Source organism: Dermacoccus barathri (genome assembly GCF_015070805.1).
GTDB classification, from domain to species: domain Bacteria; phylum Actinomycetota; class Actinomycetes; order Actinomycetales; family Dermatophilaceae; genus Dermacoccus; species Dermacoccus abyssi.
The window spans coordinates 1-115,343 of sequence record NZ_JADCTK010000005.1 but is presented as its reverse complement, the minus strand read 5'-3'; the positions used below and the strand labels follow the sequence as shown (position 1 = coordinate 115,343).

Sequence of the window (115,343 nt, the reverse complement as noted above, 5' to 3'; positions counted from 1 at the left end):
CTCCGTCAGCACGTCGCGAGCGCTGTCGCTGTTGGTCGCCTCGAGAGTTCGGTCGCCTGGAGTGGATGTCTGCACCCTCGTGGCGCCGGACGACACCGCATCCGCCGATCCCCCGGCTTCGGGCGCCACCTCCACCTTCTCGAGGTGCAGGGTCGGCAGGTTGCCGTCGGTCTGAACGGCGTCGCCGCCGCCGTTGCGCGAGTGGTACCCCGTGGAGAAGTTCTCGATGACGTGGACGTCGGCTTCCTCGACGGCGTGGAGCACCGTGCCGATGACGTAGTCGCGCTCGACGTCGATGTTGCGGTCGATCTTGTGCGTCACCTGAAGCGTGAACAGCGACAGGCCGACCGCGCGGTCGTACGTACCGGAGGCCAACCAGTCGACTCTCCTGCCACCGGGCAGCAGCCATCCCTCCGGCGTCGGCCAGAACCGCACGTGGTGGCGCTGCGACGGGTTGCCCTCGACCTCCTGCTGGTAGGCGAAAGCCTGCGTCTTGTTGAACAGAACGAGCGGGCTCACGGGCGCCGCGGCATAGCTGCGTCGGGCGAGCGAGGAGTACACGATCCGGGCGCTCGAGGCGAGCGTGACGGGGTCGGCGCGCGTCCAACCCGCACGCGTCATCGCCTCGTGGATCTGCTCCTCGCTGCCCATGACGGCGAGGTTGAGCGGATCGCCGAGCAGGCCGTCGCTCGTGCGGCTGCGGCCGATGAAGTAGTCGGGAACGTAGATCGACGTGAGCACGCGCTGCAGTCGCGGCAGCGCGAGGTAAGCCATGACGACCCAGAACAGGACGAGGAACAGCAGCAGCGACCACGACCAGCGCACCTCGAGCAGGAGCAGGACGGCGAAGCCGAACGACAGCAGCATGACGAGGACGAAGAAGACGTTCTCCACCCACGCACGCCCCAGATGGCGTCCGCTGCGCTCGATCTTGTCGGGGTGGCGGTAGACCGGCTTTCGCCGTCCCCGGCTGGCCCACGTCATGCGGTCGGTGCTCACACCTCGTCCCTTCGACTGCGCCCAGTCTGCCGGGTCGACGACGGGCGGCGTCGAGCCGTCCGGTGAGGGAACCGTTTCGTGGGGAGCGCGACGAAGACCACACGTCACGGCGCGAAAATCGTTCGCTGTGTCAGCGCGCTTCACCGTAGAGTATGAAGCCCGACTTTTCTCCGGACCTCGACGCTCGTCACCTTCGCCGGAATCCACCCTCCACGATGCCGGAGCACCCGCATGCCCGAAACCCCCTCGTCATCGGCAACCGCAGCCGACGAGATCCCCACCCCCGTGCCGCCGGCCGCCACCAGCGACGAGTTCTCCGAGCACGCGGCCGAGAGCGACGCGGTGAGCGCGCCCGGCGCCCCCGAGCCGGTGGGTGACTACAAGCTCGTGCTGCGCATCCTCACCGTGGCCACGTTCATCGTCATCCTCAACGAGACAATCATGGTCAACGCGATTCCGCAGCTCATGTCGTCGCTCCACGTCACGGCGCACGCCGCACAGTGGCTCTCGACGGCGTTCATGCTGACGATGGCCGTCGTCATCCCGACGACCGGCTGGATGCTGCAGCGCTTCGAACGCCGCGCCGTGTTCGCCGCGGCCATGATCTCGTTCGCGCTGGGCACGTTGCTCGCCGCGATTGCGCCGAACTTCGGGGTCATCCTCGTCGGGCGCATCGTGCAGGCGACGGGTACGGCCATCATGATGCCGCTGCTCATGACGACGGTCATGACGATCGTGCCGCTCGCCGAGCGCGGCCGCACGATGGGCAACGTCTCGCTCGCCATCTCGGTGGCACCGGCCCTGGGCCCGACGACGTCGGGGCTCATCCTCCAGTTCGCCTCGTGGCGTTGGCTGTTCCTCCTCGTGCTGCCGCTCGCCGTCGTGTGCGGCGTCATCGGTTTCCGCCTCATGCCGCGCAGTGGATCGCAGGCGGGCGGAACGCTCGACTTCATCTCGATCCCGTTCGCAGCGGTCGGCTTCGGCGGCCTCATCTACGGCATGAGCCAGTTCGGCGGGCACACGCCGGGCGCCGAGCCCGTCGTCGACCCCTGGGTGGCCGTCATCGTCGGCGCCGCATGCATCGCCGTGCTCGTGTGGCGTCAGCTGCGCCTGGCCCGTAACGGCGGCGCGCCCCTCATGGACCTGCGTGCCCTCGCCTCGCCCGGCTTCGGCATCGCGGTCGCCGTCATGTGCATCGCGATGCTCGCGATGATGGGCACGATGATCCTGCTGCCCCTGTGGCTGCAGGCCACCCGCGGCCTCAACGTGCTCGAGGCGGGCCTCGTCATGATGCCGGGTGGGCTCATGATGGGTCTGCTCGGCCCGCGTATCGGGCGCCTCTACGACAAGGTCGGGCCGAAGCCCCTCGTCACACCGGGCGCGATGATCGTCGTCGTCGCCACCGCGCTCGGCGGGCTCGTCGCCCCGCACGCCGAGTGGTGGGTCTACCTGTTCATCCACCCGCTGCTCAGCTTGGGCCTCGCGCTCATGTTCACGCCGCTGTTCACCGCGGGTCTCGGTTCGCTGCCGGGTCACCTTTACTCGCACGGCTCGTCGATCCTCGGCACCCTGCAGCAGGTGGCCGCCGGCGCCGGAACGGCCCTCGCCGTCACAGTGATGACCTCGCGCGCCGAGTCGCTCGCGAAGGCCGGCGAGAACCAGGCCGACGCAGTTTCCGGTGGCGTCTCGCTCGCGATGTGGGTGGCCGCGGGCATTTGCTGCCTCGCCGTCGCGCTCACCTTCTTCGTCAAGAAGCCGGCCGAACCTGCCATGGGGCACTGAGCCGAAGCGCTCGCACGAGCGGCGCGGAACGTCCGTCACGGACGCTCCGGGCCGCTTTCGCGTTCCAGGCCGCAAACGACTTATTGAGCATTGCTCAACAACGGTGTAGACATGTATGGGGAAGGCACGCCCTTCCTCACGAACACACCAGGGAGTCACCGTGGAGCGAAAACTGAGCGAGGAGGACGTCGCGCTGCAGAGCGAATTGCGCGCGTTCTTCGAGAACGAGGTGCCGGACCACCTCAAGAACAGCTACATGAAGGACGGAGAAGCCGTCCCCGAGATCCTGCGTGAATCGCAGAAGTTCCTCGACGAGCACAACCTCGCCGCCCCGCAGTGGCCCGAAGAGTGGGGTGGCCGCGGCTGGGACGAGCTGCAGCTGCACATCTACCGCTCCGAGCTGCAGCGCGCCGGGCTGCCGAGCCCGCTGCCGTTCAACATCAACATGGTCGGGCCGGTCATAGCGGCGTTCGGCTCCCAGGAGCTGAAGGAGCGCTTCCTCCCGAAGACGAAGAGCCTCGAGATCTGGTGGTCCCAGGGCTTCTCCGAGCCGGACTCGGGTTCCGACCTCGCGTCGCTGCGCACCACGGCGGTGCGTGAGGGTGACGAGTGGGTCGTCAACGGTCAGAAGACGTGGACGACGCTCGGGCAATACGGCGACTGGATCTTCACGCTCGTGCGCACCGACCCGAAGGCCGACAAGCCGCAGAAGGGCATCTCGTTCCTGCTTATCGACATGAAGAGCGAGGGCCTGACGGTCCGTCCGATCAAGCTGATCGACGGCGGCGTCGAGGTCAACGAGGTGTTCTTCGACAACGTGTGCGTGCCCGCCGACCAGCTCGTCGGCCAGGAGAACAAGGGCTGGGACTACGCGAAGTTCCTCCTCGGAAACGAGCGCACGTCCGCCGCGCCCGTCGGCTCGATCAAGGCCGTTCTCGCCCAGGCGAAGCAGCACGCCCGCGAGGCCCGCTCGCCGAACGGCACCGCCCTCGACGACCCGCTGCTCGCCGCACGCTTCGCCGAACTCGAGGCCGAGGTCATGGCCCTGGAGTTGACGGTGCTGCGCGTCGCAGGCGACTCGCGTGACGGCCGGCCCGACCCGGCGTCGTCCATCCTCAAGCTGCGCGGAAGCGAACTGCAGCAGGAGGTCTTCGAGCTCATGGTCGACGTCGCCGGCGTCGAAGCGCTCACCTGGCACACGGGTGATTGGGGTGGAGAGACGCTGCCGCGCTACCTCAACTTCCGCAAGGCCTCGATCTACTCGGGATCGAACGAGGTCCAGCGCAACATCATCTCCGGCGGCATTCTCGGACTGAGGGGCTGACTCATGGATTTCAAGCCGAACGAAGAACAGCGCGCGCTGGCCTCGGCCGTGCGCGACATGGCCTCGAGCCTCACGCCGAAGGACGAAGGCAACGGCGCCCCCACGGGCCCGCAGCCGTTCGACCCCACCGGGTGGTCGCGCATGGCGGAGATGGGCCTGCTCGGCCTGCCGTTCAGCGAAGACGCGGGCGGTTTCGGCGCCTCGTCGATCGAGGTCGCTCTCGCCGCGTCGGAGCTGGGCAAGGCCCGGGTCGCTCTGCCGTACGCCGACGCCATGGCTGCGGCTGCTGCGCTCGACGCCGCGGGGAGCGACCTGCTGGCCGATGTCGTCGGCGGCGAGAAGGTTGTTCTCACCGCCTTCGGTGAGAAGGGCGGCGTCTGGGCGCCCGATCAGCCGACGCGCACGGCGACGGGCTCGGGTGACGGCGTCACGCTGAGCGGCGTCGGCGTCGGCAACACCGATCTCAGCGAGGCACATGCGGTCGTCACGACCGCGCTGGCTGACGGCGAACTCGGCGTCTACCTCGTGGAGGCGCCTTCGGTCGACCGGGCCGTCGCGACGTTCGACGGCGCCTCAGCCGTTCGCCTCGGCGGTCGCGAGGTACTCGACGCCGCACTGGCGCTGGGGAACGTCGCTCAGTCGGGCGAGGCGATCGGCGCGATGGAAGCCGCCCTCGGTATGACGGTGGAGTACCTCAAGACGCGCAAGCAGTTCGGGGTGCCGCTCATGACGTTCCAGGCGCTGACGCAGCGCGCGGCCGACATGTACGTCGGCGTCGAGCTGACGCGCAGCGCCGTGCTGTTCGCCGCCATGGCGCTGGCCGAGGAGGTCGACGTCGACGCGGTCTCCCGCGCGAAGTACCTCGTGGGCACCTACGGGCGCCTCGTCGGGCAGGAGGCCATCCAGTTGCACGGCGGCATCGGCATGACGGCCGAGTACGCAGTCGGTCACTACACGTCACGCCTCGCGTCGATCGAGCGCACCTTCGGTGACACCCGCTACCACCTCGCACGTCTCGCGCAGGGCGTGGGCGACCACGAGTCGGTCGACGTCATCTGACGTTTCACGTGAAACGGTCCGCACCGGTTCGGTGCGGACCGTTTTTCGCGTTCGGCTGTCCGGAGTGGTCAGCGCAGCGGGTCGAGCGGACGCAGTTCGTCGGCAACGCGTCCGGTGACGATCTGTTCGGCGAGAAGTTCGCCTGAGAGCGGGCCGAGCGTGATACCCCACATGCCGTGCCCGCCGTTGACGTAGACGCCCGGCACCCGGGTCGCTCCGACAAGCGGCAGGCCGTCGAGCGGCACGGGCCGGTTGCCGCACCACAGGTCGTCGCGCGCCTCCCAGTCGACGCCGGTGAGCAGGTCGCGGCCACTGCGGGCTATGGCGTCGGCGCGGCCCACGTGGAGCGGGTCGTCCGTGTCGCAGAACTCCATCGTGCCGCCGACTCGCAGGCCGTCGTCGATCGGCGTGCACGCGATGCGCTCGTACGGGAAGTAGATGGGGTGAGCGACCGGGCGAGCTGCCGGGTCGGTGATGGGCAGCTTGAAGCTGTACCCGCGTCCGGCGCGCACCGGAACCTTCACACCGAAGCCCGCCGTCAGCTCGGGGAGCCACGCGCCCGTGGCGACCACAACGACGTCAGCAGTGAACGGCTCACCCGCGGTCAGGTCGACGCGCACGCCTTCGCGCACGTGCTGGAAAGCGCGCACGTTGGCGCCCGTGATGACACGCCCGCCACGGGCGGTGACGGCGTCCGCCACAGCTTGGGCGTACTCGCCGGGGTTGATGAAGCGCTGCCCGCGAATGCTCACCGCGCGCTGGACGTGCTCGCTGATGATCGGCACGGTGCGGCGCAGGACGTCAGGGCTCGTTTCTTCCGTCTCGAGGTCGAGCCCGGCGCCGCGGATCATGTCGAACTCGTGCTCGAGGCCCGCGGCGTCATCCGGGTTCTTGAAGGCGGCGACGATCGGCGCCTCGTGCGAGGTCGCCTGCACACCACCGCGTTCGAGGGTGTCGTAGGCGCCGATGGCGCGCTGGTTGAGTGGCACGAAGGTGGCCATCGTCCGCTTCCACTGACCCGGCGTGCATCGGCGCGCGAAGCCGAGGAGAAAGCGAGCGAGCGACGGATCCGGCTTGAACGGGACGTAGAGCGGCGAGTCTGGATCAAGCAGCGACTTGAGGCCGTAGTTGAGCACCGACGGGTCGGAAAGCGGCACACACAGGCCCGGGGAGATCCAGCCGGCGTTGCCCCACGAACTGCCGGCGGCCACCCCGGAGCGATCGAGGACGGTGACCTCGACACCGTGTTCCTGAAGGTGCCACGCCGTGGCCAGGCCCACCATGCCAGCGCCGACGACGACGGCGCTCTCGACTGGTCGGTGTGCGGATTCCGTTGCCAACTGAGCCAACTCTCCTTGTTGTCGAAGCTGTTGGTTGACGCCTCACGGGTATGTGTGCGTGACGTCCCGAGGTCACTCGCGTGCTCGAGCGACCTCTTCAGGCCATGGTGCCGCCCACGGAGCACCTACCGTTCAGTACGTAGGGATCGGGTGGCTTCCACCGCAGGATCGAACCCCGCAGGGTGGGGCGCTCGCCGGTGTTACGCCGCCATCGGCGTGCCACCATGACGAGCATGCGCAGACCGACCGGGCCGACCGGACGCAAGCCGGATTCCGTCTGGATCGTTCAGCACGACGAGTCCCCTCACAACACAGTGCTCGGGGTTTTCGCCACCGCGGACGAGGCGGACGCGTACTCCGACGAGGTCCTCGTGGACTACCCGAACGGGATCATCATCACCGAGTTCCCCATCGGGTATCGCTACACCGACGGCGCAGTCCGCTACTCACGGTGAGTCGGGGCTTCGCGCCACGCGCCACGCCGTCGCGAACCGGCCCAGGACGTGCGAGTTCACTCCGGCGAGGCGCGTCGCGAACATCCGCTGGTAAGCGAGTTCTTCGCGGGTACGCGGCGCAGGCAGTCCGGCGACGCGTTCGTCGGCCCAGTCGTCCTCGGGCACGAGGTGGGCCGCGCGTTCGGTCATGACGTCGGCGGTGCCACTGCCGTCTCCGAACTGCTCCTTGGGCCGCCACAGCAGATCCTCGGGGAGCCAGCCGGTGAACGCCTCGCGCAGGAGCGCCTTCTCCTGGCCGAGCTCTCCGGGCAGGCGCCACTCGATCGGAATGCGGCCCGCGAGGTTGACGAGGTCGCGGTCGAGGAAGGGCACGCGCGCTTCGAGGCCGTGCGCCATCGTCACGCGGTCGCAGCGCTGGAGGTTGAGGTTGTGCAGGCCGCTGATGCCGCGACGCAGTTCGTCGGCGAGGTCGTGGGCCTCGTCGATGTCGCGGTAGTGCGCGTAGCCGGCGAACAGTTCGTCGGCGCCCTCGCCGGTGAGCACGACCTTGACGGTCTCGGCGGTCGTCTCCGCGAGGAGGTAGTTGGGCACGGCGCTGCGCACGAGGGACGGCTCGTAGGACTCGATCGACGTGACGACCTCGGGCAGGACGGCCACCACTTCGTCGGCGTCGTAGATGCGCTCGTGGTGGGTGAGGCCGAGGTGCTCGGCGACGCGGCGTGCGGCCGCAAGGTCGGAGCTGCCCGCCGTGCCCGCGGCGAACGAGTGGATCGGGCCGGGCACGTCGTCGGCGTAGCGCGCCATGATGGCTGCGACGAGGCTCGAGTCGAGGCCGCCGGAGAGGAAGACGCCGACCGGGACGTCCGCCATCATGCGGCGGCGCACCGCGGTGACGAGGGTGTCGCGGATGGCGGTGCGGGCCTCGTCCTTCGACGCGACGAACTCGCCGCCGATGTGGAGTTCACGGAAGCGTACGAGGCCTTCGTCGGGCGTCCAGCGGAAGCCGGGCGGGAAGTCCTCGACGGCGCCGCGCATCGACTCGGGGAACGCCGCGAGTTCGGAGGCGAAGTAGACCGCGCCGCCGGAGTGCGCCCAGTAGAGCGGCTTAACGCCGAGCGGGTCGCGGACGGCGGTGACGCGCCCGTCGGGGTGCGCGACGACGAAGGCGTACATGCCGCGCAGGGCCGCGAGCGCCTCCAGGTCACCGTCGACGGCGGCCGCGAGGGCGGCCTCGGAGTCGGAGTCCGTGGCGTCGCGGCGGAAGTGCAGGCCCTCGACCTTGCGCAGTTCGCGGTGGTTGTAGATCTCGCCGTTCACGACGGCCCAGAAGCCGTCGGCTGGGCCGAGCGGCTGGTCTCCGTCCGCGAGGTCGACGATGGAGAGGCGCACGTGGCCCAGCCAGATGGGGCCGGCGAGGTGTTCGCCGACGCCGTCGGGGCCGCGGTGGCGGATGCGGGCCAGCATCTCGCGCCCGATCTGTTCGTTCGGACCGGTTGGGTCATGGATCGCCACGATGCCGCACATACTCCGTGAGTCTAGGCAGCCGCGGGCTGCCCGGCGCCGCGTTGCGGTGGGTCGCCCAAGGTGGCCGGGGCATCTGGTGCAGAAATAGCGATCTGGCCGCGATATCGCGGCCAGATCGTTAATCGACGCTGATGCTCTAGGCGGTCTCGCCGGGCAGCTTGTACGCGATCACGTCGACGTTCTGGATGCTCGGCTCGGTGCTGAACAGATCAGCTCCCTGCGCAGCGAGTGCCTGACCGACGCCACCCGAGAGGTGGGTCTGGCGGGCCTCGTCGTCGGGGAACACGTCGAAGATCCCGAAGGTCGATGCGTCGAACTGCAGGGCGAACCAGGCCTGCGTCCCCTCCTCCTGCTCGACGATGGGGCGGGCGCTGCGGAGGAAGTCCGCGACGTCCTGCTCCTTCCCCGGCTTGGCGTGAACGACGACCGACAATGCAACGTTGACCATGTTTTCCTCACTTCTCCTGGCTGAACAGCTCGACCATCGCGGCGTTGAAGGCCGGGAGATCCTCGGGCGAGCGGCTGGTGATCAGGTTCCCGTCGCGCGCCACCTCTTCGTCGACGACGTTCGCTCCGGCATTGCGCAGGTCGGTGCGGATGCTCGGGTACGAGGTCAGCGTCCGACCCTTCGCGACACCGGCCTCGACCAGCGTCCACGGTCCGTGGCAGATCGCGGCGACCGGCTTGTCGGCGACCATGATGTCGCGCACGAATCCGACGGCGTCGGCGTCCATGCGCAGCTGATCGGGGTTGACCGTGCCGCCGGGAAGCAGCAGGGCGTCGTACTCGTCGGCCGAGGCGGACTTCACCAGGGCGTCGACCGAGAACGTTCCGGCCTCGTCCAGGTCGTTCTCGCGGGCCTTGATCTCGCCATCGTGCAGCGAGAGCAGCACGGTCGTGGCCCCGGCGTCCTGAAGCGCCTGTCGCGGCTGCTCGAGCTCCACGCGCTCGACGCCGTCAGCGGCCAGGATCGCGATCCGCTCGCCATGCAATTCGTCTGCCATGTTCTGCTCCGTTCTGCGAGAGATGACGGCTCGCCCGTGGGGGCGAGCCGCACGCCGTCCGTACCGGGCGGCGTGGTTCGGGTGCAGGACGACTCGGGTGCAGTCGTCGTTGCGCTCATCGAGGTACCGGCAGGTGGTGGCTGCCGATTCTCGGGCCGGATGGTGGGGGACGGAGAAGAAGCTTCGGCCCGGAGGTCGTCGCTGACGTTCCGCCATCGACGGTGGGGCTTCTTCATCGGGGCCTGGCCGAATGTGAGCGTCTGGCCCGTCAGCCAGTGTAGACCTCGTACGTCAGCGACGGGGCGCCCGTGGCCATCTCATCCGGGACGCCGGGACGTCGTGGCACGAGGACGTCGACGACGCCGCAGGACGTCCGGTCAGCGTCGTTCGAGGGTCGCCGATCTGGCGACGCAGCCTGTTGGTCCGATGCGCTCCCTGCGACGAGGTCATCGACCCCGTCGCAGCCGTCCGACGCTCTCGTCCGGGAGGCGGCCTCCCGGAGCGCGGCCTCAAGGTACGGTGCCGACGCACCGGCTCCGGACGAGGCGACCTGCGCGGGCGTGCCTGAGGCGACCACCGTGCCGCCATCGTCCCCCGCCCCGGGCCCGAGGTCAATGACGTGGTCGGCTGCGGCGACCACGCGCATGTCGAGCTCGACCGCGACGACGGTGTTGCCTGCGTCCACGAGGGTCTGGAGATGCGTCACGAGCCGATCGGAGTCGGCGCAGTGCAGCCCGGAGGTCGGCTCGTCCAGGACGTAGAGGGTGTCCCCGCGCTGGGATCGCTGGAGCTCGGTGGCGAGCTTGACGCGCTGCGCCTCACCGCCGGACAGCTCAGTCGCGGGCTGCCCGAGCCGCAGATACCCGAGACCCACGTCGATCAGTGCCGCGAGCGAGCGCATGATGTCGAACTCGCCGTGGAAGAAGTCGTGGGCCTCCTCGACGCTCATGGCGAGGATCTCCGCGATGTTGCGGCCGCGCCAGACGATCTCCAACGTGCTGGACTGGTAGCGGGTGCCGTGGCAGTCGGGGCACTCGGTGTAGACCGAGGGGAGGAAGAGCAGCTCCACCATGACGGATCCCTCGCCCTTGCAGGTCGGGCAGCGACCGCCGGTGACGTTGAAGGAGAACGTGCCCGCTTTGTAGCCGCGAGCGCGAGCCTCGGGCGTCTCCGCGAACCTCCGCCGCACGTGGTCGAACAGGCCCGTATAGGTGGCGACGTTCGAGCGCGGGGTGCGCCCGATGGGCTTCTGGTCGATGCTCACGACGCGGCGCACCCCGTCGACGTCGCCGCGGATCTCTCCCTCGAGCTCGTCGGGCTCGTCCGACAGCAGGAGCTCGTCCCCTTCGGCCGCGTCAGCGTCCTCCGCCTGGTCAGCTCGTCCCTGCCGTTCGTCGAGCAGCGCGGGGAGGGCCTGGCTGACCAGGCTGGACTTGCCTGATCCCGACACTCCGGTGACGGCGGTGAACACCCCGAGCGGGAAGGAGATCGACACGTCGCGCAGGTTGTTGCGCGTGACGTGCTCGAGCTTCAGCCATCCCTGCGGCTCGCGAGGCGTCCGGTGGGGCAGGCCGCTGCCCCCGAAGACGTATCCGCGGGTGACGGACTCCTCCACCTCGGCGAGCCCTTCGTAGGGCCCGCTGTAGACGACGCGGCCGCCGCGCTCACCCGCGCCGGGCCCGATGTCGACCAGCCAGTCGGCGTGCCGCATCACGTCCACCGAATGCTCCACCACGAACAGGCTGTTGCCCCGGCGCTTGAGCCCGTCGAGGATGCCGAGCAACGCGCTGACGTCCTGCGGATGAAGCCCAGCGGACGGCTCATCGAGCACATAGACCACACCGAACAGCTCGGAGGTCAGCTGGGTCGCGAGTCGCAGTCGCTGCAGCTCCCCGCCGGAGAGCGTGGGTGTGGTGCGGTCCAAGGACAGGTACCCCAGACCGAGATCGATGATCGGCCGCAGTCTGTTGACGAGTTCCGCGCCCAATCGCGCTGTCGCGGCCAGCTTCTCGACCGAGGGGTCAGGCGCCGGGATCACGCCGTCGGCGGCCGCGGGCGCTGATCCCGCGGAGTCGGCCCGCTGCCCGGCGTCGCGTCGGGCAGCCCGGCCACCGGTGCTGTCCGGCGAATCGGCCCTGTCGAGAGCGCTGGTGGCCCGTTCGACCGCCCGGTCGATCAGCGTCGAGAGCTCCGCGAGGGGCAGAGCGGAGAGATCGGCGATGTCGAGGCCGTCGAACGTCACGGACAGGGCCTCCGGCTTCAGCCGCTTCCCGTGGCAGGCGGGGCAGGGAGCAACCGTGAGGAACTGCGCCACGCGCCGTTTCATCGATCCGCTCTTGGTGTTCGCGAACGTGTCCAGGACGTACCGACGAGCTCCGACGAAGGTGCCCGAGTAGCTCGGTTCCACGCCTGCCGCGGTCGCGGCCTGCGCCTCGGAGAGCGTGAGCCGCGAGTGGACCGGGACGTACGGCGTCTCGTCCGTGTAGAGGATCCAGTCCCGATCCTCCTTCGGCAGGTCCTTCCAGGGCACATCGACGTCGTAGCCGAGCGCGACGAGCACATCGCGCAGCTGATGACCGTGCCAGGCCGTCGGCCAGGAGGCGATGGCCCGCTCGCGGATCGTCAGTGAGGGGTCCGGCACCATCGTGTCCTCGGTGACCTCGTACACCCGGCCGATGCCGTGGCACTCCGGGCATGCGCCCTGCACGGTGTTGGCGGAGAAGTCCTCGGCGTAGAGCATCGGCTGATCATCGAGGTAGTGGCCGGCCCGGGAGTAGAGCATGCGCACCAGTGACGAGAGCGTGGTGATGCTGCCTACCGAGGACCGCGCGCTGCGGCCCCCGCGCTGCTGCTGAAGAGCGACGGCCGGCGGCATGCCCGTGATGGAATCGACGTCCGGGACGCCTGCCTGGTCGATGAGGCGACGGGCGTAGGGGGCGACGGACTCGAGATAACGGCGCTGGGACTCCGCGAACAGGGTTCCGAAGGCCAGAGACGACTTCCCCGAGCCGGAGACCCCGGTGAACACCACCAGTGCGTCGCGGGGCACCGTGAGGTCGATGTCCTGGAGGTTGTGCTCGCGTGCGCCGAGAACCTGCACGTCGGGCTGAACGGGTGTGGTTTCCGACGGTGCGGACCTGCGTGCTTCGACCATGCCGGCGACACTAGCAACGCGTTCCACCGGTCGGTCGGAGCACGGCCCCGTCCTCCACGGCCCACCTGCCCGTGGCGCCTGTCGCCGCAGCGGCGGCAGGCGCCAGGGTGGAGCACGGGGCTCCGTCTGTCCTATGCTCGAAACGAGCCGAGGTCGCGGACGACGGGCATCCAAGTAACCGTGGCACTTCCGCGACCGGGCCATCCCCAACTGGAGGAGAACGTCATGGCAAGCAGCAACCGCGCCGTCGTGTTCCAGAACGTCAAGGACATGCGCGTCGAGACCCTCGACTTCCCGAAGCTCGAGATGCCGAACGGGAGGAGCGCCCCGCACGGCGTCATCCTCAAGATCGTCGCCACCAACATCTGCGGCTCCGACCTGCACATCTACCGCGGTTCCTTCCCCGTGCCCCAGGGCATGGTGATGGGGCACGAGATGACCGGCGAGGTCGTTGAGATCGGCTCCGACGTCGAATTCCTCTCCGAAGGCGACCTGGTCTCGGTTCCCTTCAACGTCGCCTGCGGCCGATGCCGCAACTGTCGTGCGCGCCACACCGAGGTGTGCGAGACCGTGAACCCCGACGTGTCCTGCGGCGCCTACGGGTTCAACCTGGGCGACTTCCAGGGTGGGCAGGCGGAGTACCTGTTCGTCCCCTACGCCGACTTCCAGCTGCTCCGCTTCCCGGACAAGGACCAGGCCATGGAGAAGATCCGTGACCTCGCCCTGCTCTCGGACATCCTGCCCACCGCGTTCCACGGCCTCATGGAGGCCGGGGCGAAGCCCGGCTCGACCGTCTACATCGCCGGCGCCGGACCTGTGGGACGCTGTGGCGCCGCAGCAGCCCGGCTCCTGGGCGCTTCCTGCATCATCGTCGGTGACTACCACCAGGACCGGCTGGACCTGATGAAGAACAACGGCTGCGAGACCATCGACCTCAACCAGGACGTGCCGCTGACCGATCAGATCGAGGCCATCCTCGGCGAACCCATGGTGGACTGCGCCGTCGACTACGTCGGCAACGAAGCCCACGGGATCGGCAGTGAGGCCAAGGACATGAGCCCGGCCCACGCCATCAACCAGGTCATGGACGCCACCCGCGCAGGCGGCGCCACCGGCATCGTCGGCGTCTACGGCCCCGACCCGCTGGCCTCCTCCAAGGCCGAGCAGGAGGGCACCTACCCGCTCGACTTCGGCAAGGCGTGGATCAAGTCGCCTCGGATCTCCGGCGGCCAGGCCCCGATCATGCACTACAACCGTGAGCTGATGATGTCGATCCTGTGGGACCGCATGCCCTACCTCAGCGACATGCTCAACACCAAGGTCATCAGCCTCGACGAGGCCCCCGATGCCTACGCGAAGTTCGATACCGGTGTCTCGGAGAAGTTCATCATCGATCCCCACGGCATGATCCCCGCCTGATCCCGGGCCGTCATGCACCCGGCCCGCGATCGTCGCTCCATCGGCGGTCGCGGGCCGGCTCTGTGCACGGATCCTTCGCCGATCCCGTCCTGGACGATGCCGGGGGCGGGCCTGGCGCCGGTGGGGCCAGCATGCCGGAGCTTCAGCGGCGGTGACGAGTGCGTAGGGGGTGTGATCGGGGGAGACGGGGGCAGGTCGCTGCAACGCTTTTGACGCCCCACCCCCCGATTCGGATCGCATCGCGGGGCGAGCGGGACGATCACTGGTGCCAGGGCTGTCGGCTCGCGCACGTCGCGGAGGGACCGGTGTCACCGGCGCCGGTCCTGGCGGGCAGCTCCAGCGGGGGTGTCACGCGGACGAGCGCCAGTCCACCACGGGTCCGTCGCGGAGAAGGTCCGAGGGGACCGCAGCGACATCGCCCACGGCGGGGCCGACGCGATGCGCCGCCGCGCCGCCCGGCACGTCACGATCACGATGACGCGGATCGAGCGCTTCTGCGTCCACCGCACCCGGTGGGAGTGGAAAGGGTCCGGGCGTGCCGTCACCTGCCCCTCACCACGGGATACGGTGGGCGGTGGTCACCTGATGGCGGAGCGGATGGCGGCGGCCGCGCCGGCGACGTCCGATGCGCTGTAGATGGCGCTGCCCGCGACCGCCACGTCTGCTCCCGCCCGCTGGACGGCCTCGACGGAGTCCGCGCTGACGCCGCCGGCGACGGAGAACGAAACTCCGGCAGCCGCGCCGGCGGCGAGCAGGGCGTCGAGGCTGTAGCCGTCCTCCCCCTGCTCATCGAGGCCGGCGTGCATCTCGACGAAGACGGCGCCGAGGGCGACGACCTCTCGGGCCCGTGCGGCCTTGTCGGACACGCCCCAGCAGCAGTTCGTCCTCTCGAGCGGAGGCAAGGCGAAGCACTGACGTGCGGTGAGTGTCTACGTTTGCTGCGGTTGGTGACGGCGGAACGTCACCAACCGCAGCAAACGTAGACAGCTGGGATCAGTACTCGCCCTTGATGACGAAGTACGACCCGCGGATCTCGCCGGCCAGCTTCGACTTCTGGCGCGCGAACTTGAAGCTCGAGAGCTCCTCGGGCACCTCCATGCCCTGGCTGAGCTTGAACCCGACGGCGCGCTTTCCGCCGTCCTCACGCTTGTAGAGCACGTTGATCGACAGACCCGACTCGTAGAACACGTGCACCCACGTGATGCCGTCGACGTCGTTCTCACTCACCTCGAGCGCGGGCGACGCGATGACGATGTCGCGCTCCTCCTTGAGGATGCGCGACACCCATTCCAGCAGTTCTGTTGCGTCCGATGCCTTCTCGACGACGAACGTCGTCTTGTACTTCGTGTTGAAGTAGCGCGCCTCGTTGGCGCGCAGCCCCGCGAGTGCCTCGGCGACGGGCGACGACTCGAGCCCCTCGGTCGACACCTCGACGAAATCGACGACCTGACCCACACCCACTCCTCGCGTAGTTCCGATTGCGCCGAGGGTACCCACCCCGCCTTCCGCGCCACCGACGACGCGCAGCGCCGAGAACTCGAACGTTGGGCGCGCACTACGATTCACCTCAGGCCCACTTGGCGAGGAAAGCCGATCACCGCGGGGCCGCTCGCCGTCCTGCGCACGGAGCAGACCGGCACGCCCCTGCGCACCGAACGCGACGACACGCCCTACGAACCCGTGCGCGACGAAGACGAGCGTCCGCCCGAGTCGACGATCGTGCAGAGCACCATCTACGACGACGGCTACACGCTCGCGGAGCCGGCCTCGATCCGCGAGACCTTCGAGCATCTGCGCAAGCCCGACCGGCGCGGCAACCCCGTCGCCTGGATCGGCATGACGCACCCCACCGCACGCCAGGTCCAGACCGTCGCGGAGATCTTCGACCTGCACCCTCTCGCCGTCGAGGACGCGATCGTCGCGCACCAGCGGCCGAAGGCGGAACGCTACGGCGGCGCCCTCTTCGTCGTCCTGCGCCCCGCCACCTACGACGACACGTCGGAAACCGTGAAGTTCGGCGAGGTGCACGCCTTCATCGGGCCCGACTTCGTCATCACCGTCCGCCACACCGCGCAGCCCGAGCTCGGTGCCGTGCGTCACCGCTTCGAGAAGAACCGGCACCTTCTCGAGGCCGGCCCGCAGGCGATTCTCTACGGCCTGCTCGACTTCGTCGTCGACGGTTACGCGCCGGTGCTCTCCGGGCTCGAGAACGACATCGACGAGATCGAGACGCAGGTTTTCGAGTCCGATCCCAACGTGTCGCGCCGCATCTATGAACTCTCGCAGGAGGTGATGGAGCTGCAGCGCGCCGTGAAGCCGCTGCACCGCGTGCTTGCCGACCTTGAGCGCGGCGCAGAGCAGTACGGCACCGACCCCGAGATCATCGCGCTCATGCGTGACGTCTTCGACCACGTCACGAGCGTGATCGAACCTTCCGACGGCTTTCGCCAGTCGCTCTCGGAGATCCTGCAGCTCAACGCGATCCTCGTCGCGCAGGTGCAGAACGACGGCATGAAGCGACTCGCCGAGGTGGCCAACACGCAGGCGGACGAAGTGAAGAAGGCCTCGTCATGGGCCGCCATCCTCTTCGCGCCGACGATCGTGGCGGGCATCTACGGCATGAACTTCGACAAGATGCCAGAACTCCATTGGTTCTTCGGCTACCCGTTCGCGCTGCTGCTCATGGCGACCGTTTCGACCGTCATGCGGCTCATGTTCAATCTCAAGGACTGGCTGTGACGCCCGCGTCGCCGCGGCTCACCTGGCGGCAGGAGTAAACGTGCGCCTGTGGAGCCTGCACCCCTCCCAGCTCGATCGTCGCGCGCTCGTGGCCGGTTGGCGCGAGGCGCTGCTCGCGCAGAAGGTGCTCGCCGGTGGCCGCGCGGATACACGCATCACCCGCAGCTGCAACGGTTTCGGGCGACCGACGACCCTCTCGTCGCCATCGCGACCTACCTGCACGCCCTAGCCGACGACGCCGACGCCCGCGGCTATTCGTTCGACCGTTCCCGCGTGTCACGCCCCGCCGATGAGGGCCTCCGCCTGACGGTCACCGCCGGCCAATTCGACGACGAGTGGCAGCACCTGCGTGCGAAGGTCGAGACTCGCGACCCGGAGTGGTTCGAGGGGGTCGTCGTCACCGCGCGCCCAAAACCGCACCCGTTGTTCGACGTCGTGCCCGGCGACGTCGAGCCCTGGGAAGTTCGCTGACGCCGAACGAGAACGAGCACCGCACCCGCGCGGCTGCACGGCGGTGAGGTGCTCGTCTCGTCAGCGAACGCCGAAGTGCGGCGTCTGCTTGCTCCGATCAGTAGGAGCTGAACCCGTCAGGGCTGAGCGTGTGCTTCTCGTTGCCGGTGATCGGCGGGTTGAAGATGCTGAGCAGTTCCATGTCCTCGTGCTCGGAGGCCCGCAGGTAGTGGGGGTCGTGGTTGTCGAGGACGTAGACCGTGCCCGGCGTGATCTCGTAGACGTTGCCGTTCGTGTCCTCCACGTTGCCCGAACCCGAGATGCAGTAACAGGATTCGAGGTGGTTGCGGTACTCGAGCTTCGACTCGGTGCCAGCCCGCACCAGGGTGCGGGCGATCGCGTAGCCCATCTTGTCGCCCTCGGTGACGAGGCGGTGGCTCGTGCCACTTCCCCACTCGACGGCTTCAACTTCTTCCATGGAGCGCGTGAACATTCTTTCCTCCTCGGGTCGTCAGCCCCGCAGGAAATCAAGCTCTCGCGCAAGCCGCTTCGGCGCGCTGGCAGGGCCGGTGAAAGTTCGTGCTCACGTTCCACCATGCCAAGCTCGGCGGCAGAACCCCAGCCGATTGGCAATATTGGTTGACGTTTGGCAGGATGCCCCTCCGCGATCGTCAGCCCGTCGCGCGGCCCAACTCCACGAGCCGCGCAACACCCACGCCGCTCAACCCCTCCGCGCGGGGAACCCGGCCTGTCGCCACCATGAGCAGGTCGAGTGCCGGGCCTTCGACGACCGACCCGTCGCCAGCGGAGAAGTCCGCGTCCGTGGCGGCCAACCGAACATCACCCAACAACTCCTTGGCCCCGTCGAAGCGCTGCGGGGTACGCAGTTGATAGTCCAGCGCGTCGAGAACGGACGCGACGGGATAGTCACGCTCGATGCCCAAAGGGCGCCGGATGTCCTCTCCGTGCGCGATCTCCTCGACGAGGCGGCTCGCCTTCGGCGCGGGCGGTCCGGAACGCCGGGAGGCGACGTCACGCAACCTCTGGAGCGTCTCCTCCGGCGACGAACCCTTCGCAGCAGCGACGCCGTTCGCGTTCTGCCGGTCGAAGTCGAACCGCGCCTTGGCCATGGCGACGACCAGCCGCAGCGGGGTCGTCCTCGCATTGTCGACGAGGTGAGCCGCCACGTCGTGGATCGTCCACCCGGCCGCGAGCGACGGCTGCTCCCAGGCCTGCGCGGGCAGACCTGCGAGGTCGGCGATGAGCGCCCGACGCTCGTCATGGACACGGCTCCAGATGTCACTCATGCGAGCAACCTACCGGCTGACTCCGACATCCCCGTTGACGCCGATCGGCGCGCAACCCGATGCAGGTTGCGCGCCGATCGATTCGCAAGGGACCGGGTCAGGCCTTGGCGGCCAGTTCCTCGTCCGTACGCGGCGAGCGGTGCAGACGCAGCATCTCGTCGTAGGTGTCGGTGACCTCCTTGGACGGCGCCGGCGTCACGAGCGAGACGACGATGGCCGCGAGCAGGCCGAGGAGGAAGCCCGGCACCATCTCGTAGAGGTGCTGGTCGCCGAACAGGCCCCACTTGGTGTCGAGCTCGAACTTGCCCCAGACGAAGGAGACGACCGCACCCGTCACGAGGCCCGCGAGGGCGCCCTGACGGTTGAGGCGGCGCCAGAACAGCGACAGGAGAACGAGCGGACCGAACGCCGAACCGAAGCCGGCCCACGCGAACGCGACGAGCTCGAGGATCGAGTCGTTGCGCTGCATCGCGAGCAGCATCGCGACGACGGCAACGATGCCGACGCCGGCGCGACCGGCCCACAGCTGCTGGTTCGCCGTCATCGGACGGCTCTGACGGATGCCGGCAAGGTCCTCGACGAGCGCGGAACTCGTGACGACGAGCTGGCTCGAGATCGTCGACATGATGGCGGCGAGCACGGCGGCGAGCAGGAAGCCCGCGACGGCCGGGTGGAACACCTGCTGGGCGAGGTCGAGGAAGACGGTCTCACCCTTCTTCGTGTCGGTGAGGTGCGCGTCCTTGTGCTTCTGGAAGTATGCGAGGCCCGCGAGCGCCGTGAAGATCGCGCCGAGGACGCACAGGAGCATCCAGCCGATACCGATGACGGTGCCGACCTTGGCGTCCTTCGATCTGCGCAGCGCCATGAAGCGCACGATGATGTGCGGCTGACCGAAGTAGCCGAGGCCCCACGCGAGCGACGAGACGACACCGATGACGGTGGCGGACGCCGTCAGGGAGGTGAACTCGGGCTTGATCTGGCTGACGGTGTCGAACATCTCGCCCGGGCCCCCGACAGCGAACATCGCGATGAGCGGAACGAGGATGAGCGACGCGAGCATGATGAGGCCCTGCACCATGTCGGTGTAGGTGGCGCCGAGGAAGCCGCCGAACAGGGTGTACGCGAGCGTCACGCCGGCGACGAGGAACATGCCGAGCATGTAGTTTCCACCGAACGTCGACTCGAAGTACGTGCCGCCGGCGACCATGCCGGAAGCCACGTAGAACGTGAAGAAAACGAGCGTGACGAGGCCCGCGGCGACGCGCAGGGCGCGGCTACGGTCGTCCACACGATTCTCGAAGAAGCTCGGGATGGTGATGGAGTTCTTCGCCAGAGCCGTGTACTCACGAAGGCGCGGGGCGATGAACAGCCAGTTGACGGCCGCACCGATGAGCAGGCCGATGGCGATCCACGACTCGACGAGGCCGCTCATGTAGAGCGCGCCCGGCAGGCCCATGAGGAGCCAGCCGGACATGTCCGAGGCTCCGGCGGACATGGCCGCGGTGAACGGCCCGAGGCGACGGCCGCCGAGCATGTAGTCGTCACCGTCGTTGGTGCGGCGGAAGGCGAACAGGCCGATGGCCAGCATCGCGCCGAAATAGATCGTCAGCGCGATGATTTTGTACGTGGTGTCCATGGGGATCTCTCATGAGGCAGAAACGAACTCCCACCAGAGAACCAGGCGTCATGGCGCAGATCACACTTCACACGCCCGAAAGGGCGGATCGTTATAAGCCCGTTGGGTGAGCGTGTGCGCCTCGAGGGGTGAGTCAGCCCGTCGCGCCGCCCGTGGCGATGATGCGTTTGGCCTCCTTGCGGCCCCGGCGAAGGTGAGGTCGGGGCGCGTGCGCATCAGTTCCGTGGCGCGGGCGTGCTCCGCGACGGCGGACTCAGGGCTTTTCATGGCGGCTTGAACGGGCGTGACGGCAGGCTCGCCGAGGCCGAGCAACGCGACGCTCAGGGCCATGCGGACGCCGTCGTCACCGCGGCCGAGTTCCGTGACGAGCTCGCCGGCGAGGGCGCTCACCTCGTCGTCGGGGACGAGGGCAGCCGCGGCGCGCCAGGCGGTGCGGGCGAGGTCGTCGTCGGGGTCGTGGAGGAGGTCGGCGGTGATCCACGGCCAGGCACGGCGGTCGCCGATCTTCGACAGGGTGTGGACGGCCTGGGTGCGCGCGAAGAAGTTCTTCGACGTGAGTTCACGCTGCAGGCGCGGCAGGACGTCGTCGGCCGGCAGGCGCGTGAGCGCCCAGGAGAGGTTCTCGCGGACGAAGAAGTCGGGTTCGACTCCGCACCGGCGCACGAGGGGCTCGACGAGGCTCGGATGCGGGTGGGTGCCCGCCGCGAGGGCTGCGTGCAGTCGCAGCGACTCGTCCTGCGACTCGAGCGCCCCGGCGATGCTGGCGGAGTAATCATGCTCTTCGGCTGAACTCACGCGACCCAGTAGACACGAACGCGGCCAACGATCCCACCGGCGAGTGACGCAGAAACGTCAGGTTGTGCACGAAATATCACGCACAACCTGACACTTTCGCGATCAATCAGCCGCACCCGAGCCGCGCCGCGACGCCTGGGCCGCCGATCTCGGCGATGACGTCCGGGTCGCCGACGACGATAAGCTGCTCGGTTGCACGTGACATGCCGACGTAAAGGCGTTCGCGGGCGCGTTCCTGGCCGACCTTCTCGTTGACGCACAGGATGACGACGCGACGCTCGAGCCCCTTGCAGCCGAGCACGTGGCCGTAGAAGACGTCGTCGCCGTCCCAGAACGAACGCCAATACCCTTCCTGGCCGAGCGATTCCTGCTGTTCGACCTGGACGGGGTGGCGCCGACCGGTGGTGAGCAACGCGATGTCGGTCGCCTCCCAACCGTCCTCGAACAGGCTGTCGACGACGTCGTCCGCGGCGTTGATCGCCTCGTCCGACGTGCACCGGACGAGTTCCACGTCGGGCCCGGAGTCGCCGCCGGCGTACATGCGCGCCGGCGCGAGGGGACGGAACGCCTCGGCGATCTGTTTGGTGTTGCGCAGGTTGCGGTCGAGAACGAGTGGAACGAGCGCCATCGGCGGGCGACCGAAGCGATCGAAGACTCGCTGGTTCTCGTCGGAGTAGACGTAGAGGCCGCCCTGGTCGGGGTCGCGTAGGAGCGCGACGACGGGCTGCCACCACAGGTCGGCGAAGTCCTGCGCCTCGTCGACGACGAAGGAGTCGAACCTCTTGCCGTCGGGCAGCTCTGCGGCTTTGGCGGCGATCTGCTCCGGCAGCTCGCGCTCCCAGAAGTCGGGGTTGTCGCGAGCGCCGAACTCGTCGATGCCGCAGTAGCGTCCGAGCTCTTCGAAGGTGCCGACGAACGCGGGACGCTGGCGTCGCGGCCAGGTCTCAGTGAGCCGCTTGAAGTGGGCGGCGAGGCCGATCGAGTAACAGACGAGGGCGACGCGCTGCGCGGGCGATTCCGCACTGCCGCGCGCGAGTTCGCGCGCCTGGGCGAGGGCGAGCACGGTCTTGCCACTACCGGCACCACCCCGAACTTCGACGCGGTTGAGCAGGCGCGTCACCTTGAGCAGAGTGGCCTGCTCGGCGGTGAGTCGTTCGGCGCGCGCTTCGTGTTCGGCGGCGAGGGCGACGACGTCACGCACGGGAAGGCTGCGTCCCGCGAGGATCTCGCGGAGGAGGTCACACTGCGCCGCGCTCGGCACGGCCAGGTCGCCCTTGCGCGCGGCTGCTTCGAGCCGAGCGGGGAGGTCGTCCATGTCTCGGCGGCCGTGGACGGCCCAGCGCGGGCTCTCAGGGGCGGCGAAGTCGTCGGCGAAGTCGGTGTACGGAGCGATGAGCGCCTTCGTCCAGCGCACGCGGCCGCCGGACCACCGCGGGTCCTCCTCGACATAGCGCCGCAGTTCGTAGAGGCCGTCGGAGACCTGGCCCATGGGATCGATGCTGCGTGTCTGCCCACCGGAGGTGAGCCACCAGCCACCGTCCTCGTAGTAGACGCTGCCGCCCTTGACTTCGGCAACGACGATGCCCGCGTCTGGGATGAGGACGACGAGATCGACCTCGTGGTCGCGCCGCTCCGTCATGAGGCGCACGTTGGCGACGACCTGCCAGTCGGGCGGCATCGCATCGGTCAACGTCTGCCAGACGTGGCGTTCGGATTCGGTGGTGAACGTCGGCTTCGTCATCGTCACCTCGGGCGTCGTCGGGGTGGACGCCCGGCACGGCGCGCCCTGACAACCAGTCTCACCGACGGGTTGACGCAGTGGGCGGAGTTCACGCCGAACCGGTCGATGGGTTGGCTGACGCAGAAAGGTCAGGTTGTGCACGAAATATCACGCACAACCTGACCTTTTCACGGTCATTCAGCCGACCCGATCAGAAGTTCTGGCCGCCCATGTCCTTGAAGCGCGACAGGTGGCCCTGGAAGGCGACGGTGATGTCCTTCGTTGCGCCGGCACGGTGCTTGGCGACGATGATGTCGGCCTCGCCGGGGCGCTGCGAGTCCTTGTCGAAGTAGTCGTCTCGGTGGAGCAGGATGACCATGTCGGCGTCCTGCTCGATCGAACCCGATTCACGCAGGTCCGACATCTGTGGACGCTTGTCGGTGCGCTGCTCCGGACCACGGTTCAGCTGCGAAATCGCGATGACCGGCACTTCGAGCTCCTTCGCGAGCAGCTTGAGCGCACGCGAGAACTCCGACACCTCCTGCTGACGCGACTCGACGCGCTTGCCCGAACTCATGAGCTGCAGGTAGTCGATAGCCAGGATCTTCAGGTTGTGCCGCTGCTTGAGGCGGCGCGCCTTCGCGCGAATCTCCATGAGCGACATGTTCGGCGAGTCGTCGATGAACAGCGGCGCCTCGTTGATGCGCCCCATCGTCGTGGCGATCTTCACCCACTCGTCGTCGGTCATCGTGCCCTTGCGCATGTTCTGCATCTGGATGCCCGCCTCGGCGGCCAGGATGCGCATGGTGATCTCCGTGCGCCCCATTTCCAGCGAGAAGAAGGCCGCGCAGTGCCCGTGCTGGATGGCCGCGTTGCGGATGAAGTCCATGCCCAGCGTGGACTTACCCATCGCCGGTCGCGCCGCGATGACGATCATCTGGCCCGCGTGCAGACCGTTCGTCAGTTCGTCGAAGTCGGCGAAGCCCGTGAGGATGCCGGCCGCCTGCCCGCCACCCTGGATCTGCTCGATCTCGTCGACCGTCAGCTCCAGCACGTCACCGAGCTGGACGTAGTCCTCGCCGCCACGCTTGTCGGCGACCGCATAAACCTCGGCCTGCGCCGCGTTGACGATGTCCTCGACATCCCCGCCGTCATCGCCATAGCCCATCTGCACGATGCGCGTACCCGCGTCGACGAGGCGACGCAGCACCGCTCGCTCCGCGACGATCTGCGCGTAGTACCCGGCGTTCGCCGCCGTCGGCACGCTCGAGATGAGCTGGTGCAGGTACGCCTGCCCACCGATGCGCCCGAGTTCGCCGCGCTTCGTCAGCTCGTCGGCGACGGTGATAGCGTCCACCGGCTCGCCGCGCCCGTACAGGTCGGTGATGGCGTCGAAGACGACCTCGTGCGCCGGACGGTAGAAGTCGACGCCCTTGACCTCTGCAATGACGTCGGCGATGGCGTCCTTGCTCAGCATCATGCCGCCGATGACGCTCTGCTCGGCCTGCAGATCCTGCGGCGGCAGCTTGCCGGGCGGCATCGCGTCGCCGGGTGCGTCGAACTCCGGCGGCGCCTCGTACGGCTCCAACTCGGCCATGCCGCCACTCCTCATCCCGGCGCGAACTCGCCGCGTCGCACTGCCCGTCGGTGCCACCTCGAGCAGCACAGAAGGCACCATCTCACTCAGCACCGACAACCGTACGGAGCAACCCCGTCCGTTCACCAACCGGCCTGTGGACAACGTTGTGCACAACGTGTTGGAAACGCCGTCCACCCCTGTGGGAAACACGGGGACAAGCCTGTGGACGAAACGAACCGACCCTCACGAAATCCCCGTCATGACGGCGCATTCTTCGTCCCCAGCCTGGGGACGAAAATTTCTTCCAACCTGTGCGACAAAAAATATTGCCGTCCACAGGCGTTGGAATCGTTCATCGTACGATCAACCGCCGTTCGGGCCCCGGTCCGCCCGACCTGGCTGGGCCAAATCACGACGTGAAATCGGCCTGCCGGACGCGAAGGCGACGTGGTGGCGTCCCGGCTCGCGATGGTGCTCGCCGTCGAATCCCGGACGCCGACCCGCGAGGCGAGCCTGCGCCCTTCGGCGACGAGCGGTTGGGGGCTGACGAACCGAGACGCCACCCTTACCAAATCAAGAAACCGACCGTGCAGCACGCTTCGACACGCAACCACCCGGCACAGACCGAAATCCGAGGCGACGCCGCTGCGCTCGGAGCACCGGGTCGGGGCCGGCCACCGGTAAAGCCCCGGCGGCCTTCGTCACCCCTTGAAGGACTCCACCGGTAGAACCGCCGGCAAACGGAACCAGCGCTGCGCGGCTTGCCGGGACGAGTCCGTCAACACCGTCCACCCACCTGCGTCCACGCCGCGGTGACGTGCCAGCGCGTCCAGCCCGTCCCGCACGAGCCACACGACGACAGGATCCGCACCCCGCACGGCAACGGTGTCCTCCACCGCCTGCGGTTCGAGGTCAAGCCAGGCTGCCAGCGCCTGCTCGCTCACCCCGAGCACCTCGACGTGACGACGCAACTGCTCACCGGTGACTTCACGTTCACGACTGTTCAACGACACGCCCCGACCCCTACGCTCGCGGACGCCGACGGGCGCCTCTCCCACTCGGAAGAGGCGCCCGTCGGTGCGCACACGGCGGGTCAGCCGTTGCGCGACATCGCGAGTGTGCCGGGCACGTACGACGTACCGAGCTCCTTCGACTCCGCGATCTTGATGCTCACGAAGTTGCGTCCGTCCACGATGCCCCAGTGCAGGTGCGGGCCGGTGGAGTTGCCCGTGTTGCCCGAGCGAGCGATCTGCTGACCCTGGACGACACGCTGACCGGGAACGACGTTCATGGACGACAGGTGCGCGTACTCCATCGCGTGACCGGAGGCGTCGCGGATAAGGATGGTGTTGCCGCCGCCGGTGTTGTACTCCGCCATGATGACGATGCCGGAGGCCGACGCGACGACGGGCGTCCCTGCGGGCACCGCGAAGTCGACGTGGTGCTTGTCGTTCCACTTGTAGTGGCTGGCCGAGCCGTACGGACCCTGCGAGATCGGCGCCGCGTAACCGCTCGGGAACGGCAGTTCGTAGCGGGCGTTCGGGCTCACGAGCGTCGGACGAGCAGCCTTGCGGGCCACCTTCTTCGACGAGCTCTTGGGCGTGCTCTTCTTGGCGGAAGCAGCATCCGTCTTGGCGAGCGCGTAGGTCGTGCGGACGCCGACAATCCCGTCGACGGCGAGGCCCTTGTCGGTCTGGAACGCCTTGACGGCGGTGAGGGTCTTCGGGCCGAAGACACCGTCGGCCGTGATGCCGAGCTTCTTCTGCACCGCGCGCACGACGGCGCCCTCGTCGCCAATGTTGACGACCGAGTCCTTCGAACCCGGCTTCGAGGCGGGCTTCGTCGACGTGGCGTTGAGAACGGACCAGGTCTTCGATCCGACGACACCGTCGACGGAAAGGTTGTTGGCGCGCTGGAAGTCCTTGACCGCGGCGGTCGTGATGGGGCCGTAGATGCCGTCACGCACGAGCGCCAGGCGGGCCTGGACCTGCGTCACGTCACCACCGCGAGCGCCGAACGCCACCGTCTTGGGGGTGTTACCGGCAGCTGCCTCGGCGGCCTTGTCGCCTTCGACGGCGAGAGCGGGGGCCGCCATGAGGGCTGCCGCACCGGTCGGAAGGGCCGCACTCACGCCGAGCGCGACGGCGGAACGACCACTGCGCGCAGCTGCGGCACCGACACGAGCCGAGTCGAGGTAGCCGGCATGCGAGGAGAGATGCTTGGGCACGTACTTCGTCATGGCTTCTGCACTCCGTGAGTTCGTGGAGCGCACGGGCGAAGCCGACAACGCGCTCACAGGGATCTGAGGCCACGCTGAATGCGTGACATGACCGAGGATGCCCCACCGAATGAGCGCTTCAAAGCGCCGAAAAAATTACACCCGTGTCGTTCAGAGCCGCCGTGATCTGCCCGTGATGACGGGCAATGCGGGCGAATTGTGCGAGTTATCGGGCAGCACGAATCGAACATCCTTTCGCTCTTCGAAAAAATGTTCGACAGAAAATTTCTTCTTCAATTTTGTCCACGATGTGGGACGGCGCTCAGCTCGTCAACCGTGTCAGCTTCCCCACTGCCGGTACCGAACCGATCCGAGCGCCATCCCCGTCACACCGCGGAGGCTTTTGGTGATCCCTACTTGATGACGCGCGCGTACCCCGACGGCGACCCGTAGACCTTGCGCATCGCAACCGGAACGCCCGGCTGCGACGAGTCGATCATCATGCCGTTCCCCACGTAGATACCGACGTGGTACGCCGGGTAACCCCAGAAGACGAGGTCACCGGGCTGCGGGTTGGAGACACGCGGGAAGTACGCCTGCTGCTGGGCCGCGGTACGCGGCATGTAGTAGCCGAAGTTCTTGAACACGTAGCTCGTCAGGCCGGAGCAGTCGAAGCCGGCAGGCGACGAACCGCCCCACACGTACGGCGTTCCCGTGAACGTCTGGGCGAAGGCGATGACCTGCGCCGCGGTACCCGTGGCCGGAGTACTCGGCACGGACGGCGTCGACACCGGCGGCGTCGTCGGCTGCGGAGCGTTCGGGCCGACGCATCCGAGCTTCGTCCACGTGCGCGGGCCGACGATGCCGTCCGCGTACAGACCGGTTGCGCGCTGGAAGGCGAGCACCTTGGCCTTCGTGTTGGCACCGAACCAACCGTCCGTGGGCAGGCCGAGACGGTCCTGCAGCACCTTGACGAGCTGGCCCGAGTTGCCCATGCGCAGCGTGGTCGACGTCGGCGAGCAGGCCGGGGTCGTGGTCGTCGGCACCGTGGGCGTCGTCGTGCCCGTGGTGGGCGTCGTCGGTGTCGTCGGACGGCTGGGCGTCGGCGTGACCGCCGAGCCGCCCACCTTGGCCCAGGTGCGCGCTCCCACGATGCCGTCCGGCACGAGGCCGTTGGCACGCTGGAACGTCTTGACCGCGCTCAGCGTGGCGGGGCCGAAGATGCCGTCGGCGGTGACACCGACGCGGGCCTGAACGATCTTGACGGCGGCGCCACGCGAGCCGTACAAGAGCGTCGGGCGGGGGGTGGAGGCGGAGCCGTTGGTGGTGTCGTCACCGGGCGCGGCGAGCGCCGGCGCGGCCGCCATCAGCGTGCCACCCGTTGGAATGGCGAGCGCAACACCGGCGCCGACGGCTTGCTTGACCGTCAGGCGCGGCAGCGCAGAGGTAGCGCGTTGGCGCCGCCTCATGTGCAAGGGAGCGTGGGTACTCAAATGAGCAGCCTTCCTAGGTGAAGTCGTCACGACGTGCACACCCCCGACGTCTCGGACGTCGGGTGCGTGCGCACGTCACTGCCACACCCCTGCCAGCCCCCGCTCACAAAGGTGCTCGCTTACTGTGCCTGACCGGACCCTGTGAAGAAAGTGAAAGTTGCCGACACGCAGGGGTGGATGCTTGACTCGTCGAGCAGGATGCGCGTAAAAGCACGACGCCGTGAACCACCCGATCGTGCGTGGTTCTGCAGAATTTCGGTCGATATCAGATACAAGTCGAACGTCATGGAAGGCGCGCCGACACGCCGCGAAAAAATGTGTGGTGCATCTCGCATCGTGAGACGTTAGGAGCCGTGTGACGCACCCCATCGCTCGACTCGCGGTGCCTGCGTTCTTCACCCTGATCGCCGAGCCCCTGTTTCTCCTCACCGATTCGGTCGTCGTGGGGCGCCTTGGAACGTCGGCGCTCGCCGCGCTCGGAGCCGCGAGCGCCATCCTCCTCACCGCCACCGGCATCTTCGTCTTCCTCGCCTATGCGACGACCGCCGTCGTGGCACGACACCTCGGCCGCGGCCACCAAGACGACGCCGTCCAGGCCGGCCTCGACGGTGTCTGGTTGGCCCTCGCTCTCGGCCTGCCGCTGTCCGCCCTCACCGCAGTCCTCGCCCGTCCTGCAGCACGCGCCATGAGTGGCTCGGGTGGGGCCGACGTGGTCGACCAAGCCACGACCTACCTCCAGATCAGCTCCGTCGGCATCCCGGCCATGCTCATCGCCCTCGCGGCACAGGGCCTTCTCCGGGGCCTCCAGGACACGAAGACGCCTCTGTGGGTGACAGGCATCGGTTTTGCGGTCAACGCCGCTCTCAACGCCTTTCTCGTCCTCGTGGTCGGCTGGGGGCTGGCCGGTGCCGCCGTGGGAACGGTGGTCGCACAGTGGCTCATGGCCCTGGCGCTACTCGTCTCGATCGTGCGCCGCACCCGTCACCTCGACCTGCGTCCGCACCCCGCCCGCGTCCTGACGGCGGCCCGTTTCGGCGCGCCGCTGCTCGTGCGCACGGTGGCGTTGCGCGCCGTCCTGCTGCTGACGACGGCGGCGGCCGGCACGTTCGGTGCCACGACGCTGGCCGCGCACCAGGTCGCGATGACGATCTTCACCTTCCTCACCTTCGCCCTCGACGCCATTGCCATCGCCGCCCAGGCACTCATCGGGGAGTCGCTCGGGCGCGGCGACCACGACGAGACGCGCGAGCTCTCGGCCGTCATCACCCGCTGGGGCTGGTACAGCGGTGCCGCAGCGGGCCTCCTGACACTCGCCGCCGCGTGGCCCCTGCCCCACCTGTTCTCCGACGACCCCTCGGTGTTGCGCGCGACCACGGGCGCCCTGGTCGTCATCGCCCTCGTCCAACCGGTCGCGGGGGTCCTCTTCGTCCTCGACGGCGTCCTCATGGGGGCCGGAGACGGCCCATTCCTCGCCAAGGCACAGGTAGCTCTCCTGCTCGCCTACCTGCCGGTCCTGGGCGTGCTCATGCTCGCCGACGAGTGGCTGGAGGGACTGGACGTCGCGGCCCCGCTGACCGCTCTGTGGGTCTGCTACTCGCTCTACCTGACGGCTCGCTGCGTCGTGCTGGATCGTCGCCGCCGCGTGGACGCGTGGATGGAACTGGCTGTTCCGTAACCGAATCGACATGCCGAAGTCGACAGAACGACGCTTGCCTGCACGTACCCTGAGAGCCACACCACAGAAGTTCGGGAGGCCAGATGGCTCGCGTCGGAAAGCATCATGAAACCCCCAAGGGGTGCACTCGACGAGGCGTCGTCCTGGGCGCCGGTGGCGCCGGCACGGCTCTCGCGCTGCCGAGTCTCGTCGGCGCAGCTGAGGCCTCTGCCACCACCGTGGGCCTTCGCGACAAGATCTACGCCATCGATGCGGCGACGACCGGAACCCTGTCGGTCGCCGTCTACGATCGCCGCTCCGGCCGGTTCTGGCAGTACAGCGCGGGAGTGCGCAACGAATGCGCCAGCATCGTCAAGGTGCTCATCCTCGCCACGGTGTGTGACCGTGCTCAGCGCCTCGGGCGCGCCCTGACGGCGTGGGAGAAGTCGCAGGCGAGCATCATGATCCGCTACAGCGACAACAACGCTGCGACGAACCTGTGGAAGAGCGTCGGCGGCGCGCCGGCCGTTCAGGCCATGGCCACGAAGCTGCGCATGTACCAGACGGTGACGAACAAGGCCTGGGGCCTGACGACGACGTCCGCCTACGACCAGATGGTGCTCATGGACGAGATCTTCTGGTTCGGGCGGGTGCTCAACAGCACCAACCGCGGCTACATCAGCACGCTCATGGGTCAGGTGACCTCCGGCCAGCGCTGGGGTGTCGGCACGTACGGCACCTCCCAGGTCAAGAACGGGTGGCTGCCCTACAACGGTCAGTGGCGCATCAACAGCGTCGGCCACGTCGGTGGCTACGGACGCAACCACACGCTCGCCATCCTGCAGCGCACCCCCACGATGGCCATCGGTACGAGCGTGGCCAACCGCGTCGCGAAGACGATGTGGGATCACCTCGCGACGCCCCTGTGACAGCCCTCGAAGTGTGACGGCGAAGGCCCCGTGGACATCCGAGGAGGATGTGCCGGGGCCTTCGTCATGCGTCCGCCAGATCGAACCTCGTCGAGGACAGTTCTCCCCACGACATGCGGAAGCTCCCACCCTCTCAAGGAGGGTGGGAGCTTCTGCGTGGTCTACGCGAACGCGTCAGGCGCGCGCGACGTTCAGCTTGACCGTCGCCTGAACCTCCGGGTGGAGGCGGACGAGGACGCTGTGGTCGCCGAGCGAGCGGATCGGGGTGGTGATCTCGATCTTGCGCTTGTCGACGGAGCCGGCGCCGGCTTCCTTGATGGCGTCGGCGATCTCGTGCGTGGTCACGGCGCCGAAGAGGCGACCGTTCTCACCGGAGCGCGCCTTCAGCGTCACCTTGGCGTTCTCCAGGTTGCCCTTGATGGACTGAGCCTCTTCGAGCGTCTTGACGGCGCGGGACTCGCGAGCCTTCTGGATGGAGTCGACCTGCTTCTGGCCGCCCTTCGTCCATTCGGTGGCGAGGTTGTTCGGCAGGAGGTAGTTGCGGGCGAAGCCGGGCTTGACGTCGACGACGTCACCGGCCGTGCCGAGCTTGGAAACCTCGTGCGTCAGGATGACCTTCATGATGGTGTTCCTTTCCGCCTGATCAGCGAGCCGAGCTCGAGTACGGCAGCAGGGCCATCTCGCGGGCGTTCTTGACGGCGTTGGCGATGAGGCGCTGCTCCTGGACGGAGACGCCCGTGACGCGACGCGCACGGATCTTGCCGCGGTCGGAGATGAACTTGCGCAGCAGGGCTGCGTCCTTGTAGTCGATGTTCTCGACCTTCGCCGCCTTCAGCGGGTTGGCCTTCTTCTTGGGCTTACGCACAACGGGCTTTGCCATCGTGGTGCTCTCCTTCTATGAGAGCCCGAGTGGGTGACTCGGGATAGCGAGTGTCTTGTTTCGCCTCGGCCGTCGGCCGGTGCGAGGTGGGTCGTGACGAATCACGACCGGTGTGAGGAGGTGCCGATCAGAACGGGGGCTCGTCGTAGGACGGGCCGGTGGACCAGCCACCATTGCCGCCCTGCTGACCGCCGGCGTTGCCCTGACCACCCTGGTGGCCGCCGGTGTTGCCACCGGTTGCCCACGGGTCGTCGTTGGGGCTGCCACCGAAGTTGCCGCCCTGCTGGCCGCCACCGAAACCACCACCGTTGCCGCCCTGCTGGCCGCCGAAGTTGCCCTGGGAGACGTTGCCGCCCCCCTGGCCTCCTCCGAAGCCGCCGCCGGGGCCGCCGGAGCGCTGGGTCTTGTTGACCTTCGCCGTGGCGTAACGCAGCGAGGGGCCGATCTCGTCGACCTCGAGCTCGGTCGTTGTGCGCTTCTCGCCTTCCTTGGTCTCGTACGAACGAGACTTCAGTCGGCCGGTGACGACGACGCGAGTGCCGCGCTGCAGGGACTCGGAGACGTTCTCCGCCGCTTCGCGCCAGATGGAGCAACGCATGAAGAGGGTCTCGCCGTCCTTCCACTCGTTCGACTGACGGTCGAACTGGCGGGGGGTCGAGGCCACGGTGAAGTTGGCGACCGCTGCCCCGTTCGGCGTGTACCGAAGTTCGGGGTCGGCGGTGAGGTTGCCGATCACGGTGATGTTGACGTCGCCTGCAGCCATGGGTGGTTCCTCCTACTTAAGTGTGGGGAGTTCTCAGGCGTCCTTGCGCAGGATCTTGGTGCGCAGGATGGACTCGTTGAGGCCCAGCTGGCGGTCAAGCTCTGCGGCGGTAGCCGGGGTGGACGTGAAGTCGACCACGACGTAGATGCCTTCGGACTTCTTCTTGATGTCGTACGCCATGCGACGACGGCCCCAGGTGTCGACGTTGTCGACGGTGCCACCGTCCTTCGTGACGACGGTGAGGAACTTCTCCAGCGAGGGCTGGACCGTACGCTCGTCGAGCTCGCCGTCGAGGATGATCATCATCTCGTAGTGACGCATGCGGTAACCCACCTCCTTTGGTCTAAAGCGGTCACGGTCTCTCCGTGACAGGAGGGTTGCAGCGTTGCTCGCCCTCACCGCCTCCTGGCCCGATCGTGCTCGTCGTGAGCGCTTTCGGGAAGAAAGTGGCGTCCACGGGTTGTGGACAAGAGGGCGTAAGCCTCTGAAGACTACCCGTTGCCGTCACGGCGGACGAAATCTGTGGACGACTGCCCATGAGTCGGTGCGTCGGCTCGGGCGGCGATCACTTCGTCCGGCGGGCGGGGCCGGCCACGGAGTCGATGCAGGCTCGCACGAGGAAGAGAACGGCGATGAGCCGCACGGCGACGAAGACCGCGAACCACTCCTGCGGCAGCGCCTTGGCCGAGTTCGAGGAACGCGCGATGAAACCCCACACGACGACGAAGTAGGCGAACTCTGCTCCCGCCCACACGAGGTGGTCGCGCCAACGAATCGCGCACAGGGCGACGAGCGGAAGCACCCACAGAGCAGCCTGCACCGGCAGCGCCCGCGAGGTGAGCATGACGACGACGAGCATGAGCAGCGCGACGGCCGCGGGCGTCATTGTCTCGTCGCGGCTCGCGAGAAGCCAGCCGAGACCGATGGCGAGGATCCAGCCGATGACAGCGAGCGCCGTCAGGGACGTGGGCGAGAGTGTGAAGCCTGCGAACGAGAAGATCTGCCACAGCGAGCCGTACGACGCGCCCTGCACCTTCCACGTCGTGAAGGACGCGAACGGGTTGGCTCCGGAGATCAGCATGAGACCCCCGACGACGGCGAACGTCACGGCTGCGCCGAGAGCGACGCCGGCCAGATCGCGGGTGCGCCGACGAGCCAGAGCCACGAGGATGACGGCGAGCAACACGGTGCCCAACGCGGGCCTGGTGAGAAGCGCTGCGGCGAGCAACCCGCCACTCAGCGCCGCCCGGTTGCGGCTCCAGGCCCACAGCCCGGCCGCAACGAGCAGCACGGCGAACGCGTCGAACGAGATGAGAGCCGTCGTGATGAGGACGGGCGAGAGGGCAACGTGCGCAGCAGCCCACGGTCCGTTCGGCAACGACGCCGCGGTGAAGCAGACGGCGAGGGCGATGAGCAGGGCGATGAGCGCTGCGCCCCAGGCGAACATGCCCTGCTGCAGACGCAGCTGCGAACCACCGGGCACGAGGATCCTCACGATCCAGGTGATGGCCGCGGTCAGCGGTGGCTGCCCCGCACTCCCCGGTGACGACCACGGCGTGCTGCCTGCGTCACCCGCAACGGCCACGGGAAGATCCGAGTAACAGGCGCGCCACAACGATCCGGGCGTGGCCCAGCCCGTCGAGACGCAGTGGTTCTTCTGGGGCACGCCCAGCGCGACGAAGACCGAGCTGAGGGCCGACAGAACCGCCGCAGCGGGCCGCCATCCGCGCACCCCCGGCACGGCGTGACGCCCGAGCGGGCCTCCGATGACGTGCGAAGCCGCTGCGACGACGGAGTCGGTGCGCGAGGGCATCGCGGCGCGCCGCGGCACACGCTGAGGACGCATGCTCTTCCTCTGCGCACCTGAACTCATGGGCCCAACCCTAGAGCGTGGCCGCTAGGTCACGGAGCCGAGGTGAGGGAACCACTCGGTGTCGGCGTCGGGCTCGGCGGAGAACTCGACGTTGGCCGCGGCGTCGACGGCCTGGGACTCGACGTACTCGAGGAACTGCTCGGGGACGAACTCGACGAACTGGGCAGCTTGCTCGAACTGCTCGAGGACGACTCCGGGGAGTCGCTCGTCTCCGGCGAGGGCGACGACGTCGAGGACGTGCTGCGCTCCGGGTAGGGCGTCGGTGCCGTTGACGGGGGCACGTAGGTGCTGCTCGGCAGAGGATCCTGGGTCTGCGGCTTGTCCTGGTTGTAGTACGAGCGCTCCGGCAGCTTCGTGACCTCCTGGCCCTCGAGCGCGGCCTTCATGAAGTCGACCCACACCTTGCGCGGAAGGCCGGCACCGTACACGTCTGCCGGCGGGATTCCGGGCAGGTTCTGCATGGGCTTCGCCGTACGTCCGTCCTCGCTGTAGTACATACCGACGGACGTGGTGAGCTGGCCCGGCGTGAAGCCGTTGAACCAGATGTACTTGTTACCCGTCGCGGTCCCCGTCTTCGCCGCCAATGGACGGTTCAGCTGGTACTGCGTGCCGGCAGCCGTTCCGTAGACGCCCGTCTTGCCCAGGGCCCACGTGACGTCGTCGGCGATGCCCTTGTCATAGGCCTGCTCGCCCTCGACCTTCACGTCGTAGCTGTAGCTCTCGTCGTACGTGCGCACCTTCGAGATGAGGTAGCGGTCGTAGCGCTTTCCGCCGGAGTTGAGCGTGTTGTAGCCCGTGGCCTGGTCGACGACGCGGCTGTCACCGGTACCGAGGACGTTGAGGATCTCCTTGGTGTCGTTCATGCCACCGAGGGTCCTGGGCATGCCCGAATCCTGTGCGGCCTTGAGGGTCTTCTCCGGGCCGATGTCCTGGTTGAGCCGCACGAACGCCGTGTTGATCGAGTACGCGAGCATGTTCGTGATCGGCTGGAAGCCGTACGACTTGTTGTGGTCGTTCTGCACGAACGAGTTCGGCCCGAGCCGCATGTAGTTGTTGCCGTTGTACCGCGTGTCGATGGTCTTGCCATCGCGCAGTGCAGCGATGGCGGCGTAGATCTTCATCGTCGAGGCGCTCTGAAGCATCGAGCGGTCGGCGTCGGAGTAGGGCGCCTTGACGGGGTCGTAGTCTGCTCCGCCGTACATGGCGACGACGGCGCCGTTGTTCGCCTTCTCCGCGACGAGACCCGTGTGCAACTTGCCCTGCAACACCACCGGCGTGTGGGCTTCGACGGCGCGGACGGCGGCGTCCTGGGTGCGCTTGTCGATCGTCGTCGTGATGCGCAGACCGCCGCGGTCGATGTCGGTGGTCGAGAGCTTGAGCTTGCGCGACAGTTCCTGACGCACCGATGCGACGACGTACCCCTCGGGCCCGTCGGCGTACTTGACGGGCTCACGCTTGTAGAACGTGGGCATCGTCGCCTTGGAGCGTTCCGCCTCCGAGAGCCACCCCATGCTCACCATGCCGTTGAGCGTGTACGCCATACGCGCGTTGGCGCGCTTCTCGGAGTTGGGACCGACCGTCGGATCCATGTTCTCCGGGTTGTTGACCACCGACGCGAGGAAGGCGCCCTCGACCGGCGTCAGCTTCGAGACGTCCTTGTGGAAGTAGGACTTGGCCGCAGCCTGGACGCCGTACGCGCCACGTCCGAAGTAGACGTTGTTGAGGTAGGCCTCAAGGATCTGGTTCTTGCTCATCTCTTGATCGACCTTGAGGCTGATGACGACCTCTTTGACCTTGCGGGTGATCGTCTTGTCCTGGGTGAGGAAGTAGTTCTTGACGTACTGCTGCGTCAAGGTCGAACCACCCTGACTGCCGCTTCCCTCACCCTTGAAGTTGTTGATGAACGCTCGGGCGATGCCCTTCGGTGAGATGCCTCGGTTCGAATAGAAGCTGCGGTCCTCCGCAGCGATGAAGGCGCGCTGGACGTGCTCGGGCACCTTCTCGATGGCAACAGGATCGCGGTTCGTCGTGGTGAAACGACCCATCTCCGTCTTGCCGTCGGCGTAGTAGACGACAGAGACGGACTGGGTGGCCTGCGCGTTGGCCTTGGGAATGTCGATGGCCATGTAGAGAACGACGAAAGCCAGGACGGCGAGCAGGAACAGGCTGGCGAAGCCGATGAGAGCACCGCGCAGGATGCGCACCGGCATCGAGCGCTTGGACGCCTTGGCGCGGCGGGAGGCGATCCACCCGGCCGCAGCGCTCTTCGAGGAACCCTTCGAAGAAGCCTGCGGCTTCCTGCCTCCGGCGGCGGGGCGACCACCCGCGTTACCGCGCCCCTGGCCCGACTCATTGACCACGTACTTGCCTCGCTTCGTGCGGCGCGAGCCTCGGAGCACGCGCGGGTATTACCGTCCAGGGTACCGACTGTCTCCGACATCGCCTTCCCACCGTTTCGAAACCCGCACCTCCCGACAGCCGTCGGTCGTTTCTGTTTGGATTCCCCCATGAGCCGCAAGTCACTGCAGCGAGCGAACGCGACGTACGCGTCCCGTCACCCTCGTACCGTGCGGCGCACCGACGAAACGGTGCGCCGCATCCGTGCGATCGTCGACGACGCCGGCATCAACTACCTGTCGGTGACGGGTCGCGCGAAATCTCCTGCGTCCTTCTCCGCCAAGGTGGTTCGCCGCGCGGAGCAGCTGGGTCACACCGACTTCGACCCGCTCGTCGAGATCACCGACCAGGTGGGCGTGCGCATCGTGACGTACACGCTCAGCGACATCGAGCCGGTCGCCCAATTGCTCGGCGACCACTACACCGTCCTCGAGGATCGCGACATGGGACGCGAAACCGCGAGCGAGGGACGGTTCGGGTACGCGAGTCGTCACATGCTGGTCTCGACCGACCCCGACGCGACGGGGTACGAGGCGTCGAAGTGCGTCTCGGTGCAGTTGCGCACGGTGCTGCAGCACGCGTGGGCCGAGTTCGAGCACGACGCGCGGTACAAGGGTGAGGTGCCGAGCGAGCACGCGTCGGAGCTGGACCGCCGCTTCACACTGGCGGCAGGGCTCATCGAGTTGGCCGACCGGGAGTTCTCGGTCATCCGCGACACCTTGGCGTCGGGGGTGCATGAGCGCGACTTCGACGATGCCGGTGGGCGCATCGACCCGCGCGAGCTCGCGTCGTTCCTCGCAGGCCGCTACGCCGATTCGCGCTTCTCCCGTGTCGATCACTACGTCGACACGGCCGACTTGCTGACGGAACTCGGCGTCGAGTCGATCCACGACCTGCGCGTGGAGTTGCAGGGTGTCTCGTCCGAGCGGGTGTCCCGTGCGATGGGCTACAGCTTCCCGCCCGGCGCGGTTCGCCGACTCGAGGACGACCTGCTGGCTCGGTTCCGGGAGCGCTTCGTCGAGCTGCCGGGCAACGCCGAGCGTCAGGATTCGCTGCGCGGCCGCCTGCAGCGCCTGGGCAACCTGTCGTAAAGGCGAGGGCGAAGGCCCGCGACGCATCCGGTGCAGTTGTCTCGATCTGGCGGCGATATATCGCCGCCAGATCGAGACAAGTGCACCGGCTAGAGGCGCGCCACGCACCTCAGCCGACTACCGAGCAGCCCCCGGCCAGGTCACGAAGCCGAGACACTCCCCCTCAACAGCACCACGCTGGAAGCGGACTCCGCACCGACGACGAACCCCGTCAGACCTCCGAGCTTGCGAGGAGGCCTGACGGGGTTCGTCGGAGCGTGCGGCCCGAAGCCCTGTCGCACCGAGCGGGCTCACTGACGACGCGAGCCTGCGAGCGCCGTCAGTGAGCCAGCCGGAAGACGGGGCAAGGGAGAATCAAAACGTTTTGGCGTCGATCACGAACCGGTACTTCACGTCGGAGCCGACGACGCGGTCGTAGGCCTCGTTGATGGTGTCGGCGTTGATGAGTTCGATTTCGGCGGTGACGTTGTGCTCGGCGCAGAAGTCGATCATTTCCTGCGTTTCGCGGATGCCGCCGATGTTGGAGCCGGTGACGGACTTGCGGCCGAGGATGACGTTGGCCGCGTTGAACTCGAGGTTGTCCATGGGCAGGCCGAGCATGACGAGGGCGCCGTGGGGGCGCAGCGCGGCGAGGTAGTGGCGCACGTTGATGGGTGCGGACACGGTGTTGAGGATGACATCGAATTCGCCGCGACGCTTCTTGACGGCGTCGGGGTCTTCGGCCGTCGCGATCCAGTCGGTAGCGCCGTAGCGGCGTCCGTCCTCTTCCTTGGAGCGGGTCTGGGAGATGACCGTAACCTCGGCGCCCATGGCCTTGGCGAGCTTGACGGCGACGTGACCGAGCCCGCCCATGCCGACGACGGCGACCTTGGAGCCTTCCTTGACACCCCAGGTGCGAAGCGGCGAGTAGGTGGTGATGCCGGCGCACAGCAGCGGGGTGGCGGCTGCGGCGTCGAGGCTTTCGGGGATGTGGATGGCGAAGGCTTCGGAGACGACGATCTGCGTCGAGTAGCCGCCGGCGGTGGGCGTGCCGTCGAAGCGGTCGATGCCGTTGTAGGTGCCGACGGAGTTCGGGCAGTTGTTCTCCTCGCCGGCGAGGCACCACTCGCACTCGCGGCAGGAGTCGACGAGGCAGCCGACGCCGGCGCGCTCGCCGACGGTGAACTTCGTGACGTCGGAGCCGACCTCGGTGACGCGACCGATGATCTCGTGGCCGGTCACCATCGGGAAGGTGATCTTGCCCCACTCCTCGCGCACGGTGTGGATGTCGGAGTGGCAGATTCCGGCGAACTCGATTTCGATGCGGACGTCGTCGGGACGCAGGTCTCGGCGCTCGACGGTACCCTTCTCGAGGGGGGCGTCGGCGGCAACGGCCTGGTAGCAGGCAACAGCTGTGGTCATGGACGTGACGTTACGCCGACCGGCGGTGATACGCATTCTCACGAAGAGGTCAGGACGGCGGAGTCCTCATCCGATGGCACCAACCGACGACCACCTCCGTAGGAAAGAAATCCGCCCTTCATGTGCGCAAGCTCGGGGCTTGGGCACACGAAGGGCGGATTTCACACCGTGCAGTGTCAGAGGGCTACGACTCAGCGCTCCTCCTTGTCTTGAGCGCTTCGTCAACACTCGTGTCGCACCGAGCGGGGCGGCTGAGCCTGCGAAGCCACCCCGCCGGAGGACGCGGCGAAAGGTACGACTCAGCGCTCCTCACTTTTCTCGAGCGTTTCGTCATCGCTCACTTCGGCAGGATCCTCGCTTCGCTGCGGTCCTACCTCCGTTCGCTTGATCCTCAGCGCTCCTCGTCACCGCGGATGAAGGCCTCCAGCATCTCGCGGCCGACGGTGTCCTCGCGCTGCTCCGGCGGGCTCTTCATGAGGTAGCTCGACGCCGACAGGAGCGGGCCGCCGACGCCGCGGTCCTTGGCGATCTTCGCGGCGCGGATGGCGTCGATGATGATGCCGGCCGAGTTCGGCGAGTCCCACACCTCGAGCTTGTATTCGAGGTTCAGGGGCACGTCACCGAACGCGCGACCCTCGAGGCGCACGTACGCCCACTTGCGGTCGTCGAGCCACGCGACGTAGTCGCTCGGGCCGATGTGCACGTTCTTGTCGTCGATTTTGCCCGCGAGCGAACCCGACAGGTTCGACGTGACGGCCTGCGTCTTCGAGACCTTCTTCGACTCGAGGCGCTCGCGCTCGAGCATGTTCTTGAAGTCCATGTTGCCGCCGACGTTCAGCTGGTACGTGCGGTCGAGGGCGACGCCGCGGTCTTCGAACAGCTTCGCCATGACGCGGTGCGTGATCGTCGCGCCGACCTGGCTCTTGATGTCGTCACCGATGATCGGCACACCGGCGTCCTCGAACTTCTTCGCCCACTCCGGGTCGGAGGCGATGAAGACCGGCAGCGCGTTGACGAAGGCGACGCCCGCGTCGATCGCGCACTGCGCGTAGAACTTGTCGGCCGTCTCCGAGCCGACCGGCAGGTAGGAGACGAGGACGTCGACCTTCGCGTCCTTGAGCGCCTGGACGACGTCGACCGGCTCGGCGTCCGACTCGTCGATCGTCAGCGCGTAGTACTTGCCCACGCCGTCGAGCGTGTGACCGCGCTGCACCGTGACGCCCGTGGGCGGCACGTCGGCGATCTTGATCGTGTTGTTCTCCGAGTTGTTGATCGCCTCGGAAAGGTCGAAGCCGACCTTCTTCGCGTCGACGTCGAACGCAGCGACGAACTCGACGTCACCGACGTGGTAGTCACCGAACGTCACGTGCATGAGACCCGGCACGTGCGCGTCCGGGGAAGCGTTCTTGTAGTACTCGACGCCCTGAACCAGCGAACTGGCGCAGTTGCCGACGCCGACGATGGCGACGCGGATGGAACCCATGGAACTCACTCCTGATGGACGAGCCCCCAGAGGAAATGTGGTCAGACCTCGGAGGACAGCGGGCGCGGATCGGCAACGGCCTTCCGCTCGATCTCGATGAGTTCGTTCACCCAGCCCACTTCACGCTCCGTGGACTCCACGTCGTGGCGGAACAGCTCCGCGATGTAGGAGTCACGCGTACTGCGACTGTCACGCGCCTGTTCGCGGGAGCGTTCGAGACGCTCCTGCAGACGCAGGCGTCGCCCCTCCAGGATGCGCAGGCGCACCTCGGCGCTCGCGCGGGAGAAGAAGGCGAAATGCACGTCGAAGTTGTCGTCGTCCCAGGAAGCCGGGCCGGAGCGCGACAACTGATCGGCGAAGACGTCACGGCCCTCGTCCGTGATCTCGTACGTGATACGCGGGCGACGCCCCCCGGGCGCGAACGACGCGCTTTCGGTGATGAGGCCCTTGCGCGACAGCTTCGCGAGGCACGGGTACAGCGACCCGTAGCTCACGACACGGAAGGCACCGAGCACACCGGTGAGTCGCTTACGCAGCTCGTACCCGTGCAGCGGTGCTTCGTGCAGCAGCCCGAGAACAGCGAATTCGAGCACTGTGCCACGGCGTGACATGCGCTTCTCCTTCGTCTGGCCGGGTGGCGTGGCCATCCCCGCGTCCGATGCGAACGCTCATTGTTTCAAGAACGGCCACTGACGGGAAATGGCGAGCGGGTGAACGCTCGTCGACAGTTCTAGCAGATATATCGACTCGACATATCGAAAACGCGACGCCGAGTCCCTGGCAGTTCGCTGAGTCCGTAGATGTCGATCCTCATCGAGGTGGATGAGTGCGGTCCGCCGCGATGAGTGAACTCGACGCGCGACGCAGGTGGCCGCGATGTGCCTCGCTGCGCTCAGGCGAGGCAGAGCGCGGCCAAGGCGCCGCCGATCATGAACGGCCCGAAGGGCATTCGCGCGCTCCGGCCCCGACCCCGGAGCATGAGGACAACACCCCACAGGCCACCGAGGAGGAAAGCGCCGAACGCGCCCGCCGCCCACGTCTCCCACCCGACCCAACCGAGCAGGCCACCGAGGGAGGGGGCCAGCTTCACGTCTCCCAGGCCCATGCCACGCCCACCACCGAGCAGGGCCAGCGCAAGGTAGAACAGCCCGAGCAAGGCTGCCCCGGCCAGCGCCCGCCGCGCTTCGAGCCAGCCGGCGGACGACGTCGCCAGCGTCGCGAGGGCGAGGCCACAGGTCGTCACGACCACGCACGCCAGGGTGAGGCGATTGGGCAGGCGGTGTTCGTCGAGATCGACGAGGGTGAGCGCGAGTAGGAGGGGCAGCACGAGGAGCAGGGCCGTGGCGAAACCCGGCGCCTCGTTCCACCAGCGCCCGACGATGCCCCCCGCGGCTACGAGCGCAGCGACCGCGAGCAGGGCCTCCCGGTCGCGTCGACGCTCGTGCGCCGCTTCCGAACCGGGTGCCACGACCTCCGGGACGACATGACGTGTCGTGAGGGCGAGGGCGCCCGCAAGGAACAACGCAGCACCCACCCAGCCCCAGAGCATGTCGTGAAGTGTGTCAGCGACCGTCGGCGCGTTGGCCGTTTGGCCACAAGCGATTTCACTGCAGAAACACCGACGGCCGCACCCCATGTGGGGTGCGGCCGTCGTTGACCAGCCTCGAGATCCGTCAGGCGTGGACGTGTTCGACCTCTCCGCCCTCGGCGGCAATCCGCTTGTTGCGGCGTACCGACGCGAGGAAAGCGGCACCGATGAAACCGACGCCGATGAGGCCGGTGATGACCTCGGGCACCTCGTGCTTGATGCTGATGAACAGGATCGTCGCAAGCGCCCCGATGGCCCACATGGCGCCGTGCTCGAGGTAGGCGTAGTCGTCGAGCGTGCCCTGACGCACGAGGTAGACCGTGAGCGAACGGATCCACATGGCGCCGACGCCGAGGCCGACGGCGATGATGAAGATGTCCTGGCTGATGGCGAAGGCGCCGATGACACCGTCGAACGAGAACGACGCGTCGAGCACCTCGAGGTACATGAAGAGGAAGAACGCGGCCTTGCCCGCGGCCTTGCCGACGCCGGGCAGTGCCTTCTCGTCCTTGCCGTTCTCGGCGCTCTCCTTGCTGTCGGTCTCTGCCTCGTCGGCGTCGTCCGCGGCGTCGTGTTCGGCCAGGCCCTGCTGCTCGAACAGGTCACCCAAACCACCGACGAGCAGGTACGTCATGACGCCGAGCACGCCGGAGAACAGGACGGTTCCTGCGTCCTCGGCGAGGAACTGCGAGGCGAGCACGAGCACGAGGAGCGCCACGACGACGGAGAGCTGGTCGAGCTTGCCGATCTTCGCGAGCGGACGCTCGATGGGCTTCAGCCACTTCACCTTGTGGTCCTCGAACACGAAGTTGAGGAACAGCATGAGCAGGAAGGAACCACCGAAGGCCGCGATGCTCGGGTGAGCCTCGTGCAGCATGTAGGCGTACGTGCCGGGCGTTTCCTGGTCGCCGCCCTTGATGGCGAGGTCGATGGCCTTCATCGGGCCGACGCCACCCGTCAGGCAGACGATGAGCAGCGGGAACACGAGGCGCATACCGAAGACGGCGATGAGGATGCCGACCGTGAGAAAGATCTTCTGCCAGAACGCGTTCATCCGCTTGAGGATCGTCGCGTTGACGACGGCGTTGTCGAAGCTGAGCGAGACCTCGAGCACGATGAGGATGGCGACGATGGCCAGGCCGGAGACTCCCCCGAGGAAGAAACCGCCGACGAGGCCGGCGACCGTGATGGCCACCGACCATCCGAACGTCTTGAGAAGCATGGAGAACACTTTCCGGGGAGCGGGCACGAACCGGGCACACCCGACCCTGGGAAAAGGGCATGCGGGGGCTCTTGAACACCCAGCGTAGCGCCGACACGCCTGAGCCCCATCGTCCGACGATGTGTGTGCGCCCACGCAGACACGTCGAACCGCGACAACCGCTCCACCTGCGGGAACGCCCCGCACCACAGGCTCGTTGTCGGGTGGGTGGACTAGGCTCGAAGCCGAGCTCCTTCATTCGCCCTGAACCTTCGCAGGAGAGGCACGATGACGAACCCCGGACAGCAGCCGTACCAGGATCCGAATCAGCAGTACGGCGGGCCCCAGGCACAGCCTCAGCAGGCTCCCCAGGCCCAGCAGGCCCCCGAGCCCGAGACGATGCTGGCGCCGCCGAAGGCCGTCGACCTCGTCGAGCCGGAGAAGGCCGCGGCGATGGTGCCCATCGACGAGCAGGCCAAGCAGGTGGCCACCACCGAGGCCACGCAGACGGTCGCGCGCTTCGAGGAGATCGACCCGAACGACCCGCAGTTCCGTGCGCGGCTCAAGGAGATCACCAACATGGGCCGCGAGGAGTCCATGAAGGCGACGCAGGTGAGCAACTCGATCCTGCAGCGCCCCTCCCTCGCGGGTAAGGACTCGTCGCAGACGAAGGTGGGCAACACCCTCGTCGAACTGCGCCAGACGATCACCGACCTCGACCCGCACCGCGCCGACCTCAAGGGTGCGAAGAAGGTGCTCAAGTGGCTGCCGGGCGGCGACAAGGTCGACCGCTACTTCATGAAGTACCAGTCGAGCCAGACGCACCTGAACTCGATCATCGCCGCGCTCGAATCGGGTCAGGACGACCTGCGCAAGGACAACGCGGGCATCCAGCTCGAGCAGACGCGCCTGTGGGACGCGCTTCTGCGTCTGCGTGAACTCGACGAGAAGATGACGCAGCTCGACGGCGCGATCGAGCAGCGCGTGGCCGAACTGCAGGCGCGCGGCGAGACGGAGAAGGCCGACGCCATGAAGTCGCAGGTGCTCTTCACGGTGCGCCAGCGTCGTCAGGACCTCGCGACGGAGATCGCCGTCGCGACGCAGGGATACATGTCGCTCGGCCTCGTGCTGCAGAACAACGACCAGCTCATCCAGGCCGTCGACCGCGCGAAGTCGACCACGGTCGCCGCGCTGTACACGGCCGTCATCGTCTCCGAGGCGCTGGCTCGCCAGAAGCTCGTGCTCGACCAGATCAACGCACTGCGCTCGACCACGTCGAACATGATCGAGGCCACGAGCAAGCAGCTGCGCACGCAGGGTGCGGAGATCAACGCGAAGTCGACCGAGTCGCTCGTCGAGGTGGAGAAGTTGGAGAACGCGTTCACTAACGTCTTCGCCACGATGGACGCCATCGACTCCTACCGCGCCGCCGCCACCGACTCGATGGCGCAGACGATCTCGTCGCTGCAGACGCAGATCAAGCGCGCCGAGCCGTACATGGAGCGTGCGCGCAAGGAGCAGATCGAGAGCAACGAGTCGCGTAACAGCGGTCAGCTGCCGGGCCGTTCCTGAGGTGATCTGACGTGGGGTGGTTCTCGCGCGACGAACCGCAGCGCCCGAGCGGCCCGACGCCCGGAACCGTCGACGCCGTCGGTGCTGCGCTTGTGCCGTACGTGCGGTGGTTGCGTTCGCTCGGCAGTCAGGTGCCTGGGCGGGCCATGGTGTTGTGCCGGCTCATCGGCGACCACCTGGAGGACGTCGTGGGCGACCCGTCGGCCAAGTTGCTCGACGTGCAGACGCTCGTCACGTTGGAGCGCACCGCGAGTGCCCACGTGCCCGACACGATCAACGCCTACCTGGCCGCGCGCGGCGTCAGCGGGGCGCAGGACATGCTCATCCGGCAACTGACGACGATCGAGGGCGTCGCGGCGTCGGCTGCGAAGCGTTCGATCGAGAGTGCCCGTGACGCCCTGGAGATCCAGGGCGCGTTCCTCGAGGAGAAGTTCGGACATGGCTGACACGACGAATCTGGCTCCCGGAGACGGCCTCCCGCTCGGGCGTGACGCCGGTGTGCGCGTGCTGTCGATCGACGTGCGCTGGAACACGGGTACCGAGACGGCGCTGTCGGAGCGCATCGGGCTGGCCGCCATGCCCCTCGTGCGCGACCGCGTCGAGAGCCGCGAGCACGTTGTCCACTCGAACCAGCCGGCCACGCCGGACGAGACGACCAGGCTCGGAGCGTCCAACGGCGTCGTCGAGGTCGACCTCGCCGCGGCGCCGGCGGACGTCGAGCGCGTCGTCGTGCTTGCGTTCGTCCACCCGCGAGCCAACGCGTCGAAGCGCACCCTCGACGAGGTGAGCGACCTGTCGATCACGTTCCGTGACGACGCGTCCGGCCGCGAGATCGCGCGCACGGACGACCTGGCGCGCGCCATCGGTCCGGTGACGGCGGCCGCCGTCGCCGAGGTCGTGCGGGACGGTGACGGGTGGCGTGTCAACGTCTCGGCGCGTGGTTTCGAGGCCGGGCTCGACGGCGCGCTGCAGCAGGCGGGGAGCCGGCTGTGACGCTGCAGCCCCCTCCCGGCTACAACTCGGGTGACGCGGCGCGTCCGACGCCGTCGCCCCAGCCCGCCCCTGTGCCTCCGCAGGCGCCCGAGGCGGCCTCGCGTCCGAGCGACGTTCCCGACGCGCAGCTCGGCAACCCCGACGGCGCGTGGTTGCGCGTCATCAGCGCGGAGCCGAGCCCGGTGCATCTGTCCGACAGTCAGCAGGGCGAGCGCGTCGAGACGGGTGAGATCGAGGCGGAGGCACCGAGCACGGGGCCCGCGCAGAGCCTCGGTGGGTCGTGGGGCGGCAGCGAGCCATCCCCTGCGTCGAGCAACGCGGTGACTGCGCCCCGGGACAACAGTGGACGCGAGAGTGTCGATGTCGTGCCTGCGCGTCGCCGGCCGTCGCGCCCGCCGCAGGGCATCAGTGTCGTCGGCGGGCGCACGGTGAAACTGCACCGCGTCGTGGCGCTCGACCGGCTGGCGTCGGGCATCGGCTACCTCACGGTCGAGTGGCGCGTGCGTCAGCGCGGGTTCGACCTGCTGGCGCTGCAGGACGGTTCAACCGTGGCGGCCCGCGCCAACACCCTGACGATCGACCTCACGCAGCCGATGAACCGCGTCCTCATCGCCACCGGCACGCAGGGCACGATGCCTGTACCCGCCTCGGAACTGCGCGTGAGCAACGGCTCGACGCAGGTCATCATCCCCATCGACGGCGGCACTAGCCTCGGCGTCTGGCCGCGGCTGACCCTGACGCGTGTCGACGAGTTCGTCGTCATCCGCCACGAGCACGACCCGCTCTCGGGCATCCTCTCGGCCGTTGCCGGCGCGTACGGCTACGACGAACGCAACTTCGTCCTCGCCCACTCGCACGTGCTGCGCTGACGCCGGGCTCCTGAACTCACGAGTGCCCCGGAATCGCCGAGCGATCCGGGGCACTTCGGTGTGGGGCGTCAGTCGACGTCGAGGGGTGAGGTGCTCACCGTGACGTCGTCCTTGCGCAGTTCGTGCTCGAGGGCCTCGAGTTCGGAGACGCCGGCCATCTGGGCGGTCAGCTCGTCGAGGCTGACCTCGTCCTTCGACGCGTCGAGCGCCACACGGCCGAGCTTGAGCACGACGAAGTGGTTGCCCACGAGGTAGGCGTGGTGCGGGTTGTGCGTGATGAGGACGACGCCCAGGCCGGCGTCGCGCGCCGCCTGGATGTACTTGAGCACGACGCCGGACTGCTTGACGCCGAGCGCCGCCGTCGGCTCGTCGAGGATGATGACCTTCGCGCCGAAGTAGATGGCACGCGCAATGGCGATGCACTGCTTCTGACCACCCGAGAGTCCGCCGACCGGACGGTCGAGGTCGGGGATGACGATGCCCATCTTCGTCAGCTCTTCGCCGCAGATGGCCTTCATCTTCTTGATGTCGAGCACGCCGAACGGGCCGCGCGTCAGCTCGTTGCCGAGGAAGAAGTTGCGCCACACCGACTGCAGCGGAGCGAGCGCCAGGTCCTGGTACACCGTTGCGATACCCGACGCCAGCGACTGGCGCGGCGAGCTGAAGTGCCGCTCGTCGCCGGCCACGAGCATCGTGCCCGACGTGTAGTCGTGCAGGCCCGACATGATCTTGATGAGCGTCGACTTGCCGGCCCCGTTGTCGCCGAGCACGCACGTCACTTCGCCCGGGCGGACGGTGAGGTCGACGCCGCGCAGTGCGTCGACGTTCCCGTACGCCTTGCCGACGTCGAGGAGCTGCACGAGCGCGTCGGGATCGGCGACGTCGTCGCTCGTCGCCCGGCCAGCCGGCGTCGAGTCGATCAGCGCTTTCTCACGCTCCGCGGGCGTCTCGGCAGTTTCACGTGAAACGGCGTCGCGCTTCGTCGCGTCGGTGCCGTCGACCGGCAGACTTCCGGGTAGCTCGGCGTGCTCGCCGGCGGCTCCACCCTTGCCGGGCTTCTCGGGCTGCCCCGTCTTGATGCGGATCATCGTGAGTCCGCCTTTCGCTTGACGAAGGTGTTGAGCAGCGTGGCCGCGAGGAGCATGACGCCGAGGAACGCCTTGAACCAGTCGGGGTTCCAGCCCGCGTAGTTGATGCCGAGCTGCGTCATGCCGAACATCAGCGCGCCGAGGCTGGCGCCCACCGCCGAGCCGTAGCCGCCGGTGAGCAGGCAGCCACCGACGACGGCCGCGATGATGAAGATGAACTCGTTGCCGATGCCCTCACCGGACTGGACGCGGTTGAACGCGAAGAGCAGGTGCATGCCCGACAGCCACGCGCAGAAGCCGATGAACATGTAGAGGCCGATGCGAACCTTCCACACCGGCACGCCGACCGCGCGAGCGGCCTTCTCGTCGTCACCGATGGCGAAGATCCAGTTGCCGATCTTGGTGCGCAGCAGGACGAACGCGGCGATCACGGTGAGGATGATCCAGAAGATGATCGGGATCTTGATGTTGACGGGGCCGATCGAGAACGACGCTCCGAAGATCGCCTTGGCCGAGTCGAAACCGGCCATGTCGCTGATGTCGTTGCTCGCAACACCGCCGGTGACCGCGCGCGTCAGACCGAGGTTCACGCCTTGGAGGACGAAGAACGTCGCCAGGGTGATGAGGAAGCTCGGCAACCCGCTGCGGTTGAGCATGAAACCGTTGATCGCACCGATCGCGAGCGCGATGAGAAGGCTCAGCCCGACGGCGGCCCACACGTGGAAGTTGAAGTACCAGGCGAGCAGCGATGCCGACATTCCGGCGGTCGTGACGGCGACACCTGCGGAGAGGTCGAACTCGCCGGCGACCATGAGCAGCGCGACGGGCACGGCCATGATGCCGATGGTGGCGGCTTGGTAGAGGATCGTGCCGGTGTTCGCCATGTGGCGGAACGGCTCGGCCACGATGAGGAAGAACAGGGCGATCGCGAGAACGCCGAAGAGCGAGCCGATCTCGGGGCGGGAGAGGTATCGCGCCAGAACGTGGCGGTTCCTCACCCGGTCGTCGGCAGCGCTCGACGAGTCGCTCGAAGTGGCAGGAGTCGACACGCGGAACTCCCTTTCCGATGTGCGGGCATGGCGAAGGGGCGCCCTCGCCGTCCTTCATCGTAGGTCACGCGTGTATCGACTCGATACATTTCGTCGTCAGCGGGTCGGCCTCCCGGCCGGTGTCACTGCAGGACGACGAGCACCTCACCTTCCTGCACGACGTCACCGGGCTCCACGCGGATCTCGACGACCGTGCCGGGTTCCTCGGGCACGACCGGGATCTCCATCTTCATCGACTCGAGGAGCACGAGCTCCTCACCGGCCTCGACCTTCTGCCCGACGCGCACCGCGACGGAGTGAACGTTGGCGACGAGGTCGGAGGCGATGTGTTGGGCGGCCATGCTGGCATCGTCGCAGAGCCGATCGGTTACCCGCGCGTCCCACCGACGAGTAACTGTGGACGCGTCGCACCCCAAGGCGCAGGCGAGACGTCGAACCCGTCGAACCTCACCCACGACGATGCCCGCCGCCCTCGACGTGAGGTGCGGCGGGCATCGTCAGGCGTGATGCGTCCGGGTGAGGATCAGCGGCGACCGCTCTTGGCGTACTTCTCCACGTCGGCCACGTTGTTCTTGTCGATGAACGCGGGGCCGGTGAGCACCGGCTGGCCACCACCGACGATGTTGCCGTTGTTCTTGCGCAGCCACAGCGAGTCGACGGCGAGGTAACCCTGGAGGTACGGCTGCTGGTCGACGGCCCACTGCACGGAGCCGTTCTTGATCGCGCCGATGACCTCGCTCGAGGTGTCGAACGTGAACACCTTGGCCTTCGAACCGGATTCCTTGACCGACTTCGTCGCCGTCATCGCGTACGGGCCACCGAGGGCGAGCACGGAGTCGATCGTCTTGTCCTGCTGCAGCTTGCTCGTGATGGCGCTCTGCACGCTCGGCATGTCCTTGCCGTTGACGTAGAAGTTCTCCGTCTGCGCGAACTTGCTCTTCACACCGGCGCAGCGGTCGGTGTGGCCGACGTTGCCCTGCTCGTGGATGACGCACAGAACCTTCTTCGCGCCACCGGACTTGAGCTTGTCGCCCGCGGCCTCACCGGCGATCTTCTCGTCCTGGCCGTAGTAGCTCTCGACGCCCATCTTCTTCCAGTCGTCGAGACCACCGTTGAGTGCGACGACCGGAATGCCGGCCTTGCGGGCGGCGTCGACGGCGCTCTTCATGGCGTCGGGCTTCGACAGGGTGACGGCGATGCCGTCGACCTTCTTGTCGATGGCCTGCTGCACGAGGTTCGCCTGCTTCGGGCCGTCGGGGTCGGCCGTGTACTCGAGCTTGACGTTGTCCTTGGCCGCCGCGTCCTCGGCGCCCTTGCGGACGATGTCCCAGAACGTGTCGCCCGGGCCGGAGTGCGTGATGAGCGCAACCGTCATGCGCGGCGTCGTGGCCTTGCCGGCGTTCATCGACGCCTGCTCCTCGGCCTTGCGGCCACCCGTCGCACTGCAGGCGGTGAGCGACGTGGCGAGGACGGCGACGGCCGCCATCGACAGGGACTTACGCATGGGCGTTCCTTCCAGAACAGGCCGAACACATGTGCGGCCAGAGGTATCGCCGTCCATTGTGCACCACGCAATGTCTCGGTTCGATACATCCGGAGTCCGCCGGGGAGTCCTCCTGTGCGCACGCTGCCGCGTTACGTTGAAGACATGACGCAGAGCCAGACCCACGGATTGCCCTCTTGGCCCACCGACGCGGCCGCGGAGTTCAACGCCGCGATGACGCTGGCCGACTCGGCCGCCGCCTACATTCGGGCCGCCTCCGGCGTCGAGTACGTCGACGCTCTCCTCATCCTCGGCACGGGATGGCGCGGAGCCTTGGACGCGCTGACGGGGACTTCCGCCGCAGATGAGAGCGACGCCGACGGTTTCACGGGAAACATCGACGCAGAGACGTCGGTCGAGGTGCTGTGGCGTGCCGACGCACCGTCCGTGCCGGGCTTCGTCGAGCCCGCGGCTGAGGACAACCGTGCCGAACTTCTCCTCGTGCGGATCGGTTCGGACGATACCGACGACGTGGCCGGCGATGTGCGCCACGTCCTCGTCCAGACCGGGCGAGCGCACCTCTACGACGGGTACGGGGTGCACGCCGTCGTCCACCCCATTCGGGTTGCGGCGGCACTCAACGCCGAGCGTGTCGTGTTCACGAGTGACTGCGGTTCGCTGCGCGACGACATCGCCCCCGGCACCGTGCTCATCATTCGTGACCACCTCAACCCGACGTTCGCGACGCCGCTCGTCGGATCCGCGAAGTTCGCGGACCTGCGCGGCATGTGGTCGCAGAACCTTGCCGAACTCGCCCGTGAGCACGAGCCGTCGCTGCGTGACGCGTGCTTCGCGTTCGTTCCCGGGCCGCAGTATCAGACCCCGTCCGAGGTGAAGATGCTGCGCAACGCCGGGGCGGACTGCGTCGGGATGTCGACCGTGCTGGGTGCCCTTGCGGCCCGCGAGCGCGGCATGGAGATGGTCGGCCTGTCGGTCGTGTCGTCGGCCGAAACGAACGACGACCCGAACGACCCCTTGGCCGTGCTGCGGGAAGCGCGGCGTGCGACGGAGCGTCATGCGGGCCTGCTGCTGCACCTCGTGACGGTCGACTGATCGGCGACCGCCACGACACGTCGTCGCCCCAGCAGTTCTCGGCGCCCGCGCGCGTCGGCGAAGTACCCTGCGCAGCATGAACCTCTCGCTGCCCCGCCGCACCGTTGCCCTCGGCCTGCTCGCCGGTTCGCTCGCTCTCGCCGGATGCGGCAAGGACGACTCGTCGTCCGGCTCGTCGAGTTCGGGAGGCTCGGGCAGTGCGAATGCCTTGACGCAGTGCCCGCCGGCCGACGGTTCCGCGCAGAAGAAGCAGAGCTTCGACGACGCCCCGCCCATGTGCATCGACGCGAACAAGACCTACACCGCGACGATGACGACGGACGTCGGCGACGTCGTCATCACGCTGGATGCGAAGAAGGCACCGAAGACCGTCAACAACTTCGTCGTCCTCTCCCGCTACCACTTCTACGACGGCGTGAGCTTCCACCGCGTCATCCCCGGCTTCATGGCGCAGGGCGGCGACCCGAAGGGTGACGGCACGGGCGGGCCGGGCTACACGATCGAGGACGAGTTCCCGCAGCAGGGCGAGTACAAGGAGGGCTCGATCGCGATGGCGAACACGGGCCAGCCGAACTCCGGCGGCTCACAGTTCTTCATCGTCACCGGTGATTCCGGCACGGCCCTGCCGCCGCAGTACACGCTCTTCGGCCAGGTGAGCAAGGGCATGGACGTCGTGAAGAAGATCGAGGCCGACGGCAACCAGGACGGTTCACAGGAAGGCACGCCCGTGAAGAAGCACACGATCACGAGCGTGAAGATCGAGGAGAAGTGAGCCGCGAGTTGCCCGAGGAGCTCTACGACGAGGAATCCGACGGCGTCCGCCGCACGCTCGACGCCGGCGGACTGAGCACGAGAGACGTCGGCCGCACCAGCGGCCGGGCTTCAGACGTGGTCACGCTGCAACCGAGAGCGGGTCAGTCGACGTCGATGCGCGCCGCGAGTTCGGGGTAGGTGACGACGAGGCCGTGAGCGTCGACGGCGAGGTCGACGCTCACGTCACGCGTTGCCGAGCGGTAGTGCACGACGGAGACGACGCGATCGTCGAGGGCCGACGCGATGTCCGAAAGTCCCTCGGGGCCCGAGGAGTACACCTGCGCCGACGGGATGACGGCGAGGTCGGGCAACGACACCCACGCCGTCGTGATCGGACGCTCCCCGACGCCGGCCGCGTCCACGCCGAGCCGGCGGATCGGCATCGTGTTCGTCAGCGGGCACCCCGCTAGATCGACGTCGAGGGCCTCGACGAAGAGTTCCAGCGCGTCATCTGCGATGCCGATCGGGCCGAAATCGCCCGGTACATCACCGGATTCGCCGCTCTCGCACCGCCACACGGAGCGCGACCCTTCGTCACGACGCCACAGATTGAGGTGGCGCTGCCACACCGGCTCGGGGGAGCCACCGGTCTCGTCGGGGGCGTCGAGATCCTCGGCCGCCGACGACGGCGCGTAGCCCTCGACGTCGACCGTGAACAGGCGCGTGCGCCAGGACGAGTCGACGACGAGATCCCACTGGGCGCGGTAGCGCTCCGTCGACTGCCGCCCCGTGGCGACGAAGCCGCCGTCGGCGTCGAACTCGACCGACGCGACGTCGAGACGCGACTCGTCGTCCAGCCCGCGCCAGACCACCTCAACCGTCGTCATCGCGCCACTCCCTCTCGCATCAGCAGATGACACATGCAGCCATCACGCTACGCACGCGACCTCGGCCGGCACCCGAAGAACACACGGTTTCAGCCCTGCGACTCAGGCTGCTCGGCCCACCACGTCCGCAGCCGGTCGGCCGCCGCCTCCTTGCCGATGACTCCCTCGTCGAGGCGCACCGACAACAGGTACTGGTAGGCCTTGCCGAGCACCGGGCCGGGCTTGATGCCGAGCACCTCGGCGATCTCGTTGCCGTTGAGTTCCGGACGAACGGCCGCCAGTTCCTCCTCGGCCTTCAACCGCTCGATGCGGGCTTCGAGGTCGTCGTAGGTGGCCTGCAGGCGAGCTGCCTTGCGCTTGTTTCTCGTCGTCGAATCGGCGCGCGTCAGCAGATGCAAGCGTGAGAGCAACGGTCCGGCGTCCGTGACGTAGCGGCGCACCGCCGAGTCCGTCCACTCCCCGTTGCCGTAGCCGTGGAAGCGCAGGTGCAGCTCGACGAGCCGGCACACAGCCTTGATCGTGTCCTTGTCGAAGCGCAGCTCCCGCAACCGCTTTCGTGCGAGCTTCGCACCGACGAGCTCGTGGTGGTGGAAGCTGACGCCGCCGCCCGATTCGAAGCGACGCGTGTCCGGCTTGCCGATGTCGTGCAGCAGCGCGGCCAGGCGCAGCACGAGGTCGGGCCCTTCGACGACCTCCGCCTCCTCGACCCCGGGAACGTCGCGCGGACCCTCGAGGTCCATCGCCTGCTCGAGCACCGTGAGGGAGTGCTCGTACACGTCCTTGTGACGGTGGTGCTCGTCGATCTCCAACGCGAGCGCCGGCACCTCGGGCAGCACGTACTCGCAGATACCCGAGTCGACGAGCGCCGTCAGCCCGCGCCGCGGCGCCGGCGACATGAGGAGTTTCACGAGTTCGTCACGCGCCCGCTCGGCGGAAATCATGCGGATCGAGCCGGCCATCTCCGTCATCGCCGCGAACGCCTCGGGAGCGATGTCGAACGACAGCTGCGAGCTGAAGCGTGCCGCGCGCATCATGCGCAGCGGGTCGTCACCGAACGAGACCTCCGGCGACGTGGGTGTGCGCAGACTCCGCGCCGCCATGTCCGCGAGGCCGCCGTACGGGTCGACGAAGGTGAGGTCGGGCAGCCGCAGCGCCATCGCGTTGACGGTGAAGTCGCGACGCACGAGGTCGTCGTCGAGCGAGTCGCCGAACTCGACGACCGGCTTGCGCGTCTCGCGGTCGTAGGCGTCGGCTCGGTACGTCGTGATCTCGACCTGAAAATCGCCCTTACGGACGCCGATCGTCCCGAAAGCACGCCCGAGATCCCACACCGCGTCAGCCCATCCGGCGACGATGCGCTCGGTGTCCTCAGGGCGCGCCGACGTCGTGAAGTCGAGATCGGGCGACGTGCGCGCGAGGAAAGCATCACGCACCGGCCCACCGACGAGGGCGATCTCGTGGCCCGCCGACGTGAAGCGTTCACCCAGTTCGCGCAACATCGGCATGACCGGTTCGAGGTGCGAGACAGCCTCGGCCAGCATCGTCGCTCCGCTCGGTACCGACCCGTTCGGTCGGTTTTGCGCGGGCTGAACGGAGGCTGCTCGAGTAGGCGTCACCGGCCAAGGGTATCGAGGGGCCCGGCGGCACCAGAATTTCCCAGCCGCTCTCGTTAAGGTGGAGCAATGACCGTCTCCTCGTCGCGCATGCAGCGGGCTTCACGCCTGGGCTCGCTGGAGGAGATTTCTGCGGGCGGAGTCGTCGTCGACGTTCGTGACCAGCAGGCCTATCTCGCTCTCATCGCGCGGCACAACCGAGCCGGACGCGTCGAGTGGTGCCTGCCCAAGGGCCACATCGAAGAAGGCGAGACGCTCGTGCAGACGGCCGAGCGCGAGGTCGAGGAGGAGACCGGCATCAAGGGCCGCGCCCTCGTCACGCTCGGCGTCATCGACTACTGGTTCTCGATTCCGGGCTTCCGCATCCACAAAATGGTCCACCACTACCTGCTCGAAGCGGTCGGCGGAGAGATCAGCATCGAAGGTGACCCCGACCACGAGGCCATCGACGCGCGCTGGTTCCGCCTCGACCGCGCCCACGAACAGCTGACCTTCCCCAACGAGCGCCGCATCGCAGCCACCGCCTGGGCCCGGCTCACCGGACATTGATCGGTTCCGGCCCCCAGATGACACGCTCCGCGTCGGCCCGCGCGCTCGTGGCGGCCCTCGTCTGCCTGCTCGCGCTCCTCGGCCTCGCTCCTGCTGCGAGCGCCGCACCGCCGAACCCCCGCTCGAACGTCAGCGCGCTCCCACGGCCCGGAATCGTCACCAACGGCGACGTCCGGATGTGGATGACGAGCGGCGCTCCGGCCACAGCGACGACGGGTTCCGGCACCACCGTGAGCGTCATCGTCGAGAACACCGGTGACACGCCCATCGACGGAGCCACTCTGCGTGCTCGTGTGGGTACTCGGCCTCTCGACTCCCTCGCCGCGCAGCAGCGGTGGGAGGAGGGAAAGCTACCGCTCGGAGCGTCGGCGTCCGCCGACGCCGATGTGCCGACGATCGCGCCCGGCGCCTCCGAGACGGTGAAGCTGTCCCTCACCTCGAGCGAACTCGACCTCAGTTACACGATGGCGACGCTGCCGCTGCGCATCGAACTGCGCGGTGCTGGCCGACCCACGACGAGACTCCACAGCTTTGTCTCGTGGGCTGCGAAGGATGCCACGTTCACGCGGATGTCGGCGTCCGTCGTCGTGCCGGTCACCCTGCCGAACGACCCGAAGCTCCTCACGGCCACCGGCGAAGAACGCCTCGAGGCGTGGCGCAAGGCGATCGGCCCCGGTTCGACGATCGAGCGGCTCATCACCTCCGACCTTGGCGTGCCCGTCACGTGGCTCATCGACCCTGCGGTGCTCGACCCCGCTGCGGCTCAGGACGGCACTCTCCCCACGGCCGAGCAGGAAACGACGGAGGGGAGCCCGGCGTCACCGTCTGCCTCCCCCACGTCCGACGGCACGCCGAGCCCGTCCGAATCGGCGCCCGGCTCCGCGTCGCCGTCGAGCGAAGGTTCGACGAAGTCGAACTCCTCGGGCACGTCAGAGCCTTCAGAGAGTTCGGAGTCGACGGATTCCGCCGACTCGGGATCCACGTCGCCCGGCACCCAGCCGAGCGGACCCGCAGCGAGCGTCGACGAACTGGCGGCGAACCTGCGGGCCAAGCTCGCCGAGCGTCCCGGCAGCCAGAGCATCGCCTTCACGCCCTACGGCGACCCCGACCTCTCCGCGCTGACGAGCGCCCGGCGCCCCGCCGGGTCGCAGAAGATCCTCGAACGCTCGCTCTCGCGTCCGCTCTCGAGTGAGCTGTCCGAACTGTCCGAGACGGTCGTCGCGGCGCCTGTCGCGCCGCTCGACGCCGCCTCCACCGCCCGGTTGACCGCCGCGTGGCAGAAGACGCGTGGCTCGCGGCCCGTCGTTCTCACCCCGAACGTCTCCCTCGACCGTACCGACGCCGCTGCCGTCACCTCGGCGACACGACGCACGACGAATCAGGTGACGATGGTCGGGTACAACGCGCCGCTGAGCCGCACGCTCAACGACGCGTCCGTGTCCAACGCCGAGGCCGCCGCCTCGCTGCGCGCATCGAGTCTGGCGATCTACCAGCAGCAGCCCACCGCCGAGCGCTCGCTCGTCATCATGGGCGGGCGCGAGACCGTCCCCGTCGGTCGGCTGAAGGCGATCGCCTCGGCTCTCGAGCAGGCACCCTGGGTGCAGCCGGCAGCTCTCAGTACCGAGGAATCCACCTCGGCGCCCGTCGTCGATCTGGCACCCCAGGCCCCGCCGTCCGAAACCGTGTGGCCGCGAGTCGCCGCACCCGCCTTCGAAGCCGGCGACATCACGACTGCCGACAGGACCCTCGCCACCCTGACGAAAATGGCCGAGATCGTCGTGGACGGCGATGACATCGTTCCCGCCTGGACTCGCAACCTCGACCAGGTGACGAGCACCCGCTGGCGCGGCGACCCGGCCGACGTCGACGGTCTCGTCGAGCACGCGTCGTCGACCGTCTCCGCCATCCCCCAACAGATCGCCGTCGTGCCGTCACGCGTCAACTTCTTCTCCGATTCCGGTCCCATCAGCGTCACCGTCAAGAACGGCCTGGCCCGCGCCGTCCACGGCATCGAGGTCAACCTCACGCCGCGGACCTACGCCGTGCGTTTCCGCAGCCAGCCGGACGCCGTCGACATCCCCGGCAAGGGACAGACGTCGGTGCGCGTCCCCACGGTTGCGCAGGCCGCCGGACGCGTGAGCGTCGACGCGAAGGTCACCGGCCCGGGGGACGTCCGCCTCGGCGAGAGCGACAAGCACGGGGCCGAGATCGAGATCAACGCGCGTCCCACGGGTACCTGGATCTTCTGGGTGCTCGGTATCGTGGCGTTGCTCGTCTTCTGCTACGGCCTCGTGCGCAACAGGCAGAAGGGCACCCGCCGACGCGATGAGCTCGCGCGGGACATCCAGTTGTAGGAGCACCCTGCCCATGTCGAACGACGGCCCCGGCTCTCTCGGCGCGCTGTACGAATCCAACGCCCGACGGCACGTGCCGCAGATGCCCTCCGTCGCGGGCACGAGCATCGGCTCGGCCTACGACGCCTGGTTCGAGGCCGACCAAGAGGCTCAGTGGCTGCGCAACCTCGACGAGAGTCGAAGCCACGCGAGCAGCGACCACACGCAGGTCATCTCCCGCTCCGACGTCGACGCCTATCGCGAGCGTCGTGAGGCCGAGAAGACGTGGGACACCGACGCCGACGCCGCACTCGACGTCTCGAGCCGTTCGCGCCGCGAGGTCGGCGTTTCACGTGAAACAGGGGGTGCGCCCGCAACCCAGGCGCTTCCACAGACCTCCCCCGGCGAGGTCGGTGGCAACGCAGCCAACCAGGCCGCCGACACGGGCGGGCGCGGCGGAATCCTGCGCAGTTCGGCCATCATGGCGGCCGGCACCCTCGTCTCGCGCGTTCTGGGCTTGCTGCGAACCTCGATGACGGTGGCTGCCATCGGTCTGAGCACCGGCGTGGCGAACACGTGGGACGTCGCGAACACCCTTCCCAACATCATCTACCTGCTGCTCGCCGGTGGTGTCATCAACGCCGTCCTCGTTCCACAGATCACCCGTGCGCTCGAGCACTCCGACGGCGGCAAGGCCTACACAGACCGCATTTTCACGCTGACGTTCATGATCCTGGCGGGCGTCACCGTCGTCTTCATGGCAGCGGCGCCACTCGTCTATCGCCTATTCGACAACAACAACATGACCGACGACAAGGCACACGTGGCCTTGATCTTCACCCTGTTGTGTCTGCCGCAGATCTTCTTCTACGGCCTCTACACGATCCTCGGTCAGGTGCTCAACGCCCGTGGTCGCTTCGGCGCCTTCATGTGGAGCCCCGCCCTCGCGAACGTCGTCATTATTGCGGGCCTCGCCGCCTACATCCTCATGTACCCGCACGGCGCCAACACGCCCGGCTTCAGTGGCATGACGACCCAAATGATGATCATGCTGGCGCTGCCCGCGACGTTGGGCATCTTCGCCCAGGCCGTCGTGCTCATCCCGCTCCTCAAGCGCGCGGGATACACCTACTCGCCGAACTTCCAGTTCCGCGGCGTCGGCCTGCGCAGCGCCTCGACGATGGCCGGATGGGCCTTCGCCGCCGTCATCGTCCAGCAGATCGGCCTCGTCGTCACGACGCAGCTGCTCTCCTCCCAGCCCGACGGCCAGCCGAACAAGGCAGCCCAGAGCAACGCCTTCCTCCTGTTCAGCCTGCCCCACTCGCTCATCACGCTTTCCCTCGTGACGGCGCTGTTCACGCGCATGTCGGTGGCGGCCGGTCGCGGCGAGACGCAGAAGGTCAAGGACGACATGACGATGGGTATCCGCCTGTCGGGTATCGCGTCCGTCATGCTGACGTTCGGCTGCTTCGTCCTCGTCTTCCCCCTCGTGGGCCTGTGGGTCGGGCCGGTCGAGTCGAGCCTGTGGGCCATCGGATCGATCGCCATCACGATGATGATCGGCCTCGTGCCGTTCAGCCTCTGCCTCATCATCCAGCGCGTGTTCTACGCCTACGGTGACGCCAAGACGCCCTTCTGGATGCAGATCCTGTGCACCGGCACCGCCATCGGGCTCACCCTCCCGTGGTTCAACTGGCACAACCTCACCGAGGAGATCTTCGGGCGTGCGCTGACCGACTGGACCGGGCTGCAGGGTGCCCACTTCTTCGGCCAGCCCGGCGTCCACTGGGTCGGCGTCGGCGTCGGCCTGGCGCAGACGTTGTCGAACGTCGTCCAGGCATTCGTCGGTTTCGTCCTGCTCAAGCGCAAGATCGGCCACGTGCCGATGTCCGAGACGGTACGCACGTACGTACGTCTCGCGATCGCCTCACTGCTCGCCACGGCTGTCGGCTTCCTTGTGCAGCTTCCGTTGCACGACGCGCTGCCGGTGTCGCGTTTCGGTTCCTTCCTCGAGATCGCGGTCGTCGGCTCGATCTTCCTCGCGGTGTACCTGTTCGTCGCGAACCGCCTGCGGGTGGAGGAGATCAACAGCCTCACCGGCCCCGTCGCGCGGCGCCTCAAGCGTTCCTGACCTCGAAGCCCGCCGGCCCTCCTCGGGGCGGCGGGCTTCGCGCTCGACGGGGCCCGGCGTTCGGCGCGCCGAACGCCCCGCGATACCGGCCGGTTGTCAGGCCCCTTGCTTAGGATGAGCCGAGCCTGCTGTCGCCCGCGTTCACCCGACGTCCAGCGTCGTACACGGACGGCAGCGACATCGATGGCGTCGACGACGAGGAGTTCGAGTGCAGGGCATCACCAAGGGCACAGTGCTGGGAAACCGGTACGAACTGACGTCCGAGATCTCGGACGCGCCCGGGCTCGCCCGCTGGCTCGCCCGTGACGAGAAGCTGGGCCGCGAGGTCGCCATCACGGTATTCGGCTCCAAGTCCTCCCATGCCGCGGCTGCGCTCGACAGCGCCCGCCGCGCCGCCGGCGTCGAGGACGACCGCCTCGTGCGCGTGCTCGACGCAGGGAGCGACGACGACCACTCCTTCGTCGTCGAGGAGGCCCACACGGGCGCGCACAGCCTCGCAGATCTCGTCCGCTTCGAAGCCATGCACCCGGAGGAGGCTCGCCGCATCGTCGGTGAGACCGCGAGCGCCCTCGAAGCCGCGCGTCAGCGGGGCCTGCACCACCTCACGCTCTCCCCCCGCCACGTGCTACGCCTCGCAGACGGTTCCATCGCCGTCACACAGGTCGCCGTCGGAGGCGCCCTCGCCGGCCGTGACGACATCTCCTCCGCCGAGGCCACCAAGCGTGACGCGGCGGCGTGCGTCAAGCTGCTCTACACCGCGCTCACGGGCGAGTGGCCGGGCAAGGCCGAAGAGATCACCGGCCTCAAGGGCCTCACCGTGGCCGAGCGTCGCGCCGACGGGCAGATCGCCACCCCGTCCGAGGTCGTCGACGGCGTCCCGAGCGACCTCGACACGATGTGCCGCCAGTCGCTCAACTACGACGAGACACCGCGCACGCCAGGCGAGGTCGCCCGTCAGCTCGCCCCCTGGTCGGCACAGATGATCACGGCACCCGGCAAGGGACGACGCTCGGACGACGCCGCGAGCGACGAGGACGAGAAGGACCACAACTTCACCGTGCGTCGTGCCGCCGACCGCACCGAGGGTGAGGGCCGACGCGGCGTCGGTGCCGTCGGCGCGGCCGCCCTGGCCGCCGCAGGCACTACGGGCGCCGCCAAGGGTGCTCGACGACTCAGCAACGCCGACGACGACACCGATCCGGGCGCCCGGGCGGAGGGCCCGCGCGCAGCCCTGCCGCGCAAGCCCGCGCCCCGTGCGGCGAATGAGCAGGATCCGGCGGACGCGACGATGATCGGCCGCCCGGTCCAGTTCGACGCCGACGAGACCACCCAGTTCTCCCTCGATGACGAGGACGCGGCCTACCACCGCACGACGTACGACCCCTCGTTCGAGGAGCTCGAGCCGCCGGTCCCCGGTTTCCACGGCGGCACCGACGACCCCGACGCGGGCAGCAGCAAGCTCGCGCTCGGTATCGTCGCGCTCTTCGTCATCGGTGCCCTCGTGCTCGCTGTCCTCGGCATCCGCGGCATCGGTGGTAATGCCGACACCCCTGCCGCGTCCAACTCCGGCTCCGCGTCCTCGGGCGCTGCGTCGTCCGGCGCGTCGCCCTCGGGCTCGGCCAGTCGGGCCGGCACTCCCGTGAAGGTCCAGAGCGCCTCCGTCGTCAATCAGCGCGGCATGCGCGTCAACGACTCCAGTTCGATGGCGCAGGCTGTCGACGGTGACACCAGCACAGCATGGAAGAGCCTTCTGTATCGCAACCGCCCCTGGGGCGGTTACCCGGGTTACGGTGGCCTCGCACTCAATCTCGGCACCTCGACCGACGTGAAGAGCATCAAGATCACGCCGGGTGAGGGCCAGCCGCTCACCGCCGACGTCTACGTCGGTGACGCGCCCGGCACCGCGGGCAAGAAGGTGGGTTCGGTCTCGAATGCGACGAGCCAGCAGACGATCTCGTCCACTGCGAAGGGAAGCTACGTGACGATCTTCATCACGACGCAGAGCCTCGCGCCCGGCACGTCCTACTACCAGTCGGCCGTCTCCGAGGTCTCGGTAGAGAAGTGAACGGCTACGAACTTCGCGAGTTGAGCGACGTCGCTCTCGTCGACGCGTATCGCGAGGGCAACGCCGACGCTTTCGGAGTGCTGTTCGAGCGCTACAAGGACAAGATGTGGGCCGTGGCGTTGCGCACGACCCGCGACCAGGAGCTCGCCGCAGACGCGGTCCAGGAAGGCTTCATCGCTGCGTTCCGACGCATCGACTCCTTCCGCGGCGACGCCCAGTTCTCCACGTGGCTGCACCGCATCATCGTCAATTCCTCCCTCGATCGACTCCGCCGGCTCAAGCCCACGCAGGAGTGGCCGGAGTACGACATCGCCGACAAACGCGACGAACACGCGCAGACCGACGTCCGCCTCGACGTGCGCGAGGCCCTCGACAAGCTCCCCCAGGGCCAGCGCGTCTGCCTCGTGTTGCTCGAGATGGAGGGCCTGTCCGTCGCCGAGGTCGCCCAACAACTCGGCATCGCCGAAGGCACCGTCAAGTCCCGCTGCGCCCGTGGGCGCACCGCTTTGGCCGCGCTTCTCAGGGTCACCTGAACGCGCCTCGCCGGCTCCTCACGCAACGTTCAGAAAAATTCTCGAACCGTGATGGAACCGAAGCGACGTCCCTCGCGTCGGAGACCATGAAGCGAACGTATGCCCAGCAGAAAGGAGGCCCGAGATGACCCGGAACTTCCGTGACGAGTGGGAGGCGGCCAACAGCGGCCGCTCGAAGGAAGAGCAGCCCGCCGACCTCGCACCCGAACACGTCCAGGACGAGATCTCGGCTCTGCTGCGCCGCAGCGCAGCCGAGGACGGGCCCGAACTCGCCATGCCCAACGATGTCGAGGCGCGTATGCGTGAGGCGTTCAAGGCTGAGTTCGGCGACCGCGCCTCCGGATTCGACGAGAGCAAGCGGGCCTCGTCCGGCAGCTCCACCGTCGTGCCGCTGCCGGCCCGTCCGCGTCGCACCGAATCCGCGCAGCGTACCGAGTACGACCCCGACGCCACGCGTCCGGCGTCCGTGACACCGTCGCGTCCCGCGCCTGCCCGTCCCGCAGCGGAGACGTCCGCACGCGCCGAGTCCGAGCGTGATCACTCCGTCGCCTCGCTCGACGCGCACCGTGCCCGCAAGAAGGGTGGCTTCGGCAAGGCCGCGCTCGCGCTCGGTGCTGCGGCCGCCGTCGCCATCGGTGCCGTCGGCGTCTCGAAGTCGCTCGGCGGCAACGACGACGCCCAGGTCGCTGACGGCCCGAGCCCGTCGTCGTCGGTGAGCAGCGGAGCGAACGACGGCACGCAGAACTACGCCTCGCGGGTGCGCGTCACCCAGACCGAGACGCAGTACACGTCGGACTCCCTCGCCACGCAGGCGGCTTCGCTGCCCACGTCGACGAGCACCCCGATCGAGCCCAAGCAGGCCGACGCCCAGTCGCTCGGCCCGCTGGCCACCGGCACCGGTGTGCAGTCCTGCCTCGACGCCGTCGACGCCGGCCTCGCGCAGGCGCCGGACAAGGTGTACGCCGACTTCGGTTCCTACGACGGCCAGCCCGCCGTCATCGTCGTCACGGTCAAGGACGGAAAGAAGACGGCCTGGGTCGTCTCGCGCACGTGCAGCAAGGCCGATGACCTCAAGGCGGGGCCGACGCCCATCTCCACCTGATGCCGAGCGCGCGTGTGCGCCGGGGAATGACGCGCGGATAGAGTGCGTTGACCTACGCGAACCGCATCAAACCGACGAAGGAAGCTTTCGTGAGCGACCAGGCCGTGCGCAACCTCATCATCATCGGCTCCGGCCCCGCCGGGTACACCGCTGCCGTCTACGCGGCGCGTGCCAACCTCGAGCCCCTCGTGTTCGAGGGCTCCGTGACGGCCGGTGGCGCGCTCATGAACACCACCGAGGTGGAAAACTTCCCCGGTTTCTCCGACGGCATCATGGGCCCGGACCTCATGGAGAACATGCGCGCCCAGGCCGAGCGATTCGGCGCCGAGCTCGTGCGTGACGACGTCACCGCCGTCGACCTCACGGGCTATGTCAAGACCGTCACCGACGGTGAGGGCGTCGTTCACAAGGCGAACGCCGTCATCCTGGCCATGGGCTCGGCCTACCGCGAGCTGGGTCTGCCCGACGAGAAGCGCCTGTCGGGTCACGGCGTCTCGTGGTGCGCCACGTGTGACGGTGCGTTCTTCCGCAACCAGGACATCATGGTCGTCGGCGGCGGCGACTCTGCCGTCGAGGAGGCCACGTTCCTCACGCGCTTCGCGAACAGCGTCACCCTCGTGCACCGCCGCGACGAGCTGCGCGCCTCCAAGATCATGGCCGAGCGCGCCGAGAAGGATCCGAAGATCCGTTTCGCATGGAACAGCGAGGTCGTCGCGATCCACGGCGACGCCAAGGTCTCGAGCGTCACGCTGCGCGACACCGTCACCGGCGAGGAGCGCGAGCAGGAGACCACGGGTCTGTTCATCGCCATCGGCCACCTGCCGCGCAACGAACTCGTCACCGGCCAGATCGACCTTGACGACGAGGGTTACGTCCTCGTCAAGGACCGCACGACGCACACGAACGTCGACGGCGTCTTCGCCTGCGGCGACCTCGTCGACCACGTCTACCGTCAGGCCATCACGGCCGCCGGTTCCGGCTGTTCGGCCGCCCTCGACGCGGAGCGTTTCCTCGCCTCGCTCGACGCCGCCGGCGAGCCCAAGCCCGACGCGTCCCTCACCGCAGAGCCGCAGGGCACGGACGAGCCGCGCTGACGCGCGTCGTCCCCACCGTTCCTCTTCACCAGCACTGACCGACGTCCCGGAAGGAATGCCCCATGGCAACCACCAAGCCCACCACCGACGCCACGTTCGAGGCTGACGTTCTCAAGAACGACAAGCCCGTCCTCGTCGACTTCTGGGCCGAATGGTGCGGCCCGTGCCGCGCCATCGCGCCGATCCTCGAGGAGATCGCCGCCGCGAACGGCGACAAGATCGAGGTCTTCAAGCTCAACACCGACGAGAACCCCGCGACGTCCGCCAAGTACGGCATCACGGGTATCCCGACGATGAACGTCTACCAGAACGGCGAGGTCGTCAAGACGATCGTCGGCGCCATGCCGAAGCCGAAGCTCCTGCGCGAGCTCGAGCCCTTCATCGGCTGATCATCGCTTTCAGCAAAGACTGCGGCCCCCGTCGAATCGACGGGGGCCGCAGTCTTTCGTGTCGAGCGCTGACGAAGGTCAGGCGCCGATCACTCGGGTGTTGCGCTGCGCGCCGGGGGCGCGTCCCAGAGCTGGACGTTCTTCGCCTGCGGGAGGCTCGAGCGTTCGAACACGGGATCCTTGCCGGCGGCACGCTGCGTGAGGAAGTCCTTGAGCAGCGCCACGGACAGCCCGCCGAGCGGGAGCAGGGCGAGCAGGTTGATCGTGGCCATGATGCCCATCGCGAGGTCCGCGAGGTTCCACACGAGGGCCACCGAACCAAGAGCACCGCCGACGACACACACGAGGACGCCGACACGGAACGCCGTGAGCAGGCCCTCGCCCGGCTTGGACTCGGTGAGGAAGCGGATGTTCGCCTCGCCGTAGTAGCTGTTGCCGAGGATCGACGACCAGGCGAGGAAGAAGATGACGATCGACAGGAACGGCCCGGCCCACGATCCGACCTGCGACTGGAGGGCGGTCTGCGTCAGTCCGATGCCCTCCGGGTCGCTCACGCCGTACTTAGGCTGCGTCAGCAGGATGATGAACGCCGTCGCCGAACACACGATGATCGTGTCGAAGTAGACGCCCAAGGCCTGCACGAGACCCTGCTTGACCGGGTGCGATACCTCTGCGGTTGCGGCGGCGTTCGGCACCGAACCCATACCGGCCTCGTTGGAGAACAGACCACGACGCATGCCCTGCATGAGGGCCGCACCGAACGCAGCACCCGTGATCTGCTCGAAGCCGAGGGCGTGACCGACGATGTGGCCGATCATCGCCGGAACCTCGCCGATGTTCATCGCGACGACGACGAGCGCCACGCCGACGTAGGCGACGGCCATGACCGGCACGATGATCTCCGTGACGGCCGAGAGGCGACGCACGCCGCCGAAGATGACGGCTGCGGTCAGCGCGGCGACGATGAGCCCGATGACCCAGGCCAGGCCCTTGGCGTCGTCGAAGTTGGCCTGCACCGAGGCGCTGATTGAGTTGGCCTGCACGGCATTGAAGACGAAGCCGTACGTCACGGTGATGACGACGGCGAAGGTTGCGGCCATGCCCTTGCGGCCCAAGCCTTCGCGGATGTAGTACGCCGGACCACCGACGTAGCCGTCCTTGCCGCGCACCTTGTAGAGCTGCGCCAACGTGGACTCGATGAACGCGGTGGCACCACCGAGGATGGCGAGCATCCACATCCAGAACACGGCGCCGGGGCCACCGATGGCGATGGCTACCGCGACACCGGCGATGTTGCCCGTACCCACGCGGGACGCCGCGGAGATGGTGAAGGCGCGGAACGCCGAGATCCCGTCGTTCTCGCCGGCACCGGAGGGCTTCTCCTTGATGGCTCGGAACATCTCCGGCAGCAGCCGCACCTGGACCACCAGGGTGCGCGCCGAATACCAGAGGCCCGCAGCCACGAGCAGGGCGATGACGAGATACCAGAACTTGTCGTTGATCGTCGCAATGAAGTCGGCTGCTGCTTCCATGCCCCGTACCCTACGGTGCGCAGAGAGCCGATGCCGGAATGAAACTGGTTGAAGACGCCGGTGTTTCGTCAGATGTTCCGTGTGTCTGTGCGGGTGTGCACAGCGGCCCCACGCCCGGCGTCGGACGTGGGGCCGGTGCGCTCGCCCGCTCGAGCGGGCATGGTTCGGTCAGTCGCGGGGACGCCCACCCCGCAGCTCACGGGTGATTGCGACCGCACAGATGCCCAGCACTGCCACGCCGAGGACGGCTTTCAGCCACTCGCCGTTGATGAGGTCGCTGACGAAGAAGTACCCGAATACGACGGCCAGGATCGCGAAGACGATGAGCTGGATCGAGGGACGACCGGTGCGCCGATCGATCGCCCGGTCGCTCAACGGGTCCGTGCCCTGCTGGAACGGGGAGTTCGCGACGTCGTCGCGGGTGAAGCGTCCGTCCTGCGTCGAGTCGAGGGCACTGCTGCCGTCGGGGTTCAGGTGCTCCCCCTGAGCGCCCTTGGCTTCGGGGTTCTCGGGCAGATCGCCGTCCGGCGTGGGGTTCTTGCGCTCAGCCACGATCGATCCCGAGGGCGTCCATGATGCGGTTGAGGTCGTCGACGGAGGCGAACTCGACGGTGAGCTTGCCCTTGTTCTTGCCCATCGTGATGCCGACGCGCGTGTCGAGCTTGTCCGACAGGTTCGACGCGAGGTCGTCGAGCGCCGGGTTGGGCTCCCGCGGCGTGGCGGTGCGGCGGGGCTTCTTGTCCTCACCGATCGCGACGATCTCCTCGGTGGCACGCACCGAGAGGCCCTCGGCGACGATGCGCTGGGCGAGACGCTCCATGGCGGCCGGGTCGCTCATGCCGAGCAGGGCCCGGGCGTGGCCGGCCGACAGCACGCCTGCTGCGACACGACGCTGGACGACCGGGGGCAGCTTGAGCAGACGGATCGTATTGGAGATCTGCGGGCGGCTGCGACCGATCTTCGAGGCGAGTTCGTCGTGCGTACAGCCGAAGTCCTCGAGCAGCTGCGCGTACGCGGCGGCCTCTTCGAGCGGGTTGAGCTGGCTGCGGTGGAGGTTCTCGAGCAGCGCGTCGCGCAGCAGGTCCTCGTCCGTGGTCGAACGGACGATGGCCGGTACGGCCTCGAGGCCGGCTTCCTGCGAGGCGCGCCAACGGCGCTCACCCATGATGAGCTCGTACGGTGTCGTCGCGTGCTCGGGGTCTTCCGCCGGTACGGGACGCACGACGATGGGCTGGAGAACGCCGATCTCGCCGATCGAGTGGACCAGCTCTGCCATGTGTTCCTCGTCGAACACCGACCGCGGCTGCTTCGGGTTCGGGCGAATGAGCGCAGGTGCAATCTCGGCGAACTCGGCGCCGGGCACGGGAGCGAGCTCCGGCTGTTCCTTTTCGGTCGGCGTCTCGCTCGGCGTGGCGTTCTCGAGCTTCTCGATCTCCGTTTCACGTGAAACGGTGGGCGCCTTGCCGGCGGGCTGCGTCACCGCGGCCGCCGCGGCCGCGAGGTCATCACGTCGATGCGTGGCCGAGCGCGGCGCCGTGCGGGGCTCGGTCTCGCGCGGCTGGTTGTACGAAGGGCGGGGCGTGAGGGCCTCACTGAAGCGCGACTCACGGGCTGCGGGGGCCGCAGCGGCCTCCTGAGCAGCCTGCTCGCGCTTGCTCTCGGTGAAGAAGACGTCGGTGGGTCGCGTCACCCGTGTCGGCTCGGTCGCGTTGGGGATGAGGGCACCGAGACCTCGCCCGAGGCCGCGTCGCTTGTCGTTCATCGCAGTCCACTTCCTACTGAGTCGATCGAACCGCTCACGGCTCGTGATCCGAACATGCCGGTCGAGCCGGCGGGGTGGTGTGTGGGCGTCATCGGCCGATACGTCCGGAGGGTTCCGGAACCTCTGTGCCGCGCAGCGCGATCTCCCTCGCAGCGTCGCGGTAGCTGAGAGCGCCGGTACTCGACGGGTCGTACGTCATGACCGTCTCGCCGTGGCTCGGTGCTTCCGAGATTCGCACCGAACGCGGCACCAGGGCGCCGAGCACCTGGTCCGGGAAGTGCGTGCGCACCTCTTCGGCCACCTGCGCGGACAGGTTGGTGCGTCCGTCGTACATCGTGAGCAGGATCGTCGAGACGTGCAGGCCCGGGTTGAGGTGCATCTTGATCATCTCGATGTTCTTGAGGAGCTGGCTCAGCCCCTCGAGCGCGTAGTACTCGCACTGGATCGGGATGAAGACCTCGTCAGCCGCCACGAAGGCGTTGACCGTGAGCAGGCCGAGGCTCGGCGGGCAGTCGATGAAGACGTAATCGTAGCGGTCTTCGTCACTCGCTGCCGCAAGTTGCGCGTTGATCGCCCGGTGCAGGCGCGACTCGCGGGCGACGAGCGAGACGAGTTCGATCTCTGCGCCGGCCAGGTCGATGGTGGCAGGAGCGCACCACAGGCCCGGGATCTCCGGGCACTCCTGGACGACGTCGGCCAGGGGCGTGCCCTCGACGATGACGTCGTAGACACTCGCCACGTCCGAGTGGTGCTCGATGCCCAGTGCCGTCGACGCATTGCCCTGGGGGTCGATGTCGATGACGAGGACCTGGAGGCCGGCCTGGGCGAGGGCGGCGGCCACGTTGACCGTGGTCGTCGTCTTGCCGACGCCACCCTTCTGGTTGGCCACAGTCAGCACCCGCGGGTGGGCCGGACGCGGAAGTCGTTCCACACTCGTGAGGGCGGCGCGGGCCGCGCGGGCCCGGACCTCCTGCTCCCCGTCGGAGCTCTGCGCGAGCGGCGTTTCCATGGGTTCCTCGCTCGTCGTCATGTCCTGGCCGGACGTCTCGTGCGTGACGGTCGACCCGAGAGGGGCATAAGCGGGAACCGCCGGCTCGTCCTCGTCGGGTTCCTGTTCGCGCCAGGCATCGTCCGTGACGCGGTCAAAACTCGGCACCCGCGGTCGTCCGGCTCGGCGAGCCTTGCGGGAGGGCAGAGCCTGAGCGGCCAAGGCGGTGTCGGCCGGGATCTGCGCAGCATCGTCGTCAGTGGAAGCAGGTGCGCTGAGGGCGCCGGCCGCGGTGGCCGACTCGGTCGACGCCGGTGCCGTTGCACCCTCCGAAGAGGCCGAAATGTCGGCCCCCGACGCGTGATGCCGAGGCACGTAGGCGGGCTCGCTCGCCTCGGCCGGATCTGCCGCCGGTACCTCGGTGACGGTCGTTGCCGCGTCACCCACCGCGGCCTCGTCCTCGACGGCGACTTCCTCGAGCTTGTGTGTCGAAGCGCCGTCCTGCTGTGTCACCGCGGGCTGATCCACCTGCGATGTTTCACGGGAAACATCGTGGCTCCCGAGGAGGATGTCGTAGCCCTTCGCCTCGGAGGGAGCGACGCCTGAAGCATCGGCCGCCGGAACATCACGTCGGGCATCTGGATCGTTCTCAGGAGCAGGGGTCTCGGCGATCGGCTCGAGCGCCTCCGCCTGCACCGGCGTCTGCGGGTCGAGCACTACTGACTCTGCGCCTTCCGAGTTCGTCATCCTCGTTTCACGTGAATCACGAGGGGCGCCGTCAATGTCGACAGCGGTCTCGACGACGACTTCCTCAACGGCCGACGTCGGCAACCCCTGCCATCCCACCGGTGTCGGTGAAGAGGCAGATTCAGCGGCGCCCAGCGTGATCGCCGGCCAGCCCACGGGTGCGGTCGTTGTCACCGTTTCTCCTTGAAGTCGCGTTGACGAGCCCGCCCATTGTGTCACCTTCGCGAACGGCCCCGAACGCAGTTGTCCCCAGGTGTGCCGGCTAGCCGGCACACCTGGGGACAACGTCAAGAAAACTGGGCTCAGTCGCGACGACCCTGTCTGCGCGCCGCCTTCTTCTTCGCCGTGGACGGGCCGGTTCCGGCCTGCTTCCGGGTGAGCTGCGGTGCCACGCCCTCGACACTCAGGCGCAGGGTGACGGTCTCCGGGTCGACAATTCCGGCGCCCCACGTCTCGACGTCCGCCTCGACGACCTTGAGCTTGCGCAGGATCGAGGCGTCCTCGTCCCGTTCGATAGCCGCGCTCGAACCCTTGAGCACGAACATCTCGCCACCCCGCTGAACGAGGGGCAACGACCATCGGGCGAGTTCGCCTATCCGGGCCACGGCACGGGAGGTGACGACGTCGAACGAACGCTTGCCCCACAACTCGTCAGCCCGAGCCCGCACCACCTCGACGTTGTCGAGTTCGAGGTCGTCGATGACGCGCTCGAGCCAGACGGTGCGGCGCAGCAACGGCTCGACGAGCGTCAAGCGCAGGTCCGGCCGTGCGATGGCGAGCACCAAGCCGGGCAGTCCGGCGCCGGCGCCGATATCGGCGACGGCGCTCTCGTCCGCAATACCGGGATGGACGACGGCGCAGTTGAGCACGTGCCGTTCCCACATGCGCGGAACCTCACGTGGCCCGACGAGGCCATGCGTCACCCCTGTGTCACACAGGTGCGCGACGTAGCGCTCCATGACGTCGACACGCGCACCGAGGAACTCTCGTGCGGCATCCGGAGTGGGCGGCGGTGGAGCCGCTTCACCGATCGTCGGTGTCTCCTCCGGGGTGTTCACGTCCGGTCGTTCCACGTGAAACGTTAGTTCGGAAGAACGACGACGTAGCGGTTCGGCTCGGTGCCCTCGGACTCGGAGGTGAGACCGGCGGCCAGCACGACGTCGTGGACGACCTTGCGCTCGAACGCGCTCATCGGCTCCATCTCGACCTTCTCGCCGGATTCCTTGACGCGCGCGACGGCCTCGGCGCCCTTGGTCTCCAGCGTCGAGCGTCGCTCGGCGCGGTGGCCGGCGATGTCGAGCATCGCGCGGCTGCGCTCACCCGTCTCGGCCTGGACGGCGAGGCGCATGAGTTCCTGCAGCGCATCGAGGGTCTTGCCGTTCGAACCGACGAGCGAGCGGGGCACCTGCCCCTCCTCGGAGTCGACGATGGAGACGGACGCGCGGTCACCGTCGACCTCGACGTCGATGTCACCGTCGAGGTCGGCGATGTCGAGCAGCTTCTCGAGGAAGTCGGCAGCGATCTCGCCCTCGCGCTCGAGGTTCGTCACGTCGGAACGCGCGGAGGTGTTCTCGGACATCCTTGCTACCTCTGCTTTCAGTTCTTCTTGCGCTTCGCGCGCGGGGTGTTCTTCTTGGGCTGGTTACGCGGGCCGGTCTGCTGGGCCTTGGCCGGACGGACGTTCTCCTTGACCGGGCTGGAAACCTCAGTGGAGGTGTCCGCGGTCTTCACCGACTTGTCCTTCTTCGGGGACGCCGGCGTGGCACCGCTCTTCGCGGCCTGCTGCGCCTTGGCCTGCTCCTGAGCGCGGTCCATCGCCTGCTGGAAACGCGTCTTCGGCTTGCCCTCGTTCTCCTTGCGCAGGTCGTCCATCGTCACGGTCTTGTGCTCACGGCCCTTGGAACGGTTGCGCTCCTCGAGCTTCTTCTCGGCGTCCGAACCAGGGGTCGGCATGCGACGGATGACGTACCACTGTTGGAACATCGTCCACAGGTTCGTGACGAACCAGTAGATGAGAACACCGATCGGGAAGTTCACACCGGAGATCGCGAAGAACAGCGGCATGAGGTAGATGATGATCTGCTGCTGCTTGGCCATCGGGCCCTCGAGCGCGGCCTTCGGCATGTTGCGGCGCATGAGCTGGTGCTGCGTGATGAACGACGTCGCCGACATGAGGATGATGAGCAGGACGGCGACCCACTTGGCTGCACCCCAACCCGACGTTCCCATGAAGGTGGACGAGAGCTTCGCTCCGAGAAGAGTCGAGCTCTCGGCCTGGCTCGCGAGCTCCTTCGTGAGGAAGCCGATGGGCCCACGGTCACCGCGGGCGATGTCGTCGAGGTTGTTGAGCACGCGGAAGAGCGCGAAGAAGAACGGTGCCTGCAGCAGGATCGGCATGCAGGAACCCATGGGGTTGGTACCGGTGGTCCGGTACAACTCCATCATTTCTTCTTGCTGCTTCTGGCGGGACTCCGGGTCCTTCTTGCCCTTGTACTTCTTCTGGATCTTCTGCATCTCGGGCTGCACGAGCTGCATGCGGCGCGAGGCGTGGATCTGCTTGACGAAGAGCGGGATGAGCAGGATACGTAGGACGATCACGAGTCCGGCGATCGAGAGGGCCCAGGTCCAGCCCGACGCTTCAGGCAGCCCGACGAGGGTGAAGAGCTTGTGCCAGCCGACCATGATGGCGGCGACGAACCACTCGAGCGGATAGAGCAGGGTGTCAAGCATCAATCATCCTTCGCTTTGACGGGTGCAGGTGCGGCGTCGGACCGTCCGTGCTCCCCGTGGGCCGAGTGGTCCTTCGGTGGAACGTGGTCGACCCCGCCGGGGTTCCAGGGGTGACAGCGCGCGAGACGCTTCAGGGTGAGCCAGGTGCCCTTGATCGGCCCGAACCGGGTGAGCGCCGTGAGGCCGTAGGACGAGCACGTCGGGTAGAACCGGCAGGTGGCAGGTAGCGCGGGCGAGATCCAGCGGCGATAGAAGCGCACGATGACGAGCAGGGGCCAGACGGCAACATGTCGCCAACCCGTCACATCGTCGGCCGTGGACGTCGTCATCGCTTCGCTCCGGCACTCGCCGTTTCACGTGGAACGCCGTCGTCGGTCCGAATCCGCTTGTGCGCCTTCGTGAGCATGCGCTGCAGTTCGGCACGGACGGCGTCCGTGCCGGCGCCGGCGATGGCCGGGTTGGCGCGCACGACGATGTCGAGACTCGGATCGAGGCGAGGCAACTCGTCACGCACGAGATGACGCAGCACCCGCTTCGTGCGCGAGCGAACCACGGCGTTTCCCACGGCCTTGGATACGACAAAACCGACGCGCGGCCCCACCCTTTCCGGGTGCGCGAGGCCGGACGCGTCGGCGTCGATCATCTGGACCACGAGCAGCGAACCGCCGGCTCGACCGGAGCGGCGATTCCGCAGAACGGCGCGGTACTGCCCGGCGTCACGCAGACGGTGAGGCGCTGGCAGCACGGCCGTTGCCGCCGAGGCTCAGGCGGAGAGCTTGCTGCGGCCCTTGGCGCGGCGGTTGGCCAGGATGGCGCGGCCGGCGCGGGTACGCATACGCAGACGGAAGCCGTGCGTCTTGGCGCGGCGACGGTTGTTGGGCTGGAAGGTGCGCTTGCTCACGTCGATCTCCGATGAAATGGGCGAGCGCTGACGCGTCGCCGTCGTACTGGTGGTCTAGTTGTCGCGCCGCCGATTTCTCGGTTGTTTCGGGCAATGTCGCGATGTGCGCGTCTCGACCCGAGCCCCATTTGGGGCGCAGACAATCGCCGTCAACTGTACGGGCCGTGATCAAGCCGGTCAAAACGACACACGCGCGACTCGATGTTCAACGGCGCACACGCGCAAATAACACACGTGTGGTTCATACGGGCGAGGTAAAATCCAGTCGACACGCCGTTAACGTGTCCGGAAAGCAAACCCGTTGTCCTCTCCAGCGCCCCGAAGCCGCGACACTCCGGTACACAGGCTGTGGATAACGTTGTGGAAACCACCCTTAGTATGGGCGTTCCACACACGAGCACCGCACCAGGAGGAGCCTTCGTGACCACCGACGAACCCGTCGACTACGAACGCACGTGGCACGCCGCCCTGGCGGAAATGAGCAAGCACGGCATCGGTTCTCGTGACCGAGCCTTCCTCAACCTCACGCGCTTCGTCGGCCTCATCGGTGAGAACGTCCTGCTGTCCGTTCCCTTCGAGCAGACCAAGCGCATGCTCGAAGGTCCGCTGCGCGACCAGGTCGCCGAGGCACTCTCGAACCAGCTCGGACAGCAGGTTCGCGTCGCCATCTCCGTCGACGAGAGCCTTCAGGCCGCAGTCCAGGAACTCGACGGCGCGGGCGCCGATGCGCACGGTGCTGCACAGACTGGCGCAGACGCGAATCCCGACATGAACGCCCAGGAGCCCGACCACTCCGACGGCACGCTCGGTTTCTCGCTGCCGGGCGGCTCCCAGATCGCGGCCGAGCAGGTTCCGCGTCCTCGCTCGGCGCACCCCGACGTCGTTCTGCCTCCCCGTTCCGTGGGTGGCCGCACGGACGCTCCGCCGCCGAGCGACGAGGAGTACTCGCCGCGACTCAACCCGAAGTACACCTTCGACACGTTCGTCATCGGTGACAGCAACCGCTTCGCCCACGCGGCCGCCATCGCGATCGCCGAGGAGCCCGGCCAGGCCTACAACCCGCTGTTCATCCACGGTGACTCAGGCCTCGGCAAGACCCACCTGCTGCACGCCATCGGGCACTACGTGCACGACTACCACCCCAAGTTGCGGGTGCGCTACGTCAGCTCCGAGGAGTTCACGAACGACTTCGTCAACTCCATCCGTGACGACCGTGCGGCCACCTTCCAGCGCCGCTACCGCGACAACGTCGACGTCCTGCTCATCGACGACATCCAGTTCCTCCAAGGCAAGGAGCAGACGCAGGAGGAGTTCTTCCACACGTTCAACGCTCTGCACTCCTCGGGCAAGCAGATCGTGCTCACCTCCGACCAGCCGCCGGAGAAGCTGACCACGTTCGCCGACCGCATGCGCAGCCGGTTCAAGTCCGGCCTCACGACGGACGTGCACCCTCCCGAACTGGAAACCCGCATCGCGATCCTGCGCAAGAAGGCCAACGCCGAGCGCATGGACATCGGCGATGACGTCCTCGAACTCGTGGCCTCGAAGATCTCGACGAACATCCGAGAGCTCGAGGGCGCGCTCATCCGCGTCGCTGCGTACGCCTCGCTCCAGAAGGAGCCGGTCGACCGGGCCAAGGCGGCGTTCGTCCTCAAGGACGTCGTACCGAGTGAGACCGGGCAGATCACGGTGCATCAGATCATCTCCGAGACGGCCGTCTATTTCGGTGTCACGGTGGACGACATCAAGGGCACGTCCCGCTCGCGCAACCTCGTCACCGCGCGCCAGATCGCGATGTATCTCTCGCGTGAACTGACCGAGCACTCCTTCCCCCAACTGGGGCAGCACTTCGGCGGACGTGACCACACCACCGTCATGCACGCGGAGAAGAAGATCCGCCAGCTCATCGGCGAACGTCAGCCGATCTACGACCAGATCACCGAGCTGACGACACAGATCAGGCGCCGCAGCGCTTGATCCACGAGGGTGTGTTTCACGTGAAACACACCCTCTCTCGTAGGCTCGGTCGGTGACTTCCGCCCCATGACGCGCCGGCGTCCTGCTGACCCTCATCCTGGCCGGCCTGTCGATGTTCGGCCCGTTCAACGTCGATGCGCCGCTGCCCGCCTTCGGCGAAATGGGTGCGGAGTTTCACGTGGAACCAGCCGCGATGCAGTTGGTCGTCAGCGTCTACCTCCTCGCCTTCGCGCTGATGAGCCTGCTCCACGGCTCCATCTCCGACGCCGTGGGCAGGCGTCCCGTCATGCTCATCGGCATCGGCGTCTACGTCGTCGCGTCCATCGGATGCGCCCTGTCGACCTCCCTGACGATGCTGCTCGTCTTCCGCATGTTCCAAGGGTTCGCGGCCGGTGCAGGGCAGATCATCGCGCGAACCGTCATCCGTGACCTCTTCGAGGGAGCGGAAGCGCAGCGACTCATGAGCCAGGTCTCGATGATCTTCGGTGTCGCACCGGCCGTGGCGCCCGTCCTGTCCGGGCTCCTCCTCCAGGTGGGCTCCTGGCGCACGATCTTCTGGTTCCTCGTCGCCTTCGGCATCATCATGGCCGTCTCGGTTGCTCTTTCTCTGCCGGAAAGCCCCCCCGCCGGGCACCGGACGCCGCTGCGCGTGGGCTCACTCGTGTCTGGGCTGCTCGCCGCAATGCGGAGCGGCCGCTTCATGCGCGTGGCCTTCGCAGCCGCGTTCTCCTTTGCGGGCCAGTTCCTCTACATCTCCGCCGCACCGTTGTTCCTCATCGGACTGCTCGGTCTCGGCGAATCAGACTTCTGGGTGTTCTTCGTCCCGATGGTGGCTTGCATGATCACCGGATCCTGGACGAGTGGACGGCTCGCCGGACGGGTGACGAGCGACCGTCAGATCACCTACGGCCTGGGCTTCGCCCTCCTCGCGGCCTCAGCGGGCGCCATTGTCTCGGTGACGCCGGTCGGCGACGTCCTGCCGTGGGCCATCGTGGCTCCCGCTCTCATCGCCTATGGGATCGGGCTGTCCCTGCCCACCCTGCAAATTGCCATGCTTGACCAGTTCCCCCACGCCCGCGGAAGCGCGGCGTCGGCGGGCACCTTCGTCAACCTCGTGACAAGCGCTCTCGTGGCAGGTCTCGTGGCTCCTTTCGCGGCCGAGAGCGCCTGGACGATGGCGGTCACGGCGCTCGGTCTCGTCATGCTCGGGGCCGCGATGTGGCTGTGGCACCTCGTCTCGACCCGCCCCGTCAACGCGCTCAGTCAGAGCGTGCGACGCACTGTCCCCGGCTCGTCCCGTCGGTCTTGAGCTTGGGGCCGATAGTCGGGGTTGTCCACAGGTTCTGGGGACAACCCTGGGGACGCTGTGTGCAACGACCGCTCGGACGTCCCATCACAGCCGGAGCAGCCCCGACAATTCCGCGAAACTCCCCCTGGGGACATCCTTGTGGATTTGTGGACAACACCACTGTGATTCACCTGCCCCACATGAGCAGGACTCCTTCGTCACACGCTTTTCCACAGAATCTGGGGATAACTCCGTGGACAACGGTCGAAATCAGGGGATAACACCCCTTGAGCGCCGTCGGCGTCTGGGGACGCGAAAAATCCGTCCACACCCCCACTGTGTCGTCCCCAACGACCATCCCCACGCTGCCCACAACCGGAAACCGCGGGATTCCCGGCACAGATGTGGTTGTCCCCAGAATCCACACCCCCTATGACGACGACCAACTCTTTCTCCATCGCGATCAAGCGCCCCACGAATCCACACCCAGGCCAACCGCGGCGACCGCCTAGGACAGCTCCTCGACGCTTGGGGCGTCAGCTCCACCTGCGTTAAGCTCACCGCGAATACCTGTGCTCCTGCGCTCGCTTCCCCACGACGTAGGCGAACCACGAAGTGACGAGGACGGTGGACGTGAAGCTCCGGGTTGAACGTGATGTGTTGGCCGAAGCTGTGGCGTGGGCCGTTCGAGGTCTCTCGCAGCGCCCGCCGGTTCCGGTGCTCGCGGGTGTCCTGCTCGAAGCCACCGAGGACGGCCTGACACTCTCCGCGTTCGACTACGAGGTCTCGGCCAAGGTCACCGTCGACGCCGACGTCGAGGAGCCCGGCACCGTGCTCGTGCTCGGCCGCCTGCTCGCCGACATCAGCAAGAGCCTGCCGCACAAGCCGATCGAGCTCGTGAGCGAGGGCTCCAAGGTCCAGGTCACCTGCGGTTCGGCCAAGTTCAGCCTCCAGAGCATGCCGACGGGCGAGTACCCGACGCTGCCGGAGAACCCCGAGCCCACCGGCGTCATCGGCGGTGACGTCTTCACCCAGGCCGTCGCGCAGGTCAGCGTGGCCGCGGACCGCGGCGACACCCTGCCGATCCTCACGGGTGTGCGCATCGAGGTTCAGGGCAACAAGCTCACCCTGCTGGCCACCGACCGCTACCGCCTCGCCATGCGTGAGGTGCTGTGGAACGGCGGTGACGAGAACGCGGAGTACGCGGCCCTCGTCCCGGCTCGCACGCTCGACTCCCTGGCCAAGGCGCTCGGTGCGGCGGGCAGCGTCTCGCTGTCGCTCAGCGGCGCGTCGACCGGCTCCGGCCTCGCCGGTTTCGAGGCCGGCCAGCGCCGCATGACGACGCGCCTGCTCGACGGCGACTACCCCAAGGTGACGAGCCTGTTCCCCACGAGCGTCGACACGACGGCGGTCGTCGAGACGGCGATGCTCGTCGAGGCTGCCAAGCGTGTCTCGCTCGTCGCCGAGCGCAACATGCCCGTACGTCTGCGCTTCTGTGACGACGCCGTCCGCATCGAGGCCGGTACCGGCGAGGACGCCCAGGCCTCGGAGACCTTCGAAGCCCGCATCGAAGGGCCGGAACTCGAGATCGCCTTCAGCCCCCAGTTCCTCCTCGACGGCCTCGGGGTCGTCGGCACGAAGTACGTGCGCCTGGGCTTCACCCAGCCGACGCGTCCGGCCGTGCTGTCCGGTCAGGATGAGCTCGACGGCGAGGCCGACGACAGCTACCGCTACCTCATCATGCCGGTGCGCTTCGCCAACTGACCAGCCTCGTCCGGCGGTGTCGGACGGCATGTGGTCGTTCCCGCGACGGCGGCGTAGCGTGAGCACCGAACGCCGCGCCTTCGGGTGCGGCAACCAGACTTCCTCAGCAAGGAGCTAGACCATGCAGCTCGGACTCATCGGCCTCGGCAAGATGGGCGGCAACATGCGTGACCGCATGAAGGCCGCCGGCATCGACGTCATCGGTTTCGACACCAACCGCGAGATCAGCGACGTCGCCGATCTCGCGGAACTGGTCGAGAAGCTCGAGGCTCCCCGCAACATCTGGGTCATGGTGCCGGCCGGCAAGATCACGGGCTCGGTCATGTCCGAGCTGCAGAACCTGCTCGCCGAGGGTGACCTCGTCATCGACGGCGGCAACAGCAAGTGGTCCGATGACCTGGGGCACGCAGAGCAGTTCGCCGAGACCGGCGTGCACTTCATGGACTGCGGCGTCTCCGGTGGCGTGTGGGGCAAGGAGAACGGCTACGGCCTCATGTGTGGTGGCGCCGAGGAGGACGTCGAGCGCATGATGCCCGTCTTTGACGCGCTGCGCCCCGAAGGACCTCGCGAAGAGGGCTTCGTCCACGCGGGCAAGGTGGGCGCCGGTCACTACGCCAAGATGGTGCACAACGGCATCGAGTACGGCCTCATGCACGCGTACGCCGAGGGCTGGGAACTGCTCGAGGCGAAGGACATCGTCACCGACGTCCACGGTTGCTTCAAGGCCTGGACGCGCGGCACGGTCGTGCGGTCCTGGCTGCTCGATCTCATGGTCAAGGCGCTCGAGGAGACGCCGCACCTCGAGGGAATCTCCGAGTACTCGACCGATTCCGGTGAGGGTCGGTGGACGCTCGAGGAGGCCATCGCGAACGCCGTGCCGATGCCGGTGCTCGCCGCCGCTCTCTTCTCCCGCTTCACGTCGCGCCAGGAGAACAGCCCGCAGATGCAGGCCGTCGCCGCGCTGCGCGGACAGTTCGGCGGTCACGAGGTCATGCAGTTCGGCCAGGAGCCCTACCGCGTCGCCAAGGAGGGACAGGCCGAGGTCTCGCCCGCGGCCCAGCCCAAGCAGGACGACGGCGCGTCGCGTCCGGGTGCCGCCAAGAGCGAGCACTGAGTCTTCCTCTTTCGACCCCCAGGGCACACGAGTTCGACGTGAGGCTGCGTCACTTGTCGCTGCGTGACTTCCGCTCCTACAGCGAAGCGGAAGTCGATCTCACCGAAGGAGTCACCACATTCGTGGGGCTCAACGGCCAGGGCAAGACGAATCTCGTCGAAGCCGCCGGCTACCTCGCGTCCCTGGGGTCGCACCGTGTCTCGAACGACGCTCCCCTCGTCCGGTTCGGCGCAGAACGCGCCTTCGTCCGTGCGGCCGTCGTCCGTGATTCACGTGAAACAGTGCTCGAACTGGAAATCGTGCCCGGCCGAGCTAACCGGGCACGCGTAGGGCGATCTGCTGCCACGCGCCCCCGTGACATCCTCGGCACGCTGCGTACCGTGCTCTTCGCCCCGGAGGACCTGGCCCTCGTCAAGGGAGACCCCGGAGAACGTCGCCGCTTCCTCGACGAGCTGCTCGTCGCTCGCCAGCCGCGGTGGGCCGGGGCGCGCTCCGACTACGACAAGATCCTCAAGCAGCGCAACGCCCTCCTCCGTTCGGCTCAGCCCGTTCTGCGCAAGGGAAGCAGGGGCGGCACGCTGACCCCCGAAGAGGCCGTTTCACGTGAAACGACTCTCGACACGCTCGTCGAGTGGAACACCCACCTTGCCGCGGTGGGCGCCTCTCTCGTCTATGCGCGCCTCCGTCTACTGCGCGATCTGGCACCGCACGTGGCGTCGTCGTACGACGAGGTGAGCGCGGGCCGCTCGGAGGCTCGGCTCACGTACGTCTCGTCGTTGCCGGAGGCCGTCGCTCGTCGGATCGCCGGCGGCGAGGTGCCCGAGCGCGAAGAACTGGAGAAGGCCTTCCACCAAGCGTTCGAGGAGATGCGTCCGCGCGAGATCGACCGAGGAGTGACCCTCGTCGGGCCGCACCGCGACGACGTCACGCTGACACTCGGTCACCTGCCCGCGAAGGGCTACGCCAGCCACGGCGAGTCGTGGTCGTTCGCCCTCGCCCTGCGCCTTGCGGCCTTCCACCTCCTGCGCAACGACCTCAAGACCGACCCGGTCCTCGTGCTCGACGACGTCTTCGCCGAGCTCGACGCAGGACGACGCGAGCGCCTGGCCGCCATGGTGGCCGACGCCGAGCAGGTGCTCATCACCGCCGCGGTGGCCGAGGACGTCCCCGACGCACTCAGCGGGCGCACGTACTACGTGACGAAGGGGTCGGTCTCCGCCGAGCAGACGGATGCTGCCCCGCTCACCGAATCCGGCACCATCTCGGGGTCGACCGACGTAACGTCCGATGACGGCGGCGCCGATCATGACTGACGGCGACGGCGACAGCCGCGGGGACGAGTCCACGGACGCCCGGTCGACGCACGCGGCACTCGACGAGAGTTCGGTGGAGGCACCCGCGACGTCTGCTGTCGAGGACGACCCCCTGACGGCAGCCCGAGCGGCGTTGGCTCGCGCTCAACGGGGTGCCGCCGAACGCGGGTTCCGTCCGGGGTCTCGACCCATGCGTCGAAGCCCACGCGCCACGGACACACACGACGCGCGCAAGGGACGAGGCGGACGCAACGGTCGCGACCCGCTGCTGCTCGGCAACAACATGAAGCGACTGCTCGAGGACCGCGGATGGAATGTCGATGTCGCCGCGGGCACCGTGATGTCACGGTGGGCCGATCTCGTCGGACCGGGTGTCGCGGACCACGCCTCTCCCGTCAGCTTCGAGAACGGCATTCTCACGGTACGGGCGGAGTCGACGGCGTGGGCGACCCAGCTGACCTTGCTTGCGTCGACGATCATCCGGTCGATCGAGCAGGGCGTCGGTGACGGCGTGGTGGCGGAGCTCAAGATCGTCGGTCCCTCTGCCCCCAGTTGGGTGCGAGGTCCCCGACGTGTCGCCGGGCGTGGTCCGCGGGACACCTACGGCTGACATTTCCAACACAACGCAGTCCACCGCTAGCGTGGTATGTCCGGCGCCATAGGGGGCGCGATCGCTTCACCTCACGTTTCACGTGGAACATGAGGACGGAACGAGAGGTGACGAATGAACGAGCCGAACGGTTTCGAGGAGTGGAATCGGGGCGTCGAGCGACCCCCGTCACGCGGCAGTGGCTACGACCCGGGCGGCGAAACCGAGCCCGGTGTGGCCGACCTGTGGGGTCAGGCCAGCGAACCGGTGCCCTACCGCACCTCACGCCGACCCGACTGGTTGGCGCCGGCGCTCGTCATCGTGCTCGCCAGCCTCGCGTTCGCCACGGCGTGGTTCATCACCCGGGGATCGGGCAGCCGGCCACCCGTCGCTCAGCCGTCGGCGGCCACGGCTCCCTCCGACACACCGTCGTCCAGGACGCAGCCGCAGACCGGGACAGCCGCTCCATCGACGTCCGAGGCGCCGACGTCCTCGTCGACGACGCCCTCGTCCTCCGCGGCGACCAAGGCATCCTTTCCTGCCGGTACCGTGGCGACGTGTGGCTCGGGCGAGGCCGTACCCACGTCCAGCGTTCGTCTCGCCCGCGGCACGAACTCCACCTGCTCCTACGTCGCCGACGTCGTGACCAAGGTCAACGCGCACCTCGCGGAGAATCCGGGTGCCACGACCTACACGGTCAGTCCGTACAGCTCCTCGTTGCGCAAGGTCGTGACGTTGCACTGCACCCGCGCCGACCACCTCTCCGAATGCACCGGTGGTTCCAACGTTCGTCTCTGGGTGAGCGACAGCGTCGGCTGAATTGTGGCAACCGGCGTCTCCTCCTCCACCTAGACTGACGGCGGAGAGGGGAAGACGATCACCATGTACGAGGACGAGACGCGGGGCTACCCGCAGTCGCCGAAGCCACACGAAGCACCGACGTCGTGGGTCACGGCCGACCGGACGATGGCCGACAGCGGGGGCGCGTCGCAGCAGTACCACGGAGAACCCCCTCGCGGGCCGAAGCAGTGGCTCGTACCGGTGTTGCTCGTCGCTGCCGCGATCGTCGGCTTCGCCGTCGTCACCTTCTTCATATCCGGGGGCGACGAGACGCCGGCGAGCACCCAGTCCTCGACCGTTGCCTCGGCACCGTCCTCCACGCCCAGCGAGCCGAGCGCTGCCGAGGCCACCTTCCCCGACGACAGCGTGACGACGTGCGGCCAGGGCGACCCCATCACCGTTCCCGACATCCGCATTGCACGCGAGTCGAACACGAGCTGCGCTTACGTCGTGGAGATCCGGAGCAACGTGCTGGCGCACCTCGCCCAGGATTCGGGCGCTACCTCGTTCACGATCAACCCCTACAGCGTCGCGAAGCGCGCGTACGTGCCGCTCACCTGTGAACGCTCCGATCACCTCAGCCTCTGCACGGGTGGCACTGCTGTGAGGGCGTGGGTGAAGGACTCGGTCGGGCCATGACCCACGACGAGGAGACGCGCGCGTCGGGCCCCCAGCACGACACGGAACCGAAGACCCCGGCGTTCTGGAACGAGCCAGAGGCCGAGACGCCGGAGCGGCGATCGCCCTCACGTGGCCTTGTCATCGCCGTCGCGCTCACATCCGTGCTCGTCCTCGCGCTGGCACTGGGGGCGCTCGCCCTGACGCGCGGACAGAAGGATGCATCCCCGCCGCCCTCCGACCCCGCTACCTCGAGCGACGCGCGGTCGACGTCGAGTTCCTCCTCCTCGAGTTCCTCGAGCAGTTCGTCCTCGGCACCGTCGTCGACGACGAGCGAGACCGGTGGCGACTCCCGAACCGCGGCGCCTGCGCCGTCGTCCCCAGCGCAGATTGAGAGCCGAAGCTCCGTGGCCGAGGCTTCGACCAGCACCCCGGCTCCCACGCGAACGGGTCTGACGCCGTTCCCGGCCTCGACGTGGAACCTGTGTGGCGACCGTACGAGTCAGCAGACCAACACCGCCGTTCAGGTGCGCCAGGGGCAGGGGCACTATTCGAGTTGCCCCTTCCTCGTCACCGTGCGTGACGCAGCGTTGAGCCAGGTGGCGCGAACGCCCGACACATCCTCCTTCCCGTTGAAGGTCTACAGCGCCTATCGCAAGGAGAACGTCGCCGGTTCCGACGGGTACATCGACCTCACCTGCTCGCGCCGGGGTGGGCTCGTCAACTGCTTCCGGGCGAGCGATCCCGACGTTGACATCTGGGTTCAGGAAGGCGCCGGCTGATCCTCTTCAGCTCCGACGCGCAAACGTCGCAGACGGCCCCGAGCGCCTTCGGTGGCCCCAGGGACGATCCCCGGCACGCCGGGCGAGAGAAAATCGCGGAAAATGCCCGTGTGGGCATGTTTCGGGGCAGTTCTGCGTCCACTGACCCGGTAGAATGGACACGATCAGGACCTGCCACCCTCTCTCGGCCTTCGTACGCCGATCTGTGACGTTCGACCCCGTGTCGCGTCCGCACCACCGTGGCAGGCACCGCACGGTGAAGGAGCACAGTGGCCGACCAGCCCACGCACGACGACGCGACGAACGAGCCGATCCCCGGCGGCGAAGCACAGCAGGTGCTCCCGCCCGAGGCACACGTGCGCTCGCAGATCGACACCGAGTACGACGCCAGCGCCATTCAGGTCCTCGAGGGCCTCGAGGCGGTTCGCAAGCGCCCCGGTATGTACATCGGCTCGACCGGTGAACGCGGCCTGCACCACCTCGTGTGGGAGATCGTCGACAACTCTGTCGACGAGGCCCTCGCCGGCCACGCCGACCGCGTCGACGTGACGATCCTGCCGGACAACGGTGTACGCGTCAGCGACAACGGTCGAGGCATCCCGACCGGCCGCAACGAGCAGTACGACATGTCGACCGTCGAGCTCGTCCTCACGCAGTTGCACGCCGGCGGAAAGTTCGGCGGCGGCGGCTACAAGGTCTCCGGTGGTCTGCACGGCGTCGGTAGTTCCGTCGTCAACGCGCTCTCCACGCGCCTCGAGGTCGAGGTGCGCCAGAAGGGCCACGTCTACCGCATGGAGTTCGAGGGCGGCGTGCCGCTCGGCCCCCTGCGCGAGGAGGAGGCCACCGACGAGACCGGTACGACGATCACGTTCTGGGCCAGCCCCGAGATCTTCGAGACGACGACGTACGACTTCGAGACGGTGCGCGCTCGCTTCCAGCAGATGGCGTTCCTCAACAAGGGCCTCACCATCGCGCTCACCGACGAGCGTGCGGAGGTGCTCGACGAGGGCGCGGCCGACGAGGCCGCCGCTGACGCAGCAGCCGAGGGCGGCGACGCGGCGACGGCCGACGCCGCAGCCGAGAAGGCGAAGAAGGGCAAGTCGGTCACGTACCGCTACGACGACGGTCTGCTCGACTACGTCAAGCACCTCAACTCGAGCAAGCGCGCCGAGGTCGTCAACGAGGACATCATCGCGTTCGAGGCCGAGGACACCGAGCGTTACCTCTCCGTCGAGGTGGCGATGCAGTGGACGACGGCGTACAACGAGTCGGTCCACACCTACGCCAACACGATCAACACGCACGAGGGCGGCACGCACGAAGAGGGCTTCCGAGCCGCGATGACGAAGCTCGTCAACGACTTCGCCCGCCGCGAGAAGCTGCTCAAGGAAAAGGACGACAACCTCACGGGTGACGACATCCGCGAGGGCCTCACCGCCGTCATCTCCGTCAAGTTGGCCGAGCCGCAGTTCGAGGGCCAGACGAAGACGAAGCTCGGCAACTCCGAGATCAAGGGCTTCGTCCAGGCCGCAGTGCGCGACGAGTTCGACCACTGGCTGCAGATGCACCCGCGCGAGGGCAAGGCCATCGTCAACAAGGCGATTGCCGCCGCTTCGGCGCGCATGGCGGCCCGCAAGGCACGTGAGACCGCACGCCGTAAGGGCCTGCTCGAGGGCGGCGGTCTGCCGGGCAAGCTCAAGGACTGCCAGAGCAAGGACCCGAGCCTGTCCGAGGTCTTCATCGTCGAGGGTGACTCCGCAGGCGGCTCCGCCGTGCAGGGTCGTAACCCGTTCAACCAGGCGATCCTGCCCATCCGAGGCAAGATCCTCAACGTCGAGAAGGCCCGCATCGACAAGGTGCTCGCCAACCAGGAGGTCCAGGCCCTCATCTCCGGTTTCGGTACCGGCATCGGCGAGGACTTCGACATCGACAAGGCGCGCTACCACAAGATCGTGCTCATGGCCGACGCCGACGTCGACGGCATGCACATCCGCACGCTGCTGCTGACGCTGCTCTTCCGCTTCATGCGCCCGCTCATCGAGGCCGGCTACGTCTACCTCGCGCAGCCGCCGCTCTACCGCCTCAAGTGGAGCAACCACGAGCACGAGTTCGCGTTCACCGACCGCGAGCGCGACGCGATGATCGCCGAAGGTCAGTCGAAGGGCCGTCGTCTGCCGAAGGACAACGGCGTCCAGCGCTACAAGGGTCTCGGGGAGATGAACTACCAGGAGCTGTGGGAGACCACGATGGACCCGGAGGCGCGCACGCTCTTGCAGGTCACCCTCGAGGACGCCGCGGCAGCCGACGAGATCTTCGCCGTGCTCATGGGTGAGGACGTCGAGTCGCGCCGCAGCTTCATCCAGCGCAATGCCAAGGACGTCCGCTTCCTGGATATCTAACCTCTGTCGCGCCTTCTCAGCGCGCGGGCTTCAGGGTCTGCTCCTTCGTCGCATCCCCTGCTTCCCGCGCTTGATCGGCGGCGCGACGTCGTGGACGGTCGGCTCCCGTAGGGGGCGTCGCCGTCCGGGGTCGGATCTGACGCGAGGTGCGCGCTGGGTTGCGATCCTTGCCAACTGAACATCGTGTTTCACGTGGAACGGTCGGACGTTCCCGTCCTTCGTTTCACGTGGAACACCACCTAAGAACTCAATGAATTTCCCTTCGTAGAAGGAAAGAAACTATGTCTGACGACACGAACCTGCCGGGTGACGACGCGGCCGACCTCCCCGAGGTGCCCGCCGGAGACCCCGACGCGCCCGTGAGCGACGCCGCAGCGGCCACCGCCGGCACGCCCGGTGACGTCGAGACGCCGAAGGTGCCGAACACTCCGGAGGCTCGCGCCGCCGTCGAGGCCCCGGTCGCCCACCGCGTCGACCCCATCGACCTCAACGCCGAGATGCAGCGCAGCTACATCGAGTACGCGATGAGCGTCATCGTCTCCCGTGCGCTTCCGGACGTGCGTGACGGCCTCAAGCCCGTGCACCGCCGCATCGTCTACGCGATGTACGACGGTGGCTACCGCCCCGACCGTGGCTACAACAAGTGCAGCCGCGTCGTCGGTGACGTCATGGGTCAGTACCACCCGCACGGTGACTCGGCCATCTACGACGCCATGGTGCGCCTCGTTCAGCCGTGGTCGATGCGTTACCCGCTCGTCGACGGCCAGGGCAACTTCGGTTCGCCGGGTAACGACGGCGCCGCCGCCCCGCGATACACCGAGTGCCGCATGGCGCCGCTCGCGTTGGAACTCGTGCGCGACATCCACGAGAACACCGTCGACTTCGAGCCGAACTACGACGGCAAGACGATGCAGCCCACCGTGCTGCCGAGCCGTTTCCCGAACCTGCTCGTCAACGGCAGCGCCGGCATCGCCGTCGGTATGGCCACCCAGATCCCGCCGCACAACCTGCGCGAGGTCGCCGACGCCGCCCAGTGGCTGCTCGCCAACCCCGAGGCGAGCCGTGAGGCGCTGCTCGAGGAGTGCCTGCGCCGCATCCCAGGCCCCGACTTCCCGACGGGCGCCCTCATCATGGGCAAGAAGGGCATCGAGGACGCCTACCGCACGGGCCGCGGTAGCATCACGATGCGCGCCGTCGTCAATGTCGAGGAGATTCAGGGCCGTCAGTGCCTCGTCGTCACGGAGCTGCCCTACCAGGTCAACCCCGACGCCCTCGCCGAGAAGATCGCCATGCTCGTCAAGGACGGCAAGATGGCGGGCATCGCGGACATCCGCGACGAGACGTCGGGTCGTACCGGCCAGCGCCTCGTCATCGTGCTCAAGCGTGACGCCGTGGCGAAGGTCGTGCTCAACAACCTCTACAAGCACACGCAGCTTCAGCAGAACTTCGGCGCGAACATGCTCGCACTCGTCGACGGTGTGCCCCGCACGCTGCCGGTCAGCGCGTTCATCCGATACTGGGTCGAGCACCAGATCGACGTCATCCAGCGACGCACGCAGTACCGCCTCGACGAGGCCGAGAAGCGCATCCACATCCTGCGCGGTTACCTCAAGGCGCTCGACGCGCTCGACGAGGTCATCGCCCTCATCCGTCGTAGCCCCACGGTCGAGGAGGCCCGCGCCGGCCTCATCGACCTGCTCGACGTCGACGAGATCCAGGCCAACGCCATTCTCGACATGCAGCTGCGCCGCCTCGCGGCCCTCGAGCGTCGGAAGATCATCGAGCAGCACGACGAGATCCAGGCGCAGATCGACGACTACAAGGACATCCTGGCCAAGCCGGAGCGTCAGCGTCAGCTCGTCTCCGACGAGCTCGCCGAGATCGTCGACAAGTACGGCGACGACCGTCGCAGCCAGATCGTGCCGTTCGACGGCGACATGAACATGGAAGACCTCATCCCCGAGGAGGACGTGGTCGTCACCATCACGCGCGGCGGCTACGTCAAGCGCACGAAGGTGAGCGAGTACCGCAGCCAGCGTCGCGGCGGCAAGGGCGTGCGCGGCGCGACGCTGCGCGGCGACGACGTGGTCGGCCACTTCTTCACCACGTCGACGCACGACTGGCTGCTGTTCTTCACGAACGCCGGCCGCGTCTACCGCACCAAGGGCTACGAACTGCCCGAGGGCTCGCGCGAGAGCAAGGGCCAGCACGTCGCGAACCTGCTCGCGTTCCAGCCGGGCGAGCAGATCGCCCAGGTGCTGCGCTTGCGCACGTACTCCGACCACGAGTACCTGCTGCTCGCCACCCGCAACGGCCTCGTGAAGAAGACGCGCCTGTCCGAGTACGACTCGCCGCGCTCCGGCGGCCTCATCGCCGTCAACCTGCGTGACGGTGACGAACTCGTCGGCGCCAAGCTCGCCGAGGCGAGCGACGACGTCCTGCTCGTCTCGCGCAAGGGTCAGGCCGTGCGCTTCGCCGCCACGGACGACTCGCTGCGCCCGATGGGCCGCTCCACGTCCGGTGTCACCGGCATGAAGTTCCGCGACGGCGACGAACTGCTGTCGCTCAGCGTCGTGCCCGAGGGTTCGAACGAGGTGGAGCGCGGCGCCGCCGAGAAGCTCTACGTCTTCGTCGTCTTCGAGAACGGCCTCGCGAAGCGCACCCCCGTCGAGGAGTACCCGACGAAGGGCCGCGCGACGCTCGGCGTCAAGGTCGCCACGATCTCCGAACGAGGCGGCGACCTCGTCGGCGCGCTCGTCGTCGAGAACCGTGACGAGGTCATGGTCGTCATGGAGAAGGGCAAGATCGTGCGCAGCGCCGTCAGCGAGGTGCGCGAGACCGGGCGCAACACCCAGGGCGTCCAGTTCGCCACCCCGGGCAAGGGCGACTCCATCGTCGCGGTTGCGCGCAACGCCGAGAAGGAAGCCGAGGAAATTGCCGACGAGCAGGTAGGTTCGGATGCGAATACGGCTGATGACGCAGAGGTGACAAACCCCTCGGAGGACGCCGTTACCGCCGAGAACGACGAGTCGGGAGACAGTGAGTGAGTAACTCGCGAGAACCGCGCACCAAACTGCCGGGCGCTGAGGCGACCGCAGCGGCACCACGCCAGGGACGCCCGCCGCAGCAGCGCGTCGCGTCACCAGCCGGCCGCTCGGCCGCGGGAGCGCCGAAGGGCGGCGCGGGGCGTCCGGCACCGCGGCGCACCACGCCTCGTCGCGTGCGCCTCACCCTGTCGCGCGTCGACACCTGGTCGGTTCTGAAGATCGCCTTCCTGCTGTCCGTGGCCGTCGCCATCGCGTCCGTCGTGCTCGTCGCGACGCTGTGGACCGTCCTCGCCGGCATGGGCACCTTCAGCGCCGCCAACGACATGCTGCGCACCCTCGACCGTCAGGGATCGCAGTTCGACATCCTCGACTACGTCGGATTCGGACGCGCCATCTCGTTCAGCATCGTCATCGGCGTGCTCAACATCATCCTCATGACGGCCATCGCCACCCTCACCGCGTTCCTCTACAACATCTGCGCCTCCCTCGTCGGCGGCGTGCAGTTGACCCTCAGCGACGAGTGAGCTCCCTCGGCCCGTCTTCCGGGCTGGGCAGCTCGCAAGCTCGCTGCCCAGCCTCGGTGCGACAGGCCTTCGGGGGCGGTCGGCTTCCAGCGTGGTCTCGTAAGGTCTGCGCTGGTCCGGTTGGTCTGCTGCTGGGTTTTCAGGCCCGCGGGAGCTGTTTCGAAAGCCCTCACCACACTCGTGGTGGGGGCCTTCGGGCGTCTGTGGGCATCCTCGGTTCGGGCCGGTGCAGATGTGTGGATCTGGCCGCGATATATCGCCGTCAGATCGGCAGAAGTTCCCCAGATCCGGGTGGGGCTCGTCTGCGCGACGGCCCCTGCGTCGCCGGTGCCCCTCGGATTTGCGGGGCGCGCGCGGCGTAGGGTAATCTCAACGCTCGTGCCGCTCGGTGAACGAGCAGGCGCGGAAGCGGTGCAGGGGCCTATAGCTCAGTCGGTTAGAGCGCTGTCCTGATAAGACAGAGGTCACTGGTTCAAGTCCAGTTAGGCCCACCACCACTGCCCCTCGAGTTCGCTTCGGAGTTCCCGATGTACAAGGTTCTTCTCGCAGCCGCCGCCGCGGCGGCAGCCATCTACGCGAACAGTGAGTACCAGAAGCAACAACTGGGCAAGGAGCTGTGGGCGAAAGCGACGGATCAGCCGGAGAACACCGCACCGGGCAAGAACTGACCGTCACCCCTCGGGGGTATGGCGCAATTGGTAGCGCACCTGCTTTGCAAGCAGGGGGTTAGGGGTTCGAGTCCCCTTACCTCCACCGAACGACGAAGGCCCTCACCGCACAGGTGAGGGCCTTCGTCGCATCACGGGAGCAATTGGCGCGGCGACCGTAACGAAGAAGGGCCTCGTGGGCGCGGTGACGCTCCCACGAGGCCCTTCTCTGGCGAAGTCTGCTTTCCCTGCGCGGAGGCGGGCCAGCACTCAGAGGTAGGCGATCGGGTCGAACTCGTCGATCGGGATGATGCGCAGCCGCGGCAGCGTCGCGTTGAACGCCTTGACGTCGTGCTCGAGGTCGAAGAACTCCATGCCCTGCGCCTCGAGGGGAGCGAAGCCCGAGTTGCGGAACTCCTTGAAGCCGATGAGTCCCACCTTGCGCGAGCCTCCGAGCAGCGGCTCCACCTGCGGCAGGAAGTCTCCGTCGTGGCTGACGAGCATGACGTCGGCCTGGTAGGTGCGCAGCGCGTCCAGCGTCTTCTGGATGGCCATGTCGACGACCTTCTCGTCGGACGCACCGGAGAGCGGAATCGGCTGGTAACCCAGGGCCGTCAGCGCCTGGATGAACGACATCGGCAACTCGGGGCCGTTCGCGGCGAGGAAGAACAGGCCCTTGGCGTCCTGACGCCACTCCTGCTCCGCGAAGCGCAGCAGACGATCCCAGCGCGGCCGCTCGTCCGGGTGCGGTCGTCGTCCGAGGATGGACGTGCCCAGCGTCGCGTCGATGTTCTCGCCGTCGATGAGCACGTAGGTGATGCGCTTGGTTGCCATGCCTTCAACCTATCCGCACCCTGCCTGGGACGCCCACCGACCACGAATCTGGCGGCCGAACGGGCGCGAGGTCAGCCCTCCGCGGCCAGAGCCCCCGCGAAACCAAGCATGACGACGCCCGTACCGCCCTCGACACCGCGGTTGACGAGCGGACGTGCCAGTGCATCGCGGGCACGCGTCGCCAGCCCCACGACGGCGAGCAGCACGATCGTGCCGACGATCGTCAGGGTGAGGGCGTAGGCGAGGAGCGTGAGCATCCCGGTGCCGGGGCCGGCGAACTGCGGCAGCACCGCGAGGTTGAACGCGAGCACCTTCGGGTTCGTGATGTTGCACAGGAACCCCTGACGGAACGAGCGGCGCGGGCTGCGCGGTGTTGCTTCCGGCGTCATGGCCCAGCCGTCACCGTGGGCTTTGACGGCTGCGCGCAGCGCCATGATGGCGAGATAAATGAGGTAGGCGACACCGAGCCAGCGGATCGTCTGGAACACCGGTTCCGAACGGGCGATGATCGCGCCCAGCCCCGCCGCGGCGAGGACGCCCTGGGTGGCACCGGCGACCCCGATGCCGAGCGTCGTCCACAGCCCTCGCGCGCGGCCTCCGATGACGGTGTTGCGCAGCGTGAGGAACGTGTCCGGGCCCGGTGCCACCGCAATGGCCGTTGCGAACACGACGAAGCTGAGGAAGTGCGCCATGGACGGACTGTACGGCCGGCGTCACCGAATCCGCGCGTGCCTGCCCACGCTGTGGGCGCGAGGCGACGTTCCGCTGACGACGACGTCGAACAGGGCTACTCCGATGGGACGCGCCGATTCCCTTGGCTACCGGAATCTACTCATTTGCCTATCAAGATCAAGAGGCAGTGATCGACCCTTTGGTGCGACATAGCGCCGAAGCCGGGCCCAGGCGTCGGGGAAGGCGCTCACACGACGCGTCAGGAGCAGGCACATGACGAGGGGCCGCCTCCAGCAGGAAGCGACCCCTCGAGCGGAGCGACTGATGTCAGATGTCGCCGCGGGCGGCGCGACGCGAGCTCCGCGTCTCACCTTCGAGTGCCTCGGTGGACATGTGGCCCGACTCCTCGGCCTCGGTCCACGTGGCAGCGGTGCCCGGGCCACCTGCCGGCTCGGCCGTGCCGTCGCCCGCGGGGCGCACCATCGTGGTGTCGTCGGCCTTGTTGAAGTCGGTGACGGGGTTGTTGATCGTCATCTCATCCGAACGGTCAGCCTTGCTGTCTGCGATGGCAGCCTCGGAGAGCTGGGCGTTCTTGGCCTTCTTCTTCTGCTGGTCGGCGTACACGAGGTAACCGGCACCGGCGAGGGCGGCCGCACCGACAACGATGAGGAAGCCACCCTTCTTCTTCTTGGGTGCGAGAGCCGGGGCGTAGCGCGCGACCTGCTCCTGCGCACCGTCGGGAAGCTGACCCACGACGTTGTGCGAGGCGGCGGTGCCGGCGGCAGCGGCCGTCGCGAGGATCTCCTTGAGGTGCGGGAGCAGCTCGTCCTTGTAGAAGTCGCGAGCGTTGTCGGCCGTGAGGCCCTTGTCCTCGGCGACCTGCTGGGCCTGGCCCTTCAGGGCAGCAGCCTTGTAGGCGACGTCCTGGCGCGTGTCGACGCCGAACTTCTTCGTCGCCTTCTTTTCCGCGCGCGATGCCTTGGCACCGAGGAAGCCCGCCAGAGCGGCAGCCTTCTTGTCGGCCTTCTTCTTTGTCTTCTCGGCGCGCTTGTCGGCCTGCTTCGCGAACTTGGACGACTTCTTGTCGGCCTTCTTCGCAGTCTTGCGGCCCTTCTTCTCGGCCTCGTCACGCGCGTCGGCAGCGGACTCGGCGACGTCGGCGATCTTCGCGGCGGCGACGGCCTTGGCCACGCTCACCTTGTCGGCGGCAGCCTCACGCTGGTCGGCAGTGGCGTCGGCAACCTTCTCGAGGTGCGGCGCAGCGGCTTCGCGGGCTTCCTCTGCCTTCTCCATGATGAAGTCGCGGGCCTCCTCGGCCTTCTCTGCGAGGGTGGGGACGATGTCCTTCTCGGTCTTCGCCTTGGCCTCAGCGGCCTTCGTCGAAGCCAGGTCGACCGCGGTGAGCGCAGCCTCCTTGGCCTTCTCGGTCTTGGTGGGTTCGGATTTCCACAGCACGGCTGTTCCTCTCCTGCGGGTGGATACTCTTCTGCCTCTCATCCTGCCTTGTTCGCTGCCCGCTTACCAACCGGTTCGGCAGGTCGGACGGTGGGGATGTCGGCCGGGCCCACCTCAAGGGACGGAGACGCCTGCCTCGTGACGCCCGGGCTTCCGCCGAGTGTGAACACCCGCGAGGCCGCCGTGCCCGTGTGCGTTTCACGTGGAACACTGGGTGTCATGATCGCGACACTGCACACCAACCACGGTGACATCAACATCAACCTCTTCCCGACCCAGGCTCCGAAGACCGTCGAGAACTTCGTCGGCCTCGCCAAGGGCACGAAGGAGTACAAGGACGACGCCGGCCGCACCAACCCGCAGCCGTTCTACGACGGCCTCACGTTCCACCGCATCATCCCGGGCTTCATGATCCAGGGCGGCTGCCCGCAGGGCATCGGCATCGGTGGTCCCGGCTACACGTTCGACGACGAGATCTCGCCCGAGCTGAACTTCAACTCGCCCTACATGCTCGCCATGGCCAACGCCGGTAAGCGCATGGGCAAGGGCACGAACGGCTCGCAGTTCTTCATCACGGTTGCCGACACGAGCTGGCTGCAGGGCAAGCACACGATCTTCGGCGAGGTGGCCGACGACGAGTCCAAGAAGGTCGTCGACGAGATCGCCGCCGTCCGCACGGGCGGCCAGGACAAGCCGGTCGAGCCGGTCGTCATCGAGAGCGTCACCATCTCCGAGTGATCGCATCCGTGCCCTCGCTCCGAACGGTGTGAGGGTGCGGGAGACAATCGTGTGGCCCCGTCGTTGTCATGACGACGGGGCCACACGCATGAGAAGGGCAGAGACGAGAACGATGAGCGTTCCGCTGGACAACGGTTCGTACGACGAGCAAGGGATCCCGGTGTGTCCGAGGCACCCGGAGGTCGCGGCCTACACGCGCTGCCAGCGCTGCGGACGTCCGGCGTGCACGCAGTGCCAGGTGCCGGCCTCGGTCGGGTTCCAGTGCGTCGACTGCGTCGCTGCCGAGCGCAAGGCGAACCCGATGCCGACGCAGCGGTCGGAGCTAGGCATGCCCGCCGCGCCCGGACGCCCGCTCGTGACCTTCGGCATCATCGGCATCTGCGTGGCCGTCTGGGTGGGCGAGCTGATGAGCTGGAGCTTCTTCGGCAACGTCGCTTTCATCGCCCTGGCAGCCCAGGACGAGCCGTGGCGCTACATCACGAGCGGCTTCGCGCACGACCGCAGCAACGTCATCCATCTGCTGTTCAACATGATGGCGCTGTACTTCATGGGGCAGTACCTCGAGCCGATGTTGGGCCGTCTCCGCTTCGCGGCCCTCTACCTCGTGGCGGTGCTCGGTGGGTCGGTCGGCTATCAACTGCTGACTTCGGCGCCCGTTCGGGGTGGCGACCTCTACGCGTCGGGATGGGCGACTCCGCTCGTCGGTGCGTCCGGTGGTGTGTTTGGCCTGTTCGTCGCCGTCATCGTGCTCAACCGGCACCTGGGGCGCGAGATCGGCCCGATGCTCACCCTCATCGCCATCAACGTCGTGCTGGGCTTCACGATGAGCAACGTGGCGTGGCAGGCACACCTCGGTGGCGCGATCGTCGGAGGCATCGCGGCCGGCCTGTTGTACGCCGTTCGCCGCCGCTCGACGGCGATCCAGCTCGGTCTGCTCGGTGGTCTTGCCGCGCTACTGTTCGCAGCTGCCTACGTCAGTTTCGCGATGGCCGACCTCAGCTGGATCCAGATCGTGCGCTGACACCAGGACGTCACGCCAAGAGGGCTTCGTCGAGTGTTCGATGAAGCCCTCTTGTGCTGTCTAAGTCAGGTGCAAGATGTGGGCAGAGTGATGCATCGTGCCGAACTCGGACAAGAACAGACGGCGAGGGGTTTCGTGGCTCCTGGACGCTCGACGAAGGTCTCCTTGCGGCCCGAGCTGTCCCGGAACGTGGCACGGTTGCCGTCGATGACGACCCAGCCGCGCTGATAGGGGTCCTCCCACCCCTTCGGCGTCCCGGCCTCGCTCGCGAGGGGGCCGCCCTCGCGGACGTACCAGGTGCCGTTGCTGTTGAGTTCGCGCACACCGCAGTGCGTGTAGAGCTTGAACGGCCCGGGCGACTCGCCGGGCGTCGCGTAGGTCCAGCCCGTCACCACGGCAGCCAGGCCCAGCGTGGCCACCGACGTCCGCTTCACATACCTCTGACCTGAGTGTGAGCCGCGATGCCGCCGCCGTCCAGAGGGCAGTTCGTCATCAGGACGGTTCCATGGCGTGGTGAACGCTCGCAGTTCGCCGCAACGTCGATGACAACCTATCCACATCTCTCGCCTCAGCTCTAGATGGGGCAAGACAAACCGAGCAAGCGTCGTCCCCAGCTGTGGAAGACCCCGTCAACGTCGTCCGAAACCAGGGTTTTCCACAGTTTCCACAGGCATGGGTGTGGAGAAACCCGCGGAATGAGCGGCGTGTCGTGGGGCCGAGCCCGGTGAGTCACATGAGTTGTCCCCAGCTGACCTGCCCTTTTCCACCGGTGGGCCACCGGTTTTCCACTGATCTGGATGCTTGTCCCCGGGCCGTCCACGCGTTGTCCCCAAGTTTGTCCACAGTTGTGGAAAACGACAGCCGTGTAATTACACACAGGCTGTGGATAACTCTGGGGAAAACATCCCACAACGTCGGATGCCCTCGACCCAATAGGGCCGAGGGCATCCGACGAAGTCGAAGGAGCGCTACTTCCAGCGCGTCATCATGATGAATCCCACCATGATGAAGGCGAAGCCGATGACGATGTTGATCGCATCGACGTTGGGGATCGGATACGCGCCAGAACTGATGTAGTACGTCATGACCCACACGAGGCCGAGGAGCATGAGGCCGAGAGCGGTCGGCACCCACCACCTGGGGTTGAGGCCGCCTCCGGAGGCGGCGCGCGCAGCGGCGTCGGAGTTCTTACGGGCCACGGGGTACCCCTTCCGTGTCAGGCGTTCTGGAGGTGAGTCAACTAGGGTGAGAGCCTAGTTGACTCACTCGCCGGTACGCAGCATGAAGGAGGCGTCCGCGTGGCCGATTCGCCCAGCACTCCCGCGACCGACGCGCCGCATGACGCACCGAACGAAACGCCCGGCGTCGAGCAGAACGAGGGTGTCCGGATGCCCTCGCGCCGCCGCGTGAAGCCCTGGCAGGTCGCCGTCCCGATCGTGACGCTCGTGGCCGGCCTCATGTTCGCCGTCAGTTCGCGTGCGGCCCACGGCACCGATCTGCGCTCGGGCAACACACAGCTCAGCGACGTCGTCGCCGGAGCCGACCGACGCGTCAAGCAGAAGCAGCAGTCCGTCGCCAGCCTGCGCCGTCAGGTCGAACAGGCGCAGAGCGCCGCCGCGAAGAAGGACGGACCGGCCGCCCAGGCGTCCAAGATCAACGCTCAGGCGTCGAAGGAGGAGGACCCGGCCGGTCTCGCGCCGCTGACGGGGCAGGCGATCACCGTCACCCTCGACGACAGCAAGAAGAGCGTCGACCAGCTGCCCGAAGACGGCACACCCGACTGGCTCGTCGTCCACCAGCAGGACGTGCAGGCCGTCGTCAACGCCCTGTGGCGCGCCGGCGCTCGCGGCATGATGCTCATGGATCAGCGCGTCGTCTCGACCAGCGCGGTGCGCTGCGTCGGCAACACCCTCATCCTTCAGGGTCGTGTCTACAGCCCACCGTTCACGATCAAGGCCATCGGCGACCCTGTGAAGCTCAAGGCAGCCCTCGACGACGACGAAGCGGTGAAGATCTACAAGCAGTACGTCGACCTCGTCGGGCTGGGCTACGACGTCAAGACTGAGCAGAACGCGTCCTTCCCCGCGTTCACCGGCTCGCTTTCCCTGAAGTACGCCCGGGCCCAGCGCTGACGGCGGCGCTGGGCCGTGCGAGATGGGCGCACCTAGACTGGTGGGCATGACCGACTCGCCGCGCATTCTCGTCGTCGACAACTACGACAGCTTCGTCTTCACGATCGTCGGCTACCTCCAGCAGTTGGGCGCCGAGACGACCGTCGTGCGCAACGACGCGATCAGCGCGGCCGACGGCGCCGATTTCGACGGCGTGCTCGTCTCGCCCGGTCCCGGCACCCCGGAGGACGCCGGCGTCAGCATGAAGATGATCGAGGCGTGCGGCGAGCGCAACCAGCCGATGCTCGGGGTGTGCCTCGGCCACCAGGCCCTAGGCGTCGTCACGGGCGCGACGGTGGGGCGTGCGCCGGAGTTGCTGCACGGCAAGACGTCCGAGGTCTTCCACGACGGCACGGGCGTGCTCGAGGGTCTCTCCGACCCGTTCACCGCCACGCGCTACCACTCGCTGACGATCGACCCGGCCACCGTCACCGACGAACTCGTCGTCAACGGTCGCACTGACACCGGAATCATCATGGCGGCCCATCACCGGGACCTGCCGTTGCACGGCGTGCAGTTCCACCCCGAGAGCGTCATGACGGTCAGTGGTCACCGCATGCTCGCCAACTGGCTGCGGATGTGCGGCTCCACGACGGCCGTCGAGGCGAGTCACGACATGGCGCCGCTCGTGCGCGCGAGCTGACCCGCCGTCGCCCGGCAACGCGACACCGACGTCGAAGGACCACCCCGGCCGAATCGGGGTGGCCCTTCGAGGTCTTCGTGACTAGTCGTCCTCGTTCGGCGGGCTCGCCGTGTTCGACGGCGTGAGCTCGGTCGTGTCACTCGGCGAACTCGGCGAACTCGGCTTGGTGCTCGAGGAGGTGGAACTGCTCGAGGAGCTGGAGCTCGACGACGAGGAGGACGGTGTCGACGTCGGTGAGGGCGTCGCCGTGACGGTGGCCTCGGGCTTCTGGCCGACCACGACGACCACGGCCGTGCCGTTGTCCACCTTCTTGCCCTGATCGGGCACGGAGATGACCTTGCCCTGCTTGGTCTCGTCGCCCGTGCGCTCGTAGGTCACGCTGATCGACAGGTGCGCCTTGTAGAGCGCCTGCGTCGCCTCGTCCTGGGTCTTGCCGACGAGGTCGGGCACGGTGACCTTGCCGCTGCTCGGGTAGAGCGTGATCTCGTTGCTCGCACCGAGCGTCGAACCGGCCTTGGGGTTGGTCTCGGCAACCTTGCCCGAGTCGACGCCGCTGTCGTCCTTCTTCTCCGAGGAGACCTTGATGCGGTCGGCGTCGATACCTGCGGAGATGAGGGTCTGGCGCGCTGTCTCGACCGAGTCGCCCACGACGTCGGGCACCTTCACGGAGTCCGGCCCCGTCGAGACGGTGAGTGTGACGGTGGAGTTGCGGTCGGCCTTGGTGCCGCCCGGCGGGTCCTGCCCGACGACGGTGCCTTCGCTCTGGTCGGAGGCCGTCTCCTTGCGCTCGACCGTGAAGTCCTGCGACAGAGTCGAGAAGGCCTGGTCGTAGGTCATGCCTTCGACCTTCGTCACCGTGACCTGGTCGGTGGCGCCGCTCGGATTCATGAAGAGATAACCGATGCCGAGGATGGCGGCGAGGGCCGCGATGACGGCGAGAGCCCACAGACCGCCGCGCGAACGCTTCGGCTCGTGACGCTCGTCGAGTTCCGCCGTGTGGTCGGCGGCCGCGAGAGCTGCGCCTCGGCGCGTGTAGTTGACGACCTCCGTGCTGTCGCCTGCGGCCTGGGTACTCGCGAGGGCGGCCGCGGAGATCTCCTGGCCGGAGCGAGCCGCGAGCACGTCCGAACGGAACTCGCCGGCGCTCTGGTAGCGAGCGTCCCGCTTCTTCTCGAGCGAGTGCAGGACGACGGCGTCGAGCTCGGGTGACACCGAGTGCTCGTACAGCGACGGCGGCTGCGGCTGCTCACCGATGTGCTGGTAGACGAGGCTGACCGGCTCGCCGACGAAGGGCGCACGCCCGGTGAGCAGCTCGAAGAGCACACAACCGGCGGAGTACAGGTCGGTGCGCGGGTCGACGCTCTCGCCTTGGGCCTGCTCGGGGGAGAGGTAGCGGGCGGTACCGACGACGGCCTGGGCCGACGTCATCGTCGCGCCGACGTCGGCGAGGGCTCGCGCGATACCGAAGTCCATGACCTTGACGTTGCCGCCGCGCGTCACCATGACGTTTCCGGGCTTGATGTCGCGGTGGACGATGCCCTTGGAGTGGCTGTACTCGAGGGCCGACAGGATGCCCATCGTCACACGGCAGGCCTCGTCCGAGCTGAGCTTCTTCTCGTCGTTGAGGATCTCGCGCAGCGTCTGGCCGTCGACGTACTCCATGACGATGTAGGGGATGTCGACGGTGCCGCCGCCGGCCTCGACGAAGGTGTCTTCACCCGAGTCGTACACGGCCACGATGTTGGCGTGGTTGAGCCCGGCCGACGACTGCGCCTCGCGGCGGAAGCGCTGGAGGAAGGAGGGGTCGCGCGCGAGGTCGGAGCGCAGGATCTTGATGGCGACGGAGCGTCCGAGACGGGTGTCGTGGCCGGCGTGAACCTCGGCCATGCCACCGCGACCGATGAGCTCACCGACCTCGTACCGCCCGCCGAGAATGCGTGGTGCCGTGCTCATGCGGTCTCCTCCTGAGATCTCGTCGGGGTGGTCGGTCGTCGGGTCGTTCGTGCGTGGTTCGCCGGTGGGTGGTTCGTCGCGGCGCTCGCGGCTGCCGTCTCCGTCATCGCACGGCCGCCTCGAAGATCTGGCGTGCAGCGGGTGCGGCGACGGAGCCGGCCAGGGCTTCGACGCCCTGGTCTCCGCCGTTCTCGAGGACGATGGCGAGGGCGATCTTCGGGTCGTTGGCGGGCGCGAAACCGGTGAACCACAGGTCGGCGGCGTTCTTCGTGTCGCCCTGCGCGGTACCCGTCTTGCCTGCGACCTGGACGCCGGGGACGGCGGCCTGCTTACCGGTGCCGTTGTTGACGACGGCTTCCATCATCTCGGTGAGGGAGTCGGCGGTCTGCCCGGAGATCGGCTTGGCGCGCACCTTCGGGTCGGTCGACTTGATGACGTCGAGGTCGGAGTCGACGACGTTCTTCACGAGGTACGGCTGCATCTGGTTGCCTCCGTTGGCGATGGTGGCGGAGATCATCGCGATCTGCAGCGGCGTGACACGCACGTCGTACTGGCCGATGGCCGACATCGCCGTCTGGGGCTCGTTGAGCTGGGTCGGGAACGTGCTGGGCGTGACCCGCATCGGCACGCGCATGACGTCACCGAAACCGAACTTCTTGGCCTGGGAGGCGAGCTTGTCCTGGCCCAGGTCCATGCCGAGCTGGGCGTAGGCGGTGTTGCAGCTGACCTCGAGGGCGTGCAGGAGCGACGTCTCGTCGTTGGGGCCGCACGCGCGCCCGTCGTCGTTCGGCAGGGAGTGCGTCGTCTGGGGCAGACGCAGGGTGGCCGGGCCGGGCAACGTCGAGGAGTTCGAGTAGTTGCCGGATTCGAGCGCGGCGGCCGAGGTGACGAGCTTGAAGGTCGAACCCGGCGGGTAGAGAGTGCCGCCGATGGTGCGGTTGACCATGGGCTGGTTCGCGGCCGCGTTCATCTGCGTCCACGTTTTCGTCACGGCCTCGGTGTCATGCGAGGCGAGGTTGTTCGGGTCGTAGGAGGGCGAGGTCACCATGGCGAGCACGGCGCCCGTCTTCGGGTCGAGCGCCACGACGGCGCCGCGGCGGTTGCCGAGGGCCTGCGCGGCGGCCCGCTGGATCTTGGGGTTGATCGTCAGCTCGAGGTTGGCGCCCTGCTTGGGCTTACCGGTGACGACGTCGACGAGACGGCGGTAGAACAGCGAGTCGCTCGTGCCGGTGAGCACTTCGTTCTCTGCACCTTCGAGGCCGCCGCCGTTGCCGTAGACGAGTGAGCTGTAGCCGGTGACGGGGGCGTAGAGGCTGCCGTTTGTGTACTGACGCTCGTAGACGTACTTGTCGTTCGACTTGCGGCTCGTGGCGATGGCCTTGCCGTCGACGAGGATCGAGCCGCGCTCGATCTTGTACCCGGCGTTGATGATGCGCGTGTTGCCCGGGCGGTTGTTGAGCGACTTGGCCTGCAGCACCTGGATGTAGCTCGCGGCGAGCAGGACGGAGCAGAACAGGGCTGCGACGACGAAGCCGAGACGTCGGATGGGCGTGTTCATCGAACCTTCACCACCTGGGTGTCGTCGCTTCCACGGGTCGGGTCGGTCTCGGCGACGCTCGGGCGCCGGGCCTGGTCGGAGATGCGCAGCAGCAGGGCGATGATGGCCCAGTTCGCGAGGAGCGAGCTACCACCGGCGGAGAGGAACGGTGTCGTCAGACCGGTGAGGGGGATGACGCGGGTGATGCCGCCGAGGACGACGAAGCACTGGAGGCACACGGAGAACGCGAGGCCGGTGGCGAGCAGCTTGCCGAAGCCGTCGCGGCAGGCGATGCCGATGCGCAGGCCGCGCTCGACGATGATGGCGAACAGCACGATCATCGCCATGATGCCGGCGAGACCGATCTCCTCACCGAAGCTCGACATGATGAAGTCGGAGTTCGCTTCGGAGTAGTTGAAGGTCGGGTAACCGCGGCCCAGGCCGGTGCCGGTGATGCCGCCGAACGCGAGGCCCATGAGGGAGCGCGCGACCTGGTCCGACTGGCCGGGCGTGAAGGGGTCGAGCCACAGCGCGACGCGGTTCTGGAAGTTCGCGAAGAGCAGGTAGGCCACGTAGCAGCCGGTGAAGAACAGGATGAGGCCGATGGCCACCCAGCTGCGCCGCTCGGTGGCGACGTAGAGCATCGCGACGAAGAGGCCGAAGAACAGCAGCGAGGTGCCGAGGTCCTTCTCGAAGACGAGGACGGCCAGGGACATGAGCCAGGCGAGCATGATGGGGCCCATGTCGCGGGCACGCGGCAGGGGGAAGCCGAGGAAGCGCTTGCCGACGAGGGAGAGCGCGTCACGCGTCTGCACGAGGTAGCTGGCGAAGAAGATCGTCAGGAGGATCTTGGCGACCTCGCTCGGCTGGAAGCTGAGCGGGCCGATGTGGATCCAGATGCGGTTGCCGTTGATGTTCATACCGATGAACGGGAGCATCGGCATCATGAGCAGCGCGAGACCGGCTGCGGCGAACGTGAACGTGTAGCGTCGCAGCTTGCGGTGATCGCGGATGAGGAACAGCAGCGTGATGGCGGCGCCAACGGCGATCGTCGACCACATGAGCTGACGCAGCGCGGCGCCCTCCATGATGTCGCGGCCGCGGGCGACGTCGATGCGGTGGATCATGACGAGGCCGAGGCCGTTGAGCAGCGTCGCCGTCGGCAGGAGGACGGGGTCGGCGTAGCTCGCGACGATGCGCACGACGAGGTGGAACACGAGCGCGAGAACCCCGAGACCGATGCCGAGCGTCATGATGTCCGCCGGCAGCGTGCCGTCGATGGCGAGGCCGACGCTGGCGTAGGCGAACAGCACGACGACGACCGCGAAGCCGAGGAGGAAGAGCTCGGTGCCGCGTTTCGTGCCGGAGGTGGTGCGGGTGAGGCCGAGACTCACTGCTTGCACTCGCTTCCGTTCGGTGAGGCGGCGAGGCACTTCACCATCTCCGCCCGGAGGCGTTCGACGGTGGCCGCGGCTTCCGAGTCGCTGGAGGCCTCGAGGCCGGCCTTGACCTTGGTGCGCCAGAACTCGGGCAGGTCGGCCGTCGGGATGTCCGTCTTCTCCTCCACATGGCTGAGCTCGAGCGGGCCGAAGCCGCCGTCGACGCCCTGGTGGATGGTGACTCGTCCGCCGGAATCCTTGACGAAGTACTGGCTCTGCGACCACGTCCAGCCCCAGATCGCGGCGACGGCGAGGGCCGCGAGGACGACCAGTGCGGCGATGGCGGCGTAGAACCGGCCGCGACGGCGGGGGCCGTCCTCCGCGAGCTGGGCGCCGCTGTGCTCCTCGGTCTCCTCGTCCTCGTCGTCGGAAACTTCGCGCGAGAGAGCGCGGGCCTTCTCGGCGGGCGTCTGGTCGCGCACCGGCACGGCCTCGGTGACGCCGTGTGCAACGGCGGCGCCGACGACGGCCGGCTTGCTCGAGAGGTCGAGCTCGTCGCTGTCGGCGACCTCGCCGACGACGACGGTGACGTTGTCGAGCGTCGAGGCCTTGAGGGCGATTTCGATGAGTTCGTCGGCGACGCGGTCGATCGGCTTGCCGGAGGTGAAGATCTCCTCGATCGTGCGGCCGCCGACGTAGTCCGACAGGCCATCGGAACACAGGAGGAAGCGGTCGCCGATGCGGGCCTCGCGCAGCGAAAGGTCAGGAACGTCGTTCTCGCGGCCGGTGAGGACGCGGGTGACGAGGCTGCGCTGCGGGTGGTGGACGGCCTCGTCGGGGGTGATGCGGCCGGAGTCGAGCAGACTCTGGACGAAGGAGTGGTCCTTCGTGATTTGCGTGAACTTGCCGTCACGCAGTTGGTAGGCGCGACTGTCGCCGATGTTGGCCATGGCGAGCTGGCGGCCGGCCTTCATGAGGACGATGAGCGTCGTGCCCATGCCTTCGCGGGTCGGGTCGGCATCCATCTCGCTGCGCAGCTTCTCGTTGGCGAGGTGGATGCGGTCCGCGAGCTGGTCGAGGACGTCGTCAGCGCCGACGTCGTCACCGTCGAGGGGCACGATCTGGCCGACGACGGTGGAGCTGGCGATGTCACCGGCGGCGTGGCCGCCCATGCCGTCGGCGAGCACGAGCATCGTGTTGCTCGCGTAGCCGGAGTCCTCGTTGCGCTTCTTCGAGCCGAGGCCGACGTCGGAACGAGCGGCGAATCTCAGGGCGATGGGCATGGGGTCACTTCCTCAGCTCGAGGACGGTGCGGCCGATACGGATGCGGGTTCCCGCGTCGACGTGGACGTGCTCGCCGATGCGTTCGGCGCCGATGTACGTGCCGTTGGTGGAACCGAGGTCGTCGAGGTACCAGCCGTCGGCCTCGGGGTAGATGCGTGCGTGACGCCCGGAGGCGAAATCGTCGGACAGGACGAGAGAGCACTCGGGGTTGCGCCCGAGCAGGACGCCGGATTCGGTGAGCGGCAGTGTCGTGCCGCGCATGGCGCCCTCGATGACGGCCACGTGCGTCGGGCCCTTCTTCACGGCGCGCGGCGTCTTGGCGCCGCGCTCACGCGAGGAGGCGCGCGAGGCGCGTCCGCCACCGGTCTTCGCTCCGTAGAGGTCTCCGCGCAGGACGCCGACGACCGCGAACACGAAGAACCACAGGAGGGCGAGGAGGCCGATGCGGATGGCCGTCAGCGTCAGTTCGTTCACGTGCGGTCTCCCAGGTGGATCGTCATCGACGTGCGGCCCAGGGTGAGCCGGTCGCCGTCGTGGACGTGGGTGGAGTCGATGCGTTCACCGTTGACGTAGGTGCCGTTGGTGGAGGCGAGGTCGCGCGCGCTCATCACGAGGTGGGGGCCGTCGTGGGTGATGCGGATTTCGCTGTGGCTTCGGCTGACGCCCGGGTCGTCGATGATGATGTCGGCCTCGTCGTCGCGGCCCAGGACGGTGATGGCGCCCAGCAGCGGGTAACGCTGGCCGTCGATCTTGAGCCAGGGGCGCTCACGCGGCGAGACCGGGCGCGGCGGGCGTGCGCCGCCGCCGGCGGGGACGTGACGTGCCGTGGAGTCCTGCGGCTCCTCGGCCGGGGAGAAACCGGTGGGGTCGCCGTAGTCGTCATCGTCGTCCCACGCGAGGCCGCGGCCGGTGGCGCGGTTGTCGGGGTGGGCGTCGTCGAAGCCGTTGCCGTAGTCGTTGTTGTCATACGCGTCGTCGGCGTACCCGTTGTCGACGTCGTGGCCGTCGTGTGCGACGTGCTCCTGACGGCGCGGCGCGTCCGACCCGGCAGCGTCCCACGAGTAGGCGCCACCGAGGCTCGAGGGCGCACGGTTGGTGTTGCCCTCGAAGGGATCGGGGGCGTGCGAGCGGTCGTCGTATCCGTAGTCGCCGTTGGTGCCGTGTGCCTGACGGTCGTCGCGGCGGATGTCTTCGCGCGGTTCACGCGGCTGGTGCTGCTCACCCGGGGCCGGCTGCGCGGCGTCGTCGGGGGCGTAGCCGGTGAGGTAGTCCTTGATGCGAGAGCCGAAGCCACGGCTGGCGGGTGCTGCGGCGCCCGCGCCTGCGGCCGTTCCGGCGGCAACGGTCGCCGGGCGGCCGGCGTCGCGGCCGGGGCGGGGCCCGCGGTTGGAGGAGTCGTGCGAGTTGCGCTCGTCCTGTTGGTTGCGGGGACGGACGTTCGCGCGCTGCTGCGCGAGGGCTTCGGCGGCCTTCGCGGTGGCGGGGCGCAGGCGGAAGACGCCGGTCTCGAGGGTCTCGGATTCCTGCAGGACGATGGTGAACGGGCCGCCGGGCGAGTAGCGCTGCTCGTCGGCGTGTTCCTGGGCGCTCGCGATGAGTTCGTCGTCGAGTTCGTCACCCCAGGCCGAGAGGCGGTCGTAGTCGGTGGGGGAGAGCTCGATCGTGAAGAGGTTGGGCACGATGGGGCGCTTGCCGCGGCCGACGGAGGCTGCGCGGTCATCCATGGCGCGGCGGATGCCGGAGGCGATCTCGACCGGCTGCACCTCGCTCTTGAAGGCGCGGGCGAAGGCGCCGTTGACACCTTGTTCGAGTTTGCTCTCGAGCTTGTCGAACAACCCCATGGGTGCCTCCTCTCTGTGTCGTGGCCGACGTGGATGCCGGTGGGCCTCACGGCCTTCGACTCCCCTCGCGGCGCGGTGGTTCCGTCAGTGGGCGGCCTGTGCGTCGGTGGTGTGCGGGCAGCACGCCGGTCTGGTCGGGTGAACCAGGGATTCGATCGTAGCCGTCGGCCATGGGGAACCGCTGAATTCCTGCCCTCCGCGCGTGCCTGTGCGCCTGCTGAGGAGCCGGTCTGACGCCCGGCTCGGCGGCCGGCTCGGCGGCCGGGGCGACGCGCGCCCCGCCGATTTGGCGAACCGTGTGGCGGTAGGGAATGATAGGTGAGCACTCGCGCGAGTGGCGGAACGGCAGACGCGCTGGCTTCAGGTGCCAGTGTCCGAAAGGGCGTGGGGGTTCAAATCCCCCCTCGCGCACGCGGGGTAGTTCACGAATTGTGTGGCTACGAGTTCACGAATCCCGGTTCAGGAGTGATCCTGGGCCGGGTTTTGTGTTGTGAGGGGACATTTAGTGCTGGTTTCCCGCTGCGGTCGGGCGCTCAGCGCGGCGGAAGTGCCCGAGCGCGCTGTCGGGTGTTCATAGGGGCATGAAAATGGCCCCGTCCCGAGTTTTTCGGGTTGGGGCCATTCATGGCTGGCGGTTCAGCTTGGCGTGGTTCGCATTCAGTTGATGTCGCTCCAGGGTTGTTCGCCCGGTATGGGCGGTGGTGGCCCGTTGGAGGGTGGTGGCGATTTGGGGTGGCGTGCGTTGGACCCTGTGGGTGCTCGTTGTGCTAGGGGCTCGAGTTGGGTGCCGGGTGCCGGCAGTGTCTCGGGCCTTGCGGGGTCATAGTCGTACCGGGAGAGCAGGATCGCCATGTTGGTTGCGGCGAGGATGAATCCGAGCAGGATGGTGTTCTTCGAGAGGCCGAACACTCGAGTCGAGTGGCGTTGCAGACGCATGTGGTGGTTCTTCAACGACGCGTTGAACGATTCGATGAGATTGCGGGCGCCGTAGCGTTTCAGCCACTTCTCGGTGCCGTACAGCTCGGGCTGGCGGTGCCTGGCGCGTTTGTCATCAGCCTTGACGGTGAGGGTGGCCGCGCAGGCGCACGGCTGTCCGGGCGTGCAGTTGGTCAACGGTTTCCTGGGATCCCAACGCATTGACTCGGGGTGGTTGGGACAGCGCACCTTCTTGCCATGCACGGGCCCGCGATAGCGCTGAGCCCCGTTGCGGGTGGGCGGGCCGTTGGTGGAGAACGCGTATGCCCAGCGTTCGTTGTAGTTGCGAGCCTGTTCCGCCTTCTCTTCGCTCGTCGCGTTCAAACCGGGCCGGCGCAGTTCGCGTAGTCGTTTGGGCATGTTGGCCACGAAGGGGTGACCGTCGAGGAAGATGATGCCGGGGCGGTCAGCCGGCTCGAGCCGCTTCTCGCTGGCGCCGAGGTCATGGTGTTGCGAGGTGCCGCGCTCGATGAGGTGTTGCGCCCAGTTCTCGTGCGCGGCCATCGAGTAGCCCCGGTCAACGCACACCGAGGTGAGCACGTCGCCCCTGGTCTTCAGATAGGTGCTGACCCGGTCGATGAGGGCCAGCCCTGCGGCCGCTTTATTCGAGCCCGCAGATGTCAGTTCCATCCCCAGGGCTAGCGCGGGTAAGGCGTGTCCGCTGTCGCCCGAGGGCAAGCATCCACCCCGGCCACGGGGTACGCGGTGTTCGGCCAGGACCACCCGGTCAGCAGCACCGACCCGGCCAGCATCAGCGCCGGTGACTGGTCGTACGCGTCCTTGTCCTACGTCGATGTGAACAACGACGAGGTCAACGGCGCCGAGTACGGTGCGGGCCAGTGGCTCGTCAGTTCCAGTGACTATGACGCGAAGGGCAACCCGGTCCGTTCGTTGACGCCGCAGGGCATCAAGGCCGCCCTCAACGTAACGCCGGATGGCGCGGGTGCGGCTGAGGTCAAGTCGACGAGTGACTTCTACGCCACGAGCACGATCTACAACGACGACATCAAGGACGCCTCCGGCGAGGTGACTCTTCCTGCGGGATCACGGGTGGTGGACGTGCTGACGCCCGCGTCGCAGATGAGCGTCGGCGGCGCGCTGGTCACGGCGCGGAAGAAGGTGCACACCGACTACGACCAAGGCGCGCCCAACTCCGGGATGAACCCGGCCACGGGGCAGCCGTACTCCCTCGCCACGACGGTCACCGCGTCCGTCATCGACAACGCGGGCGCGCAGTTGAGTGAGCTGACGAAGACAACGAACGGGTACGCCGCGATCAGTGGCGGCGACATCGACGGCTGGAGCCTCGGGGCAGCGACGACGGTGACGACAGGTGGGGTGACGCGCACGACGCGCTACGACTCCGCGGGCCGGGTGATGGAGCAGCGCCAGCCGAAGGCGACGAGCACGGCCTCTGCGGGCACGCGTCGCACCGTGTACTACACCGCCGGCACGAGCAGCGACGACGCGCAGTGCGGGAACAAGCCCGAATGGGCCGGCTCCCCGTGTCGCGTGTTCCCAGGTGCTGCGCCCTCGAGCGGCCCGGGCCTGCCCGATTCACGCACCACCGGCTACGACATGTGGCTCAGCCCCACCACCGTCGTGGAGACGTCGGGCAGCGCGAACCGCACCACGACGACAACGTATGACGGCGCCGGGCGTCAGAAATTGGTGAAGGCCACCGGGTCAATCCCAGGCGCAACCGCGGTTCCTGCGTCGTTTACCAGCTACAACGCGGCAGGGCTGGTCGACTACACCGGAGACGCGAACGAGGCTGGTGATGACGCAACGGCTAACCGCATCACCACCGGCTACGACAACTGGGGCCGCAAGATCTCCTACACCAACGAGACCGGTGAAACCGCGACCACAACCTACGGCGCTGACGGCGCTGTCGCGAGCGTGAGCGACCCGAAGGGCACGACGAAGTACACCTACGACGGCACGGACGCGGCCGGCAAGACCGAACGTCGCGGTATGGTCACTGGCATGAGTGTCACTCGTCCCGGCACGGGTGGTGATCTGACGTATGGGGCGGCGTTCGACATCGACGGCAAGATCAGTCAGGAAGACCTGCCAGGTTTCGTCACCGCGCGGACACAGACGAACACCCTTGGTGAAGTCACGGGTTTGTCGTATGAAGGGCAGGTCACCCCGGTCACCGCGACGACGGCTGACGATGGCACGGTGAGTTGGACGGCGAGTACGCCGACGACGGACACGTGGATGGCGTGGACGCAAGAGCGTGACGGACTGGGCCGGGTGACGCGTCAGTACACCGGTTCGGGTGCCGCGTTCGATGGTGACCCTGGTATCCCCGAAGACGGCGACACCAGCCACATGACGGTCGGCCAGGGCAAGGCGTACGACAAGGAGTACAGCTACGACGCCTTGTCGCGCCTGACAAAGGTGACGGATCGGGAGAAGGCCGCCGGAACGGGTGCCATCGATGCGGACACGAAGGTCAGCGCGGACGCGGCGTGCGCGGTGCGCACGTACACGTTCGACGCGAACGGTAACCGCACGGCCAGTAGCGAAGCCACCCACACTGGTGGTGACTGCGCAGGCACGACAAACGTGACAAGTGCGTCGGTGACGATGGCGTACGACGACGCTGACCGCGCGACGACCGGTAAGAACGGTGCGGGTTCGTACAGGTATGACGCGTTCGGTCGCCAAACTTTGATGCCGAAGGCGGATGCCCCGAACCCGGGTGCGGGGGATGTGACGCTCGCGTACTACCTGGACGACTCGGTGCAGAAGATCAGCCAGGGCGGCACCGACGCGACGTTCACGCTCGACGCTGCTGGGCGCCGTAAGGCGCAGACATTGACGTCGAGCAGTGGGCCTGCGAAGACGGTGACGCGTCACTACACCGATGACTCGGACAACCCGTCCTGGGTGGAACTCAGCGGCGGCGGGATCGAGCGGTACACCGACTCGGTCAGCGGCATGTTGGGTGCGATGCTCGACGAGACGGGTAAGGCGAAGATCGCGCTCCCCGATCCGAACGGCAACACCGCGACGAGTGTCGAGATCCCTGCCGTGAACGGCACGGACACGCCCGCGACGTCGATCACGGACTGGAGCACGTACAGCGAATACGGCCAACCCACCACCGGCGGCACAACCGGCACCAATGCGAGCAGCGGTGTTCTCGGGTACGGGTGGCTCGGCGCGCACCAACGCGCCACCACCCCCGACACAGCAGGCCTGACCCTCATGGGAGCCCGCGTCTACAACAACCAACGCGGCCTCTTCACCAGCACCGACCCCATCTACGGCGGCAACGAAACCACCTACGGGTACCCCAACGACCCGATCAATTCCAGCGATATTGCAGGTCTAAAGATGGGACTGGGCTGGGGCGGGACAGGGGGTGGAGGAGGATCTGCAAACGGAAACGGCGGACAGTATGCGAGCCTCGCGGCTGGTAGAGGAGGAGGGGGGACAGTGCGCCCCAGCACTCAATCCACTCAAACACGTGCCGTCAGGGTTCCCGGCGGCAGGGGGACCGATTATAAGGTACCCACGAATGCTGTTGCGCGGCCAAAGAAGACCGCGAAGTCCCAGAAGTACCATGTCCACCTCATTTACGAAATCCAGTTCGTAAATTCGGGCTATTGGCGCACGTGGAAGTATGGAATTTCCGGCGTTAGCTGGAAGCGCGCACAGAACCAAATCTATACATGCCAAGCCAAGTGAAAGACCATCTGTAGATGGAAAAACGTGGAACTCAGTACTCCTATTATGCTGCAAGAAGGGTAGAAATGTCTCTAATTCACCGATACTACCGAATGTACGGCAAATGCCCTCCGGGTCATAAAACTGGGAGCAGTAAGGGGTGCTCTTGATGCCCAAGGTTCTTGCGCTGACGGTAGATGACAGACATTTACCTGACCAAGATGAAATCTCGGATAAATCCTACTGGGCCGCCTCGATCGCCGCGGGGCACGTCACTCGGACGCTCAGAGAGCTTCAATCCCCCCTGACTGCCCCGCGGGCATATCTCGTGGCAGACATGTCTGACTCGGATGGTCCGATGAAGGCTCGGCTGAGTGATATGACACTGTCCTCTCGGGCCTCTGCGCCTCCTTATTTGACTCAGATCATAGAGGGAATCAGAAATATTTCGATGGGGGACATGGCAGAGTTTGAGATGCGCCTTCAGGATGTCGATAGCGACTTCTTTTACCTGGATCTACCGGTCAAGAAGAGTCGGTCGATTCGTGAAGCGAAATTAACATGGACTATTTCTGCGAGCGAGGGGGCCCGCTATACACTGTCGGTTGAGCATTCACGCGGCCGCTCCTTATATTCTCTACCTTACGACGACACTGAATACGCAATCGCAAAAGGATTGGCGCAGTCAATTTCCGTGACAGATAAATGTCCAATATTTGAATCCTCGCGCCAGAAGGGCTACTTCAAGGCGGCACCGTCATTTGAGGCCGCGGAAGACTATTTTGACATTCCGGATTCTTTCTTTCTCTCGGGGGGGTGGGCGCGACGGTAGCTCTCTCGATTCGTATGAGGACTTCTGGCTCGTCGATCCCGGCCCGGAACTATCGAAGTCAGAAAAGTCCGAAAGGCCCGTAGCAGGACGGTCCCACGGGCGGATGTTGGATGCCCGCGCTGGCCTCGCCCACCTTTCCGTGGCTCATGCGCCTCCCAGCTTCCGGATGGATGGAGGAGTGCCAAGGTTGCGATCGAGTAGGTTTCAGCTATGAATACTCAGGGTTTCGAGGCAAATGGCAACGGCGGCGAGGGCGAGTGGGCGATGGAGCCGGCACACCCGCGCTTCGCAGCACACTTCACCGATCCGATGTACAACGATCCGGCTGACGACTGGGCGCCGTTCGGAAGCGACGAAGCTGCCGACATCCTTGCGGAGTGGGAGGAACGCCGCGACGAGCTGACGTCTTCCACACGGTTGCGTGACATGTATGACTCCGAAGAGGAGTGGCGGGAGTCGGTGAACGAGATCGGCACGTCACCGCTCGACACCGACGACGAGGCGACATGGGTGGTGGCGCGCGCGTTCACGTTGTTGCGACTCACGGGGCAGATCGACGACGAGGGCAAGGCTGTTGCGCTGCGTGGTGTCGACCGTCTTCTCCAAGAGACTGACAACGCGCAGGAGTACGTCCAGCAGAAGCGTGACCTGGAATCTTGGCAGAATCCCACTGAGTGACTGACCGCGCGGACGCAGACGAACACTCTGGGTGAAGTCACTAGCTGTGATGCCCAGGCACGTTGGTCGAGTCAGTGCGATAGTTCGCTCTGATCGGGTGACAAGCGAAGACCTCTCGGTGTGCAGTGGAGCTGTCTAGGTTCCACACTCACGCACCGGGAGGTCTTCATGGCCCACGCTACCCATTCGAACGCTGCTCTCACAGTCCGTTCTCGCCTGCGCATCGCTCGCCTCATCGTCGATGACGGCTGGCCCGTGGCGCGCGCCGCGGAACGCTACGACGTGTCCTGGAAAACCGCCGCGAAATGGGCACGCCGCTACCAAGACGAAGGCATCGGCGGCATGTACGACCGTTCCAGCCGCCCCCGCCACCAACCGAAAAAGACACCCCCGCACGTGGTGCGCACGATCGTCAGGACGCGGCTACGCCAACGCCTCGGTCCCATCGAAATCGGCGCGAAACTCGACCTGCCCGCCTCAACCGTGCACGCGGTCCTGACACGCTGCCACCTCAACCGCCTGACTCACATCGACCGCGCCACCGGCGAACAGCCACGCCGCTATGAACACGCCCGCCCGGGCGACCTGATCCACGTCGATGTGAAGAAACTCGGGCGCGTGCCCGACGGCGGTGGCCACCGCTACGTCGGGCGCGTTCAAGGCGGCAAGAACCGCATCGCGACCGTGAACGCCGGCCACGCCACACGCGGCACCTCCAGCAACCCGCGTTTGGGCACGTGCTACCTGCACACCGTCATCGACGACCACTCCCGCGTCGCCTACGTCGAAGCGCACGCGGACGAGAAGAAGGAAACCGCAGCGACCGTGCTGCGCAACGCGGTCGCGTGGTTCGCCGCGCGCGGGGTCACCGTCCAACGAGTGCTGAGCGACAACGGCCCGGCGTAGGACTTCGTTCTCTTGCTCCAGGAGCCGGATGCGGCGGCGTAGTTCGCGCAACTCTGTGTTGTCGCTGCGACTGGTACCAGGACGGTTGCCGTCATCGATGTCGGCTTGGCGCATCCACTTGTTCAGGGTCATTTCTTGGATGCCGAAGTCTTTCGCGATCTGGGCGAGGGTGACGCCCGCTTCGCGGGCACGTGCGACGCGCACGACATCGTCACGAAACTCTCGGGGGTAGGGCTTGGGCACGGTGCTCATCCTTCCAGGCCGACCGGTTGAGTCAGCCAGGTTCGATGTCACCTATCCGTGCAGCAGTCCCTTTCCGAGCAAGCTCCCAGTACAAGAGCCACGAGCCGGTTTACCTCGCCCACCTCGACAAACGGCTAGGACGCTGACACTTTCTCGCGTCAGCAGGTGATGTTCTCACGTCCACCCATCTGGTGATGGGCGCCTCAGTCACGAGGTCGGATCGCGAAACGTCGGTGAAGAGGTTCGAGGGAGCGTCTGTCGAGTCGGTTTCAAACTCACGTTTTCGACCCGGTTAAACTCAAAAATCGAGCGGTCGAGGTCCTCTGGGAGTCTCGCGCCCCGCTGACAAGCAGGCGGTGCGCGGTCCGGTCCAGGCGGAATCTGGGTGTGGTCAAAGATGGCACGGAAGTCATCCGGGGTGAGGAGCTTGGCACCCTTCTAGTTGTACTGACCGGGGATGTTGGTCGACCGGGTATGCGCGAGCCAGCGACGTCCTCGTGCGAGAGGATACGGACAACCCTGGCCCTTCGGACTGGGTGTGTGTGCTGGTCATTGTTGGCGTAGGCCCGTCGGCGGGGCGTTTTCCAGGCGTCGTCGGATGGTCGCGAAGGCGTCGCATAATTGGGACGGCTCGACATTCGTGAGGTCTGTGTCGAAGGTGATGAAGAGGCCAGCGACTCCGGCCCAGGACCACCCCCCGATCGTCAGGCGGCAAGAATGCCGGTCGATGGGAGTGACGACGGACCCGCCGGGGGCCCAGCGGGCGACGACGTTCGCGGGCAGCGCGAGCGTTGCGGTGCCGACGCACTGCCACTGGCCGGGGGTGTCACCTCGGTCGGGGTTCTGCACGACGAGCCGGTTCAGGTCGTCGGGGTCGAGGAGGGCGCGGGTGAAGGGGCGGCCGGCGGGGGTCTTGGGGCGGATACGGTCGACCCGGTAGGTGCCCCAGGTGGCGTGGTTGCGGTCGCGGGCGACGAGGTACCAGCGGCCGGCCCACACGACGAGGTGGTGGGGCTCGACGTCGAGGGGCGGTCGGAAGTCGGCGTCACCCGGCGCAGGGGCCCGCCCGTCGGGGTCGGCGTAGTCGAACCGCAGACAGGAGCTCGTGCGGATCGTGGACCCGACTGCCTGCAGTGTGGCGACGTCTATGGGTGGCGCCGAGAACTCCCAGTAGTTGCGCAATGCGGTGATCTCGAAGCCCTCACTGGCGACGCGCAGCCGCGCGGGCATGACCTGGCGCAAGGTCGTCAGCGCCCTGGCGACGGCGTCGTCGATTCCGGTCACGGTCGCCGGTGCGGTCTGCAAGGCCAGCGCGATGGCGATGGCCTGGTCGTCGTCCAGAACCAGGGGCGGGAGCTTGCCGGTGGCGCCGAGCCGGTAGCCACCGCCGGGACCGGTCACGGACTCGACGGGGTAGCCGAGCTCGCGCAGCGTGTCGATATCGCGGCGCACGGTCCGCGCCGACACCACGAGCCGTTCGGCGAGCTCGCCCCCAGGCCACTCGACGCGCGCCTCGAGCAGTGACAGCAGCCGCAAGATGCGGGCGGAGGTATCAGCCATGCCCCCCAGCATGGCGCTAGTTGTGGTCATTCGATGTCCTGAACCAGCGGCATGGTCAGTCCATGACTTCTCCTCAAGACACCGCGGCGGATGCACGGATCGGCGGCCGGGCGGCCTCGCTCGCGCTGCTGGTCGTGCTGTTCGCCTCGTTCATGGACCTGCTCGACGTCACCATCGTCACGGTCGCGGCCCCGCATATCGCAGCGGATCTGCACGCGTCACCGGCGCAACTGCAGTGGATGCTCGCCGCGTACACGCTGGCGCTGGGCTCAGGCCTGATCACCGGTGGCCGCATCGGTGACGACTACGGACGGCGCCGGGTGTTCCTGACCGCGCTGGCGGCCTTCGCCCTCGCGTCCGCAGCATGCGCATTGGCCCCGAGCGCAGGTGCACTCATCGTCGTTCGAGCAGTCCAGGGACTCGCGGGCGGGTTCATGGTCCCGCAGGTCTTCGGGATCATCCGCTCCTCCTTCGAGCCAGCAGCGATGGCCAAGGCGTTCGG

Annotated in this window: 100 protein-coding genes, 3 tRNA genes and 4 pseudogenes (1 of these 107 running past the window's edge); 49 read left to right on the top strand and 58 right to left on the bottom strand. The window is 67.4% G+C overall.

What is annotated here, in order from left to right; genetic code table 11:
- Positions 1-999, bottom strand: partial view of an LssY C-terminal domain-containing protein gene (locus tag IM689_RS10715; protein WP_319803860.1) — the 5' portion only. It extends 435 nt beyond the left edge of the window; the window shows 999 of its 1,434 coding nt (coding positions 1-999); the start codon lies at positions 997-999; its stop codon lies off the left edge, out of view.
- A gap of 231 nt (positions 1,000-1,230) precedes the next feature.
- Here IM689_RS10715 and IM689_RS10710 point away from each other — a divergent pair, with 231 nt between their 5' ends.
- The 3 genes from IM689_RS10710 to IM689_RS10700 all read left to right on the top strand — a co-directional run bounded on the left by IM689_RS10710 (position 1,231) and on the right by IM689_RS10700 (position 5,164).
- Complete coding sequence (locus tag IM689_RS10710) at positions 1,231-2,781, top strand: MDR family MFS transporter (protein WP_193643960.1); 1,551 nt, start codon at positions 1,231-1,233, stop codon at positions 2,779-2,781.
- A gap of 160 nt (positions 2,782-2,941) precedes the next feature.
- Entirely contained in the window at positions 2,942-4,105 is a 1,164-nt protein-coding gene (locus IM689_RS10705; RefSeq protein WP_193643959.1) for an acyl-CoA dehydrogenase family protein, read from the top strand.
- A gap of 3 nt (positions 4,106-4,108) precedes the next feature.
- A complete protein-coding gene (locus IM689_RS10700) occupies positions 4,109-5,164 on the top strand; it encodes an acyl-CoA dehydrogenase family protein (RefSeq protein ID WP_193643958.1) in 1,056 nt (351 codons plus the stop codon).
- A gap of 68 nt (positions 5,165-5,232) precedes the next feature.
- Here IM689_RS10700 and IM689_RS10695 read toward each other — a convergent pair whose 3' ends face one another.
- Entirely contained in the window at positions 5,233-6,504 is a 1,272-nt protein-coding gene (locus IM689_RS10695) for an NAD(P)/FAD-dependent oxidoreductase (protein ID WP_227484745.1), read from the bottom strand.
- A gap of 233 nt (positions 6,505-6,737) precedes the next feature.
- Here IM689_RS10695 and IM689_RS10690 point away from each other — a divergent pair, with 233 nt between their 5' ends.
- Positions 6,738-6,959, top strand: a complete 222-nt coding sequence (locus IM689_RS10690; RefSeq protein WP_193643957.1) for a hypothetical protein — start codon at positions 6,738-6,740, stop codon at positions 6,957-6,959.
- On the opposite strand, the gene asnB is transcribed toward IM689_RS10690, so the two are convergent.
- The 4 genes from asnB to IM689_RS10670 all read right to left on the bottom strand — a co-directional run bounded on the left by asnB (position 6,951) and on the right by IM689_RS10670 (position 12,641).
- Positions 6,951-8,483: an asparagine synthase (glutamine-hydrolyzing) gene (asnB, locus tag IM689_RS10685; protein WP_193643956.1), complete on the bottom strand. Its 1,533-nt coding sequence runs from the start codon at positions 8,481-8,483 to the stop codon at positions 6,951-6,953. The genes IM689_RS10690 and asnB overlap by 9 nt on opposite strands.
- A 136-nt stretch (positions 8,484-8,619) precedes the next feature.
- On the bottom strand, positions 8,620-8,931 hold the full coding sequence (locus IM689_RS10680; protein ID WP_047310908.1) for a putative quinol monooxygenase: 312 nt from the start codon (positions 8,929-8,931) through the stop codon (positions 8,620-8,622).
- Positions 8,932-8,938: 7 nt separating this feature from the next.
- The gene (locus tag IM689_RS10675) at positions 8,939-9,487 is read right to left on the bottom strand and encodes a type 1 glutamine amidotransferase domain-containing protein (RefSeq protein ID WP_193643955.1); all 549 of its coding nucleotides are present in this window, start codon (positions 9,485-9,487) and stop codon (positions 8,939-8,941) included.
- A gap of 268 nt (positions 9,488-9,755) precedes the next feature.
- Positions 9,756-12,641, bottom strand: coding sequence for an excinuclease ABC subunit UvrA (locus tag IM689_RS10670; RefSeq protein WP_227484744.1), 2,886 nt, complete (start codon positions 12,639-12,641; stop codon positions 9,756-9,758).
- 225 nt (positions 12,642-12,866) lie between these two features.
- On the opposite strand from IM689_RS10670, the gene IM689_RS10665 reads away from it, so the two are divergent.
- Positions 12,867-14,060, top strand: coding sequence for an alcohol dehydrogenase catalytic domain-containing protein (locus IM689_RS10665; protein WP_047311246.1), 1,194 nt, complete (start codon positions 12,867-12,869; stop codon positions 14,058-14,060).
- 578 nt (positions 14,061-14,638) lie between these two features.
- On the opposite strand, the pseudogene IM689_RS10660 reads toward IM689_RS10665, so the two are convergent.
- Together IM689_RS10660 and IM689_RS10655 are read right to left on the bottom strand one after the other, a co-directional pair.
- Positions 14,639-14,929: pseudogene (locus tag IM689_RS10660) on the bottom strand (3-hexulose-6-phosphate synthase); the annotation flags it as partial.
- A gap of 124 nt (positions 14,930-15,053) precedes the next feature.
- Positions 15,054-15,515 (bottom strand): phage tail protein, encoded by a 462-nt coding sequence (locus IM689_RS10655; RefSeq protein WP_193643954.1) that lies wholly within the window; start codon positions 15,513-15,515, stop codon positions 15,054-15,056.
- Between the two features lie 225 nt (positions 15,516-15,740).
- Here IM689_RS10655 and IM689_RS10650 point away from each other — a divergent pair, with 225 nt between their 5' ends.
- Together IM689_RS10650 and IM689_RS10645 are read left to right on the top strand one after the other, a co-directional pair.
- On the top strand, positions 15,741-16,799 hold the full coding sequence (locus tag IM689_RS10650; protein WP_319803859.1) for a magnesium and cobalt transport protein CorA: 1,059 nt from the start codon (positions 15,741-15,743) through the stop codon (positions 16,797-16,799).
- A gap of 40 nt (positions 16,800-16,839) precedes the next feature.
- Positions 16,840-17,270, top strand: a pseudogene (locus tag IM689_RS10645) (pyrimidine dimer DNA glycosylase/endonuclease V).
- Positions 17,271-17,367: 97 nt separating this feature from the next.
- Here IM689_RS10645 and IM689_RS10640 read toward each other — a convergent pair.
- From IM689_RS10640 to IM689_RS10600, 9 genes are all read right to left on the bottom strand, one after another.
- Complete coding sequence (locus tag IM689_RS10640; protein ID WP_118913605.1) at positions 17,368-17,742, bottom strand: ectoine synthase; 375 nt, start codon at positions 17,740-17,742, stop codon at positions 17,368-17,370.
- A gap of 178 nt (positions 17,743-17,920) precedes the next feature.
- On the bottom strand, positions 17,921-18,556 hold the full coding sequence (locus tag IM689_RS10635) for a maleylpyruvate isomerase family mycothiol-dependent enzyme (RefSeq protein ID WP_193643953.1): 636 nt from the start codon (positions 18,554-18,556) through the stop codon (positions 17,921-17,923).
- 97 nt (positions 18,557-18,653) lie between these two features.
- Positions 18,654-20,192: a sodium/proline symporter PutP gene (putP, locus tag IM689_RS10630; RefSeq protein ID WP_193643952.1), complete on the bottom strand. Its 1,539-nt coding sequence runs from the start codon at positions 20,190-20,192 to the stop codon at positions 18,654-18,656.
- A gap of 60 nt (positions 20,193-20,252) precedes the next feature.
- Positions 20,253-20,987, bottom strand: coding sequence for a HEAT repeat domain-containing protein (locus tag IM689_RS10625; protein WP_319803858.1), 735 nt, complete (start codon positions 20,985-20,987; stop codon positions 20,253-20,255).
- A gap of 106 nt (positions 20,988-21,093) precedes the next feature.
- Complete coding sequence (locus IM689_RS10620; RefSeq protein WP_193643951.1) at positions 21,094-22,728, bottom strand: nuclease-related domain-containing DEAD/DEAH box helicase; 1,635 nt, start codon at positions 22,726-22,728, stop codon at positions 21,094-21,096.
- A gap of 190 nt (positions 22,729-22,918) precedes the next feature.
- Positions 22,919-24,304, bottom strand: a complete 1,386-nt coding sequence (gene dnaB / locus IM689_RS10615; protein ID WP_082128679.1) for a replicative DNA helicase — start codon at positions 24,302-24,304, stop codon at positions 22,919-22,921.
- A gap of 683 nt (positions 24,305-24,987) precedes the next feature.
- A complete protein-coding gene (locus IM689_RS10610) occupies positions 24,988-25,299 on the bottom strand; it encodes a DUF2316 family protein (protein WP_193643950.1) in 312 nt (103 codons plus the stop codon).
- Positions 25,300-25,379: 80 nt separating this feature from the next.
- A complete protein-coding gene (locus IM689_RS10605) occupies positions 25,380-26,525 on the bottom strand; it encodes a peptidoglycan DD-metalloendopeptidase family protein (RefSeq protein ID WP_193643949.1) in 1,146 nt (381 codons plus the stop codon).
- A gap of 392 nt (positions 26,526-26,917) precedes the next feature.
- A complete protein-coding gene (locus tag IM689_RS10600) occupies positions 26,918-27,973 on the bottom strand; it encodes a C40 family peptidase (RefSeq protein WP_193643948.1) in 1,056 nt (351 codons plus the stop codon).
- 379 nt (positions 27,974-28,352) lie between these two features.
- Between IM689_RS10600 and IM689_RS10595 the strand changes: the two genes are divergently transcribed.
- Entirely contained in the window at positions 28,353-29,672 is a 1,320-nt protein-coding gene (locus IM689_RS10595; protein WP_193643947.1) for an MATE family efflux transporter, read from the top strand.
- Positions 29,673-29,755: 83 nt separating this feature from the next.
- Positions 29,756-30,580 carry a serine hydrolase gene (locus IM689_RS10590; RefSeq protein WP_193643946.1) on the top strand — a complete coding sequence of 275 codons (825 nt, stop codon included), beginning with the start codon at positions 29,756-29,758 and terminating at the stop codon, positions 30,578-30,580.
- Between the two features lie 174 nt (positions 30,581-30,754).
- Here IM689_RS10590 and rplI read toward each other — a convergent pair whose 3' ends face one another.
- From rplI to IM689_RS10560, 6 genes are all read right to left on the bottom strand, one after another.
- Entirely contained in the window at positions 30,755-31,201 is a 447-nt protein-coding gene (gene rplI / locus IM689_RS10585; RefSeq protein WP_047310889.1) for a 50S ribosomal protein L9, read from the bottom strand.
- A gap of 22 nt (positions 31,202-31,223) precedes the next feature.
- The gene (gene rpsR, locus IM689_RS10580; protein WP_006944621.1) at positions 31,224-31,460 is read right to left on the bottom strand and encodes a 30S ribosomal protein S18; all 237 of its coding nucleotides are present in this window, start codon (positions 31,458-31,460) and stop codon (positions 31,224-31,226) included.
- A 127-nt stretch (positions 31,461-31,587) separates the two neighbouring features.
- Positions 31,588-32,223, bottom strand: coding sequence for a single-stranded DNA-binding protein (locus IM689_RS10575; protein WP_193643945.1), 636 nt, complete (start codon positions 32,221-32,223; stop codon positions 31,588-31,590).
- A gap of 33 nt (positions 32,224-32,256) precedes the next feature.
- The gene (gene rpsF, locus IM689_RS10570) at positions 32,257-32,544 is read right to left on the bottom strand and encodes a 30S ribosomal protein S6 (protein ID WP_047311233.1); all 288 of its coding nucleotides are present in this window, start codon (positions 32,542-32,544) and stop codon (positions 32,257-32,259) included.
- Between the two features lie 244 nt (positions 32,545-32,788).
- Entirely contained in the window at positions 32,789-34,069 is a 1,281-nt protein-coding gene (locus IM689_RS10565; RefSeq protein WP_193643944.1) for a hypothetical protein, read from the bottom strand.
- A 56-nt stretch (positions 34,070-34,125) separates the two neighbouring features.
- A complete protein-coding gene (locus IM689_RS10560; protein ID WP_193643943.1) occupies positions 34,126-36,456 on the bottom strand; it encodes a transglycosylase domain-containing protein in 2,331 nt (776 codons plus the stop codon).
- A 147-nt stretch (positions 36,457-36,603) separates the two neighbouring features.
- On the opposite strand from IM689_RS10560, the gene IM689_RS10555 reads away from it, so the two are divergent.
- The gene (locus IM689_RS10555) at positions 36,604-37,584 is read left to right on the top strand and encodes a GTP pyrophosphokinase (protein WP_193643942.1); all 981 of its coding nucleotides are present in this window, start codon (positions 36,604-36,606) and stop codon (positions 37,582-37,584) included.
- A 354-nt stretch (positions 37,585-37,938) separates the two neighbouring features.
- Here IM689_RS10555 and IM689_RS10550 read toward each other — a convergent pair whose 3' ends face one another.
- The 5 genes from IM689_RS10550 to IM689_RS10530 form a co-directional block, all read right to left on the bottom strand.
- Entirely contained in the window at positions 37,939-38,985 is a 1,047-nt protein-coding gene (locus IM689_RS10550; RefSeq protein WP_193643941.1) for an NAD(P)-dependent alcohol dehydrogenase, read from the bottom strand.
- Positions 38,986-39,376: 391 nt separating this feature from the next.
- Complete coding sequence (locus IM689_RS10545) at positions 39,377-40,468, bottom strand: inositol-3-phosphate synthase (RefSeq protein ID WP_193643940.1); 1,092 nt, start codon at positions 40,466-40,468, stop codon at positions 39,377-39,379.
- Positions 40,469-40,509: 41 nt separating this feature from the next.
- Positions 40,510-41,115, bottom strand: coding sequence for a PadR family transcriptional regulator (locus tag IM689_RS10540; protein ID WP_227484743.1), 606 nt, complete (start codon positions 41,113-41,115; stop codon positions 40,510-40,512).
- Positions 41,116-41,360: 245 nt separating this feature from the next.
- Entirely contained in the window at positions 41,361-42,017 is a 657-nt protein-coding gene (locus IM689_RS10535; RefSeq protein ID WP_187036676.1) for a prepilin peptidase, read from the bottom strand.
- Positions 42,018-42,141: 124 nt separating this feature from the next.
- Positions 42,142-43,278 (bottom strand): DUF475 domain-containing protein, encoded by a 1,137-nt coding sequence (locus IM689_RS10530; RefSeq protein ID WP_193643939.1) that lies wholly within the window; start codon positions 43,276-43,278, stop codon positions 42,142-42,144.
- Between the two features lie 267 nt (positions 43,279-43,545).
- Between IM689_RS10530 and IM689_RS10525 the strand changes: the two genes are divergently transcribed.
- From IM689_RS10525 to IM689_RS10510, 4 genes are read left to right on the top strand one after another with little or no spacing between them, the layout of a single operon-like run.
- The gene (locus IM689_RS10525) at positions 43,546-44,829 is read left to right on the top strand and encodes a toxic anion resistance protein (protein ID WP_227484742.1); all 1,284 of its coding nucleotides are present in this window, start codon (positions 43,546-43,548) and stop codon (positions 44,827-44,829) included.
- An 11-nt stretch (positions 44,830-44,840) separates the two neighbouring features.
- Positions 44,841-45,275 carry a hypothetical protein gene (locus IM689_RS10520; RefSeq protein ID WP_187036672.1) on the top strand — a complete coding sequence of 145 codons (435 nt, stop codon included), beginning with the start codon at positions 44,841-44,843 and terminating at the stop codon, positions 45,273-45,275.
- The gene (locus tag IM689_RS10515) at positions 45,268-45,822 is read left to right on the top strand and encodes a TerD family protein (RefSeq protein WP_193643938.1); all 555 of its coding nucleotides are present in this window, start codon (positions 45,268-45,270) and stop codon (positions 45,820-45,822) included. The genes IM689_RS10520 and IM689_RS10515 overlap by 8 nt, the downstream gene beginning before the upstream one ends.
- Positions 45,819-46,691, top strand: a complete 873-nt coding sequence (locus IM689_RS10510) for a hypothetical protein (RefSeq protein WP_047310878.1) — start codon at positions 45,819-45,821, stop codon at positions 46,689-46,691. The genes IM689_RS10515 and IM689_RS10510 overlap by 4 nt, the downstream gene beginning before the upstream one ends.
- A 68-nt stretch (positions 46,692-46,759) precedes the next feature.
- Here IM689_RS10510 and IM689_RS10505 read toward each other — a convergent pair whose 3' ends face one another.
- The 4 genes from IM689_RS10505 to IM689_RS10490 all read right to left on the bottom strand — a co-directional run bounded on the left by IM689_RS10505 (position 46,760) and on the right by IM689_RS10490 (position 50,332).
- A complete protein-coding gene (locus tag IM689_RS10505; protein ID WP_193643937.1) occupies positions 46,760-47,779 on the bottom strand; it encodes an ATP-binding cassette domain-containing protein in 1,020 nt (339 codons plus the stop codon).
- The gene (locus IM689_RS10500) at positions 47,776-48,828 is read right to left on the bottom strand and encodes an ABC transporter permease (protein ID WP_047310877.1); all 1,053 of its coding nucleotides are present in this window, start codon (positions 48,826-48,828) and stop codon (positions 47,776-47,778) included. Before IM689_RS10500 ends, IM689_RS10505 begins: the two co-directional genes overlap by 4 nt.
- A 122-nt stretch (positions 48,829-48,950) precedes the next feature.
- The gene (locus IM689_RS10495; RefSeq protein ID WP_118913962.1) at positions 48,951-49,169 is read right to left on the bottom strand and encodes a biotin/lipoyl-binding carrier protein; all 219 of its coding nucleotides are present in this window, start codon (positions 49,167-49,169) and stop codon (positions 48,951-48,953) included.
- A gap of 182 nt (positions 49,170-49,351) precedes the next feature.
- Positions 49,352-50,332, bottom strand: coding sequence for a sugar ABC transporter substrate-binding protein (locus tag IM689_RS10490; RefSeq protein WP_047310875.1), 981 nt, complete (start codon positions 50,330-50,332; stop codon positions 49,352-49,354).
- Between the two features lie 144 nt (positions 50,333-50,476).
- Between IM689_RS10490 and IM689_RS10485 the strand changes: the two genes are divergently transcribed.
- Together IM689_RS10485 and IM689_RS10480 are read left to right on the top strand one after the other, a co-directional pair.
- Positions 50,477-51,424: a phosphorylase family protein gene (locus tag IM689_RS10485; RefSeq protein WP_193643936.1), complete on the top strand. Its 948-nt coding sequence runs from the start codon at positions 50,477-50,479 to the stop codon at positions 51,422-51,424.
- A gap of 76 nt (positions 51,425-51,500) precedes the next feature.
- The gene (locus tag IM689_RS10480) at positions 51,501-52,196 is read left to right on the top strand and encodes a peptidylprolyl isomerase (protein WP_193643935.1); all 696 of its coding nucleotides are present in this window, start codon (positions 51,501-51,503) and stop codon (positions 52,194-52,196) included.
- Between the two features lie 142 nt (positions 52,197-52,338).
- Here the strand turns inward: IM689_RS10480 and IM689_RS10475 are convergent, their stop codons facing one another.
- A complete protein-coding gene (locus IM689_RS10475) occupies positions 52,339-53,064 on the bottom strand; it encodes a putative glycolipid-binding domain-containing protein (RefSeq protein WP_193643934.1) in 726 nt (241 codons plus the stop codon).
- An 89-nt stretch (positions 53,065-53,153) separates the two neighbouring features.
- Positions 53,154-54,605: a CCA tRNA nucleotidyltransferase gene (locus IM689_RS10470; protein WP_193643933.1), complete on the bottom strand. Its 1,452-nt coding sequence runs from the start codon at positions 54,603-54,605 to the stop codon at positions 53,154-53,156.
- A gap of 141 nt (positions 54,606-54,746) precedes the next feature.
- Between IM689_RS10470 and IM689_RS10465 the strand changes: the two genes are divergently transcribed.
- The 8 genes from IM689_RS10465 (at position 54,747) to trxA (ending at position 64,873) form a co-directional block, all read left to right on the top strand.
- Positions 54,747-55,226, top strand: coding sequence for an NUDIX hydrolase (locus IM689_RS10465; protein ID WP_047310871.1), 480 nt, complete (start codon positions 54,747-54,749; stop codon positions 55,224-55,226).
- A 17-nt stretch (positions 55,227-55,243) separates the two neighbouring features.
- The gene (locus IM689_RS10460) at positions 55,244-57,580 is read left to right on the top strand and encodes a DUF6049 family protein (protein ID WP_193643932.1); all 2,337 of its coding nucleotides are present in this window, start codon (positions 55,244-55,246) and stop codon (positions 57,578-57,580) included.
- Between the two features lie 13 nt (positions 57,581-57,593).
- The gene (murJ, locus tag IM689_RS10455) at positions 57,594-59,690 is read left to right on the top strand and encodes a murein biosynthesis integral membrane protein MurJ (RefSeq protein WP_193643931.1); all 2,097 of its coding nucleotides are present in this window, start codon (positions 57,594-57,596) and stop codon (positions 59,688-59,690) included.
- Positions 59,691-59,898: 208 nt separating this feature from the next.
- Entirely contained in the window at positions 59,899-61,755 is a 1,857-nt protein-coding gene (locus IM689_RS10450) for a protein kinase family protein (RefSeq protein WP_193643930.1), read from the top strand.
- Positions 61,752-62,288: an RNA polymerase sigma factor SigM gene (sigM, locus tag IM689_RS10445; RefSeq protein ID WP_187036647.1), complete on the top strand. Its 537-nt coding sequence runs from the start codon at positions 61,752-61,754 to the stop codon at positions 62,286-62,288. The genes IM689_RS10450 and sigM overlap by 4 nt, the downstream gene beginning before the upstream one ends.
- A gap of 124 nt (positions 62,289-62,412) precedes the next feature.
- Positions 62,413-63,390 (top strand): hypothetical protein, encoded by a 978-nt coding sequence (locus tag IM689_RS10440; protein ID WP_193643929.1) that lies wholly within the window; start codon positions 62,413-62,415, stop codon positions 63,388-63,390.
- 89 nt (positions 63,391-63,479) lie between these two features.
- The gene (trxB, locus tag IM689_RS10435; RefSeq protein ID WP_193643928.1) at positions 63,480-64,484 is read left to right on the top strand and encodes a thioredoxin-disulfide reductase; all 1,005 of its coding nucleotides are present in this window, start codon (positions 63,480-63,482) and stop codon (positions 64,482-64,484) included.
- A 62-nt stretch (positions 64,485-64,546) separates the two neighbouring features.
- Positions 64,547-64,873 carry a thioredoxin gene (gene trxA, locus IM689_RS10430; RefSeq protein WP_047310866.1) on the top strand — a complete coding sequence of 109 codons (327 nt, stop codon included), beginning with the start codon at positions 64,547-64,549 and terminating at the stop codon, positions 64,871-64,873.
- Between the two features lie 89 nt (positions 64,874-64,962).
- On the opposite strand, the gene IM689_RS10425 is transcribed toward trxA, so the two are convergent.
- The 10 genes from IM689_RS10425 to rpmH form a co-directional block, all read right to left on the bottom strand.
- Complete coding sequence (locus tag IM689_RS10425) at positions 64,963-66,405, bottom strand: alanine/glycine:cation symporter family protein (protein WP_187036641.1); 1,443 nt, start codon at positions 66,403-66,405, stop codon at positions 64,963-64,965.
- Positions 66,406-66,573: 168 nt separating this feature from the next.
- Entirely contained in the window at positions 66,574-66,957 is a 384-nt protein-coding gene (locus IM689_RS10420; RefSeq protein WP_193643927.1) for a sulfite exporter TauE/SafE family protein, read from the bottom strand.
- The gene (locus tag IM689_RS10415) at positions 66,950-68,167 is read right to left on the bottom strand and encodes a ParB/RepB/Spo0J family partition protein (protein ID WP_193643926.1); all 1,218 of its coding nucleotides are present in this window, start codon (positions 68,165-68,167) and stop codon (positions 66,950-66,952) included. Before IM689_RS10415 ends, IM689_RS10420 begins: the two co-directional genes overlap by 8 nt.
- 88 nt (positions 68,168-68,255) lie before the next feature.
- The gene (locus tag IM689_RS10410) at positions 68,256-69,500 is read right to left on the bottom strand and encodes a ParA family protein (RefSeq protein ID WP_370563170.1); all 1,245 of its coding nucleotides are present in this window, start codon (positions 69,498-69,500) and stop codon (positions 68,256-68,258) included.
- 704 nt (positions 69,501-70,204) lie between these two features.
- Complete coding sequence (gene rsmG, locus IM689_RS10405) at positions 70,205-70,960, bottom strand: 16S rRNA (guanine(527)-N(7))-methyltransferase RsmG (RefSeq protein ID WP_319803857.1); 756 nt, start codon at positions 70,958-70,960, stop codon at positions 70,205-70,207.
- A 23-nt stretch (positions 70,961-70,983) separates the two neighbouring features.
- Entirely contained in the window at positions 70,984-71,481 is a 498-nt protein-coding gene (locus tag IM689_RS10400) for a Jag family protein (RefSeq protein ID WP_047310862.1), read from the bottom strand.
- Positions 71,482-71,498: 17 nt separating this feature from the next.
- Positions 71,499-72,632 (bottom strand): membrane protein insertase YidC, encoded by a 1,134-nt coding sequence (gene yidC, locus IM689_RS10395; RefSeq protein WP_193643925.1) that lies wholly within the window; start codon positions 72,630-72,632, stop codon positions 71,499-71,501.
- Positions 72,632-72,961, bottom strand: a complete 330-nt coding sequence (gene yidD / locus IM689_RS10390) for a membrane protein insertion efficiency factor YidD (RefSeq protein WP_193643924.1) — start codon at positions 72,959-72,961, stop codon at positions 72,632-72,634. Before yidD ends, yidC begins: the two co-directional genes overlap by 1 nt.
- Positions 72,958-73,377: a ribonuclease P protein component gene (gene rnpA / locus IM689_RS10385; RefSeq protein WP_118913932.1), complete on the bottom strand. Its 420-nt coding sequence runs from the start codon at positions 73,375-73,377 to the stop codon at positions 72,958-72,960. Before rnpA ends, yidD begins: the two co-directional genes overlap by 4 nt.
- An 18-nt stretch (positions 73,378-73,395) precedes the next feature.
- Positions 73,396-73,533 (bottom strand): 50S ribosomal protein L34, encoded by a 138-nt coding sequence (gene rpmH, locus IM689_RS10380; RefSeq protein ID WP_047310858.1) that lies wholly within the window; start codon positions 73,531-73,533, stop codon positions 73,396-73,398.
- 477 nt (positions 73,534-74,010) lie between these two features.
- Here rpmH and dnaA point away from each other — a divergent pair, with 477 nt between their 5' ends.
- From dnaA to IM689_RS10305, 15 genes are all read left to right on the top strand, one after another.
- The gene (dnaA, locus tag IM689_RS10375; RefSeq protein ID WP_227484760.1) at positions 74,011-75,510 is read left to right on the top strand and encodes a chromosomal replication initiator protein DnaA; all 1,500 of its coding nucleotides are present in this window, start codon (positions 74,011-74,013) and stop codon (positions 75,508-75,510) included.
- A gap of 82 nt (positions 75,511-75,592) precedes the next feature.
- Positions 75,593-76,819: a multidrug effflux MFS transporter gene (locus tag IM689_RS10370; RefSeq protein ID WP_264674284.1), complete on the top strand. Its 1,227-nt coding sequence runs from the start codon at positions 75,593-75,595 to the stop codon at positions 76,817-76,819.
- 612 nt (positions 76,820-77,431) lie between these two features.
- Positions 77,432-78,562 (top strand): DNA polymerase III subunit beta, encoded by a 1,131-nt coding sequence (dnaN, locus tag IM689_RS10365; protein ID WP_193643921.1) that lies wholly within the window; start codon positions 77,432-77,434, stop codon positions 78,560-78,562.
- Positions 78,563-78,683: 121 nt separating this feature from the next.
- The gene (gene gnd / locus IM689_RS10360) at positions 78,684-79,676 is read left to right on the top strand and encodes a phosphogluconate dehydrogenase (NAD(+)-dependent, decarboxylating) (protein ID WP_193643920.1); all 993 of its coding nucleotides are present in this window, start codon (positions 78,684-78,686) and stop codon (positions 79,674-79,676) included.
- 38 nt (positions 79,677-79,714) lie between these two features.
- Positions 79,715-80,989: a DNA replication/repair protein RecF gene (gene recF / locus IM689_RS10355; protein WP_193643919.1), complete on the top strand. Its 1,275-nt coding sequence runs from the start codon at positions 79,715-79,717 to the stop codon at positions 80,987-80,989.
- The gene (locus IM689_RS10350; RefSeq protein WP_187036627.1) at positions 80,982-81,599 is read left to right on the top strand and encodes a DUF721 domain-containing protein; all 618 of its coding nucleotides are present in this window, start codon (positions 80,982-80,984) and stop codon (positions 81,597-81,599) included. The genes recF and IM689_RS10350 overlap by 8 nt, the downstream gene beginning before the upstream one ends.
- 114 nt (positions 81,600-81,713) lie before the next feature.
- Positions 81,714-82,397 carry a hypothetical protein gene (locus IM689_RS10345; protein WP_193643918.1) on the top strand — a complete coding sequence of 228 codons (684 nt, stop codon included), beginning with the start codon at positions 81,714-81,716 and terminating at the stop codon, positions 82,395-82,397.
- A gap of 63 nt (positions 82,398-82,460) precedes the next feature.
- Positions 82,461-83,057, top strand: coding sequence for a hypothetical protein (locus IM689_RS10340; protein WP_193643917.1), 597 nt, complete (start codon positions 82,461-82,463; stop codon positions 83,055-83,057).
- On the top strand, positions 83,054-83,818 hold the full coding sequence (locus IM689_RS10335; protein ID WP_193643916.1) for a hypothetical protein: 765 nt from the start codon (positions 83,054-83,056) through the stop codon (positions 83,816-83,818). The genes IM689_RS10340 and IM689_RS10335 overlap by 4 nt, the downstream gene beginning before the upstream one ends.
- A gap of 269 nt (positions 83,819-84,087) precedes the next feature.
- Positions 84,088-86,217: a DNA topoisomerase (ATP-hydrolyzing) subunit B gene (gyrB, locus tag IM689_RS10330; protein WP_406565494.1), complete on the top strand. Its 2,130-nt coding sequence runs from the start codon at positions 84,088-84,090 to the stop codon at positions 86,215-86,217.
- 281 nt (positions 86,218-86,498) lie between these two features.
- On the top strand, positions 86,499-89,264 hold the full coding sequence (gene gyrA / locus IM689_RS10325) for a DNA gyrase subunit A (RefSeq protein WP_193643915.1): 2,766 nt from the start codon (positions 86,499-86,501) through the stop codon (positions 89,262-89,264).
- Positions 89,261-89,788, top strand: coding sequence for a DUF3566 domain-containing protein (locus IM689_RS10320; RefSeq protein WP_118913923.1), 528 nt, complete (start codon positions 89,261-89,263; stop codon positions 89,786-89,788). Before gyrA ends, IM689_RS10320 begins: the two co-directional genes overlap by 4 nt.
- A 417-nt stretch (positions 89,789-90,205) precedes the next feature.
- Positions 90,206-90,282 (top strand) — tRNA-Ile (locus IM689_RS10315).
- Positions 90,283-90,315: 33 nt separating this feature from the next.
- Positions 90,316-90,456, top strand: a complete 141-nt coding sequence (locus IM689_RS10310; RefSeq protein ID WP_187036619.1) for a hypothetical protein — start codon at positions 90,316-90,318, stop codon at positions 90,454-90,456.
- A 12-nt stretch (positions 90,457-90,468) separates the two neighbouring features.
- Positions 90,469-90,541: transfer RNA gene (locus IM689_RS10305), tRNA-Ala, on the top strand.
- Positions 90,542-90,705: 164 nt separating this feature from the next.
- On the opposite strand, the gene IM689_RS10300 is transcribed toward IM689_RS10305, so the two are convergent.
- The 3 genes from IM689_RS10300 to IM689_RS10290 all read right to left on the bottom strand — a co-directional run bounded on the left by IM689_RS10300 (position 90,706) and on the right by IM689_RS10290 (position 93,396).
- Positions 90,706-91,269: an NYN domain-containing protein gene (locus tag IM689_RS10300; protein ID WP_047310850.1), complete on the bottom strand. Its 564-nt coding sequence runs from the start codon at positions 91,267-91,269 to the stop codon at positions 90,706-90,708.
- A 71-nt stretch (positions 91,270-91,340) separates the two neighbouring features.
- The gene (locus IM689_RS10295; protein WP_193643914.1) at positions 91,341-91,961 is read right to left on the bottom strand and encodes a LysE family translocator; all 621 of its coding nucleotides are present in this window, start codon (positions 91,959-91,961) and stop codon (positions 91,341-91,343) included.
- A 307-nt stretch (positions 91,962-92,268) separates the two neighbouring features.
- Complete coding sequence (locus IM689_RS10290; protein WP_193643913.1) at positions 92,269-93,396, bottom strand: hypothetical protein; 1,128 nt, start codon at positions 93,394-93,396, stop codon at positions 92,269-92,271.
- A gap of 219 nt (positions 93,397-93,615) precedes the next feature.
- On the opposite strand from IM689_RS10290, the gene IM689_RS10285 reads away from it, so the two are divergent.
- Positions 93,616-94,134, top strand: a complete 519-nt coding sequence (locus IM689_RS10285) for a peptidylprolyl isomerase (RefSeq protein ID WP_118913920.1) — start codon at positions 93,616-93,618, stop codon at positions 94,132-94,134.
- A 112-nt stretch (positions 94,135-94,246) separates the two neighbouring features.
- The gene (locus IM689_RS10280; RefSeq protein WP_047310847.1) at positions 94,247-95,155 is read left to right on the top strand and encodes a rhomboid family intramembrane serine protease; all 909 of its coding nucleotides are present in this window, start codon (positions 94,247-94,249) and stop codon (positions 95,153-95,155) included.
- A gap of 65 nt (positions 95,156-95,220) precedes the next feature.
- Here IM689_RS10280 and IM689_RS10275 read toward each other — a convergent pair whose 3' ends face one another.
- The gene (locus IM689_RS10275; protein ID WP_193643912.1) at positions 95,221-95,589 is read right to left on the bottom strand and encodes a hypothetical protein; all 369 of its coding nucleotides are present in this window, start codon (positions 95,587-95,589) and stop codon (positions 95,221-95,223) included.
- A gap of 534 nt (positions 95,590-96,123) precedes the next feature.
- Positions 96,124-96,354: a cell division protein CrgA gene (locus tag IM689_RS10270; protein ID WP_193643911.1), complete on the bottom strand. Its 231-nt coding sequence runs from the start codon at positions 96,352-96,354 to the stop codon at positions 96,124-96,126.
- Between the two features lie 99 nt (positions 96,355-96,453).
- Between IM689_RS10270 and IM689_RS10265 the strand changes: the two genes are divergently transcribed.
- Positions 96,454-97,287 (top strand): DUF881 domain-containing protein, encoded by an 834-nt coding sequence (locus IM689_RS10265; protein WP_319803855.1) that lies wholly within the window; start codon positions 96,454-96,456, stop codon positions 97,285-97,287.
- 46 nt (positions 97,288-97,333) lie between these two features.
- Positions 97,334-97,969, top strand: a complete 636-nt coding sequence (locus IM689_RS10260; protein WP_187036609.1) for an aminodeoxychorismate/anthranilate synthase component II — start codon at positions 97,334-97,336, stop codon at positions 97,967-97,969.
- Between the two features lie 81 nt (positions 97,970-98,050).
- On the opposite strand, the gene pknB is transcribed toward IM689_RS10260, so the two are convergent.
- From pknB to IM689_RS14730, 6 genes are all read right to left on the bottom strand, one after another.
- Positions 98,051-99,922 (bottom strand): Stk1 family PASTA domain-containing Ser/Thr kinase, encoded by a 1,872-nt coding sequence (gene pknB / locus IM689_RS10255; protein ID WP_193643910.1) that lies wholly within the window; start codon positions 99,920-99,922, stop codon positions 98,051-98,053.
- 103 nt (positions 99,923-100,025) lie between these two features.
- Positions 100,026-101,480, bottom strand: coding sequence for a peptidoglycan D,D-transpeptidase FtsI family protein (locus IM689_RS10250; protein ID WP_193643909.1), 1,455 nt, complete (start codon positions 101,478-101,480; stop codon positions 100,026-100,028).
- On the bottom strand, positions 101,477-102,853 hold the full coding sequence (locus tag IM689_RS10245) for an FtsW/RodA/SpoVE family cell cycle protein (protein ID WP_193643908.1): 1,377 nt from the start codon (positions 102,851-102,853) through the stop codon (positions 101,477-101,479). The genes IM689_RS10250 and IM689_RS10245 overlap by 4 nt, the downstream gene beginning before the upstream one ends.
- Complete coding sequence (locus IM689_RS10240) at positions 102,850-104,121, bottom strand: PP2C family protein-serine/threonine phosphatase (RefSeq protein WP_047310841.1); 1,272 nt, start codon at positions 104,119-104,121, stop codon at positions 102,850-102,852. The genes IM689_RS10245 and IM689_RS10240 overlap by 4 nt, the downstream gene beginning before the upstream one ends.
- A gap of 4 nt (positions 104,122-104,125) precedes the next feature.
- Positions 104,126-104,596, bottom strand: coding sequence for an FHA domain-containing protein FhaB/FipA (locus tag IM689_RS10235; protein ID WP_118913903.1), 471 nt, complete (start codon positions 104,594-104,596; stop codon positions 104,126-104,128).
- The gene (locus IM689_RS14730) at positions 104,593-105,963 is read right to left on the bottom strand and encodes an FhaA domain-containing protein (RefSeq protein ID WP_227484740.1); all 1,371 of its coding nucleotides are present in this window, start codon (positions 105,961-105,963) and stop codon (positions 104,593-104,595) included. The genes IM689_RS10235 and IM689_RS14730 overlap by 4 nt, the downstream gene beginning before the upstream one ends.
- Positions 105,964-106,291: 328 nt before the next feature.
- Here IM689_RS14730 and IM689_RS10220 point away from each other — a divergent pair.
- A tRNA-Leu gene (locus tag IM689_RS10220) sits at positions 106,292-106,374 on the top strand.
- Between the two features lie 246 nt (positions 106,375-106,620).
- On the opposite strand, the gene IM689_RS10215 is transcribed toward IM689_RS10220, so the two are convergent.
- A complete protein-coding gene (locus IM689_RS10215) occupies positions 106,621-107,568 on the bottom strand; it encodes a hypothetical protein (protein ID WP_193643907.1) in 948 nt (315 codons plus the stop codon).
- 24 nt (positions 107,569-107,592) lie between these two features.
- On the opposite strand from IM689_RS10215, the gene IM689_RS10210 reads away from it, so the two are divergent.
- The 4 genes and pseudogenes from IM689_RS10210 to IM689_RS10195 all read left to right on the top strand — a co-directional run.
- A complete protein-coding gene (locus IM689_RS10210; protein ID WP_193643906.1) occupies positions 107,593-110,643 on the top strand; it encodes a hypothetical protein in 3,051 nt (1,016 codons plus the stop codon).
- A 148-nt stretch (positions 110,644-110,791) separates the two neighbouring features.
- Positions 110,792-111,454: a hypothetical protein gene (locus tag IM689_RS10205; RefSeq protein ID WP_193643905.1), complete on the top strand. Its 663-nt coding sequence runs from the start codon at positions 110,792-110,794 to the stop codon at positions 111,452-111,454.
- Between the two features lie 210 nt (positions 111,455-111,664).
- Positions 111,665-112,132: a hypothetical protein gene (locus IM689_RS10200; RefSeq protein ID WP_193643904.1), complete on the top strand. Its 468-nt coding sequence runs from the start codon at positions 111,665-111,667 to the stop codon at positions 112,130-112,132.
- 168 nt (positions 112,133-112,300) lie between these two features.
- Positions 112,301-113,035: pseudogene (locus tag IM689_RS10195) on the top strand (leucine zipper domain-containing protein); the annotation flags it as partial.
- A 21-nt stretch (positions 113,036-113,056) separates the two neighbouring features.
- On the opposite strand, the pseudogene IM689_RS15145 reads toward IM689_RS10195, so the two are convergent.
- Positions 113,057-113,290 (bottom strand): annotated as a pseudogene (locus tag IM689_RS15145) (transposase); the annotation flags it as partial.
- A 540-nt stretch (positions 113,291-113,830) separates the two neighbouring features.
- On the bottom strand, positions 113,831-114,841 hold the full coding sequence (locus IM689_RS10185) for a helix-turn-helix transcriptional regulator (protein WP_193643902.1): 1,011 nt from the start codon (positions 114,839-114,841) through the stop codon (positions 113,831-113,833).
- Positions 114,842-114,861: 20 nt separating this feature from the next.
- Between IM689_RS10185 and IM689_RS10180 the strand changes: the two genes are divergently transcribed.
- The coding region (locus IM689_RS10180) for an MFS transporter (protein WP_227484739.1) at positions 114,862-115,343 on the top strand (482 nt) is incomplete at its 3' end.

Coding starts and splice junctions, on each gene's coding strand:
- IM689_RS10710 (WP_193643960.1), top strand. CDS start 1,231: ATGCCCGAAACCCCCTCGTCATCGGCAACCGCAGCCGACGAGATCCCC.
- IM689_RS10700 (WP_193643958.1), top strand. CDS start 4,109: ATGGATTTCAAGCCGAACGAAGAACAGCGCGCGCTGGCCTCGGCCGTG.
- IM689_RS10690 (WP_193643957.1), top strand. CDS start 6,738: ATGCGCAGACCGACCGGGCCGACCGGACGCAAGCCGGATTCCGTCTGG.
- asnB (WP_193643956.1), bottom strand. CDS start 8,483: ATGTGCGGCATCGTGGCGATCCATGACCCAACCGGTCCGAACGAACAG.
- IM689_RS10680 (WP_047310908.1), bottom strand. CDS start 8,931: ATGGTCAACGTTGCATTGTCGGTCGTCGTTCACGCCAAGCCGGGGAAG.
- IM689_RS10675 (WP_193643955.1), bottom strand. CDS start 9,487: ATGGCAGACGAATTGCATGGCGAGCGGATCGCGATCCTGGCCGCTGAC.
- IM689_RS10670 (WP_227484744.1), bottom strand. CDS start 12,641: ATGGTCGAAGCACGCAGGTCCGCACCGTCGGAAACCACACCCGTTCAG.
- IM689_RS10665 (WP_047311246.1), top strand. CDS start 12,867: ATGGCAAGCAGCAACCGCGCCGTCGTGTTCCAGAACGTCAAGGACATG.
- IM689_RS10640 (WP_118913605.1), bottom strand. CDS start 17,742: ATGTTCACGCGCTCCATGGAAGAAGTTGAAGCCGTCGAGTGGGGAAGT.
- IM689_RS10635 (WP_193643953.1), bottom strand. CDS start 18,556: ATGAGTGACATCTGGAGCCGTGTCCATGACGAGCGTCGGGCGCTCATC.
- putP (WP_193643952.1), bottom strand. CDS start 20,192: ATGGACACCACGTACAAAATCATCGCGCTGACGATCTATTTCGGCGCG.
- IM689_RS10620 (WP_193643951.1), bottom strand. CDS start 22,728: ATGACGAAGCCGACGTTCACCACCGAATCCGAACGCCACGTCTGGCAG.
- dnaB (WP_082128679.1), bottom strand. CDS start 24,304: ATGGCCGAGTTGGAGCCGTACGAGGCGCCGCCGGAGTTCGACGCACCC.
- IM689_RS10605 (WP_193643949.1), bottom strand. CDS start 26,525: ATGACGAAGTACGTGCCCAAGCATCTCTCCTCGCATGCCGGCTACCTC.
- IM689_RS10600 (WP_193643948.1), bottom strand. CDS start 27,973: ATGAGGCGGCGCCAACGCGCTACCTCTGCGCTGCCGCGCCTGACGGTC.
- IM689_RS10590 (WP_193643946.1), top strand. CDS start 29,756: ATGGCTCGCGTCGGAAAGCATCATGAAACCCCCAAGGGGTGCACTCGA.
- rplI (WP_047310889.1), bottom strand. CDS start 31,201: ATGAAGGTCATCCTGACGCACGAGGTTTCCAAGCTCGGCACGGCCGGT.
- rpsR (WP_006944621.1), bottom strand. CDS start 31,460: ATGGCAAAGCCCGTTGTGCGTAAGCCCAAGAAGAAGGCCAACCCGCTG.
- IM689_RS10575 (WP_193643945.1), bottom strand. CDS start 32,223: ATGGCTGCAGGCGACGTCAACATCACCGTGATCGGCAACCTCACCGCC.
- rpsF (WP_047311233.1), bottom strand. CDS start 32,544: ATGCGTCACTACGAGATGATGATCATCCTCGACGGCGAGCTCGACGAG.
- IM689_RS10565 (WP_193643944.1), bottom strand. CDS start 34,069: ATGCGTCCTCAGCGTGTGCCGCGGCGCGCCGCGATGCCCTCGCGCACC.
- IM689_RS10555 (WP_193643942.1), top strand. CDS start 36,604: ATGAGCCGCAAGTCACTGCAGCGAGCGAACGCGACGTACGCGTCCCGT.
- IM689_RS10550 (WP_193643941.1), bottom strand. CDS start 38,985: ATGACCACAGCTGTTGCCTGCTACCAGGCCGTTGCCGCCGACGCCCCC.
- IM689_RS10545 (WP_193643940.1), bottom strand. CDS start 40,468: ATGGGTTCCATCCGCGTCGCCATCGTCGGCGTCGGCAACTGCGCCAGT.
- IM689_RS10540 (WP_227484743.1), bottom strand. CDS start 41,115: ATGGCCACGCCACCCGGCCAGACGAAGGAGAAGCGCATGTCACGCCGT.
- IM689_RS10535 (WP_187036676.1), bottom strand. CDS start 42,017: ATGCTCTGGGGCTGGGTGGGTGCTGCGTTGTTCCTTGCGGGCGCCCTC.
- IM689_RS10530 (WP_193643939.1), bottom strand. CDS start 43,278: ATGCTTCTCAAGACGTTCGGATGGTCGGTGGCCATCACGGTCGCCGGC.
- IM689_RS10525 (WP_227484742.1), top strand. CDS start 43,546: ATGACGAACCCCGGACAGCAGCCGTACCAGGATCCGAATCAGCAGTAC.
- IM689_RS10515 (WP_193643938.1), top strand. CDS start 45,268: ATGGCTGACACGACGAATCTGGCTCCCGGAGACGGCCTCCCGCTCGGG.
- IM689_RS10505 (WP_193643937.1), bottom strand. CDS start 47,779: ATGATCCGCATCAAGACGGGGCAGCCCGAGAAGCCCGGCAAGGGTGGA.
- IM689_RS10495 (WP_118913962.1), bottom strand. CDS start 49,169: ATGGCCGCCCAACACATCGCCTCCGACCTCGTCGCCAACGTTCACTCC.
- IM689_RS10490 (WP_047310875.1), bottom strand. CDS start 50,332: ATGCGTAAGTCCCTGTCGATGGCGGCCGTCGCCGTCCTCGCCACGTCG.
- IM689_RS10485 (WP_193643936.1), top strand. CDS start 50,477: ATGACGCAGAGCCAGACCCACGGATTGCCCTCTTGGCCCACCGACGCG.
- IM689_RS10480 (WP_193643935.1), top strand. CDS start 51,501: ATGAACCTCTCGCTGCCCCGCCGCACCGTTGCCCTCGGCCTGCTCGCC.
- IM689_RS10475 (WP_193643934.1), bottom strand. CDS start 53,064: ATGACGACGGTTGAGGTGGTCTGGCGCGGGCTGGACGACGAGTCGCGT.
- IM689_RS10470 (WP_193643933.1), bottom strand. CDS start 54,605: ATGCTGGCCGAGGCTGTCTCGCACCTCGAACCGGTCATGCCGATGTTG.
- IM689_RS10465 (WP_047310871.1), top strand. CDS start 54,747: ATGACCGTCTCCTCGTCGCGCATGCAGCGGGCTTCACGCCTGGGCTCG.
- IM689_RS10460 (WP_193643932.1), top strand. CDS start 55,244: ATGACACGCTCCGCGTCGGCCCGCGCGCTCGTGGCGGCCCTCGTCTGC.
- murJ (WP_193643931.1), top strand. CDS start 57,594: ATGTCGAACGACGGCCCCGGCTCTCTCGGCGCGCTGTACGAATCCAAC.
- IM689_RS10440 (WP_193643929.1), top strand. CDS start 62,413: ATGACCCGGAACTTCCGTGACGAGTGGGAGGCGGCCAACAGCGGCCGC.
- trxA (WP_047310866.1), top strand. CDS start 64,547: ATGGCAACCACCAAGCCCACCACCGACGCCACGTTCGAGGCTGACGTT.
- IM689_RS10425 (WP_187036641.1), bottom strand. CDS start 66,405: ATGGAAGCAGCAGCCGACTTCATTGCGACGATCAACGACAAGTTCTGG.
- IM689_RS10415 (WP_193643926.1), bottom strand. CDS start 68,167: ATGAACGACAAGCGACGCGGCCTCGGGCGAGGTCTCGGTGCCCTCATC.
- IM689_RS10400 (WP_047310862.1), bottom strand. CDS start 71,481: ATGTCCGAGAACACCTCCGCGCGTTCCGACGTGACGAACCTCGAGCGC.
- yidC (WP_193643925.1), bottom strand. CDS start 72,632: ATGCTTGACACCCTGCTCTATCCGCTCGAGTGGTTCGTCGCCGCCATC.
- yidD (WP_193643924.1), bottom strand. CDS start 72,961: ATGACGACGTCCACGGCCGACGATGTGACGGGTTGGCGACATGTTGCC.
- dnaA (WP_227484760.1), top strand. CDS start 74,011: ATGAGCAAGCACGGCATCGGTTCTCGTGACCGAGCCTTCCTCAACCTC.
- gnd (WP_193643920.1), top strand. CDS start 78,684: ATGCAGCTCGGACTCATCGGCCTCGGCAAGATGGGCGGCAACATGCGT.
- IM689_RS10350 (WP_187036627.1), top strand. CDS start 80,982: ATGACTGACGGCGACGGCGACAGCCGCGGGGACGAGTCCACGGACGCC.
- IM689_RS10345 (WP_193643918.1), top strand. CDS start 81,714: ATGAACGAGCCGAACGGTTTCGAGGAGTGGAATCGGGGCGTCGAGCGA.
- IM689_RS10340 (WP_193643917.1), top strand. CDS start 82,461: ATGTACGAGGACGAGACGCGGGGCTACCCGCAGTCGCCGAAGCCACAC.
- IM689_RS10335 (WP_193643916.1), top strand. CDS start 83,054: ATGACCCACGACGAGGAGACGCGCGCGTCGGGCCCCCAGCACGACACG.
- gyrA (WP_193643915.1), top strand. CDS start 86,499: ATGTCTGACGACACGAACCTGCCGGGTGACGACGCGGCCGACCTCCCC.
- IM689_RS10310 (WP_187036619.1), top strand. CDS start 90,316: ATGTACAAGGTTCTTCTCGCAGCCGCCGCCGCGGCGGCAGCCATCTAC.
- IM689_RS10300 (WP_047310850.1), bottom strand. CDS start 91,269: ATGGCAACCAAGCGCATCACCTACGTGCTCATCGACGGCGAGAACATC.
- IM689_RS10295 (WP_193643914.1), bottom strand. CDS start 91,961: ATGGCGCACTTCCTCAGCTTCGTCGTGTTCGCAACGGCCATTGCGGTG.
- IM689_RS10285 (WP_118913920.1), top strand. CDS start 93,616: ATGATCGCGACACTGCACACCAACCACGGTGACATCAACATCAACCTC.
- IM689_RS10280 (WP_047310847.1), top strand. CDS start 94,247: ATGAGCGTTCCGCTGGACAACGGTTCGTACGACGAGCAAGGGATCCCG.
- IM689_RS10260 (WP_187036609.1), top strand. CDS start 97,334: ATGACCGACTCGCCGCGCATTCTCGTCGTCGACAACTACGACAGCTTC.
- pknB (WP_193643910.1), bottom strand. CDS start 99,922: ATGAGCACGGCACCACGCATTCTCGGCGGGCGGTACGAGGTCGGTGAG.
- IM689_RS10250 (WP_193643909.1), bottom strand. CDS start 101,480: ATGAACACGCCCATCCGACGTCTCGGCTTCGTCGTCGCAGCCCTGTTC.
- IM689_RS10240 (WP_047310841.1), bottom strand. CDS start 104,121: ATGCCCATCGCCCTGAGATTCGCCGCTCGTTCCGACGTCGGCCTCGGC.
- IM689_RS14730 (WP_227484740.1), bottom strand. CDS start 105,963: ATGGGGTTGTTCGACAAGCTCGAGAGCAAACTCGAACAAGGTGTCAAC.
- IM689_RS10215 (WP_193643907.1), bottom strand. CDS start 107,568: ATGGAACTGACATCTGCGGGCTCGAATAAAGCGGCCGCAGGGCTGGCC.
- IM689_RS10205 (WP_193643905.1), top strand. CDS start 110,792: ATGCCCAAGGTTCTTGCGCTGACGGTAGATGACAGACATTTACCTGAC.
- IM689_RS10200 (WP_193643904.1), top strand. CDS start 111,665: ATGAATACTCAGGGTTTCGAGGCAAATGGCAACGGCGGCGAGGGCGAG.
- IM689_RS10185 (WP_193643902.1), bottom strand. CDS start 114,841: ATGGCTGATACCTCCGCCCGCATCTTGCGGCTGCTGTCACTGCTCGAG.